This window comes from Flavobacterium sp. GP15, from assembly GCF_014281985.1.
Lineage (GTDB): Bacteria > Bacteroidota > Bacteroidia > Flavobacteriales > Flavobacteriaceae > Flavobacterium > Flavobacterium pygoscelis.
This window is the reverse complement of the sequence record NZ_JACFTC010000003.1, coordinates 173,015-288,357: the sequence shown is the minus strand read 5'-3', so window position 1 is coordinate 288,357 and position 115,343 is coordinate 173,015. Positions and strand designations below refer to the sequence as shown.

Here is a 115,343-nt window from a genome sequence, read left to right as displayed (position 1 = left end):
TGGCAAGTGTTATTCGCATTTCAGAACCTGTGTACACTGCAATAGGAAAAGGTGCGCTTTCTACTATGCTGCGTATATCGTGTTCGCTTTTCTCAATTTCTTTACGTGCTCTAACTTGTGTAGTTACATCAAAACCAAGTACCATAATTTTATCACTATTTCCTTCATCATCAAAAAGAGGCTCATATGAAAAATTCATAAAGACAGTTTCTAATATTCCATAGCGCATAATCTTTAAGGGCAATTCTGTAGTAGAAAAATGTTGTTTAGTAGTTCTTACTTTATCTAAAATATTCTGGATTCCTTGCAATGCTAATTCAGGGATCGAATCAAATACAGAAATATTATATACTTCTTCCTCGGTCTTAGTCCAAAGATCTAAAGCGCTTTTATTGGCAATTTCTACGATATATTTAGGTCCACGAAGAATGGCAATTGCCATCGGTGCTTGAAGTATTATTAATCGAAGGTTGTTTTCGCTTTGCTCTAATTTTTTTCTTGCTATGGTTTGCTCCGTAATATCTTCGACAGTACCATTAAAACGAAAAGGTTTTTTATCACTAGTAAACAAGGCTTTTCCTTTGGCATGCAATGTTATTTCTTTTTTTGAAATAGGATTTACGATATCATAACAAATGTCATAAATTCCTCCTGACGAAAATTGAAGTGCGGTATCAATAGCAGTAATTACCTTAGATTTGTCTTTCTCTTTAATTACTTTTGTTCCATCATACAGATCAATATCTTGTTCAACGGAAAGTCCAAACCACTCTTTTAATCGGTTATTCGAAGTAAACTTATTCGTTACTGGATCATAATCAAATGTTCCCAATTTTGCAGCTTCAATTACAAATTCTAGTTCGTTTTTACTTTCATCTAGTGCTCTTTCTGCTAATTTTTGTGGGTTAATATTGGTATTGGTACCAAACCAAGTTATAATTTCTCCAACCTCATTTTTCACAGGCAAAGCCCTTGTTAAAAATTGATTATAAACTCCATCTGCTCCCTTAATGGGATAAACCATTTCAAAAGCTTGTCCCGTTTTTAAAGAGGTATTCCATTCTTTTAAAACAGCTTCAAGCTCTTTCTCTTTGTATACCGATTTCCAACCCCAACCTTGCATATCTTCAAATGAAGTTCCGGTGTATTCATACCATTGTTTGTTGTACCAATATACAGATCCTTCAGCATCGGCCATCCAGGCCAAATTTGGAATATTATCGGCTAATGTTTTAAAACGCTTCTCACTTTCTTGTAATTCTTGATCCGCAATTTGCTTGGCTGTAGTTTCAAAAATAGTTACTAATGTTCCGCCTATTTCTCCGTCTTGTAAAAAAATAGGACTGTAAGCAAAATCAAAATAACAGTTTTTCAAAGATCCATCTCTATCCAAAGTCAAAATAAAGCTAGACGAACTTGCAAATTCACCTTTCATCACTAAATCAAACTTATCTTTAGTAATTTGCCAAACTTCTGATAGAGTGTCTGAAGGTTTAAAAGCCAAAGAATCCAATTGTTGTTGTTTTCCTAAAATTGGCAAATAAGCATCGTTATAAATTTGTGTACATTCTTTTCCCCAAGCAATATACATTGGTAAAGGATTATTAAGTACTAATGAAACTGCTGCCTGCAAATTTTGAGACCATTTTTCTGGCAAACCTAAAGGCGTTTTTGTCCAATCTTTTTTGCGAATTAAATCGCCCATTTTGCCTCCACCTTTAAGAAAGTAGTATTGATCGTTGGAATTATTCAAAATAAGATATTATGTTAACAATGAATTATAAAATTGTTTCTTTCTGGTTGATTAATTTTGTCTTCTTGTAATAAAACAGTTGCTTGATGAATCACTTTCTTTAATACATTAAAATCACCCGGTTTACGAATATAATAATGCGCTCCGTTATCATATAACTTGTTCACTATTTCAATATCTAATGAGGTAGAAAAAATCACAACAGGAATATCCTTTAAAGTCTCATTTGCTTTAATTTCAGATAAACATTCACATCCTGTTTTGCGCGGCATATTGATGTCAAGAAATAATATATCTGGCAATTGTTCTGATTCCTTTGCTAATAATTCCATTAGCTCTACTCCGTCATTAACTGTAGCTAATTTGTAAGAACTAAAGAGCTCTTCTACAGCATCTTCAAAGAAAAGACGATCATCTATGTCATCGTCTGCAAGTAATAATTTTTGCATAATAATATTCCTTTAAATAGATTCTTTAATGACGCTTTTGAATTAATTATTTAAAGAGGAATAAAAAATTCAATCAAAAGTAAGAAAAATTTTTGTTAAACAATTGATATGGGTTTAATGCTATAAGAATTACTAGAATTTAATAGAGAGCAGAAATCTGTTATTTTGATAATGAAATTCCACTTAAACAAAATAAAAAAGGAATTTTTGTCTTAAAATCAATTTATTTATGAAATATAAGTTCTTAAAAAAAATAGTATGCGCTATATAAAGCCTTATAAACCAATTTGAGGAAAGAAATATAAATTTATAATAATACTACAAAAAAAAAGCGTCTTAGAGATTGCTCTAAGACGCTATTAAAATTTATTTTTTTTCTTCATTATTGAGTTTATCATCAAAATCGGGTGCTTCCCCTTTAAATTTTTGAGTATCCTCATCGTAGTTTTCATCATTCGTTAAAACTTGATCGTGATCTTTATATTGATGCTTTCTCATATCACTTCGGTTATCTGATCCTTTGTTATTCGAATTTTGCGGAGTTGAATTGTTTGTGCTCATTTTTTGTGGTTTTAAATTTTAATAAAATTACCATTATGAACTTAAAAAGTTATTACACAATCACGAACAATATTTGCAAAATTCAAACTCATCATCAATCAAAATCCTTAAAAACGTCTTGTTTCAATTATTTTTTCATTAAAAAATTCTACATTAGAATAAAACTCAATAGCAACATTATCAAATACTTAATGTTTTAAATTATATAAAATTTTAAAAATATTTTATAATTTATTTGATCAGATAATAAATAAATTTGATTTTAAGATTTAAAATAAAATTATAAACACGTACACAAATATCAACTTACATACAGCTATAAATTTAATAATCATAAATTCTATGGAAAATCTACAAGACAGCAAGCATCGCGATTTAGCTAAAAACAAATCGGATGCAAACAACAAATTTTTGACAACCGATCAAGGTCTAAAAATCAACGATGACAATAATTCCTTAAAAGCAGGTGAACGTGGTCCATCTTTATTAGAGGACTTTATTTTAAGAGAAAAGATTACTCATTTTGACCATGAAAGAATTCCAGAAAGAATTGTACATGCAAGAGGATCTGGAGCTCATGGTTTTTTTGAAGTCTCAAATCCGATACCCGAATTAACCAAGGCTGGCTTTCTGCAAACCAAAGGACTAAAAACCCCCATATTTGCTCGTATTTCTACTGTAGCGGGTTCTCGAGGTTCTACAGATCTGGCAAGAGATGTTAGAGGTTTTGCAATTAAGTTTTATACAGAAGAAGGAAATTATGATTTGGTAGGAAATAATATGCCTGTGTTTTTTATTCAAGATGCTTCTAAATTTCCTGATCTTGTACATGCAGTTAAACCTGAGCCTCATAACGAAATGCCACAAGCAGCTTCGGCACACGATACTTTTTGGGACTTTATTTCCTTAATGCCAGAATCCATGCACATGATCATGTGGATTATGTCAGATAGAGCTATTCCTAGAAGTTTACGAATGATGGAAGGGTTTGGAGTTCATACTTTCCGACTCATAAATGCTAAAGACGAATCTGTTTTTGTAAAGTTTCATTGGAAACCAAAATTAGGCACACATGCAGTAGCTTGGGATGAAGCACAAAAAATATCAGGAAAAAATGCTGATTTTCATCGTCAAGACTTATGGGATGCTATTGAAATGGGGAATTTTCCAGAATGGGAATTAGGAGTTCAAGTTATTCCATCTGCAGATGAACATAAATATGAATTTGATTTATTAGATCCAACAAAACTGATTCCGGAAGAACTTGTGCCGGTTACAATAATTGGAAGAATAGTATTGAATAAAAACCCAGATAACTTTTTTGCAGAAACAGAACAAATTGCCTTTCACCCCGGTCATCTTGTTCCTGGAATTGACTTTAGTAATGATCCTCTTTTGCAAGGCCGATTATTTTCATATACAGACACCCAATTATCCAGATTAGGAAGTCCAAATTTTCATGAAATACCAATCAACCGCAGTATTGCTCCCGTACACAATAACCAGAGAGATGGTCATATGCGTCAGGAAATTAATACCGGTCGTGTAAGTTATCATCCTAATTCTCTCGGTGGCGGATGTCCATACCAAGCTAAAATAAGTGAAGGTGGATTTTCAAGTTTTAATGAGCGCATCGATTCTCATAAAATAAGAGGTAGAAGCGAAAGCTTTAATGATCATTTTGGTCAAGCCAAATTATTTTTTAATAGTCAAACTGAGGTGGAGAAAAGCCATATCGTTAAAGCCTTACGTTTTGAATTAGGAAAAGTTGAAACCGCAGCTATTAGAATTCGCATGTTAGGCCTTTTAGCTCAAGTAGACCAACAATTAGCCGAAAAAGTTGCTTTAGGTTTAGGAGCACAAGTTCCTGATTCACCAGAAAAACCTATGAACCACGGAGTTTCACCAGAGAATGAAATGGGAAATCAAGAATCAACTACAGTTAAACAATCCGTATCCTCTTCGGATGCGCTAACCATGATTAAAAACCCAACAAACTCTAATACAATAACTTCAAGAAAAGTAGCTATTATTTGTAATGAAGGAGTTTCTGAAGCTTGTGTAGCCAATATAAAAAGCGCATTGTTAAAGGAAGGGGCAAAAGGTTTTGTGATAGCACCTCATCAAGGAAGCCTGAAAACCGAAAATGATGGTGCTATTCCAGTAGACTTTAGTTTTCTTACCGCTTCATCCGTTCTTTTTGACGCAGTTTATATTCCGCATGGAAAAGAAATAAAAGTCTTAGAGCAAAAGGAAGAAGTACAAGAATTCTTGAATGATGCTTACAAACATTGCAAAGTTATAGGAGCAGATGGCGATGGGCAAAAACTATTAAAAGCGACATCATTTGCATCTAAAATAAAAACCAGTGACAAAGGAATTATTATGAAAGAAGAAAAAGCGTCAAAAGATTTTGCTACAGAATTTATAAAAGCAATGGGTAAACACCGTTACTGGGAACGAGAAGAAAATTTATACCAATAAAAAATAAAACTTATGAAAAATTCAGACCACCCAACACAAAACAAAAGTACTGCTAAAGACAAAACGAATAAGCTTATAGTAGAACCAAAAAAGGATGCAGCTAAAACACTTAAGGATTTATTTATAGACAGTTTAAAAGATATATACTGGGCAGAAAATGCACTTGTTACTGCCCTACCTAAAATGGCTGCAAATGCTACTTCGCCCACTCTTAAGTCAGCTATCAATGAACATTTAGCCGTAACTAAGAATCAAGTGATTCGTTTAGACAACGTTTTCAAACTGCTTAGCGAAAAAGCTGAAGGAAAAAAATGTGAGGCAATGGCAGGGCTATTAAAAGAGGGAGATAGCATCCTTGAAGAAACAATGCCAGGGGCTGTTCGTGATGCTGGAATAATCGCTGGATCGCAAAAAATAGAGCATTATGAAATTGCCACTTATGGAACTTTGGTAGCGTTTGCAAAAGCGTTGGGCGAAAATGATGCTGCAAAGTTGTTAACACAAACATTAGCAGAAGAAAAAGAATCGGACTGCATATTGAATGAAGTTGCCTTGAATGCTGTAAATCATGATGCTGTTCGTAAATAGCATTAAAGTTTTTACGATAATTTATTTTACAATAAATAGAAAAATCTGTATCTGATACAGATTTTTCTATTTAAACGCTTTTGACCTCTAATTAAATTTAAAAATTAATGTGCGATTATAATGCATAAAAAACTTTAGTATTGATCTTAAAATAAGAAGAAAAATAATATCTAATTTTACAAAAAATAAATTGTGATCGAATTGAGAAATATTCTAATAATCGACGATGAAGAAAAACTAAGAGGTCTTCTAGCACGAATTGTAAAGTCAGAAGGTTTTGTAGTTTTGGAAGCAGCAGATTTAAAATCTGGTTTCAAGAAATTAGAACAAAATGAAATTGATGTTGTCCTTTGTGACGTAAAACTCCCTGATGGCAACGGCGTTGAATTTCTCGAGAAAATTAAAGCTAGTTTCCCTTTAACAGAAGTTATTTTGTTGACCGCCTACGGTAAAATCTCCGATGGTGTGCAAGCCATGAAAAATGGTGCTTTTGATTACATTGTAAAAGGCGATGATAATGATAAAATAATTCCACTTTTATACAAAGCAATTGAGAAGGTTACTCTTCAGCAAAAAATTAAGCAGCTAGAAAAACGAATTTCAAAAAAGTATTCTTTTGATGCTATTATTGGAAAGTCAAAAGGATTGGAACAAGTAATCGAGTTGTCCAAAAAAGTCGCAAATACAGATTCTACGGTACTTTTAACTGGAGAAACTGGAACGGGTAAGGAAGTTTTTGCGCAAGCGATTCATGAGAACAGCAATAGAGCAGGAAAATCATTTGTGGCCTTAAACTGTAGCACGTTTAGTAAAGAACTTTTAGAAAGTGAATTGTTTGGTCATAAACAAGGCTCATTTACTGGCGCTATAAAAGATAAAAAAGGTTTTATAGAAGAAGCCAATGGTGGAACCTTATTTCTAGATGAAATTGGCGAAATGCCAATTGATTTACAAGCTAAATTACTTCGTGTTCTAGAAACGAGTGAATACATTCCTGTTGGAGATTCTACACCAAAAAAATCAAATTTCCGCTTGATTGCGGCTACCAATAGAAATTTGAAAACAGAAAGTGACGAAAAACGCTTTCGTCAAGATTTATACTTTAGATTAAATATTTTTGAGATTACTATTCCGCCTTTACGGGAACGAATCAAAGATATTGAACCATTGACTCATTATTTTGTAAGTCAGTTTGCTGAAAAAATGAATCGACAAACATTACAAATTGATAGTGATTTTTTGCAAAAATTAGAAGTCTATCAATGGCCTGGAAACATTAGAGAATTAAAAAATGTAATTGAGCGTTCCGTAATTTTATGCAGTAGTACAGTTTTATCCACAGATTTACTTCCGTACGAAATGCAGCAAGAAAACAGTAAAAATGTTAAAAGCTTGTCGGCGTTTTCTATGCAAAGTGTCGAAAAACTTCACATCCAAAAATTATTAAATTATACCAAAGGCAATAAAGCCGAAGCAGCTCGTTTACTCGAAATTGGTATTGCTACCTTATATCGAAAATTAGAAGAATACAACATTCAATAAAAACCTATCATTTCAATAAAAGCCTATCATTATGATAGGCTTTTTTTATGTCTTTTTTTTAAAGGAACTAGTTAAAACCAACATTAGTAATACTTTACGGAAATCGATATTTATTGGAACAGGATTTGGCATGAGTGAGGAGAACATAAAAATTCATCCTTATGAAAAATCAAGTCATTACGATTTACAAACAAGCAGAACGCTTTGCAGAAATCACAAAAAAAGCGATTAGTGCTGGAAATATTGCTAGAGCTAAAAAATGTCTAGCGCACGCAGAATACTTATTCAACAGCGGAAGCAATGAAACTAAAAGTGTAATTTCTAATATTTATGTTTTTTCGGTTTCTTCTTTTATGGAACTCCGTCATTGTAGCATTTCTAATCTCTTCCCTAAAAATTTGAAATTAGAGTATAACAAGCAAATCAATTCTTTAGGAGTATAATAATCAATGATACTCTTCCTACTCAATTTTAATTCACTTAGATCCATTTATTATGTTAACACCTATCCTTTTCGCTCTCGGTTTATTATGCTTTTGGCTGCTCTATCTCTCTATCAATTATTTTGACAACATTTAATAATGAAAACAAAAATCTACGAGGCTATCCAACAATGGATTCCCGATTCCAAAAACTGGACTGATTTTCCATCTACTAATGATGAAACTATTAATCAATATGCACTATTAAAAAGTGTTGCTAGATTTTGTGTGGAGAAAATGGATTCACTTGACGAATCTGAGTCAGAATCAGCAAGAGAAATTATTAGAGTGATCAACATGTTGTATGAAAGTGGCAATCACTACACTAGAAATGCAATAGAGAACGAATTCTTTACTGAATTAAGTGCTCAAGAAAATCCAGCAAGTTTAAAGAAGCATTTGGATTTTCTTTCAAAAGAATCGAAACAAGGCTATTTAAGAACACTATTAGAAAACTAAAAAATTATGACCGCATTATTTATTATAGCAATTGCAGTTTTTATCTACATCTGTTATGTACTATTAAAACCTGAAAAATTTTAGGAACCAAAGAATTATTTAACCCTTAATACTAAAAAATGAATACAGAAATATTAGGAATTATAGCGATGTTCTTGCTCACCTTAGCACTCGCTATTCCGTTAGGAAAATATATTTCCAAGGTTTACGGAATGGAGAAAACTTGGCTGGATTTTATATTTAATCCACTTGAAAAGTTATTTTTCAAATTAAGCGGTGTCAATCCAGCCGAAGAAATGAACTGGAAACAACACATGAAAGCGTTAGTAACCATAAACTTAATATGGTTTGTCTTGGGAATGATTATCCTGATGACTATGGGAAGTTTACCCCTAAATCCCGATGGAAATCCAAGTATGTCCGCTGATTTAGCTTTTAACACTGCAATTTCATTCGTGGTCAATTGCAACTTACAACATTATTCAGGAGAAACTGGAATAAGTTATCTAGGACAATTTTATTTGATGTTCTTGCAATTTGTAAGTGCAGCAACAGGAATGGCAGCTGCAGTAGTGGTCTTTAGAGCTTTTAGAGATAAAACAACAACGGAACTAGGGAATTTTTATACCTATTTCATGAAATCTTGCACTCGCATATTGTTACCACTTTCTTTTGTTGTAGCAGCTCTTTTGGCTTTCCAAGGAACACCAATGACATTTGAAGGAAAAGACAGTATTACTACTTTGCAAGGTGATGTACAAGAGATTTCTCGCGGACCAGCAGCAGGATTTGTTGCCATCAAACACATTGGAACAAATGGTGGAGGATTTTTTGGAACTAACGGAGCGCATCCACTAGAAAATCCAACTTATTTCTCCAATATGTTAGAAATGTGGGCTCAAATGATTATTCCGTTTGCTATGATATTTGCCTTTGGATTTTTCATTAAAAGAAAAAAGTTCTCATGGATGATTTTCGGGGTTATGACTATTGGCTTCTTGGCTTTGGCGATTCCAAATGTGATCGGTGAAATGCAAGGAAATCCAATGATTGAGAAAATGGGAATTGATACTTCACTTGGTGCCATGGAAGGTAAAGAAACAAGAATTGGCGCGGCAGCTACTGGTTATTGGAGTATTGCTACTACGGTAATATCAACAGGATCTGTCAATTCTATGCACGACAGTACAATGCCACTTTCTGGAATGAATGAATTGCTTGCCATGATGATTAATAGTTTTTATGGTGGAGTTGGAGTTGGAATTTTAAACTTTTTTGTTTTTATCATTTTGGCTGTTTTCATTAGTGGATTAATGGTAGGAAGGACACCCGAATTCTTTGGTAAAAAAGTCGAAGCTCGTGAAATGAAAATAGCGATGATTATTGCATTAATGCACCCATTCTTAATCTTAGTGGGAACCGCATTAACAGCAGCAATGCCAGAATATGGTACGGCAACTTTAAATAATCCTGGATTTCACGGTTTGAGTGAAATGCTTTACGAGTTTACTTCTGCATCAGCAAATAACGGTAGTGGATTTGAAGGTTTGGGAGACAACACAGTTTGGTGGAATGTTTCTACAGGAATTGTTTTAATTCTAGCACGTTTTCTACCCATAATCGGACCTGTAGCCATTGCTGGACTGTTAGCACAGAAAAAATACATACCTGAAAGCGACGGAACGTTAAGGACTGATACAGGAACTTTTGGTGTAGTAACATTGACTGTAATAGTGATTATTGCTGCATTAGCCTTTTTCCCTGTATTAGCCTTAGGACCGATAGCTGAATATTTTTCCATTTACTAAAAAGAATTTAAAATGAATAAAGATCAATCCTTATTTCAAAAAGACATCATGCAACAAGCATTGGTTAAATCTTTTGTGAAATTGAATCCGAAACTTATGTTTCGAAATCCGGTAATGTTTACAGTAGAAATCGGAACATTTGTTATGCTCGTTGTTTCTATTTGGACATTAACAGGCGAAACTTCACAAGGTAGTTTTGGATATAATTTTGTGGTATTCCTAGTCTTATTGTTGACGTTGTTGTTTGCCAATTTTGCCGAAGCCATTGCCGAAGCAAGAGGAAAAGCGCAAGCCGATAGTTTAAGAAAAACAAGAGAAGAAACTCCTGCAACTTTAAAAAGCGGCGAAAAAATATCATCCTCTCAACTTAAAAAAGGCGATTTATTTGTGTGCGAAGCAGGCGATATTATTCCAACTGATGGAGAAATCGTAGAAGGTTTGGCCACAATTGATGAAAGTGCCATAACAGGTGAATCTGCTCCCGTAATTCGAGAATCAGGTGGAGATAAAAGTTCGGTTACCGGTGGTACAAAAGTATTATCTGACCGAATTGTTGTAGAAGTTACTAATGAACCAGGCGAAAGTTTTTTAGATAAAATGATTGCTTTGGTAGAAGGAGCTTCACGCCAAAAAACACCAAATGAAATCGCATTAACAATCTTACTTGCTGGGTTTACCTTAGTATTCATCATTGTTTGTGTGACTTTAAAACCATTAGCAGATTATTCGAATGTTAATATTACAATCGCTTCTTTTATAGCACTCTTTGTTTGCTTAATTCCAACAACTATTGGAGGACTTTTATCAGCAATTGGAATTGCAGGAATGGACCGCGCTTTAAGAGCGAATGTAATCACGAAAAGTGGTAGAGCGGTTGAAACTGCTGGAGATATTGATGTATTACTGTTGGATAAAACGGGAACAATTACGATTGGGAACCGAAAAGCAACTCACTTCTACCCTGCTCCTGGAATTACAGAAGCACAATTAATCAAAGCGGCATTTTTAAGTTCTATTTCTGATGAAACACCAGAAGGAAAATCGATTGTTGAATTGTCAAAAATAGATCCTTTAACTTTTCAAAATAGTAACGCACAATTTATCAAGTTCACTGCCGAGACTAGAAGTTCAGGAATCAATTTTGACAGTACTCGTATTAGAAAAGGAGCTACAGATGCCATTAAAAACATGGTGACAAATGCTGGAAATACCTTTCCAACCGAACTTTTGGACCAAGTAAAAGTAATTGCTGAAAATGGAGGTACACCTTTAGTAGTTTCTGAAAATGAAGTGGCTCTTGGAGTAATCGAATTGCAAGACATTATTAAAACTGGGATGTTCGAGCGATTTGAAAGACTTCGCAAAATGGGAATTAAAACGGTAATGGTAACAGGTGATAATCCTTTGACTGCCAAATTTATTGCCGAAAAAGCAGGTGTTGATGACTTTATTGCCGAAGCCAAACCAGAGGATAAAATGAATTACATCAAGCAAGAGCAAATGGCTGGTCGTTTGGTTGCTATGATGGGAGATGGTACTAATGACGCTCCTGCCCTTGCACAAGCTGATGTTGGTGTTGCCATGAATAGCGGAACACAAGCAGCAAAAGAAGCCGGAAATATGGTTGATTTAGACAATGATCCAACCAAATTAATTGAAATCGTAGAAATTGGTAAACAGTTATTAATGACTCGCGGAACGCTTACTACGTTTAGTATTGCAAATGATGTAGCCAAATATTTCGCCATCATTCCTGCGTTGTTTATCACTGCAATTCCAGCGCTTCAAGGATTAAACATAATGCATTTACACAGTCCTGAAAGTGCAATACTTTCAGCAGTAATTTTCAACGCGATCATTATACCGTTCTTGATTCCATTGGCTTTAAAAGGAGTGAGTTACAAACCAATTGGCGCTAGTGCTTTATTGAGAAGAAATTTATTGCTGTTTGGTGTTGGTGGAATCATCGTTCCCTTCATCGGTATCAAATTGATTGATATTGTAGTTGCATTATTTATTTAAAAAAATAGAAACCATGAAAAATAATTTAATAAAAGGAATTAGAATGACCGTAGTGCTAGTGGTGCTTTTCACAGTAATTTATCCACTATCGGTATGGGCAGTTGCTCAATTAGCTCCTAACAACGGAAAAGGCGAAATCGTGTCTTACAAACAAACCAAAGGATACGCTAACATTGGACAAAGCTTTACGAAAGACGAATACTTCTGGGGAAGACCATCAGCCGTAGACTATAATGCTGCTGGATCAGGAGCCAGTAATAAAGGAGCTTCAAATGAAGAATATCTAGCCGTAGTGCAAGGTCGAATTGATACTTTTTTACTTAAAAATCCAAGTGTGAAAAAGTCGGAGATTCCAGTTGATTTAGTGACAGCAAGCGGAAGTGGATTAGATCCTAATATTTCAGTTGCAAGCGCTAAAATACAAATTGCAAGAATTCAGAAAGCAAGAAATATAGATCCTGAAAAATTAAACACATTGATTGACGCCAATACTGAACAACCTTTATTAGGGATGTTTGGACCAGCAAAAATTAATGTTCTAAAACTAAATATTGCTCTAGACCAACTAAAATAAAACCGTAATCAGAGCTGGGGAGGTTGTGCCATACCTCCCCTTTTTTTTAAAAAATCAACTTAATAAATACAAAATGAATACAAAAATAAGTCTAGCTGCTTTAACTTTATGTTTTTCAGGAGTAGCTTTTGCGCAAGAAGAAAAATCTGAAAATCCATTGAAAATCAGTGGATATGCTGAAACCTATTTTCAATATGATGCTAATAATCCCGACAATAATTCGCGTCCAGGATTCATATACAGCCACAACCGTAACAATGAGGTTAGTTTGAACCTTGGATTTGTAAAAGCAAATTATGAAACTGAAAAGGTACGTGCCAACATAGCTATTGCAGCGGGTTCCTATATGAATGCAAATTATGCAGCAGAACCTGGAGTTTTAAAAAATGTTTACGAAGCCAATGTAGGATTTAAAGTGGCCAAGAACCAAAATTTATGGATTACAGCAGGGATTTTACCTTCGCATATTGGTTATGAAAGTGCTGTTGGAGCCGATTGCTTTACCTTAACTAGAAGTATTATGGCTGAAAATTCTCCTTATTTTGAGGCTGGAGCCAAAATTACGTACATTTCGCCAAGTGGACAATGGGAATTAACGGGATTGTATCTTAACGGATGGCAACGAATTCAGCGTGTCGATGGTAATACAACACCGAGTTTTGGTCATCAAATTGTGTACAGACCTTCGTCAAAAATGTCCATAAACAGTAGCTCTTTTATAGGAAATGATAAAGCGGATAATGTACGTCAAAAACGTTATTTCCATGATTTATATGCAGCTTATGATTTAACCAGTAAAGTAAAACTTTTAGCAGGATTTGATATCGGTTGGGAGCAAGCCGCACCTCAAAGTGATGAGTATAACAAATGGTACGGAGCTTCTGTAATGGCACAATTGATGGCAACTGAAAAATTAAATTTTGCCATAAGAGGAGAATATTACCAAGATAAAAAAGGAGTAATAATTGCATCAGGAACCCCAAATGGTTTTGAAACTTATGGTCTTTCTTTGAACGCAGATTATAAAATCACTCCAAATTTATTGTGGAGAACTGAAATTAAAAATTACACTAGTGAAGATGCCGTTTTTGCTAAAAACACCGCTGAAGTATCAGATACTAGTTTTTCAATAGTTACTGCTTTGGCTATCAAATTTTAAATTAAAAGTTTTGCCGTGAAGGCACAAAGACTCAAAGTTTTCTTTTCTAAAAAGTAATGAAAATATTATTTTTCAAGAAGTATTTTAAATTTTGATAGAAAAAACTCTTAGTGACTTTGTGCCTTAGCGACAAAAATAATTTAACCTAAATGGACAACGAAAAAGAAAATAATGTCAAGCACTTTCTAGATTTAATTCAGAAATCTCGTAAAGGAAAGTTTAAAATCTACATTGGGATGAGTGCTGGTGTGGGAAAAACATACCGTATGCTTCAAGAAGCCCACACCTTACTAAAGAACGGTATTGACGTTAAAATAGGATATATTGAAACGCATAATCGCAAAGAAACGCATGAATTATTAGCTGGTCTTCCTGTTATTCCGCGCCGTACTATTTTCTATAAAGGGAAGCAACTGGAAGAAATGGACGTACAAGCGATCATTAATTTACGTCCAGAAGTGGTAATTGTCGATGAACTAGCACATACGAATATAGAAGGAAGCAAAAATGAAAAACGCTGGCAAGATGTTTTAGAGATTCTAGAATCTGGAATAAATGTAATTTCGGCAGTAAATATTCAGCATATAGAAAGTTTAAATCAAGATGTAAAACGAATTACAACTATTGATGTACAAGAGAGAATTCCAGATCATGTGTTGCGAATGGCTGATGAGGTTGTTAATATCGATTTGACTTCAGAGGATTTGATTGCACGATTAAAAGAGGGCAAAATTTATACGGCTGATAAAATACCAACCGCATTGAATAACTTTTTCAAATCAGATCAAATTTTACAGTTACGCGAATTAGCTTTGAAAGAAGTGGTGAATCAAGTAGGTCGCAAAGTAGAAAATGAAGTCCCTAAAAATTTAGCTTTAAAGCCTCAAAAAATAGTCGCTTGCATTAGTAGTAATGATAAAATGGCTAAAATTGTGATTCGGAAAACAGCTCGATTAGCAAGTTATTACAATTGCAAATGGTATGTTTTGTATGTAGAAACTCCGAAAGAAAGTTCCAATAAAATAGCGTTAGATAAACAGCGCCACTTAATTAATAATTTCAAATTAGCGTCACAATTAAATGCTGAAGTTATCAAAGTAGAAAATAATAGCATTACCGATGCGATATTAGAAATTGTCGAACAGAAAAATATTACAACTGTTTGTATTGGGAAACCACATTTAAATTTATTTAAAGTAATTTTATCGACTACTATCTTTAATAAATTACTGAATAATCTATCTTCATCAAATATCGACTTAGTAATTTTGTCCTAACTGTTAATTGCATCATTATGAAAATAAAAACCAAATTGAATCTGGGTGTCGGATTGTTGTTCTTAATGATTATTATCCTTTCCTTGATAAGTGCTTATTCTGTTTTTTTGATAAAAATAGACACTCAAAATATATTAAAAGCGAATTATAATACGTTAGAATATTCTCGTAATATGTTGCTTTCATTAGAAAAAATTACTGCCGATAAAAATATAGATTTTTCTGTTTTCGAAAAAAATCTTAAAAGGCAGATGAAAAATGCAACTGAAATTGGTGAAAAAAATGCTAACATTAATCTGGAAAAAAAATTCAACACACTTAAAAATGATTTCAGCAACGAGTCAGTAAAAAATCAAATTCGGCAAGATATTTTTGAAATAATGAAATTGAATATGAATGCCATTAAGCAAAAAAGCGATGTGGCAACTCATACTGCTGAAACGGCCAACTTATGGATTGCTATTACAGGAACGTTATGTTTCTTGATTGCTTTTAATTTACTAGTAAATTTACCTAATAATATTGCCAATCCTATTAAAGAACTGACAGATAGTATCAAGGAAATTGCCAACAAAAATTATTCGCAAAGAGTACACTTTATGAATCATAATGAATTTGGAGATTTAGCAAAATCATTCAATTCAATGGCGGAGAAATTACAAGAATACAGTAGCAGTAACTTACACAAATTATCATTTGAGAAAAAACGATTAGAAACCTTGATCAATAATATGCACGATCCAATTATTGGATTGGACAATACAGGCACTATATTATTTGTAAATAATGAAGCATTGAAAATCATTGGTTTAAAATCTAGTGAAGTTGTAGGACAATTAGCCACTACCCTAGCTCTTACTAATGATTTAATGAAATCACTTATAGTAAGTACACTGCTTGATGGCAAACAGAAAGTGGAACCGATGAAGATTTTTGCAGATAATATAGAAAGTTATTTCGAGAAAGAAATTGTAAATATTACTATTAAACCAACGGGTGAAGACCAAACAATTGATATTGGTGATGTAATCATTCTAAGAAATATTACTGTTTTTAAAGAGCTAGATTTTGCAAAAACCAATTTTATAGCCACGGTTTCTCATGAATTAAAAACGCCTATATCTTCGATAAAAATGAGTTTACAAATTCTTGAAAAAGAAGATACTGGTAAGATGAATGAAGACCAAAAACAGCTAATTACAAGTATCAAAGAAGATAGCGAAAGATTACTGAAAATTACCGGAGAATTACTGGATTTATCACAAGTAGAAACGGGAAACATACATCTAACTATAGAAAACAACAATCCTTACGACATAATAAATTATGCGATAGCGGCTGTAAAAGTAAAAGCCGATCAAAAAGCAATAAAAATCATTATTGATGCCCAAGAAAACTTGCCTTTTGTAAAGGCTGATACCGATAAAACTGCTTGGGTTCTTATCAACTTTTTAACAAATGCAATTACCTACTCCTCTGAAAACAGTACCATTATTGTCAAAGTAAGACAAGAGAATAATACAATCCTTTTTGAAGTTATTGACAAAGGAAAAGGGATTGATAGTCATTACAAGAATAAAGTTTTTGATAAATATTTCCAAATTCCAGGAAGTCATAAATTAGGAACTGGATTAGGTTTAGCGATTAGCAAAGAATTTATTGAAGCTCAAAATGGTATAATAAGTGTAAAAAGCGAACTGGGATTAGGAAGTACTTTTAGCATTGCACTACAAGCTGATACCTAGCAAGAAAAACAATTTATAAACATGTTTTTATTTACAATAAAAAATTGAAACATTCCTAATTAAAAAAACGCTGCAGTAATCTGCAGCGTTTTCTATGTTTACGTTCTACGAATTTGATTTTGCTACAAACTTGCCATGTCAATTACAAAACGATATCTTACATCTCCTTTCATCATTCGATCATACGCTTCGTGAACATTTTTGATATCGATCATTTCAATATCAGAAACGATATGATGTTCTGCACAATAATCTAACATTTCTTGTGTCTCTGGTAATCCACCAATTAATGATCCTGCTAAACTTTTTCTACCTCCAATAAGGCTAAAAGCGTGTGTTTGGTAAGGTGTTGGAGGTGCTCCTACACAAATATGAACTCCGTTAACACCCAATAATGAAAGGTATAAATTCAAATCATGTGGTGCAGAAACAGTATCTAAAATAAAATCAAAATAACCAGTTACACTTTTTAAGTGCTCTTCGTCTTTAGTTACTATAAATTTATGAGCTCCTAATTTTTTAGCGTCAGCTTCTTTTTCAGGAGAAGTACTTAAAACCGTAACTTCTGCTCCAAATGAAACTCCAAATTTTACGGCCATATGTCCTAAACCACCTAATCCTAAAACCGCTAGTTTATGCCCTTTACCCACTTTCCAGTGTCTTAATGGCGAATAAGTTAAAAAAGATAATTCAAGAAACAATAGCACTAATTTGTGCTAAAAAAACAAATAAAATAATTTGACATTATGAATTTTAACATTTTTTTTTAAAATATATAATTTGATAGACTTTTAAATATAATTACCTAACTTAGTAGCTTAGCCTAATATTTTTTTTAAATTTATGAAAAATTACCTACAGATTTTTTTTGTAATACTACTATTTTTAATTTTAGATGTAAGCTCCTTTGCACAGAATCCTCCTCCTCCTACTGGTGGTACGGATGGCGATTTAGAGGGAAATGATCTTCCGATAGACGGTAAGTTAATTTGGCTTGCAATCTGCGGAATTATTTATGCGTTTTATATATTTAGTAAAAATAGTAAGACCAATGCCTTAAAATAAAGCTCATTCGATATTAGATAATAATTATAGCATTATATAATTCGCACTAAATTTAAACTCATAACATCATGTTTAAAAAACTACTTTCAAATATAATTCTCATTTTAAGCTTATTTATTGGTACGATAAGTACTAATATAAATGCTCAGCAAACCGTTTTTACGGAAAACTTCAATACTCCCGGAACTCCTCAAAATCCAAATTTTACTACAACTGGACCGATTGGAACTTCTCTTTGGACTGTCACTCGAAGTGGTAACGACTTCGGTGCAAAAATCGACCAAGGTTTTTTAACACTGACCAACGACGTTGGCGGCACAGGAAACGTTAGAGGATGGGTACTAGCAAGCACCTCCACATCTAATTTCTTAACAACTTACAATCCTATACTCAGCCAAAATCCAGGTATTGTATCTTGGACTTTTAATATGCGTCAAATCCGAACAAATCCAGCGGGATTAACAGACAATCTTTACGGAGTAGGATATATTTTGGCTGGTACGGAAGGCTCGACGAATAAAGCCGGTAAAGGTTACGCCATTATGCTTGGACAATCTGGTAATAAAGATGCAATACGATTTGTGACATATAATAATGGTATACAAACCTATTATACAAAACTTAGTTCTTCCTCATCAGGCTTAGCGGACTTTGGAACAGAATATACTAGTATTCGTGTGGAGTATAATCCACTTAATAATGAGTGGTCTTTGTATTTGAGAAAAGATAACACTTCGTCCTTTAATGATCCTAAAAGCGGAACTCTAGTTTATCAAGGAAAGATAGCAAACACTGAGTTTGTTAATGAGCCACTTACCATGACAGGAGCGTATTGGAATGCGGCTACTGGTAACAAACAGACTGCGTTTTTTGATAACGTTTCGGTAAGTGTAGTAACACCCGAAATAATTTCAATTAATCCCGATTCAAAAATTGCTAATTCTGGCGCATTTACTTTAACGGTCGATGGAAAAGGATTTACTACTGCAAGTAAGGTGTACTGGAATGGATCATTAAGGACTACTACTTATATTTCAGCAACACAAATATCGGCTTCAATTCTGGCAACTGATCTTCCTGCGCCTGAAATTGTGCCAATAACCGTTAGAAATGGATCGTTTATATCTAATGCTGTAGATTTTGAAATCGAATCTTCAGGAGTTCCAGTATTGACATTATCTAAAAACAACTTGCCCTTGATTTCTACTGTTCAAGGCACTGCATCTGCGGCTACCGATACTTATACCATAAGTGGAATTAATTTAACTTCAGACGCAACTGTAACTGCACCAGCAAATTTTGAAATTTCTCGTGATGGAACGACTTATGTGAATTCTTTGATATTGACAAAAAATGGAGGAGGTTTGACAGGCGGAACAATAACTTTGCGCGCTCGACTAAAATCAACTGCTCCAGCAGGAAATTATACAGGAAATATTACGCACACTACCGCAGGCGCTCTGACAACAAAAGTAGTTGGTCTAACAGGTCGTGTTTTAGCCATAGAACCAACTGCAAATGCTACGCTTCCTACTTTTACCAATATAACTTCAACCGGTTTTAGATTAGGTTGGACGAATTCGGGAAATGGTGATCAAAGAATAGTACTTATTAGACCTTTAACTGCTGTTGATGGAATTCCGGTCGATGCTACAACTTATAATGCGAATGCTTCTTTTGCAACAGGATCTCTAATTGGAACGGATAACTATGTTGTGCACAAAGGCAGTGGTAACTTCGTTCAAATTACAGGTTTGGAACCAAATAAACAATATTATATTTCTATCATAGAATTTAACGGTATTCCCGGAACTGAAAATTATCGTACTTCAGGTTTAATTGGATCCGCTACTACTTTAAACAGTCCAGCAGGTTTACAAATTAAATTGCCAAATACTTCCTATAAAATCGACTTCGACAATACCGTTGATGGTGTAAATTTAGATACTTTTCAAGGTAGTGGAATTTCAAAAATTGCAGAACCAGGACAACTAGATTCAGATTCTTGGGCTTTTACAGGATTTTCTGGCGGAACAATAAATTTTGGTGGCGAAAGTTTAGAAGATAGTAGTTATGAGAATGGCACTTCTGATGGAGATGAAGTTGATACAGGGATTTATGCTTTTAATGTAGGTACAGCGGTAGATCAGAATTATACTTTAGGCATTCAACCTGGTGGCACTGGAACTTCTGCCGATTTTAATCCTGGATCTATTACTTTAAGAATTCAGAATCAAACTGGCGTTGCAGCTACAAGTTTTAATATTGGCTATAAAGTATATGTATATAATGATCAAGCCGCATCTACTAAAATTGAATTTAGTTATCTACCAGCGGCTTCTGCTAATGGATCTGGAACATATACTTTTATAAATGCTGTAGATGTAACTTCACCAGCTACAGCAGATTTAGCACCAGGATGGAAAGCGTATTATAGAGTTGCAACAGTTTTACCTACAACTGCTATTGCGAATAATGCTTATTTTTATATCAGATGGACAGGATCAATAGTTTCAGGAAGTGGAGCTCAAGATGAATTTGCAATCGATGATATTGAAGTAATTGCAAATCCCGTGGCACCGAACACAGTTTCCTTCGATGGAATTGCTGAAGATTTCGTTTTACAAGGAAATGCAAGTTTATCAAATGATTTATCAGTTCAAAATAGACTTGTTTTCAATGGTGGTAAATTAGCAATAAAAGATAAAATGCTAACTATTGCTGGAAGTGTAATCAACTTTACTGCAAATGGTCTAACAGGAGGAGCAACTAGTAAATTAGTGGTTAGAGGAATTCAAAACCCAACATTAAGCTTTGATCAAACAACTCTTGGAACTACAAATATTTTTGACTCTTTCAGTTTAATTGGAGCAAATCCAAATACCGTTAAGGTTGCCAATGCTTTTTCAGTAAACCAACTTCTAAAAGTAGATGCTTTACAAACTTTAGATTTAGGATCCATACCATTAGGAGGAACATTAACTTCTATTCAAAACAATGGAATAATCCAAACACAAAATACTACTGCAACTCCTTTTACCTCAGGTAAAAATTGGGGAGGTACTGGTATTCTGAATATGAATGCAGCTTCTACCGCTCAAACTTTAGTTGCTGGAACATATAACAATTTAACTTTATCATCAACTGGCGGAACTACTGCAGCAGCTGATGTTACTGTAAACGGAATTTTAAATTTACCATCTCCAAATGCTAGCTCAACAAAGGGAAGTTTGTCAATGGCGACATATACTTTACTTATGGGACCTGATGGAACTAACACTGGAATTGGTGATGTGACGGGGATTATTAAAAGAAATTCATTCACGATAAATAAATTATACACTTTTGGTCATCCAAATTCTTCAATTACTTTCCCTCCAGCAGGAACACTTCCGACTTCTATGAGTGCTAAATTGACAATTGGTGTTGCACCAACTTGGAGAGTAGGAACAGTTTTACGTCAGTTTGATATTATTCAAACAGGTGCGGTTGACACAAAAGCAATTATTCGTCAGCATTATTTAGATACGGAATTAAATAGCAATGTTGAATCTAAATTGACTTTCTGGGCTCATACGATTTCACCTTCGAATACATTTGATCAAGGTCGATCAAACAATAATACGACTGATAATTGGGTGGAAATTTCAAATGCCAACATTGGATTGTATTTCAAAAACACTTTCGATCAAGTATATATTACCTTGGATGAAGGAGCAGTTTCCGATTTAACTTGGAATGGATCAACAAGTGATTCTTGGATAACTGCTGAGAATTGGACTCCACAAGGAGTTCCATCATCAACTACGAAAGTATTAATTCCAAATGTATCAACTGGATCTAATCGATATCCTATAATCGATGCTAATTCAAGCGTAAAGACAATTACGATTGATACAGGAGCAGTTGTAAATACACCGGTTAATTCAGTGCTAACTGTTTATGATGGAGCTGGAGCTTGGCAAAATAACGGAACTTTTAATCCTGGAAATGGAACAGTAATTTTCAATAATCTTGATGCTACAATTTCAGGAAACACAACTTTCAATAATCTAACAATTTCAACTGGAGCTGGTCTTCGTGCTTTGGACGGGAATTATATGAGCGTTGCGGGTACATTGACTAATAATGGAATAATGTTTACGACGTTAATTCCTAATACGATAGAATTTAAAGGAACAAATCAAATAATCCCTGCACCTGGAGGAGAAGCATTTGGTGGCTACCATCATTTAATAGTTTCAGGTACGGGAGCTACAACATTTGCACCGGCAATATCAACATTAAATGTAAGAGGAAATCTGACTCTAAATCAAGCTGTGCCTTTCACAGGAATAACTGTAAATTTGGCTGGTATTTCTGATCAAACAATTGGTGGAACGGCTGCAATTAATTTTAATAATTTAACGGTGAACAAAGAAACCGGAGCAGTTATTCTTGCAAAAGATATTGCAGTTGTCGGAACACTGACACTTACAAAAGGAAATATAGCTATCGGTGACAAAAATTTAACGCTTGGAAGCAATCCAGTAGCGGGAACTTTTGGAACCAATACAATGATTGTCGCTGATGGGACTGGTTTAGTTCGCAGACCTTTCGCCGGAATTGGAAGTTATTTTTTCCCAATCGGAGAATTAACAGGTGCTCCAAGTTATGCACCAATTACTGTAAATGTAACTGCAGGAACATTCTCTAATGCCTTTGTAGGAGTAAATGTAAGAGACATTAAACATCCAAATAACAATAGTTCTCAGAATTATTTAAAAAAATATTGGAACGTTTTTCAAACAGGAATTACAGGAGTTGTTGCAACAATCACTGGAAAATATGATACTTTAGATCTTCTTGGAGCACAAACAGAAATTGCTGCTGCACAATTAAACGGAACCTTTAATTTAACCACAAATCCTTGGATTAAGTTTGGTGCATTGTCTAGTAATACTTTGGTAGCAACAAATGCTACATTAACCAGCGGTCAAAATTCTGTATTCACAGGTTTAAAAGCAGGTGATTTTAATGTTGAAGTTAATGGATACGGTGATTTTTGTATTGGTTCAACGCAAACAATGGAAGCAGTAACTTCTGGTGGAGATGCTTCTTATACGTATGTCTGGACGCCAAATTTAACAAATGCAGCAGTCGTTACAGTTCCAACTTCAACTGTTGGAACAATAAATTATACGCTTAAGGTTATAGATGCCAACGGATTTGTCGCAATTGACAATAATAGTCCAGTTACGATTTTTCCAGCGTCTGCTGGAGGTACTATTGCTACTCCCACACAAAATATTTGCGTTGGAAATACACCTTCAGATATAGTATTGAACGGTAGCGTAGGCTCTGTTTTGTACTGGCAAAAGTCAACTTTTGCAGACTTTGCAACTTTTGAAAACCTTTCCATATTCACTACCACTTTAAGTGGAACAGATATTGGACCTTTAACAGAACCGACCTATTTTAGAGCAGCAATTAAAAGTGGTAATTGTGGAGAAGTGTTTTCTGATAGTGCTGTAATTACATTTGCAAGTACTACTTGGGATGGTACTGCTTGGACCAATTCGTCACCCACTCCAACTACGACTGCGATCTTTGCTGCAAATTACACTGCAACAGCAAGTATTAAAGCTTGTAGTATCGTTGTAAATAATAATGCTGTAGTTACAATACCAGCAGGCTTTGATGTAATTATTAATGGTGCAATAACAGTTGCTAGTGGAGCAAGTCTAACATTTGAAAGTAATACGAATTTAATACAGTTAACAGATGCAGTAAATTCTGGAGCTATTAGTGTAAATAGAAATAGTTCGCCTTTGTACCGATTGGATTACACCATGTGGGGTTCACCAGTAACAGGATCACAAACCTTAAAGCAGTTTTCCCCTGCAACATTTTCGAATCGTTTCTATAAATATAATTTTTCACTAAACCTTTTTGAACCAATAAATGCTGAAGGAACTGTTTTTACGCCAGCGCAGGGGTACTTAATTAGAATGCCTGATAATCACATTTCGTTTGGCGGATCAAACCTAGCACAAACTTGGACGGGAACATTTACCGGAGTGCCTAATAATGGACCAATAAATGTAGCTTTAGATGCACCATACCAAGGATTCAATATGCTTGCAAACCCATACCCTTCTATGATTGATGCTGATAAATTCCTGTTTGATAATTCAGCGGAAATTGATGGTACATTGTACTTCTGGCGAAGACGTAATGCAGTTCCTGATGCAAGTGCCTATTATGCTACTTACACAAAAGCAGGTGGGACAGGAACAGCCGGATCAGCATCCGCTCCTACTCAAATCCCAAAGGGTTTTATTCAAGTGGGTCAAGGATTTCTTGTTAGGAAAATTGCTGGAGGTTCTGGAAACGTTACGTTCAATAATGAAATGAGAACTAAAGAAAACACAGACAATCAGTTTTTCAGAACTACAAATAAAGATAAAAGAAGTCGAATTTGGTTGAATGTTACCAATGCAATTGGAGAATTCGGTCAAACTCTGATAGCTTACATGCCGTCAGCAGATAATGGTGTTGATCGTAGTGATGGAAAATATATCAATGATGGGGCTACAGCACTTACTTCATGGCTTGACAATTCTGATTATATTATTCAGGGACGTGCTTCATTTACGGATTCAGATGTAGTTCCTTTAAACTTCAAGACGGCTACTACCGGAAGTTACACAATTGCAATCGATCACGTTGATGGACTGTTTACAGGAAATCAGGATATTTTCTTGCGAGACAATTTGACAAGTGTTACACACAACTTAAAAACTTCTGCATATACATTTGCAACACAAGCTGGTAGTTTTAATTCTCGATTTGAAATAATATACACTAATACTACTTTGTCCACTGAAAATCCACTTTTTGATTCAAATAGCATAGTGCTTTATAAACAAGAAAATAGATTAATTATTAATTCAGGAAAAGTCGTTATTGATCATGTTGAAGTGTTTGATATAAGCGGAAAGTTGCTAATTGCAAGAAAAAAAATTAACAGTAACAAAGTTTCCATAAATGTCGGAGAAACTAATCAAATTTTAATAGTAAAAATAACATCTACAGATGGAGTTACAGTAAATATAAAAACAATAAATTAAAGTTTAATAATATTGTAAAAATCGCCTTAACGGGCGATTTTTTTGTTTACAACAAGAATCAATGATCAACTTAATATACAAATAACTAAATTATCCTGATAATCAAATTATTTTCATAACGAAATCAGCAAATCGAGCTATTGTCAAAATGCAAAATGAGTCTGGAATTAAAGCAAAAAAAATATTTAAAATCAATCTATAATAAAAAGCAAAACGCTGCAGTAATCTGCAGCGTTTTTTATGTTTATGTTCTACGAATTTGATTTTGCTACAAACTTGCCATGTCAATTACAAAACGATATCTTACATCTCCTTTCATCATTCGATCATACGCTTCGTGAACATTTTTGATATCTATCATTTCAATATCAGAAACGATATTATGTTCTGCACAGTAATCCAGCATTTCTTGTGTCTCTGGTAATCCACCAATTAATGAGCCTGCTAAACTTTTTCTACCTCCAATAAGGCTAAAAGCGTGGATTTGGTAGGGTGTTGGAGGCGCTCCTACACAAATATGAACTCCATTAACACCCAACAAAGAAAGGTATAAATTCAAATCATGTGGTGCAGAAACAGTATCTAAAATAAAATCAAAATAACCAGTTACACTTTTTAAGTGCTCTTCGTCTTTAGTTACTATAAATTTATGAGCTCCTAATTTTTTAGCGTCAGCTTCTTTTTCAGGAGAAGTACTTAAAACCGTAACTTCCGCTCCAAATGAAACTCCAAATTTTACGGCCATATGTCCTAAACCACCTAATCCTAAAACAGCTAGTTTATGCCCTTTACCCACTTTCCAGTGTCTTAATGGCGAATAAGTTGTTATTCCTGCACAAAGCAATGGTGCTACTGCCGCAAAATTTAATTTGTCGGATACATGAAGTACAAAATCTTCATGCACTACAATTGTATTAGAATAACCACCATAAGTAGGCGTTTTACCATCTTGACCTAAAGCATTATAAGTTCCTGTGCTTCCATTAGAACAAAACTGCTCTAAGCCTTCTTTACAATTATCACAGGTTCTACAAGAATCTACCAGACAGCCCGTTCCGGCAAGATCACCAACTTTAAACTTTTTGACATGAGTTCCTACTTTCACTACTTTACCTACAATCTCATGACCGGGAACCATAGGGTAAATAGCGCCACCCCAATCGTCCTTTATTTGGTGTAAATCACTATGGCAAACACCACAAAACTGTATGTCAAATTGTACATCGTGAGGTCCTACTTCTCTTCTTTCAAAATTCCAAGGGGCTAAATCTGTTTTTGCATCCTGAACTGCATATCCTTTCGTTGGTATCATAATTTTTAATTTTTACTAAAATTATGGAATTATTAGTTTTATACAGAATAGCAATTCATAATATTTACATAATTTAATTTCAGTTACTTTTTTAGAAATGAATAAATAATTATGATTAGAAAAAACGAAATGCAATTCTTCAGCTTTATTAAAACTAATATAGATTGGCTAATTTGCATTTAATTGTTTTTAAGTATCTTTAAAAAAATAAAAAACTATGAAAAACCAGTCTTATAAAAATCACATTCGCTTTTATCCACCGCATCATTTTGTTTATTATCCTATTATAATGGCTTTTCTTGCCTTTAGCATTTACTTTGCATTCACAACTCCTGATGTATTATTATGGTCGTTTATCAGTGCTATTTTCATAGTGCTATTTTGTCTGGCTTTCATGCTGAGACAACATTATGCCTTAACACTACAAAACCGAATCGTACGTCTCGAATTGAGATACCGATATCTTGCCACAACTGGAAATAGATTTGAGGCTTTTGAAGATCAATTAGATGATTCACAATTATTTGGCTTGCGTTTTGCACCAGATGAAGAGCTTGCAGCACTAACTCAAAGAGCAGTCACCGAAAATTTATCCGGAGATACCATCAAAAAATCAATTAAGAATTGGAAAGGCGATTACGAAAGAGTATAATATTACAGAAGATTACCACTGTTTAATTTGAACAGCAATTTAGAATTTGTTTCTTTGCTAGGAATTGAAAAATACAAAATGCCAGAATATTTTTTAGATATTGAATACAACGAAATTACTTATTCTGAAGAGCAAGTTAATTTTAAAGAATTTGAATGCTGTACTTTTACAAATTGTAATTTCTCACAATGTATCTTTGTCGCGGTAACTTTTATAGATTGTACTTTTAATAATTGTATTTTTAGCGAAGCCAAAATTAATTATGTAGCCTTTAGAACCGTAGTTTTTAATAATTGCGAAATTAAAGAGGTGAATTTTGCAATGTGCGATAAACTAATTTTCGAAATCGCCTTTAATAACTGTATTCTGGATTTTTCTAAATTTTATACTTTAAAAATAAAAAGAACTTCCTTTACAAATTGCAGTCTAGTCGCTGTAGATTTTATGAATACGGATTTAACTGAAGTTGTTTTTGATAGTTGTGATTTGTACCGCTCAGAATTTTCAAAAGCAATCGCTAACAAAGCCAATTTTCAAACGAGTTACAACTACACGATTGATCCTACCAAAACAAAAATTAAGAAAGCTCTGTTTTCTTTAGAAGGAGTCAAAGGATTGCTTTATAAACATGATATTACAGTTCAATAATTATAACAATTATAATTATTGAACTGTAAAATATTATCCATGAATGGTTTCGCTTTTACCATAATTTGCAATCACCGAAGCTTCAAATTCAATCCACTCACGCCATCTTTTTTCTACGTCAATTCCGGTTCCGTATTTTCTTGCATAGGTAATAAAAGTAGTGTAATGTCCTGCTTCACTTTCCATTAAATCCCTATAAAAAACAGACAATTCTTCGTCTTGTATGTTTTCAGAAAGTACTTTAAAGCGCTCACAACTTCTAGCTTCAATCATAGCGGAGAACAGTAATCGTTCTACTAAACTAGAAACGCGGCTCCCATTACCATTCTTTTTCATGTACAAATACAATTCGTTTACATAATCGTCTTTGCGTTCACGACCTAATTTAAGTCCACGTTTGATAATAATATTATGAACTTGTTCAAAATGGTCAATTTCTTCTTTGGCTAAAGCCAAAAGATCCTGAACTAAATCCTGATGTTCTGAATTATTCGTAATAATTGTAATCGCATTAGTAGCGGCTTTTTGCTCGCACCAAGCGTGATCGGTCAATATTTCTTCAATATTTTTTTCTACTATATTTACCCATCTAGGATCCGTTGGCAATTTTAATCTTAGTACAGACATAGTTTTAATCTTAAATTTATAAAGTAATAAAGTCGAAAATCAAACTCAAAAAAGAACAGATTAATGTCTTTTTCAGGTTATTGACTTTCGACTTTAAAAATTTTGAACTATTTGTTAATATACAAAAATAGCTCTTTCGCTCATCATTTCGTTTACTTCATTAGCAACTGCTTCGATAACATCTTCATTGGTAGGGTCTACTAAAACTCTGTCGATTAAGTCAACAATAGTTTCCATATCTGCTTCTACAAGACCACGAGTAGTAATTGCTGCAGTACCAACACGAATTCCTGAAGTTACAAATGGAGATTTGTCATCAAATGGAACCATATTTTTATTTACTGTGATTTCTGCTTTTACCAATGCATTTTCAGCTTCTTTTCCAGAAATATTTTTGTTTCTTAAATCAATCAACATCATGTGATTGTCCGTTCCTCCAGAAATAATTTCGTATCCTCTTTTTACAAAAGCGTCTGCCATAGCATTTGCATTTTTTTGTAATTGTAAAGCATAGGTAAAAAACTCATCTTTTAATGCTTCACCAAAAGCAACTGCTTTTGCAGCAATGATGTGCATTAATGGTCCACCTTGATTTCCTGGGAAAACAGCAAGATCCAATAATGAAGACATCATTCTTATTTCTCCTTTTGGAGTTGTTAAACCAAATGGGTTTGGAAAATCTTGCCCCATTAAGATCAAACCACCACGAGGTCCACGTAAGGTTTTGTGTGTTGTTGTTGTTACAATATGACAATGAGGCAAAGGATCGTTCATCAAACCTTTGGCAATAAGTCCTGCAGGATGAGAAATATCAGCTAATAAAATAGCACCTACACTATCAGCGATTACTCTAAAACGCTCAAAATCCATATCGCGTGAGTAAGCCGAAGCTCCTGCGATGATTAATTTTGGTTGTTCTCTAGTCGCTATTTCTTGAATTTTATCGTAGTTTAATAATCCCGTTTCTTTATCTACACCATAAAAAGAAGGCGTGTATAAACGTCCAGAAAAATTTACTGGAGAACCGTGAGTTAAGTGACCACCATGAGATAAGTCAAAACCTAAGATTTTGTCTCCTGGTTTAATACAAGCATGGTAAACTGCTGTATTGGCTTGAGATCCCGAGTGTGGTTGTACATTTGCATAAGCAGCTCCAAATAATTCTTTGGCTCTATCAATTGCAATTTGTTCTACTACATCAACTACTTCACAACCTCCATAATACCTTTTTCCGGGATATCCTTCGGCATATTTGTTAGTTAATACAGAACCAGCTGCTTCCATTACTTCGTCACTTACAAAGTTCTCCGAAGCGATTAGTTCTAATCCGTGAATTTGTCTTTCTTGTTCTTCAAGAATAAGGTCAAAAATTTGTTCGTCGCGTTGCATTTTTTTGATTTTCGTTAATTTGATGCAAAAATACAAAAAAACGTTTGGTTAATAGTTAGATTATAATATATTTGATGAGTAATTTTCAACAAAATAATTAACAGAATATGCCAATAATAGCCAACGATATAAATAGAAAATCATGGATTGAAGTTCGTCCAGAGAGTGATTTCCCTATTCAAAATATACCTTTCGGTGTTTTTCTTACAAAAGAAAATGTAGTAACCGTAGGAACACGAATTGGAGATTTCGCTATTGATTTAGGAGCCTTACAACAATTAAACTATTTTGAAGGTATCGAACTTACTGATGATATGTTCATGCAAGATACTTTGAATGATTTTATTTCTGATGGTCAAAAAACATGGCGTTTGGTTCGTAACCGAATTGCAGAGATTTTTGACATTGAGAATCCAAAGTTGCAAGACAACGCAAAAGATAGAGAAATCATCATTTTCAATATGGAAGATGTAGAGATGCAATTGCCTGTACTTATTGGTGATTACACTGACTTTTACTCTAGTAAAGAGCATGCTACTAACGTGGGGAAAATGTTTCGTGACCCAGAAAATGCACTTTTGCCTAACTGGCTTCACATTCCTGTAGGATATCATGGTAGAAGTTCTACAATTGTTCCTTCAGGTATTCCGGTACACAGACCAATGGGACAAACTTTACCAAATGGTGAAACGACTCCGGTTTTTGGACCCTCTCGTTTGGTTGATTTTGAGTTGGAAACGGCCTTTATCACTACAGATGTAAATATAATGGGCGAAAATATCTTGGTAACTGAAGCCGAAGAATATATTTTTGGAATGGTTTTGCTAAATGACTGGAGCGCCCGCGATATTCAGAAATGGGAATATGTACCATTAGGTCCATTTTTAGCTAAAAATTTCGCCTCCTCAATTTCCCCTTGGATTGTAACTATGGATGCTTTAGAACCTTTTAAAACCAAAGGTCCTAAGCAAGAACCAACACCACTTCCCTATTTGCAACAAAAAGGAAAACATTCTTTTGACATTCATTTAGAAGTAGCGATTCAGCCTGAGAAATCAGAACCAACTGTTATTTCGCGTTCTAATTTTAAATATATGTATTGGACTATGAGTCAGCAATTAGCACACCATACCTCTAACGGTTGTCGTGTAAACTCTGGTGATATGATGGGTTCCGGAACTATATCTGGACCGACTCCTGATAGTTATGGTTCGATGTTGGAACTCACTTGGGGCGGAAAAAATCCAATTAAATTAAATGATGGAACAGAGCGCAAATTCATTAATGATAACGATACAGTTATTATGAAAGGATATTCTCAAAACGAAAACGTTAGAATCGGATTCGGTGAAGTTTCTAGTAAATTATTACCACCTTTCGTAAGAAAATAAATTATAGCCTTCCTAAAAAAACTCCATTAGCTTTTGCTTTTGGAGTTTTTTTTGTGCTAAAAATCAATTTTAGATTTATTGCTATAAAATTATTTTGATAACACTATTTCATACTAATAAGTTAATTTAGTGCGGTACTTTAAATTAAAAACGGGTATTGTATTCCTGTTTTAGCCCAGATAGTAATGAAAATCTTTATGCAGGAGAAGGTTCGTTTTATAGGCCTAAAAGAGCGACTAAAAGAAGCTCCTTTTAGGACTAATAAAACTAACTGATACCAATAAAATTGTAATGGAGAGCTGGAATATGCTTTTAAAGAAATAAATAAGTCAGCTTTAAATAAAGCAATAAAATAAAAACTCTAATAATTTTCCTATTTTTGGATACTCAAAAAGAGGTCCTTATTATCGAGACTTACTAAAATGTATTATTTATGAAAAAAATTACGCTCCTACTTTCCTTAATTATCCTTGCTACAGGATGTGGAGTAAAGCAAACTCAAAATTTATTAGGTTCTGGAAATTATGATGAAGCCATTGATAATGCGGTATCTAGTTTGAGAACTAATAAAGATAAAAAAGGGAAACAAGATTATGTTTATTTATTGGAAGAGGCATTTGCAAAAGCAAAAGAGCGCGATTTAAACACGGTAAACTTACTCGTAAAAGAGGCTAATCCTGCACAATTAGAAAGGATTTATACTACTTATTTGCAACTTAACCAACGTCAGGAAAAAATAAAACCAGTACTCCCTTTGAAATTATTGAGAGAAGGTCGAAATGCCATTTTTCCTTTTGAAAATTATAATAATCAAATTATTGATAGTAAAAATGCTTTGTCTGTTTACTTGTATAACAATGCAAAAAAGCTAATGACTACTACTGATAAAATGAATTTTAGAAAAGCGTATGATGACTTGGATTATTTAAACAAAATAAATCCAAATTATAAAAATGTATTGCAATTGCTAGACGAAGCTTTGTTTAAGGGTTCTGATTATATATCTGTTTACACTAAAAACGAGACAAATATGGTTATTCCTAATCGTCTTCAAAATGATTTATTAGATTTTAGCACGTTAGGGTTAAATGACAAATGGACCGTTTATCATAGTACAAAGCAAAAAGGAATTAATTATGATTATGGTTTACTTATTAATTTTAGAGAAATTTATATTTCACCAGAGCAAATTAAAGAGAAGGAATTTACAAAAGAGCGCATCATCAAAGACGGTCTAAAAAAACTAATTGATGCCAACGGAAAAGAAGTAGTAGATGATAAAGGAAAAGTAGTTATGGTTGATAATCTGCGAACTGTAACGGCAAGTATTTATGAATACAGACAATTTAAATCCTGCCAAATTACAGCTAAAATTGATTATATAAACCTTAAAAGCAACCAATTATTGAAAACGTTTCCGATAACAAGTGAATATGTTTTCGAAAATATTTACGCTACTTACAAAGGAGATCGACGAGCATCTGATGATAATTATTACTCTTATTTTGATAAAAAACAAGTGTCTTTTCCTAGCAGCGAGCAAATGATTTATGATACAGGCGAAGATTTGAAAGCTAAAATTAAAGGCATTGTAACTCAAAATAGGTTTAGAAATCAATAAATATATATATTCAAATTAAAGCTAACTCCTTGACAATAAAATGTCAAGGATTTTTTTTTTGAAATAAAAAGTAACAATATCTTATTTTTTTGTTACAAAAGATAATTGTAGACTCGTATTTCAAAAAATTATGTACTTTTGCCGCGATGAATAACAACAATATAAATATAACTCCTATCTCACGGACAAACAGACCTACGGCTTCACCCGAAGTACGGACACTATAACTATAGTTTCCAGCAGTAATCTGTAATATTTTTATTCATTTTTCATTTTTTCGTTTTGAAATCAACCTTATTTTGTATTGGAGTATTAGCTCTGATAACTACTTGTAATTTATTGGCTTTATGCTGTAATTTAATGTATTGCTCTCTGATCAATATTTTCTTTATAGCACTAAATTCTTGTGAAAGTTTATTTCAAAAAACAAATCCTAGTATATTTTTTAACTACAAATTCAACTCTTGAAATGAACATTTCTATCCTTGTAACTGATGAAAATCACTATAAATATTCGCAAGAAATATGCGATACTATTGAATTATCTGCCTTACTGAGAGGTACTGGAATTGCTAAAAGAACGCCAGAATACATCCAGAAAAAGATGGAAAGCAGCGATGCGGTCATTGCATTAGTTGATGGCGAATTTGCTGGTTTTTGCTATATCGAAAGTTGGGAACACGGAAAATTTGTAGCACATTCAGGATTAATTGTTCATCCTGATTTTAGAAACTTAGGCTTGGCAAAAAAAATTAAATCATTTGTATTTGATTACTCCTTGAAAAAATATCCCGAAGCCAAGGTTTTTGGTATCACAACAGGTTTAGCAGTCATGAAAATCAATTCGGAATTGGGTTATAAACCGGTACCATTCTCTGAATTAACTACTGATCCAAGTTTTTGGAAAGGATGCCAAACTTGCACCAATTATGAAATTTTAAAAAGTAAAGACAACAAAATGTGTTTGTGTACTGGAATGCTTTACGACCCAAAAGAAAAACCTAAAAACCCACCAAAACATCCGTTTAATGTCCGGATATGGAATCGTTTAAAAAAAATAAAGCAAGCCTTGTTCTTAGAGGATTAATTCCCTCTAAAAAACAAAAAAATTCAAAAATTTAAATAAAAAATAATACTCTTTAGACAAACGAACACCGATTTTAAATCAAATGTATTAGAGAGAAAAAAAATGAAATCATGAAAAAAGTTGTATTAGCCTATAGCGGAGGATTAGATACCTCCTATTGTTTAAAATATCTAAAAAATGAAAAAGGATACGAAGTTCATACTGTACTTATAAATACAGGAGGATTTGATGAGGAGGAACTGGCCGCAATCGAAGAAAGAGCTTACGATTTAGGAAGTGCACAACACGTTAACTTGACTATTGTTGATAAATACTATGACAAGGCCATTAAGTATTTGATTTATGGAAACGTATTAAAAAACAACACTTATCCATTATCGGTAAGTGCAGAACGCGTTTTTCAAGCTATTGAAGCCATTAAATATGCTAAATCTGTTGGTGCAAGCGCTATAGCTCACGGAAGTACTGGGGCGGGAAACGATCAAATCCGTTTTGATTTAATTTTTCAAACCATTGCTCCCGAAATTGAAATCATCACTCCTATTAGAGATTTAAAATTATCGAGACAAGAAGAAGTTGACTATTTAGCAAAAAATGGGGTTCATTATTCTTGGGAAAAAGCACAATATTCAATTAATAAAGGGCTTTGGGGAACTAGTGTTGGCGGAAAAGAAACGTTAACTTCGTCAAAACCATTACCGAGCGAAGCTTATCCGTCGCAATTACAAAAAGAAGGAGAAGAAAAAGTAACTTTAGAATTCCTAAAAGGAGAATTAGTTGCTATAAATGGTAAAAAAGACAAACCTTCTAATAATATTGTAGCTCTAGAAAAACTAGCAAATGCTTATGCAATTGGTAGAGACATTCACGTAGGTGATACTATTATCGGAATAAAAGGAAGAGTTGGTTTTGAAGCTGCTGCTCCTTTAATTATTATCAAAGCACACCATTTATTGGAGAAACACACTCTCGGAAAATGGCAACAATATTGGAAAGAACAATTAGGAAACTGGTACGGAATGTTATTTCATGAAGGCCAGTTTTTGGATCCTGTAATGAGAAATATTGAAACTTTCCTTGAAGACACTCAGAAAACAGTAAATGGAACGGTAACTGTTTCCTTGAAACCGTACCACTTTTCATTAGATGGAATTGAATCCGAAAATGATTTAATGAATACTAATTTCGGTCAATACGGTGAAATGAATAATGCTTGGACATCTGATGATGCAAAAGGATTTATTAAGATTTTAGGAAATGCCCAAAACATATTTTCGTCTGTGAATAATGAAAACTATAATTAATTAACTTTTGTGACAATTTAAATTTAAAACTATGAAAATTAAATTAGCTTTTTTAATCCCTTTATTTCTTATTTTTTTAGGATGTAGTAGTGATGACAAACTTGAAAAAGAGACATTAAAAAATATTACTTATGAAGTTATATTATTTGAATATACTCCTGATACTGGTAATAATACATCTAGGTTTCGCTATCAAATAAAGTTTAATAATCCTAATAATGTTGCAGTAAGAGGAAATTATAAAATAACATATGATGCTGATGGACTTATTTTAACTCCCATCAGAAAAGTACCCAACGACGATCCTTACGATAAAATTGAAGCAAACTCCTTTTATATTGCTAGTTATGATGTTGAAAGTGCTCTTAATCCAACTTTAGGAACATTAAAGTCAATAAAATTTGTATCCGCTGAATTCGTTCTTGCGATTGATTAAAAATTAAAAGATTTCTTGTGAAATCTTAAAAAACACAAAAATATGATTAATATCGGAATAATTGGAGGTTCAGGTTATACAGCAGGAGAGTTAATTCGAATTCTGATGTTTCACCCGAATGCCAAATTAGATTTTGTTTACAGCACAACAAACGCAGGAAAACCACTTTCGGTAGCACATCATGATTTGTTGGGCGATATCGAAATGGATTTTACCGATACCGTGAATCCAAATGTTAATGTGCTATTCTTATGTTTAGGCCATGGTAAATCGAAATCCTTTTTAGAACAAAACCAATTGGCAAGCCATACTAAAATCATCGATTTAGGAAATGATTTTCGTTTGCTAAAAGATAAAGAGTTTAATGGAAAATCATTTGTTTACGGATTACCTGAATTGAATAAATCTGATATTAAAAACGCTCAGTTTATTGCTAATCCAGGTTGTTTTGCAACTGCCATTCAATTAGCGCTATTGCCTTTGGCAGAAGCCAAATTATTGCATAATGATGTGCATATTAATGCTACAACAGGAAGCACAGGAGCTGGAGTTTCTCCTTCAGAAACGACACATTTTAGTTGGAGATCCAATAATATGTCGCATTATAAAGCTTTTGATCACCAACATTTGAAAGAAATAAATCAAACTGTCAATCAATTACAATCAGAATATAAAGACGAATTGATTTTCGTTCCTAACAGAGGAGATTTTGCTAGAGGAATTTTTGCCACTTTATACACTACAGTAGAAGAAAGCTTAGAAGGTATAGTAGCAAAATATGAAGCTTTTTATAAAGACCAACCTTTTGTAACGGTAACGACTACTGGGATTAATATGAAACAAGTAGTACAAACCAATAAATGTATTATTAGCTTAATGAAAAAAGGGAACCGCTTACTGATTACTTCCATTATTGATAATTTAGTAAAAGGAGCCTCAGGACAAGCGATACAAAACATGAATTTAATGTTTGGTTTAGCGGAAAGTACCGGATTGCATTTGAAACCATCAGGGTTTTAATCACCTAATCCCCAAAGGAGTAACTGAACATAATTATTGATAAAAAATTAAAAATTAAATCATAGATATTAATTTATTTTAAAAGCAACACCCCCCGTTGTTATCTATTCCCCCTCCTTCGGAGGGGGTTAGGGGGAGGAACAATATGAACTTATTTGACGTTTACCCATTATACAACATTACTCCTGTAAAAGCACAGGATTGTACCATAACAGACGAAAACGGAATTGATTATTTAGATTTATACGGCGGTCATGGCGTAATTTCTATTGGTCATACCCAACCCCATTATGTTGCTAAGTTGAAAAATCAATTGGATAAAATTGGTTTTTATTCTAATGCCATTCAGAATCCTTTACAAGTAGAATTAGCTAGAAAACTAGGGAAATTATCAGGATTAGAGGACTACACCTTATTCTTATGTAGTTCTGGAGCCGAGGCCAATGAAAATGCATTAAAATTAGCTTCTTTTCACAATAATAAATCCCGTGTAATTGCTTTTGATAACTCCTTTCATGGAAGAACTTCAGCAGCAGTTGCAGTTACCGATAACAAAAAAATTGTCGCACCTATAAACGCGCAGCAAGTGGTTACGTTTTTACCCTTGAATGCTATTGAATTAGTAGAAGCCGAACTAAAAAAAGGAGATGTTTCTTCTGTAATTATCGAAGGAATTCAAGGCGTTGGAGGTTTAGACCAAGGAACAACGGAGTTTTTTCAAGGCTTAGAAAAAATATGTGCTACTTACGACGTTGTTCTGATTTTAGATGAAGTACAATCGGGATATGGCAGAAGTGGAAAGTTTTTTGCTCATCAACATCACAATATTAAAGCAGATATTATTTGCATAGCGAAAGGAATGGGAAATGGATTTCCTATTGGAGGCATCTTGATTGCTCCAAAATTCAAAGCAAGCTATGGACTTTTAGGAACCACTTTTGGCGGAAACCACTTGGCTTGTGCTGCTGCAATAGCAGTGTTGGATGTGATTGAAAGCGAGAAATTAATGGATAACGTAAATGCTATTTATGCCTACTTTTTAGAAGCAATCAAACAAGTTCCAGAAGTAATCCAGGTAAAAGGACGAGGATTAATGTTGGGTGTAGCGTTTAATTTTGACGTAAGTGGGCTTCGTAAAAAAATGATTACTGACAAACATATTTTTACAGGAAATGCTAACAATAAAAACTTATTAAGAATCCTTCCACCATTGACAATCAACAAGGAAGATATCGATACTTTTATCATCGCTTTAAAAGAATCTTTAATAGAAGTTAATTAAAAATCTAAATGAAATTGAGTATTTAAACATAAAATAAAGACATTATTTCTACTAAAAAAATTAAAATACATTTTAAAAATCAAATCTAAAAATCGACTCACAGATTTAATCGAGGTAGGTTTTATTTAAATTAAGATTACTCCAATTAAACTTTTAAATCATGAACTACACTACAATACAAAATATCGATTCACTCAGCAAATGGGTAAAACAAGCGTTAAAAATCAAGAAAAAACCATTAAAAAACAAAAAGTTAGGCAAAGACAAAACCTTAGGAATGTTATTTTTTAATTCGAGTTTAAGAACCCGTTTAAGCACTCAAAAGGCAGCGCTAAATCTAGGAATGAATGTAATGGTAATGAATTTCACAAACGAAGGTTGGACACTTGAGTTTGAAGATGGTGCTGTAATGAATTCAGGTGCATCAGAACACATTAAAGAAGCTGCCGAAGTAGTTTCTCAATATTGCGATATTATTGCTGTTAGAGCATTTGCAGGATTGATAGACAAAGAAAAAGACAATGCCGAAACCGTATTATCTGGTTTTATAAAACACGCTACTGTTCCCATCATAAATATGGAAAGTGCCACTGCACATCCTTTACAAGCCTTGGCAGATGCTATTACTATGGCAGAGTACAAAACAAAACACAAGCCAAAAGTAGTGCTTTCTTGGGCGCCTCACCCTAAAGCGTTACCACAAGCTGTAGCTAATTCTTTTCTGGAAATGATGCAGTTACAGGACGCGGATTTTATTTTGACACATCCAGAAGGTTACGAACTAAACCCTGACATCACAAAAGGAGTTACTGTAGAATACGATCAGAACAAAGCCTTTGAAAATGCTGATTTTATTTATGCCAAAAACTGGAGTAGTTATAAGGACTACGGACAAGTCACTAATTCCGATACCAGTTGGACCATTACTGCCGAGAAAATGAAACGCACCAATAATGCAAAATTCATGCACTGTTTACCAGTAAGAAGAAATGTAATTGTAACTGATGAGGTTCTGGATAGCGAGAATTCAATTGTCATCGAACAAGCCAATAATAGAACATTTGCAGCACAATTAGTGCTACAAAAAATATTAGAAACCCATCTAGATCCTAAGAAGGCAACAAAAAAGTCTAAAAAATAAAGAATCAAAGAATGAATTTATCATCTAAAGAATCAAAAGGTCAGCAATTGCCTCTCTCCACTTCACCAAACTCTTCTTTTTTAGACGAGCTAAGTATTGTAAAAATTGGAGGAAACATTATTGATAATCCAGTAGAATTAGCTGTTTTTTTAGTAGCATTTTCAAAAATTAAAGGACCAAAAATACTGGTTCATGGCGGTGGAAAATCAGCAACAAAAATGGCTGAAAATCTTGGATTAAAGCCAAAGATGATTGATGGCAGACGTATCACAGACGCGCCGATGCTTGATGTTGCTGTGATGGTTTATTCAGGACAGATAAATAAAAACATTGTTGCACAACTGCAAGCGAACAACTGTAATGCGATGGGTTTCTCCGGTGCAGACGGTAATCTAATTCAATCTGAAAAAAGAAATGATCCAACTATTGATTATGGTTTTGTTGGGGATATAAAATCGGTAAATAGAACGCTTTTAACCAATTTTCTAAACAACACAATTGTTCCTGTATTTTGCGCGATAACGCACGACGGAAAAGGACAATTATTAAATACCAACGCAGATACCATTGCAAGCGAATTAGCTATTGCATTATCAAAAACATTCAACGTGACTCTAAATTATTGTTTTGAAAAACCTGGCGTTTTATTGGATGCTGATGATGACAAATCCCTAATTATAAGTATCAATGAAGAACTGTATTCTAAACTAAAAGAAGAAAAAGCAATACATTCTGGCATGATTCCCAAATTAGAAAACTGTTTCAATAGCTTAAAAAAAGGAGTCACTTATATAAAAATTGGTCATCACAGTATGTTACAAAATACTGATTGTGCTGGAACAACAATTAAGCTATAAAAGACGAAAAGCATATTTTAAAAATAGCGTCATCGCAACTAAACCGTAAACTATGAAAACTATAGAAAACCTAACACAACAAGCGATTACACTATTAAAAAAAATGATAGAAACGCCTTCTTTTTCTAGCGAAGAAGATAAAACAGCGCTTTTAATCGAAAATTGGTTTACACAAAACGAAATCCCTTTTAAAAGAGAAAATAATAATGTTTGGGCTTTCAATAAACATTTTGACGAAACTAAGCCCACGCTATTACTGAATTCGCATCACGATACCGTAAAACCAAATCAAGGCTATACGAACGATCCTTTTCAAGCTTTTGTACAAGACGGTAAATTATTTGGTCTCGGAAGTAATGATGCAGGCGGTTGTTTAGTTTCCTTGCTCGCTACTTTTGTGTATTTCTACGCTACTGAAAACTTGCCCTATAATTGTGTCATCGTAGCTTCTGCAGAAGAAGAAAGCAGTGGTAAAAACGGGTTGAATAACGTCTTGAAACATTTACCAAAATTAGATTGTGCCATTGTGGGGGAACCAACTTTAATGCAATTGGCCATCGCCGAAAAAGGCTTACTCGTTCTTGATGTCGTTATAAAAGGCACAGCAAGTCACGCTGCACACCATAATCCTGACAATCCAATTTATAATGCAGTTCCAGTTATAGAATGGTTTAACAGTTATAAATTCGATAAAATATCCGAAATTTTAGGTCCTGTAAAAATGACTGTAACTCAAATAAACGCCGGAAAACAGCATAATGTTGTTCCATCACAATGCGATTTAGTGGTCGATATTAGAGTAAATGATTGTTACACTAACACCGAAATTTTAGAAACAGTCAGAAATCACATCTCAGCCGAAGTAAATCCTCGTTCCATGCACTTAAATGCTTCTTCTATTCCTACAAATCATGGTCTAGTAAAAGCCGGAATAGCCTTGGGAAGAACAACTTATGGCTCTCCTACCCTTTCAGATCAGTCGGTTTTGACTTGTCAATCCTTAAAACTAGGTCCTGGAGAAACGTTGCGGTCGCACTCAGCAAATGAATTTATTTACCTCAATGAAATTGAAGAAGGAATTCAATTGTACATTAAAATACTAAGCGATTTCTTTCAACAATAATTTTTTCTGGAGCTATTTCCTGCTATCCGCTACAATCTTTTTTTCGGTAAAAACCTCAAAAAAGGATTTTCACTGCTATCAGGGCTAGGTTTTAGTCAAAAGATAACTTTTTTAGTTTCTAAAATCGTTAAAATATCAAATTAATAAAATAATAAATTGCTTCAAACTACTTTTAAGTAAATAGTAGTTGAATCGAAAATAATAACATTATGAAACTTTGGGAAAAAGGAATACCAACAGATAAGCAAATCGAACAATTCACAGTTGGAAACGATAGAGAATTAGATTTGGTTTTAGCTAAATACGACGCATTAGGCTCTATCGCACATGCAAAAATGTTAGGAGAAATTGGTCTGCTAACACAAGCGGAAACAGTTTCTTTAGTGGTGGCTTTAGAAGCAATTATCAAAGACATTGAAAACGGAAACTTTGTAATTGAAGATAGTTTTGAAGACGTACATTCAAAAATCGAATATCTATTGACACTAAAACTAGGCGATGCTGGCAAAAAAATTCATACCGCACGCTCTAGAAATGATCAAGTTTTAGTAGATGTAAACTTATATCTAAAAGACGTTATTATAGAGCTAAAAGTGCAAGTAAAACAACTATTCGACTTGTTAATGCAATCCGCAGAAAAATATCAAAATATATTATTGCCCGGTTATACACATTTGCAAATTGCTATGCCATCGTCATTCGGAATGTGGTTTTCTGCTTATGCTGAAACATTAATTGATGATATTACAATGCTAAACGCAGCATTAAAAATCGTAGACCAAAATCCATTAGGATCTGCTGCGGGTTACGGAAGCTCCTTCCCTATTAATAGAACGTTTACAACTCAGGAATTAGGTTTTGAAACCTTAAAATACAATTCGGTTGCAGCACAAATGAGCCGTGGAAAATCAGAAAAAACAGTTGCTTTTGCTATGAGCAGCGTGGCTGCAACCTTGTCAAAATTAGCAATGGATGTGTGTTTGTACATGAGCCAAAATTTTGATTTTATCAGTTTACCAGCACATCTAACCACAGGTTCTAGCATCATGCCACACAAGAAAAATCCAGATGTATTTGAGCTCATTCGTGGCAAATGCAACAAAATTCAAGCCTTGCCTTATGAAATAACTTTAATCACAAATAACCTACCAAGTGGCTATCACAGAGATTTACAATTGCTAAAAGAAGGATTATTTCCAGCGATTCAAAATTTGAAAGCTTGTCTAGACATTGCTCTATTTTCGATAAAAGATATCAAAGTAAAAGAGCATATCCTAGAAGATAAAAAATACGATTATTTGTTCACCGTAGATTCTTTAAACGAGATGGTTGTAGCCGGAATACCTTTTAGAGATGCCTATAAAGGTGTTGCAGAACAACTCGAAAACGGCACTTATACTTCACCAAAGCAAACCAGACATACTCATGAAGGTAGTATTAACAATTTGTGTTTAAATGAGATTAAAGAAAAAATGAAAGCCAGCTTTTAATTAAAAATATAGGTAATGTAATACTTCACAATTGTCAGAAAAATATTTCTTAATAATCATTAATATTACACATAATTTTCTTACGTTTGCAAAAAAAATAAAAAACATGAAATTACATTACAAAATTATTTTATTCCTAAGCTTATCATTAGCATTAAACAGTTGTTCAAAAGATGATTCTTCGGCTGATGAAGTTCAAAAAGACAATTCAACCTTAAAAACATTTAAAGACGTTAAATTCTCTTTAGATTTTACTGAAGGTTTTGATGCAGGAAGATATTTTTCGACAGAATTAGGTAAATCTTATAAAAAGTCACAAATTGATGCAACTATTTTACCAAAAATAGATGTTGTTTTTTATAGCGGAAGTTTTTCTTTTAACTATTTTGTGAGCCCAAGTAATGTAGAATACGGAATAAAAAATGGGGCTACCACACTTTACATTAATTACCAAAGAGAGCAACTTACTTTAGAACAATTTAATAAATTAGAAAAAGGTTCGGATCTTGATGCAATCAAAGTCGATGCTGATGATAACAAATCATTTCCTGATAGCTATGTTCCAAATGTTGTGTTGTTCAAAAATGCAGCTGGAAAAAAAGGAGCTATTTACATAAAATCAGTACAAAGAGTTGGGTATGATCCAAAAATTGTTGTGGATATAAAAATTCAGAAATAAAATAAATAATTATTTTAAAACTGGAAAAAACCAATATTTCGCTTGTGAAATATTGGTTTTTTTATGCCTAATAATTACCTAAACTCAAAGGAATTAAAACAAAATGCTTTTCAATTGTAAAGGAATAGTAGAAGTGCTTATTAATTTAGTACTAAAAATTCTATATATTTGAGAAAAATCTTAATTAAAGAAAATGGTCAATTTCGAAGAACAGTCTGCACAAACCCTTCTAGAACATAATCAAATAACGAAGCAACAATTCGAAGAGATTAAGGATTATAGAGCGTTAAATCTATTTTCGGTTCATAATGAATTAAAGTTTTTATTATACTTATCTATTTTATTGTTCACAACAGGCGTAGGTATTCTGATTTATCAAAATATTGATACCATTGGTCATACTGTTTTGCTAGGACTGTTATTAATAATGACACTAGTTTGTTTTTATTTTTGTTTTAAAAATCATGAAGGTTTCAAAAAGGGAGAAGTTCCTTTTTCCAATCCCTTATATGATTATTTAGTACTTACGGCAGTTATTTTAAGTTGTTCGTTTGTTGGTTATTTACAGTTTCAATACGAAGCTTTTGGAACTCATTATGGATTAGCGACTATAATTCCAACCGTTATTAGTCTATTTTGCGGCTATTATTTCGATAACAAAAGTGTGCTATCTATAGGAATTACCGGAATGGCAGCTTACTTGGGGTTATCAGTTGATCCAAAACACTATTTTGAAAACGAAATGTTTAACAATCGTACTTTAAGTTATATCGGTTTAGCATTTGGATTGTTTTTATTGTTATGGTCTTTATATTCCATCAAAATAAATTTAAAAAAGCATTTTAATCTCGTTTATCTAAGTTTTTCACTGCATTTAATTGGTATTGCTTGCATTGTCAATTTGTGCGATGACTTTTGGTTTCCTGCTGGAATCATTATGGCAATTGCTGCTTATTATTTTTACAATTTAAGTTTTCAAACGAAGTCGATGTCCTTATTTATATTTACGGTATTATACGGATTCATAGGAATGAATATCTTTTTTGTTAGAATAATAGACCTTATTCATGTAGAGGACTTTTTATCGCTATTTTTAGTGTTAACTCCTTTTTACTTTATTGGATCCATACTTGGATTTATAAAACTTATTAAACATTTCAATAAAAAAACGAGCAATGATAGCCTATAACAAAACACTTTTAGACAATTTTTATCTAAACGAAGAAGTACGTGTATTAAAAAAAGCAGGCTTTATTAATCCTGAACAACAAAATACATTTGAGAAAAAACATCCTCAACTTAAAACTCAGAACAATATCTTTATGCGAATAGGTCTATTTATTTTAGGTCTATTCTTATACAGTTCGATTTGTGGAATGCTATCACTTTTGGTACTCGGTAATTCTGAAAATGAATATCTATACTTTATTTATTTCTTTGCTCTTATTGGTTTTGCTACCAAGGAATATATGTCTAAAGCACTGCTGTATTTTGGTTATGGTTTAGATGATGCATTTATATTAGGAGCTATTTCAGCCTTGCTAATTGCCGTGGGATTAACTTTCGAAAAAAATTACGATACCAATTATCTCGCTATTCTTGTTGTTATGGCAATAATATCGAGTGTTACTTATTTGCGTTATTTAAATATTACGTTAGCATTATTGGCTTGTATGGGAATAACTGCTACACTTGCCTATTCGGTATTTAATTATTTAATAATAGGAAAAACTATATTGCCTTTTGTGTTTTTATTGTATTCTGGGATTTTTTATTTTTTAGCAAAAAAAGCGCTTCAAAATCTAACTTTACCGTACTATTATCAAGGATTAAAGCTTGCACAAGGATTTTGTCTCATTTTATTTTATCTCGCTGGCAATTATTATGTAGTTAGAGAACTGAATGCATCTTTATCTGAAAGTTATTTTGAAGGAGGAAGCCCAGAAATTCCTTTTGCCCTACTGTTTTGGGCTTTTACAATAATAACCCCTATCGCCTATCTCTTTTTTTCATTGAAAAACAAAGACAGAATGATGCTTTGGATTGGTTTCCTAGCCTTTTGTTTTAGTATTTTTTCTTTTAGAATCTATTATCATATTTTACCAACAGAAGTGGCTTTAAGCATTGGCGGATTATTGTTGTTTGCTTTTACTTATTTTGCTATAAAGAAAACTAAATATAAGGAGACAGGAATTACTTTTAAAGTAGATCGTTTTACAAATCCTGATGCTTTTGCAAACCTTCAAATTATTGTCTCTGCTTCGCAATTAGGAGTAAAACCTGAAGTTAAAGTTGAAGATTCTCCTATAGAATTTGGTGGAGGTGGTTTTAGCGGAGGCGGATCTAGTGGTGAATTTTAAAATAACAAAACCGCATTTCATAAATCTATATTCAAATAAATTTATGAAATGCGGTATCCTTTTTTAGTATGAAACTAAACTTGCTTAACTAATGCTTCTGCATCAATATCACTATGCGAAACATGATAAACCGCTTTCCCTTGATTGATTAAAATCAATTGTGGTGATTGATGCGTTACACCAAAACGACTCGCTATTTCATTAGAAACATCGCGATGGGCTATCAAGTCTAAAAAATAAAGCGTAACTTTATCTGAGCTATCAAACTCATTTTCAAACTGTTTCAAGGCCATCCTACTTATACTGCATCGCGTACTGTGTTTAAAAATAGCGACTGGTTTTTCGTTGGATAACGCAATAATTTCATTTAACTGTCCTAAATCTGTTAGTTCAATCCAATCGATTTTACTTTCTTTTGAATCTTTTTCCTCTGAACTGCTAAAAATATTTTTAAAAAAGCTCATAATTGTCTTGTTTTAAGTCAATTTGACATTTTAATATGATAAAAATCATGAAAATTCTGTCATTTTGCCTGTATTATTGTGATGGAATATAAATTGAATACTAGTTTTCAAAGTTAATCAAATTACAACAAAACCATATAAAATCATGAACATAAATAAATTTACTATTAAGTCGCAGGAAGCCATTCAGCTTTCGCAACAATTGGCGCAAAGCCATGGGCAACAACAAATAGAAAATGAACATATTTTCAAAGCAATTTTTGAAGTCGATGAAAATGTTGCTCCTTTTATACTTAAAAAACTCAATGTAAATGTGCCTTTATTTATCCAGATATTGGATAGTACGATTCAGAGCTTTCCAAAAGTTTCTGGTGGTGAAATAATGCTGTCTAGAACAGCAAATACAACGCTTAATGAAGCAGAAATTATTGCCAAGAAAATGAATGATGAATTCGTTTCTATTGAGCATTTAATTTTAGCCATTTTTGATTCAAAGACTAAAGCGGCACAAATATTAAAAGACCAAGGTGTAACTGGCAAAGGATTAAAAGCAGCAATTGAGGAATTGCGTAAAGGAGAAAGAGTAACCTCTGCATCTGCTGAGGAAACCTATAACTCGCTAAATAAATACGCTAAAAACTTAAACGAATTAGCTCGAAATGGAAAACTTGATCCCGTTATTGGTCGAGATGAAGAAATACGTCGTGTGTTGCAAATTTTAACTCGTAGAACCAAGAATAATCCAATGTTAGTCGGAGAACCAGGAGTTGGTAAAACGGCTATTGCAGAGGGTTTAGCACACCGAATTGTAGATGGTGATGTTCCGGACAATTTGAAAGATAAAATTGTTTATTCGCTGGATATGGGAGCGCTGATTGCGGGTGCTAAATTCAAAGGGGAATTTGAAGAACGATTGAAAGCAGTCGTTAAAGAAGTTACCTCTTCAGAAGGTGATATTGTATTGTTTATAGATGAAATACACACGCTTGTAGGAGCTGGTGGTGGCGAAGGTGCTATGGATGCTGCTAATATTTTGAAACCAGCGTTGGCTCGTGGAGAATTACGTGCGATTGGTGCGACAACTTTAGACGAATATCAAAAATATTTTGAAAAAGATAAAGCCCTAGAAAGACGTTTTCAAAAAATAATAGTGGAAGAACCAGATACCGAAAGTGCTATTTCTATTTTGCGTGGTATTAAAGAAAAATATGAGACGCATCATAAAGTTCAAATAAAAGATGATGCTATTATTGCTGCGGTTGAATTATCACAACGTTATATTACGAACCGTTTTCTTCCAGACAAAGCGATTGACTTAATGGATGAAGCCGCTTCAAAATTGCGCATGGAAATCAACTCTAAACCAGAAGAACTGGATGTTTTAGATCGAAAAATCATGCAATTAGAAATTGAAATCGAAGCAATCAAAAGAGAAAAAGACGAAAGCAAACTCAAAATTTTGGGAATGGATTTGGCCAATCTCAAAGAAGATCGCAACGAGATCTATGCTAAATGGAAATCAGAAAAAGATGTCGTAGATAATATTCAAGCGGTAAAAACAGAAATCGAAGACTTTAAATATGAAGCAGAACGTGCAGAGCGCGATGGTGATTATGGAAAAGTAGCTGAAATTCGCTATGGAAAAATTAAAGAGGCCCAAGAACGATTGGATGTTTTGTTGAAACAATTACAAGAAAATCAATCTGGAACTTCTTTAATAAAAGAAGAAGTTACTCGAGAAGATATTGCTGAAGTTGTGGCAAAATGGACTGGAATTCCAGTGATGAAAATGTTGCAAGGCGAACGTGAAAAATTGCTAAAACTAGAAGATGAGTTACACCATAGAGTGGTTGGACAAGAAGAAGCAATCGAAGCTGTGAGTGATGCAGTACGAAGAAGTCGCGCTGGTTTGCAGGATATGAAAAAACCTGTTGGAACATTTCTTTTCCTTGGAACAACAGGAGTTGGAAAAACCGAATTAGCAAAAGCATTAGCCGAATATCTATTTGATGACGAAAATGCAATGACGCGAATTGATATGAGTGAATATCAAGAACGCCATAGCGTAAGCCGTTTGGTGGGTGCGCCTCCAGGATATGTTGGTTACGATGAAGGGGGACAATTAACAGAAGCCGTTCGAAGAAAACCATATTCTGTGATATTATTGGATGAAATTGAGAAAGCACATCCGGACACTTTTAATATTTTGCTTCAAGTATTAGATGAAGGACGTTTAACGGATAATAAAGGACGTTTGGCCGATTTTAAAAATACGATTATCATCATGACTTCTAATATGGGAAGCCAAATTATACAAGATAAATTTGAGAATTTAAAAGGTAGTGTTGAAGCAGCAACCGAAGCAGCAAAAGTAGAAGTACTGGGATTATTAAAACAAACGGTACGCCCAGAATTTATTAATCGTATTGACGAAATAGTAATGTTCACCCCACTTACTACTGAAAATATTGCACAAATTGTTGGTTTGCAGTTAAAAAGTGTTACTAAAATGCTAGCATTACAAGGTATTATTATGGATGCTACTCCAGATGCAATTGCCTATTTATCGGAGAAAGGTTATGATCCTCAATTTGGAGCAAGACCAGTAAAAAGAGTCATTCAAAGAGAGGTACTTAACGAACTTTCTAAGGAAATTCTATCTGGTAAAATAACTACTGATAGCATTGTATTAATTGATGCGTTTGATGGCAAACTAGTTTTTAGAAATCAAACGGAATTAGTTCAATAATAATGAATTTAAAATAAAAAACTTTGCCAATTGATTGAACTTTGGCAAATTTTTTTTTAAAATCATCAGTCGAAAGATTGGTGATTTTTTTTTAATGTAAAATAAAACGGTTGCAATCTAGAGCTATTGTAAATTATTTCAAAAATATATTCTTAAAACAGTTTATGAATTCTGTGAATCGGAATCATTACTCCTTGCTTTAAAATCACATTTTTATCAGTAACAGCCCAAACTGTAGTATCGACTACTTTTTTAGATTCGGTATCCTCAAAGAAAATTTTAATTTTTGAATGTTCTAAATTACCCAAAGATAAAGCTCTATTAATCTCGCTCAATCTAGTTTTTATTTCTTGATCATCAGTAAGAACATCTGTTTGTGGAAATTTAAGAAGCGCTACGTCTTCTTTATCAATGATGTTAAATCCATCTGTCATAATTGTAAAAATTTAATTAATTATAAAAAATTTGCATGTTGCAAAACATAAGCTATGTTTAAGCTTTGTAATACTTCACAAAAATAGCACCTCCTTAAGTTCACTGTGCCAATTTTATATTAATTTTTATAGTAAATTAAAATATTAAAATTTATTGTTATTATTTTTTAAATTAATTTAGAAATCTAACTTAATAGGTCTTATTTAAAAGACATTTTATTTTTATTTGAACTATTTACCTGAATAATTAGGACAACCAAAACATTTTCTATCAAGATTAAATTGATAGGTTAATGACAACTCATAGACTCCACCGGTTTTTCCCATTTTTGAGGTATTCAAATCATAAGCAATACCGAGTCTTAAATGTTCGTATTGCAATCCTGTAAAAAGATTTACAGAGGTAACCAATTGGCTATTCAACGCATTTTTAGCAGGATTAGTAACCGCAGTAGCGCCAAAAAACATTTTTTCAAAAAGTATTGAGGCACCAAGATCAAGACGATTGTAACGCCCTTGTTGCATATAGTTTGATGTAACAAACATTTTGGTTGCATAAGGAAAAAACTGAACATCAATATAATTTGCCAAAAGAAATTCATAACCCGTGCTCAATGAAAAAAAAGTATTTAAAGGTAAGTTTCCATCTTCAGAAAATGAAATATTAGGTTTATTAAGATGTTTCATAGACAATCCAATCCACATGTTATCCGTATTAAAAACCATTCCAGCACTAGCATCAAAAAAAGTAATTTTATCGTTTCTTAAAAGTGGATCTATAGAGCTTGCATTTGTTATTCCCGTTCTAATATTTATTTGATCTTCTAATAGTAAATTTTGAAAAGCAAATGATTTCAATCCAAACCCTACTTCAAGAGCAGGTCTAAAATACCAATCGTCATTAATTCTAACTCTGTAAGCGTAATTTGCATTAATTTGAGTAAAATTATATTTACTCGCATTTTCTCTTTGGTTTAAAACACTAATTCCATATCCACTACTGATGTTTTCATTCCAAGTATTTAAAAAAGCATAGTCCGTATCAATTTTTAAATCTAAATCTGGCCACTGTTCACGATGAATAATACCAGTATATGTAGTTTCCATAAAGCCCGAAAAACCAGGATTTAAAGTTTCTGGAACTAGAAAATATTGTGTAAAAACAGGATCTTGAGCTTTTGCTTTAGAATAAATGCAAAAAGATATAATTATAAATAATAGTTTAATTTTCATTAGTTGGCCTTTTCGCTTTATTTAATTAATGTTAAAGTACCTTTTTCGATGATGGTATGATTATAAAATGTTTTAGCAGTAAGTTTAAAATAGTAATTTCCATTTTCTGCGTCTAGATCCTTCACTTTTCCATTCCATCCTTTTAAAGTTTCACCTTTTTCAGTATATACTATACTGCCCCATGTGTCATAAATGTCTATGGTCATTTCTACAAAACCTAAAAAAACGGGTGAAAAAGAATCGTTTATTCCATCTCCATTTGGTGTAAATGCGGTTGGCATTTTTAAACTATATCCTTTTTCAACTTTTAGTACAAGTGTTTGGGTATATTGACAACCAAAAGGGTAAGTAACCGTTTGTTTGACGGAGTAATTTCCGGTTTTAGTAAAAATGTGTTTGGGACTTTCTTCATCAGAAAAATTACCATCTCCAAAATCCCAAGAAACTTGGGTAAAGTCTCCAGTTGCTAAATTCTTGAATAAAATTGGGTCATAAATAGAATACAAACCATAAACATCATTACCATACGAACTCGTTTCAAAATTAGCTTTACCCAAAACCGGTGTATTAACATTATAAGTAATTTCTGCAGTACAACCAAAACTATCCTTAACGCTAAAAATGATCAAACCATTGTTGTTTGTATTCATTATCTCATTATTAGCACCGGTAACGGTACCATCTGACCAAGTTAATTGATAGGGAGGAATTCCTCCTTTGACTTTTCCATAAAACGTCTGATGAACGTATTTTGTATTACAATCATAATCAGTCATCACATCAATAGAAGGAGTAAGTTGTTCAAAACGAATAATTTTCCATGATTCTGTTTTTTTACAGCCATTGGCATCTGTAACGATAACGGTGTAATTATTAGGTAAAAGATTTTGTAAATCTTCTGTTGTAGCACCATTGGACCATTCAAATTTAAATGGAGACTGACCACCTGTAACAATTAAATTGATTGCTCCGGTATTAGCATTTAAACAATTCAGTGGGTTTGAAACATCGGCACTTAATTCTAATTGCAAAGGTTCATTAATAATGAATGTTTGTTTGATTGTACATAATTTAGCATCTGTAATTGTTACCGAATATTTACCGGGCCCAATATTATTTCTATCTATACCAGCAGTTGGATCGTCATCCCAAACTAGTACTACTGGCGCTTTACCTCCAATTAAATTCAGTCTAATGTGAGCATCCTTTGACCCAAAACACGAAACATCTTTAACATCAGGATTGATAGTAAATACAGGTGCATTATCAATGATAATAGTAAATGTTTTTTCGCAATTCAGGGCGTCTGTAATAGTAATTGCATAATCTCCCGCAGAAAGATTATTCTGTACACGTCCTGTTCCTAAATTACTCCATTTTATAAGATAAGGAACCCCTGTTGTAAAAGGAATACCTCCCTTAATATTGGTTATAGTAATAGAGGCATTGGCATCATTATAACAAGCTATTTCTGTTTTTGTATACTCTAAAAATATTTCGCTATTTTGTAATAAAATGACTTGTAAATTAGTCCTACAACCAGAATTATCGGTAACGACTAAGTCATATATTCCAGCTGCTAAATTTGTTAAGTTTTGACTAGTACTAGAAAATCCATTTGGCCCACTCCAATTGTAAATATAATTAAAAACACCACTTGAAATTTCAGTAGCCCTACCGCCTTTTGCTTTTACATTAATTTCACCTGTATAATCTCCATAACATAAAATATTAACTTGACTTACAAGGTTCAATTCTAAAATTGAAGGTTCGATGATAGTGTATGTATTCGTAAGCGTCTCACAATTATTTTCTTCAGTGATGCTTACTTTATAAACTCCTGGAGACAAATTACCAATATTTTCTGTTGTGGCATATGGGCTTCCGTTTTTAGTCCAAACAAAATTATAAGGCAAAGTTCCGCCTGAAGTGGTTAGATTAATATTCCCATCATTAAGTCCAAAACAACTAATATCATTTTTAAATCCAGAAAAAATAAATTTATCCGGTTCCATAACAAAATAGGATTTTGAAAAGGGGCAAGTACCATTATCGGTAATACTTAAAGTATAGATTCCTGGTTTAAGATTACTAATATCTTTTTCTGTGCTGGTAAATCCATTAGGACCCGACCAAGAAAAAACATAGGGTTTGGAGGTCGGAAATGGAATGCCACCTGAAACATTGATGTTAATACTGGCATCATCAGATCCAAAACATTTGCTTTTTTTGATCGTCTCAGCAACCATTATTAATGGATTAACAATTATAGTAACGGTAAAGTTAGGGCCTGCACAACTCCCAGAGCTTGGAGAAACGGTATAGGTAACTGTTACTGGACTACTACTGTAATTAGTTAGTGTTTGACCAATACTGGTTACAGGATTTTTTTGTGAGAAGGCACCATATATAGAACCTGATGGACTAATAATTGGATCTGACCAAGTATAAGTTGTATTTGTAGGTACATTATCAACAGCATTAGTATAGGGTTGTATTAAAAAGGATCCGCCACTGCAAATTTCTAATGATTTTGAATTTATGATAGGAGATAATACTGTGTTTACTGAAAAATTTGCTGTTTTTGTTGTTGTACCACAACTATTACTAACACTAAAAATTGCTTGATAATTTCCTGTGACAGAATAATTTATTTGACCCGGATTTAATAAGTTTGATGTAGATGGTGTACCTCCTGGAAAGGTCCATAAATAAGTAAGTTCACTATCGGGTGAACAACTTTGCACCACCTCACCTACAGGTGATATTGTTGCAGAATTACAATAATCTGAAATGGGTTTCAAAATAATTACTGGTGGTTGCTTAACCATTATAATTTTATTTGAATAACGATCTATTCCGCAAGAATTTCTAGTTCTCAAACTTAATTCATAGGTACCTGGTGTTATAAAATTAATAACTGGATCTTTAGAATAAGAATTCGTACCATTAGTAAAAAACCATTGCACAGGTTTTTTACCACAGTAGCTTTCATAATACCCTTTTATATCCCAAAAATAGCTTTCAGCAGCACAATTTAGGCGTGTATCTGTCGTATTTGTAATTTGCAAAGGACTGCCAGCACAAGCTTTTTCAAAGGTGAAATTTGGTTCTAATACAGGTTCTATACAAATGGTTTTTGTTGTTTTACTCGATATACCACAAGGCGTTTCAGCAAATAGAGTAACAGTATAAGTCCCTGGCGTTAAATAAGAATGAATAGGCTCAACTGCTCTTGAAAAAGCGCTTCCATCACCAAAATCCCAAGTGTACACATTGTTAGTACTGCAACCATTTGTAAACCCAGCAATTGAATTATTATGAAAAGTGACACCACTACCAACGCAAGCAATATCATTTGCATAAAAACTTACTCTTGGTACATCTAATATAATAATTGGGCCAGCAATCAAATAAGTACTGCCACAAGAAGTAGTTATTGTTAGGGTTACATTGTTACCAGATGGACAATTAAAACGTGTAAAAGTATGTGGTATGGGAAAATTTTGAGAAGCCGATGGAATTAGAGAATTATAATAAGGTGAACTTTCTAAATCTTGTTGAGTGTAATTCGTAACGATTCCATCTCCATAATTCACTTGATAATTTGTATCGGAAGGGTTTAATGCCCATGAACCTATGGCAAAATCCATTGGTGCAACGGGTATACAAAAATTTGTTGTATTACCTGGTGCAATAAGAGCTCCAATTGGATTGTTAGAGTTTTTAACTACATAAGTAATTGCACTAGAACAATCATTCGTTCCAGCTCCTGTAATGATCATATTATAGGAACCTAATTTCATGTAAGTGTGCGCGCGTGGGAAAGTAACATTATTTTCTACATTCCCATCACCCCAATCAATAGTATAAGACGAAATACAAGAAATAGAATTAGAAGAGTTACCTACATTAATGGTATATTTTGGATTGAAATTATTATCACCACATCTTTCAAAAGATAAATTGGATCCTGACAAAGCATTTAAATTTATAAATTTTAAATCTGGCTTTTGTTTTACCAAAATAACTTTAGTCACCGATGTACTAATCCCTTTAGCATCAGTAACCGTTAGTTTTACATTGAAATTTTGCACACCGCAACCAACCGATGTGAATGTATTAGTAGGATTAATGGCAGTAGAAGTATTGCCATCACCAAAATCCCATAAATATTTAAATGGAGCATCACCACTTACGGTTGACTTAAATAGTATTGGAGAACCAGAACAACTATTATCATTTGCAAAACTAAAAGAAACTCCTGGAGCTAAGAATGCTTTGTTATAAATTGTGTCGGCTTCTATTTTTTTTTCAATTTTTTCAACTCTTTTGCTGTTTGCAAAAATAGAGAACGCATTCAGTAACAAAAAAAGATAAGCAAGAAAATAGAGATTCCTCATGTAATAAAATTCGTTAATTTTTGGCTGTAAAAGTATATATATTTATTTGTATTTTTACGCGAAAAACTTCATTTTTTTTTAATTTTTATTATAATAAATACCATATAGGCAGTAAAATACGAATAATACATAATTATCAATAATATTATTATAAAAATAAATAATTTAAATTTATTGTTTAAAAAATCGGTTCTGCAGAAACAGTATTGGTTGCAAAATGAATTAACTAATTTCTAATATTATTTTTTAGACAACCAGAAATAATTAACTTAAAAAACAAATTAACCCTATTTTCTTATCCTTATAAAATTCACTATTTTTGCACTTAAATATTTTAGTCATGCCAAACAAAAAATACAAAATAGCAGTCATTCAATTGAACCTAAATGATATTGCCGAAAACAACTTAAAAAAATGCATAAGCTGGGTTCGTGATGCTGCAAAACTTGGTGCCGAAGTAATTTCGTTACCCGAATTATACAGCAGTCATTATTTTTGTCAAAGTGAGGATGTAGATAATTTTGCTTTAGCAGAACCTCTTTACAGTACTTCGTTTATAGCTTTTAGCGCTTTAGCAAAAGAATTAGGTGTGGTAATCATTGTTCCTTTCTTCGAAAAAAGAATGGCTGGAATTTATCACAATAGTGCTTACATCATTGATACAGATGGTTCTGAAGCAGGTTTATATCGTAAAATGCATATTCCAGATGACCCACATTTTTATGAGAAATTCTACTTTACCCCTGGGGATTTAGGTTTCAAAACAATCCCTACACAAAAAGGAAAAATTGGAACATTAATTTGTTGGGATCAATGGTATCCTGAAGCAGCAAGATTGACTGCGCTTAAAGGTGCTGAGGTTTTATTTTATCCTACGGCTATTGGATGGCATCCACAAGAAAAAGAGCAATATGGCGAAAACCAGTATGGCGCTTGGATGAACGTTATGAAAGGTCATGCAGTTGCGAATGGAGTTTATGTTGCTGCTGCAAACAGAATTGGTTTAGAACAATATTTACCTGATACAGCTGGAATTCAGTTTTGGGGCGCTTCTTTTATAGCAGGACCTCAAGGAGAAATCTTAGCACAAGCTTCACATGATAAAGAGGAAATCCTTATTGCAGAAGTTGATTTGGATTTACAAGAAAACGTACGTCAGAACTGGCCCTTTTTTAGAGACCGAAGAATTGACGCTTTTGGGGATATTACAAAAAGAGCAATCGACTAATTATGAGTACAACTAACAGAAGATTTCCTGCTGAATGGGAAAAACAACAAGGTGTATTACTTTGTTTTCCTCACAATGGTAATGATTGGCCTGGGAAATATGAAGCCGTTAAATGGGCTTTTGTAGAATTTATTAAAAAAGTGGCTTCTTTCGAGTCTGTTTTTTTAGTTGTTGCAGATGAGAATCAAAAAGAAAAAGTCAATATAATGCTTGAAACGGCTCATGTTGTATTGACTAATATTTCCTATATCATTCAGAAAACCAATAGAAGTTGGATGCGTGATTCAGGTCCTATTATTGTTAAAAACGGAAATGAAAGAGAAGCATTAAACTTTAATTTTAATGGTTGGGCAAAATATAAAAACATTCAATTAGATAAACATGTTCCTGCTACTGTAGGCGAGTTTCTAAATATTCCTGTTACGCAAGTAATGTACAAAGGAAAACCCGTAATTGTAGAAGGGGGCGCTATTGATAGCAACGGAAGAGGAACTTTATTAACTTCCGAAGAATGCTTGATGCATCCAAGTATTCAGGTTCGAAACCCCAATTTTACCAAAGAGGATTACGAAGCTGTGTTCAAAGAATATCTGGGTATTACAAATGTAATTTGGTTAGGTGATGGAATTGAAGGAGATGATACACACGGACATATTGATGATTTATGTCGTTTTGTAAACGAAGACACTATTGTTACAATCGTGGAAACAGATCCAAAAGATCATAATTACAAACCTTTGCAAGACAACTTAAAAAGGTTACAAAATGCCAAATTAGAAAATGGTAAATCACCTATAATTGTAGCTTTACCAATGCCAAAACGTTTGGATTTTGAAGGATTGCGTTTGCCGGCTAGTTACGCTAATTTCTTAATTTTAAACAATTGTATCTTGGTTCCTACTTTCAACGATTCAAATGATCGAGTAGCTTTAAACATACTTTCAGAATGTTTTCCTGATAGAGAAGTTATCGGAATTAGTTGTACTGATTTTATTTGGGGTTTTGGTACTTTACACTGTTTAAGCCAACAAATTCCAGAATAGATTATTATTCTAAAATACAGTAAACAAAAAAAGACTTGTAGCAAAATGCTACAAGTCTTTTTTTTTGTTCCATAAAAAACACTAATCTTTAGTAAATTCAATTTTTTGACCATCCGAAGTGATCATATTGAAACCTTTAAGGTTTTCATTGAATTCAAATTTAAGACCAGCTTGTTTTGATTCAAAACTATTTTTACCAGTTGGTTGCACTGTAAAGGCAGGATAATCTGTTATTAATGCTTTTAAAGCACCATTTTTTTCTGAAAAAGTAATTTTTAATGGGGACATTTTAGTAGAATAAACACCTAAATAACCATCCAATATTATATCCTTTTCTACTAAACCTTTATCTGCTGTCCATGTATTGTTTGTAACATTACTATCTGGCAAAATATGATCTGGATCAATTACAATACTTTCAATTTCTTCTGTTGATTCGTGTTTAAATGACCATGATTTATTTTTTTGCCAAATTTCAACCGGAAGATTGATACGACTTATTTTACCACTTTTAGTTTTCACCTCTAAAATTACTGGCATTGCCATTTTTTCGAAGTTTTCAATATTTATTACAATTCCTTGCTTAGGATCATTTTTTACATATTTTATACTATTAATTCCTTGGTCTAAACGCCAGTTATTTTGAAACCAACCTCTCCAGAACCAACCCAAATCTTCACCAGCAACATTTTCTATAGTTCTAAAAAAGTCATCTGGCATAGGATGTTTGTATGCCCAACGCTCTAAATAAGTACGTAAAGCGAGATCAAAACGCTCTTCTCCTAAAATTTGTTCTCTTAAAATAATTAAACCTGAACTTGGTTTTGCATAAGCTAGTACACCAATATTAGCTTCTTTCATATTATCTGGAGAACTCATTATAGTCTCAAGATTTGGATTGGTGTAATATTCTGCTCTTTGGTGCAAATCGGCTTTTGGTTCTTTATATTCACCATTGTTAAAATCTACTGAACTCACAGAATTGATAAAAGTATTGAATCCCTCATCCATCCATCCAAAAATTCGTTCATTAGAACCTACAATCATAGGAAACCAAATATGACCAAATTCATGATCTGTAACGCCCCACAAATCTGCTCCTTTAGACTCCCAACTGCAAAAAACGATTCCTGGATATTCCATACCACCTTCATTTCCTGCTACATTGGTAGCTACAGGATAAGGATATTCCATCCATCTTTTTGAATAGTTCTCGATAGATCCCTTAGTATATTCTGTAGAACGTCCCCATGCATCATTACCAGCACTTTCTTGAGGATAAACAGATAAGGCTAAAGATTTTTTACCACTTGGTAAATTAATTTTTGCTCCATCTAAAATAAAAGCGGCAGAAGAGGCCCAAGATAAATCACGTGAATTTTTTATTCTAAAATTCCATGTTTTAGTTGACGACACAGTCATTTTTGAAGATTTTGCTACTTCTTCTGCAGTACGTATAAAAACAGTTTTATCACTTTGCTTTGCTTGTTCTAGACGTTTCAATTCTTCGGCAGAATAAACTGCATTAGGATTTAGCAATTCTCCTGAACTCACCACAATATGATTAGAAGGAACTGTAATACTTACATCAAAATCACCATATTCTAAATAGAATTCTGAAGCACCCAAATACGGATTGGTGTTCCAACCTCTAATATCATCATACACACACATTCTAGGGTACCATTGTGCTATTGTGAAAATTTTACCATTTTTAGTTTCTAACACTCCCATTCTATCTGATCCTTCTAATGGAGAAGTAAAAGAAAAATCAATTTTAATTTTAACTGCTCCTCCTTTTGGATTTAATACTTGAGGAAGAAAAACTTGCATTCTTGTATCTGTAATTAAATATTTAGCTTCTGTTTCGGTAGTTTTACCTTTTATAGTACTAATTACTTTTACTGATTTGATTTTATGACCACCATCAAATGCTTGTCCTTGTGCTCCATTACGACTTCCTGTTAGGGGTACAACTGCATTTCCTCTAGAGTCTGATTTAAATAAATTCTGATCTAAATGCATCCAAACAAAATTCATTTTATCTGGACTATTATTAGTATAAGTAATTAATCCAGAACCTACGATTTCGTTGGTAGCTTCATTTAGTTTAGCTGTTAATTTATAATCTGCTCTGTTTTGCCAATATTCAGCACCAGGCTGACCACTAGCAGATCGAGTACTTGTTCCGTTATTGTTGTAAAAAAAAGGTGCAAATGCATCATGATAATCGTATTTGGAAATAGGATTCGTTGGTGCATTAGTAGCATTTTGTTGAGCCCAGATCGAGCTAACTACCATTAATAAAGTCAATTTTAAAATGACTCCGATGCGAATGTTTTTCATTTTATTTTGTTATTTAAGCACCAAATTAATGAAAAATAATTCAAATCTTAAATTATATTCATTGTAATACCTAAAAATTAATAAAATTTTATGAAAAATTCCTCCCTATTTTATATTCTTTTTACAGGAAAATTAAAATATATTTACATTATTATTTTTATAACTATTATCAAGAACCATTTTGACAATTACTATTACAAATTCAAAATTAAAAGCTCAAATTAAAACTTTGGGAGCCGAATTATGTTCCTTAAAAGATAACAATGCACAGGAATATATGTGGGAAGGAGATCCTGCTTTCTGGGGGAAACATTCTCCTATTCTATTTCCTATAGTTGGCACTTTAAAAAATGACTATTATACTATAAACAACAAAGAATATAACATGTCAAGACATGGTTTTGCCAGAGAAATGGAATTTAAAATACTAGATCAAAAAGAAAATAGTGTTGTTTTATCTTTGCAATCTTCAGAAGAATCATTAAAAGTTTATCCGTTTCTATTTGAGCTACAAATACAATACACTTTGCTTGAAAAAAATTTAATAGTAGATTATACCGTATTTAACAACAGTAGTACATCAATGCCATTTTCTATTGGTGCTCACCCTGCTTTTGCTTTACCAAATCATTTTGAAAATTACTCAATTGAATTTGAAAAACAAGATACTTTACAATATTACCTTTTGGAAAATAATTTGATTTCTGATCGAACAAAAAGTCTAGAATTGCAAAACAAACAAATAGATTTGAACTACGAACTATTCAAAAATGATGCGTTAATTTTTAAAAACATACAATCTAAATCATTGACAATTATAGATAATAAAAAACCTCGTTTAAAGGTCTGCTTTCAAGATTTTCCAGATTTGGGAATATGGACAAAACCAAATGCGCCTTTTATATGCATAGAACCTTGGTTTGGATATTCCGATACAAATAAAAGTTCCGGAAAGCTAGATGAAAAAGAGGGAATCCAGATTCTAAATGCATCAGAAACTTTCAAATCAAAATTCAGTATCCAAATATTCTAAAAATTAAAGTTATGCTAAATATAAATTTTACTCCATTTCATAATTTAGAAACAGAGCGCCTACTCCTAAGAAGAGTCGATAATAATGATCTAAAAGAGGTTTTCGCATTGCGATCTAACCCCGAAACAATGAAATATATCCCAAGACCTTTAGTTACAACTGACGAAGAAGCCTTAGCTCATATAGCAATGATAGAATCGAAAATAGAAAGTAATGAGGGAATTAATTGGGCTATAACTTACAAAGGAGATCCAAAACTAATTGGAATTATAGGTCATTATAGAATAAAACCAGAACATTATAGAGCTGAAATAGGTTATATGATATTACCTGAATTTAACGGAATGGGAATTGTGACTGAAGCCGTTCAAGAAGTAGTAAAATATGGCTTTGAAGTCATGAAATTACATTCTATTGAGGCGGTTATTGATCCTGATAATTTAGGATCGGCAAAAGTTTTAGAAAAGAATAATTTTAAGAAAGAAGCTCACTTCATAGAAAACGAATTCTTTAATGGACGCTTTTTGGATAGTGCCGTTTATACTATTTTAAATAAATAATAAGGATAACACTAAATTATATTCCTTAACCAAAAACAAAACATAAATCTTTATATTTGTAGCGCTTTTATTAATACCTATAATTCAAAAGCATTAGCTATTACTTTTTATGAAAAATTTTTTTATTACCTCTTTTCTTTTATTCTCTGTATTATCAATTGGTCAAACTTACATTAAAGCAAATGCTTTGACTACCTTATTAACAGTTCCAAATGTTGGTATTGAAACAAGTATTGGAGAAAAATCAACGTTACAATTTGATGTTTTAGCCTCTTTATGGAAATCTGTAAATGGAAAACCAAGAGAGTTTTACACTTTTACACCAGAATATCGCTTCCATTTTAAAGAAAAATATAATGGTTTTTATGCTGGTGCTCATATCGGTATGAGTATTTTCAATTTTCAAAAATGGAATTATTTAAATACCACAAAATACGAGAAAGGTTTTGGCTATTTTATTGGAGCAACTGTTGGGTATCAGGTAAAAATAAATGAAAAATTTATGTTGGATTGCTTTTTAGGAGGCGGATCACATCAAGGTTTTTATAAAGGATATGATTTTAATACAGAAATCCGCTATGATGGTGCTAAAAAATATAACAAAAGTGGCGAATGGCTTCCGTATCGTGGCGGTGTAATGGTTTCCTACAAATTAAATTAACTGAATTTTGGTAGTGAACTAACATATAATTCCTCTACTTGTTTTCTGGCCCAATCTGTTTTTCGTAAAAAAGTCAGAGATGATTTAACACTTGGATTATCTGTAAAACACTTAATTTTTATCAGCTCGCCCAAGGTATCAAAGCCATAATGTGCTACTAATTGCTCTACTATTTTTAATAATGTGATTCCGTGAAGAGGATCTTTTGATTTTGAATTTTCCATTTTGCAAATATATAAAACGATAAAGAACAAATTTTAAAATTAGTAAAAATGAAAAAATATTTATGGTTAGTGGCTTTTTTTGTTTTGCAAGTTAGTTTTGCACAAAACAAAGTAACTACCTATTATTTTATTAGACATGCAGAGAAAGTAGATGATTCTAAAAATACTAATTTATCTGAAATGGGTACTGAAAGAGCCAAAATATGGAACGAATTATTTTCTAATATAAATTTCGATGCCATTTATGCAACTGATTATAATAGAACCCTACAAACGGTAACACCAACAGCTTTAAGTCAAAAACTCAGTATTACAAAATACAATCCTAAAATGATTGATATTGAATCTTTTAAAAAAGAAAATTTAGACAAAAAAGTTTTGATTGTTGGTCATAGTAATACCATACCAAATTTTGTTAATCAAATAATTGACCAAAATATTTATACTGATATTCCGGAAAACACTTTTGGAAATCTTTATATTGTAACAATAGTTGGAGAGGCCATAAATTATCAACTCTTAAAATTACGCTAAAAGAATGCTTCTAAAATCTAATTATTATTGATTATTAAGGATCTTTTCTTTTTTATTATACCTTTGCAACACTATGCTAAAAACTATAAACATATTCAATAAAAGAGCTAAATTCGACTATGAAATAATCGAAAGATTTACTGCTGGAATCGTCTTGGCTGGAACCGAAATAAAATCGATACGATTGGGAAAGGCAAATATCACAGAGAGTTTTTGTGAATTTAGTAATAATGAACTTTTTGCTATTAATACTTATATTGAAGAATATACTTTTGGTAATCAATTCAACCATAAAGCCAGAAGTGAACGCAAATTACTTTTGAAAAAAAAGGAACTCAAAGGTTTACTGAAAAGTGTCCAAGCAAAAGGGTTAACAATTGTTCCTTTGAAATTATTTACCAATGAAAAAGGATTAGCTAAACTACAAATTGGTCTTTGTAAAGGAAAGAAAACGTATGACAAGCGAGAATCCTTGAAAGAACAAGACACAAAAAGAGATCTTGATAGAATAAAAAAAGCGTTTTAAATTTAATTTTAAAACATAAAATCGATTCTTTGTAGTTAAAAAATTGACTGAATTTGTCAAGACAAACACAATCAATACTTAATAATGAAAACACTACTTAAAAACGCAAGAGAAATAAAAGATCTCAAAACTAGAGAAGTAGCACAAATATTAGGGATTGATCAAGCATTAATCAGCAAGTTTGAAAGCGGAACTCGTAAACCCACCAGAGATCAAGTTATTAAACTAGCTTCTTTATTAGAAATTGATTTAGAAACCATAATGATTGTATGGCTCAAAGAAAAAATTCTTCACGAAATTGGTCAAGATGAATTTGCATTAAAAGCTTTGATAGTCGCAGAGCAAGAAATTAGATCTCAAAATAAATCAACAACCATTATATTATCTGCAGCACTACAGAAAATTTTAACTGAGATAGATATATTAAAAGCAAAATTAGACACATTCCGTCAGTATGAAAGTTCTAGCATTACTACAGCGTTAGAGTTAGAATATACTTATGAGAGTAATCGCCTGGAAGGAAATACCATGACGCTTCGCGAAACGGATTTAGTGATTAATGAAGGCATAACAATTGCCGGAAAAAGCATGCGAGAACATCTAGAAGCAATTAATCATCAGGAAGCTATAACTTTTATAAAAGATTTGGCTCAAAAAAAAATATCGTTTAATGAAGCGGAGTTTTTATCCATTCATAATTTAATTTTGAGAGGAATTCTTCCTCAAGAGGCTGGACGGTATCGAAAAGTGCAGGTAATGATAAAAGGAAGTACCTACATTCCGCCTCAACCAAATGCTATTCCCAATGAAATGGAAGCGTTTTTTATTTGGTATGATGCCAATAAAAATAAGATTCATCCAATTGTTTTGGCTGCAGAACTACACGAGCGTTTAACAAAAACTCACCCATTTATTGATGGAAACGGAATAACCGCTCGATTAGTTATGAATTTAATCTTATTGCAAAATGGTTACGTAATTACAAATATAAAAGGAGATTACGAAAGTAGAATACAATACAATCAAACACTAGAAACCGCTCAAAATAAAAACAATAAAGAAGCTTTTATGCTATTTGTTGCTCAAACTCAAAAAGAAAACTTAGCTCGTTACATCGGAATTATTAGTCAATAAAAAAATGCCCAACTACTTAAAAAAAGGAATTGGGCATTTTTATTAATTTCTATCTTCTAATAAAGGAACAAATCGGAACTCTCCAAACTCATGTTTTTCAAATTGAGTTTCGTTTACTCGAATTAATAATGTCATAATTTGCACCTCTTCACCAAGTGGAATAACGAGCCTACCTCCTATTTTAAGTTGTGCCATCAAAGGTTGTGGTATAAAAGGAGCTCCAGCAGTTACAATAATACTATCAAAAGGAGCGTAACCCGGTAATCCTTTATAACCATCTCCAAATGAAATATGTTTGGGTCTAATATTTAGTTTTGGAAACAAAATAGATGTTTTCTTAAACAGCTCATTCTGTCTCTCAATACTATACACTTTTGCACCCATATTACATAAAACCGCTGTTTGATAACCTGAACCCGTGCCTATTTCTAGGACTTTATCTTCTTTTTGCACCTCTAACAATTGGGATTGAAAAGCTACGGTATAGGGATGAGAAATAGTTTGACCTGCGCCAATGGGAAATGCTTTATCCTGATAGGCATGATCCGAAAAACTTGAATCTAAGAATAAGTGTCTTGGTATTTTTTTTATCGCATCCAAAACACTTTTATCAGTAATACCTTTTTGCTCTAAAACGCTTACTAATTGATTCCGAAGTCCTTGATGTTTGGCTGTATCTTTCAAAATTAAATATTATTTTTTTGGTAAAAATAGAAGTAATAAAACCAATAAGCAAGTAGCAAATTACAGATGAATTTATTATGATTTCAATACAATTTGGTATTTTAAAAAATTGAATTTTAATTTTTATTCCTATTTTTGTAGAAAGAACATCATTATGCTAAAAATTGGAGTATTAGGTGCAGGTCACCTAGGAAAAATACATTTGCGTTTATTACAACAATCTGAAAAATATGAATTAGTGGGTTTTTACGACCCTAATCAAGAAAATGCAGAAAAAATTTCTAAAGAATTTGGTTATAAAAATTTCAGTACTATTGCCACTCTAATACATGCTGTTGATGTTATTGACATTGTAACCCCTACTCTCTCTCACTATAAATGTGCTAAAGTTGCAATTAAATCGGGTAAACATGTTTTTATAGAGAAACCCATTTCTAATACTGTTGAAGAAGCCGAGGAAATAATTGCTTTGTCAAAAGAATATAATGTAAAAGGTCAAGTTGGTCATGTGGAGCGTTTTAATCCTGCATTTTCTGCAACGAAAAACATGATTGATAACCCAATGTTTATAGAATCCCATCGTTTAGCAGAATTTAATCCTCGTGGTACCGATGTTCCCGTGGTTTTAGATTTAATGATCCATGACATTGACGCCATTTTGAGTGTGGTTCAGTCTAAAGTAAAAAAAATTAGCGCCAGCGGTGTATCCGTAATTAGTGATACTCCAGATATAGCAAACGCTCGTATTGAATTTGAAAACGGATGTGTTGCCAATTTAACGGCAAGCAGAATATCGATGAAAAACATGCGAAAATCTCGTTTTTTCCAGAAAGATGCCTACATCTCTGTTGATTTTCTAGAAAAGAAATGTGAAGTCGTAAAAATGAAAGATGCACCAGAAGTTCCTGGAGATTTTGATATGATTTTGCAAAATGCCGAAGGAGTAAAAAAACAAATCTACTTCTCTAATCCTGATGTAGAGCAAAACAATGCTATCTTGGATGAATTAGAGTCTTTTGCCGATGCAATTACAAACAATACCAGTCCCATAGTAACTTTAGAACAAGCAACTGAAGCTTTAAGAGTGGCCTATCAAATTATTGACTGTTTTGATAAATAATATTCAAAAAAAAAACTAATCATATATTATAATTTAAATAAATAATGAAAACAATAGCAGTTATTGGCGCAGGAACAATGGGAAATGGTATAGCACATACCTTTGCTCAAAGTGGTTTTACAGTTAAATTAATTGATGTATCCGAAAAATCATTGGATAAAGGAATGGCTACTATAGCTGCGAATCTGGACAGAATGGTTTCTAAAGGAACAATAACTGATGAGGACAAAGCAAAAACAATCACCAATATTATCACCTATACTGATATTAAAGATGGTGTTGTTGGAGTAGATTTAGTAGTAGAAGCGGCTACAGAAAATGTAGAACTAAAACTGAATATTTTCAAACAACTCAATGAGGCTTGTGCTCACAATACGATACTAGCCACCAACACTTCTTCTATATCTATTACTCAAATTGGAAGCGTTGTAACGCATCCTGAAAGAGTAATTGGTATGCATTTTATGAATCCAGTTCCTATTATGAAATTGGTAGAAATTATTCGTGGCTACAATACCTCTGACGAAGTAACAAAAACGATTATGGAATTGTCTGTTCAATTGGGAAAAACACCAGTTGAAGTAAACGATTATCCAGGTTTTGTTGCTAACCGAATACTAATGCCAATGATCAATGAAGCAATCGAAACTTTATACAATAAGGTTGCAGGTGTTTATGAAATTGATACGGTAATGAAGCTGGGAATGGGGCATCCTATGGGACCTTTGCAGCTAGCCGATTTTATTGGACTTGATGTTTGTTTGGCTATTTTAAATGTGATGTATGATGGTTTCAAAAACCCTAAATATGCTCCTTGTCCACTATTGGTAAATATGGTTAGAGCAGGAAAAATGGGTGTTAAATCTGGTGAAGGTTTTTACGATTATTCTGTAAATAAAAAAGCAGAAAAAATTTCAAAACAATTTATATAATTTTCATTCTTAAAGGTCAAAAGTCTTTGTATTATTGTACAGAGACTTTTGACTTTTAATTTTTAATTTCTAATGATTTATGGCTAAAATTGTTCCTTTTCAAGCAGTCAGACCTACAAGAGACAAAGTCTGCTTAGTGACTTGTCGTTCCTACGAAGAATATGTAAATGCGGAATTAGCAGCGCAATTAGACTTTAATCCATTGTCCTTTTTGCACATATTAAAACCAGCCTATACCAATCAAGAAACCGTTTCTTTTGAAAAAAGATACCGACAAGTACATCAAAAGTATCAGGAATTTAAAAATGAAATTATTTTAATTAAAGATAAAAAACCTGCTATTTATATTCATAAAATTGTAACCAAAACACATTCCTTCACAGGTATTATCGTAGGAACAAGTGTAGAGGATTATTGCAATAATGTTATAAAAAAACACGAAGATATAATTGCTTTTAGAGTGCGATTATTAAAAGAGTATATGCAACATGCAGAGTTCAATACAGAACCTGTACTAATGACGTATCCTGATAATAAAACCATTGAAAATTGGATCTTTAATTGTTGCCAAAAATTGGCTGACTTTGAGTTTTCGACAACCAAAAAAGAAATTCATTATCTATGGAAAATAGAAGACACTCTAGAAATTAATTGGTTGCAAAATATTTTCGAAAAAACGGAAAGTCTTTATATTGCTGATGGTCATCATCGTACCGAAGCCTTGAAAATGCTTTCTCAAGAAAATAAAGACATACAGAACACTTCAAAAAACCATATTTTAAGTTATTTAATTTCAGAAAATAATGTAAAAATATACGAATTCAATAGATTGATAAAAGATCTTAATGGATTGTCAAAACAGGATTTCATTAAGGCTTTAGAAAATAATTTCATTATCGAAAACAAATACCAGCAGCCTTTTCAACCGCTTGAAAAACATCATTTTGGAATGTATCTTGATTCTGAATTTTATAGTTTAATATTAAGAAAAGAGAAGGATGAAATTAATAGTTCTTTAGAATCTTTGGACACTCAAATTTTATACAAAAAAGTATTATTACCACTACTAGGAATAGAGGATTTGCGCAATGATGAAAGAATTGAGTACCTTTCAGGAAAACAATCTGTTTTAGAGGTGAAAAATAAAATTGATCAAGGAGAATTTGAAGTTGGCTTCCTTTTATTCCCTTCAAATATTGAAGAAATTAAAGCTTTGGCCCATGAAAATCAAATAATGCCTCCAAAAAGCACTTTTATAGAGCCTAAATTTAGAAGCGGTTTAGTGATTTATGAATTTTAAATTATATTAAAAAACAATATTAAAAGATCAAAAAATGGCAATAGCAGAAAACCTAGTTTCTATAAAATCTACTTTACCAAAACAAGTAACGCTGGTTGCTGTGTCAAAAACTAAACCTGTATCAGATTTAATGCAAGCTTACGAGGCTGGACAACGAATTTTTGGTGAAAACAAAATTCAAGAAATGGCCGAGAAATATCAAGAAATGCCAAAAGACATACTCTGGCATATGATTGGACATGTTCAAACCAATAAAGTTAAATTTATGGCGCCATTTGTTCATTTAATTCATGGTGTGGATAGTTTAAAATTGTTACAAGAAATTGATAAACAAGCAAAAAAGAACAACAGAATTATTGATTGTTTGTTACAAATTCACATTGCAGAAGAAGAAACTAAGTTTGGACTAAACCAAGAGGAACTAATAGCTCTTGTCTCCTCCTCTTTGTTTGAGGAAATGAAAAACATTCAAATAATAGGTGTAATGGGAATGGCAACTTTTACAGATGATAAAGCCCAAGTGAAAAAAGAATTTTCGCATTTAAAAAATATTTTTGAAAATCTACAAAGAATGAATCCTAAAAATTCTCAACTTAATACTATTTCTATGGGAATGTCTGGTGATTATCAAATGGCAATTGATTGCGGAAGCACAATGGTTCGAATAGGAAGTAGTATCTTTGGCGGAAGAAACTGATTGGTGATTTCTGATTAACTATTTTTGATTTCAGATTTTGAAAAACAAATTTTTAATCCCGAAGAATAATCACCAAACACTGATTACTAAAAACTGAATACTGAAATTTGTACGCAATACTAGACATAGAAACCACAGGAGGTCAATTTAACGAAGAAGGAATTACGGAAATCGCCATTTATAAATTTGATGGTCATGAAGTAATAGATCAATTCATTAGTTTAGTAAATCCTGAAATTCCAATACAACCCTTTGTAGTTAAACTCACTGGAATTAATAACGCCATGTTGCGCTCTGCTCCTAAATTTTTTGAAGTAGCCAAACGCATCATCGAAATAACAAACGATTGCGTTATTGTAGCCCACAACGCCTCTTTTGATTACCGAATTTTAAGAACAGAATTTAGACGATTGGGGTATGATTTTCAAGCCAGAACATTATGTACCGTAGAATTATCTAAAAAATTATTACCTGAACAACCTTCACACAGTTTAGGTAAGTTAGTTCGTGCACTGGGAATACCAATGGCAGACAGACATAGAGCCAGTGGAGATGCACTTGCAACTATTAAATTATTCAAAATACTCTTAGAAAAAGACATAGAAAAAGAAATTGTAAAAGATTTCATAAAACTAGAAGTAGAGAAAGGAATAGCTCCAAAATTACTAGATATCGTTTCAAAATTGCCAACAACAACAGGCGTTTATTACATTCATGATGTAAAGAGCAATTTAATCTATATTGGTAAAAGTAGAAATATAAAAAAGCGAATCAACCAGCATTTTACTGGAACTTCTGCTAAATGCAAAAAAATTCAAACACAAGTTTTTACGGTTACTTATGAAGAAACCGGAAGCGAATTGATTGCCTTATTGAAAGAAAGTCAAGAAATAAAAATAAACAAACCTATTTTAAACAGAGCACAGCGAAAAAGTATTTTTCAATATGCTTTGTACTCTGAAAAGGATGAGAAAGGATATCTAAACTTAAAAATACAAAAAGCAGACGGTCGCAAAAAAGAAATTACCTCTTTTGCCTCTTTGCAAGAAGCCAAAAATGCCTTGTTTAGAATTACATCCCATTATAATTTGTGTCAAAAACTTACTGGTCTCTATGAGACTAAAACAAGTTGTTTTCAATACAGCATAAAAGAATGTGATGGAGCTTGTATTGATAAGGTAAGTCCCGAAGTTTACAATGCCAGAGTAACTGAATTTATGAATAAAAACAGTTTTGAAAATCAAAACATGATTATCCAAGACAAAGGGAGAACTATTAGTGAAAGATCGGCAGTTTTAATAGAAAACGGAATCTATAAAGGATATGCTTTTTACGATTTAAACTATCAAATTAATAATATCGATATACTGAGAAATATTATTATTCCGATGCAAAATAACCGAGACACCAAGAATATTATTCAGGCACATGTTCGAAAAAATAAAACAATTAAAACTCTAAAATTCTAAACATATATTAATCAACACCTAATTTATGGAAAGAATAAAGTCAAAATTCGACACCTTCAGGCAAAGAGTAAATATTATCATATACGGAACTAATACAGCTTACGGAAGATTGTTTGATCTCGTATTACTGGGAGTAATAGTCGTAAGTGTCATCATTGTAATGTTAGAAACCGTAAAAGGATTCGATCAAAAATACCATTTCGAACTTATTGCACTAGAATGGGTAATTACTGTTTTCTTTACAATAGAGTATATTCTCCGAATTATATCACTCAAAAAACCTGTAAAATACATCTTTAGTTTTTACGGAATAATCGATTTACTGGCTACTTTGCCTATGTATTTTTCCTTATTTTTCGTAGGAACCAGTGTTTTATCTGTTTTGCGTGCCGTACGTCTTTTACGATTATTTAAAATATTAAAACATCCACAATTCTCCAATCAATCTATTAATCTAAAAGAAGCTTTGGTTGCCAGCAAAGGAAAAATACTCATTTTTATGTATTTTATGCTCATAAGTAGCGTAATTATAGGTTCACTCATGTATGTTGTAGAGGGAAAAGAAGGCGGATTTAGTAGTATTCCTATTAGTATTTATTGGACAATTGTAACATTAACAACCGTAGGTTATGGCGATATATCTCCTATAACACCTTTAGGACAATCAATTGCATCAATTGTTATGATCATGGGTTACGGAATAATTGCAGTTCCCACAGGAATTGTATCGGCAGAATTTGCCAATTATAATGCAAAAAAAGGAATTCCAAAAGCAACAAATCCTTGTCCCAATTGTGGTACTGAGGGACAAGAATATAATGCAAAATTTTGTTATCATTGTGGAGTAGCACTTTAATTTATTAACCAGAAGCCAATCCAGCTATACACTACAACTCCTCACTATTACAGAAATTTTTCTAAGGCATAAAAGGAGCTCACTCCGATCGCTCTTTTATACCAAGAAAAAAAACTGTACTACTTCCGGGGTTTTCGTTTCTATCTGGGCTAAAAAGTATGAAATATCTAATCACTATAGTCGGACCAACAGCCATCGGAAAAACTTCCTGGAGTATTATTTTGGCCAATTACTTTAATTGCGAAATACTCTCTTGCGATAGCCGACAATTTTTCAAAGAAATGAGTATTGGAACAGCTGTACCAAGCATTTCAGAATTAGCAGCAGCCAAACATCACTTTATACAAAATAAATCAGTTTTCGAAAATTATACGGTAGGCGACTATGAAAAAGAAGCCCTTTCAAAATTAGACGAATTATTTTTAACAAATGATTATGCCATTTTAGTGGGTGGATCCGGACTATATGTAGATGGCATTCTCAAAGGTTTTGATGAATTTCCAGAAATTGATACATCAGTAAGAACAGCAGTAAATTCAAATTACGAAAAATTAGGAATTGGTTATTTGCAGCAAAAACTACAAGAACTTGACCCAACATATTATGCTGTTTTAAACCTTGAAAATCCACAAACGTTACAAAATCCGCAACGCATGATGCGCTTTGTCGAGGTTTGTTTGGGTTCTGGCAAACCCTATTCTTCTTTTTTAAATCAAAAAGAAAAAACTCGAAACTTCACTCCTATTTTAATAGGTCTTGAAGCAGATAGAAAAATAATATATAACCGAATCAACCAACGGGTAGATACTATGATGAGCGAAGGACTACTAGCCGAAGCTAAAAAATTATATGCTCACAGAGATTTAAATGCACTTCAAACTGTAGGTTATAGAGAATTATTTAGTTATTTTGATCATGCTATTTCATTGGAATTTGCCATCGAAGAAATAAAGAAAAACACGAGAAGGTTTTCTAAAAGGCAATTAACTTGGTTTAAAAGAAATGAAAAAACAAAATGGTTTGATTTTGAAACTCCAATTGAAAAAGTAATTTCATATATCAATTCCATTAAACAATAATTAAATAATTAATTCTTAAAAAACTATCAATGCCAATAGCTTCAAATTTCACCTCAATATTAAGCAAAGATTGGGATATCAACTTTACACAATGTGCTCCAAACGGATATTTAAAATATACAGATTTATGTAATCTTTTACAATTAACAGCGGCAGCGCATTCTGAAACTGGAGGAATTAGTTTTACAGATATGCAAGAATTTTATCAAGCATGGGTTTTAAGCAGAATGCGTGTAGAAATCAAAAAACTACCTAAATCTGGTGATAAAGTAACGGTTACCACATGGATTAACTCTCTTGAAAATTCACGCTCTGTTCGTGCCTTAGAAATGCACTTGAATGGTGAAAAAATAATTGGCTCTGAGACATTTTGGGCTGTTTTCAATACACAAAAACGTCGTCCAGAAGCGTTAGCATTGCCCTTTGAACACTTTGACCTATATCCAGAAAAAAAAGCTACTATTCACGGGTTTTCAAAAATTAATTTGAATCATGAAAAAGAAGTTCTTTTTGAAAAAAAGGTCTTCCTATCCGATTTAGATATTGTAAACCATGTAAATAATGTAAAATATTTAGAATGGTGTATGGATTTAGTAGATGAAAATTTAATTTTAAGTCAAAAAATAGAAAGTTTTGAAATGAACTTTTTAAAAGAATTATCATTAAAAGATCATGTACTTATTCATGAAAGTATATCTCAGAGCGAAACTATTTTTAGTATCACTAAAGAAGATAAGACAAGCTTTGCGCTCCAACTAAATTGGAAGTAAGATAATAGAAAATACAGTAAATAAAAAAGGCTTCAATAAATTGAAGCCTTTTTTTATTTATTCCTTTACTTTGTTTTTAACAACTAATCTAAATCCTTCTCCGTGAATGTTTAAAATCTCAACATCTTCATCAAGTTTCAAGTATTTTCTCAACTTAGCAATATAAACATCCATACTTCTTGAAGTAAAATAGTTGTCATCTCTCCATATTTTAGTCAAAGCCAACTCTCTTGGCATTAAATCATTTTCATGAAGAATTAGCATCTTTAATAATTCATTCTCTTTAGGAGATAGTTTTATTGGTTCTTCGTTGTTAAACGTCAAGAAACGCAATTTAGAATTCAAATGGAATTTACCAATATTAAATTCAAACTGTACTTGTTCTGTTTTAACATCTGATGATTTTCTCTGAATGATTGCTTTAATTTTCATCAACAATACTTCAGAATCAAATGGTTTGTTTAAATAATCATCCGCACCTGCTTTGTATCCTTTTAAAACATCCTCTTTCATAGATTTTGCAGTCAAGAAAATAATTGGCACTTCATTATTTTTTTCTCTAATTTCCTTAGCAAGTGTATATCCGTCTTTATAAGGCATCATCACATCTAGAATACACAAGTCGAAAGCATCTTTTTTGAATTTTTCAAATCCTTCCATTCCGTTCTTAGCTAAGGTAACGTCAAAATCATTTAACATTAAATAATCTTTTAAAACTGCTCCAAAGTTAAGATCGTCTTCTACAAGAAGTATTTTTTTATTTACATTTTCCATATACTAATTTATTAGTGGTAATTTTATAATGAAGGTACTTCCTTTTCCCTTTTCACTTTCTACATAAACTTGACCATTATGGTCGTCAACTATTCTTTTTACATAGGCTAAACCTAGTCCATGTCCTTTTACATTATGAATATCTCCAGTATGTTCTCTATAAAATTTTTCAAAAATTCTTTTTTGAGCTACTTTACTCATTCCTAAACCTTTGTCTTTAATTTTAACAATGATCATATCTTTGATATTTTCTGTAAAAATTTCTATCTCAGGAATATTCGGAGAATATTTTATTGCATTTTCTAATATATTTACAATTACATTAGTAAAATGCACATCATTTACTAAAATGGTATTTCTTAAGGCATTAAAGTGACAAACAATCGTTCCTTGTCGGTCTTCTAATATTAAATTCACATGCTCAATCGCATCATTTATTACATCATGCGCATTATGAGGCTCTTTAGTAATATCAAGCTCTTTCTTTTCTAATTTTGATATGCGTAACACATTTTCAACTTGTGCATGCATTCGCTTGTTCTCATCTTTTATCATTTGAAGGTATCGAAGAACCTTTTCTTTATCATCAATAATTTTTGGATTTCTAATAGCATCCAAAGCTAAGTTTATCGTGGCGATAGGAGTTTTAAACTCATGCGTCATATTATTGATAAAATCATTCTTAATTTCAGAAATCTGACGCTGACGCACTAATTGATTTAAAGCACTAGTGTAAGCAATCAAAATAATCAATGTAAAAATGATAGAAAGTATAGTAATACTAACCAACTGTGATAGCAAAAATTTCTTTTTATAAGGAAAAGTTACTAAAAGCTGGTATTTACTATTTCCTTCATTATCTGAAAAAATAGGAATAGAATAAGTTGCGTCTTTATCGTATTTAAAATCACTTGATTTTACATTTGTTGCTAAATTATTGCTATAAATACTGAACTCAAATTTGGTGTTCACACCCGATTCTTCTAATTCCTTTTTAATCAATTTACTTAAAGTTTCTTTTGAAACTCTTTCTTGAATGGGCAAAGCTGATGCATAATCTTTATAATATATCTCGAAGGAAGCATTATCTAAAGCATCCAAATTCCCCATTTTTTCAATTCTAACATCAGGAATCAAACTTTGAGAAACGCCAGATTTATCGATAGATTTATTATTATAAACTTCAGTTACACGCTTGGAACTAAAGCTTCTAAATTTTTCGCTATCAAATTTCTTATCAAAGAACGTAGGTGAAATATTAAAATCTTCTGATGTTATACTATTAGAATATACTATCGTTTTATTAGTTTTTGGATTCTTTTGAACGTAATAAAACTCTGTTATTTCATTCTTTTTTGGAATATTACCCGTACTATCTTTATAATGATTTATCTTATCATAAAAATTATAGGCTTCTTGTTTCTGAATTTTATTAGCAACATCACTAATAACTTGCTTTACATGAAACTTAAATTGTTCATCATTGTTATTAAAAGAAGTATTAAACCAATACACCTGTACAAGAATTATCCCAATTAGGGATAAGCTCATTAGCAAAACAAGTAATCTAAAAAAAAGTTTATTCATCGTGACAAAATTAGTATTTTAACAATATATTAAATAATACATTAACCAAACATTAACACCTATCAGTGTTTTTGTGTAATCGCTAAAATTTTAAGAATTTCGTCTGCTTTTTGCTTTGCAACTTCTAATGAACTATTTTCTATAACAAAATTACTTTTTGATATGCGTTGCTCATCAGTCCATTGTGCTTTAATTCTTTTTAAAATAAGTTCTCGACTGGTTTTATCCCTTTTAATAACCCGTTCAACTCTTGTTTCTAATGGTGCTGTCACAGTGATAATTATATCACATTTTTTATAACTTCCACTTTCAAATAATATAGCAGCTTCATAAATAATATAAGAAGCTTTATTATTTTCAGTAAGCCAATTCTCAAAATGTCTTTTCACCACAGGATGAACAATTGCATTTAATTGTTCCAATTTCTCTGGCTCATTAAACACAATGGCTGCCAGTTTTTCTCTATTGAGGATTCCGTTTTCAAAAATAGCTTCTCCAAAAGTATTTTCAAGAGCGACAGTAATCTCCTTAGATTGCATCAATTTTCTAGCTTCATCATCAGCAATATAAATTGGAATACCAAAAGAATGCAAATAGTTCGCAATAGTTGTTTTTCCGCTTCCTATTCCGCCTGTTAAGCCTATAATCTTTGTCATAACTATATTTTAAAAAATAACTCAGGGAAAGCTTCTTGTGGTTTTTGTTTTAGAATAATCACTTTAAAATAGGACTTTATAAAACCTAAACCATAACCATAAAATTGGTTCCAAACCGCTATTAAAGATAAAAATCCTATTTTGATACTCTTATTTTGGTAAGAAGAAACTAAAAATAAAAGTAAAAAGTAAATAAAATAAAGCTGTAATAAATAATCAAAATTAAAAATTAAGAGTAATGCAATAGATACAAAGAATCCGATGATAAAAAGCGAAGGAAAAAAAAAGGTCAATTTATTGTATCTTGGATACCAACTGTTAAGGATCGGTCTCGCTTTTCCAAATTTATTTACTTGTACAGAGAATTTATCCCAGTCAATTCTTCTTTTGTGATAGACGTATGCGTTTGTAAAAAGTTTGGTTTCAAAACCTAAGTTCCACAAACGAATGGATAAATCGGGATCTTCACCTGGATGGATATTTCCAAAACCTTTTGAAGCATCAAAAGCTTTTTTAGACAATCCCATATTAAAACTTCTAGGTTGAAATTTACCAATTTTCTCAGAACCTCCTCTTATTCCTCCCGTGGTAAGAAAAGAGGTCATGGCAAAATTAATTGCTTTTTGAATATCCGAAAAACTATCTAACGCTTTGTCTGGACCACCAAAACAATCGACATAATTTTGTTCTAAAGCTTTATCAACTTCACTTAAGTACTCTTTTGGAATGATGCAATCAGAGTCAAAAATAATAAAGTAATCACCTCTCGCCTTTCTCATTCCGTAATTTCTTGAATCACCAGGGCCTGAATTATCCTTGTAATAATAGGAAATATCAAGACGATCACCATATTTCTGAGCTATATCCTTGCACAGCAAAGAGGATCCATCTTCTACAAGCACAATTTCAAAAATATCATCATAGGTAGAATGAGTCAAACTTTCTAAGAGCTCATCAACTTCATCAGGACGATTGTAAACAGGAATAATTAAGGAAAACAACATAAATTAGATTGGGTATTATTTTAATTTTTTGGGGCTTGAAAATTTTAACAAATATAATCTTTATCCATAAAAAAACCACCAACTATAAGTTGATGGTTTTTAAATATTTTTATGCATTTCTATACGTAACCTTGTATAGAAATAAATATAAATTATCCTATACTTTCGATGTTTACCATTTCGTTTGCATCGGCTTTGTAATCTACACCTTGAACATCAAATCCAAATAAGTTATAAAAATCTTTTCTATAACCTTCTAAATCTCCTATTTCAGATAAATTTTCTGTTACTGCCTCAACCCATAATTTAGCTATTTTTTCCTGAACATCAGCACGCATTTCTAAATCATCAACGCGAATTCTACCTTTTTCATCCACAGGAACTGGTTTTCCGGTAAATAATCTTTCTTGATATAAACGCTGAATTTGCTCGATACATCCTTCATGTATTCCTTCCTCCTTCATTATTTTGTATAACAAAGAGATGTATAATGGAATGACAGGAATTGCTGAACTTGCTTGAGTAACTAATGCTTTATTTACAGATACAAATGCTTTTCCTTCAATGTCTGCTAACTTTTCAGTGATGGCAAATGCAGTAGCTTCAAGATGATCTTTTGCGCGTCCTATGGTACCTTTTCTATAAACTGCTTCTGTCAAAGAGGGCCCAATATAAGAATAAGCAACAGTTGTAGCTCCTGGCGCTAATAAATTTTCTGCTTTTAAAGCATCAATCCACATAGACCAATCCTCACCGCCCATAACAGCAACTGTATTCTCAATATCATCACCACTACTTGGCTGAATAGATATTTCAGAAACTTTACCAGAATGAAAATCTACAGTTTTATTAGTAAATACATCACCAATTGGTTTCAAAACAGAACGGTGTAATACTCCAGTTGTAGGATTCATACGAACTGGTGAAGCAAGACTGTAAATAATCAAATCGACTTGACCTAAATCTGCTTTAATTAAATCTAGTGTTTGTCTTTTTATTTCATTAGAAAAAGCATCTCCGTTGATGCTTTTTGCATAAAGACCTGCTTTATGAGCTTCTGTTTCAAAAGCAGCAGAATTATACCAACCTGGTGAAGCTGTTTTCCCTTCAGCAGGCTCTTTTTCAAAAAATACACCAATAGTTGCGGCGTCGCTACCAAAAGCACTTGTAATTCTAGAAGCCAGACCAAAACCAGTCGAGGCACCAATTACTAAAACTTTTTTCGCGCCATTAATAGCTCCTTTTGATTTTATATATTCTATCTGATTTTTAACATTTTGAGCGCATCCCTCTGGGTGAGATGTCGTACAAATAAAGCCTCTCATTCTAGGTTCTATAATCATATTGGGTAATTCTTTAAATTTAATATTTTGTATTTTTTTTATAAGCTTCCGCCAAATGTTCCAAAAGGAAACAAATATAAAGGAAAATATTAGTTAAGCAATGCTTTTGCATGATTTAAGGCTGACTCAGAAACAACAGTACCAGATAACATTTGTGCAATCTCTACTATTCGTTGATCTTGGTTTAATAACTTTAATTCTGATTGTGTATCCTCTCCAACTGTTGCTTTTGAAACTTTAAAATGCGCCTCTCCTTTAGCAGCGATTTGAGGCAAGTGAGTAATTGCAAATATTTGCATTTCACGACTCATTTCCTTCATGATTTCTCCCATTCTAATAGCAATTTCACCAGAAACACCGGTATCAATTTCATCAAATATTAATGTTGGTAGTTTTGAATATTGAGCCAATATTGCTTTTACCGCCAACATAATTCGAGACATTTCTCCTCCTGAAGCTACTTTTTTCAGCAAACCAAAATCAGTTCCTTTATTAGCAGAAAATAAGAACTCTAGTTCGTCTTTACCATTACTAAAGTAATTCTCACTTCCTGTTATATCAATTTTAAAACTTACGTTAGGCATTCCCAAAGTTTCTAAAATAGTAATTAATTTTTGAGATAAAACAGGAATAGATTTTTCTCTATTGGAATGAATTTTATCTGCCAATTCGTCGAGTTCAACTCTTTTAGAATCAATTGATTTGTTCAACATAGTAATTTCTTCTTCCATGTTTCCTAATTCAAGAACAGCGTTTTCTAAATTAAGCTGAATATCAAGCAATTCCCCAACCGTAGAGACTTGATGTTTCTTTTGAAGGTTGAAAATTACCTGCAATTTTTGACTAATTAAGTCCAATTGTTCTGGATCATTTATTAGTTTTTCTGAAAAGCGATTCATCTCTTGAGAAATATCATCAAACTCTATAGTTAAACTTGAAACTCTTTCCAGTAATGCGCTGTAATCAGTTGAAAAACTGCCTATTTTTTGTAACGAAATTTTTATTTCATTCAAATTATTTCGAACCCCAATTTGTTCTTCATTAGCAATTGCTAATGCTTTATCAAGTGATTCTTTAATAATTTCAACATTATTTAATTTTTCAAAATCTGCTTCTAATGTTTCTTGTTCACCTACTTTCAATTTTGCTGTAACCAATTCGTCTAACAAAAAAGTATTGTATTCCTGCTCTTTTTTAGATTCACTTTGTCTTTTTAAAATAGAATTTAATTTAGACTGATCGGATTTAAAAGTTTTTAAAAGCAATTGATACTCTATAATTGTCTCTTTGTTATTAGCAATAGCGTCAATTATTTTGAATTGAACATTTTCATCAGAAAGTTCTTGAGTTTGTTGCTGCGAATGAATATCTATCAAAAACATGCTTAATTCCTGAAGCTCTTGAAGATTCACAGGACTATCATTAATAAAAGCTCTAGATTTACCAGAAGGAAGAATTTCGCGTCTAATTATAGTTTCCTCTTCGTAATCTAAATCATTGGCTTCAAAAAAAGGTTTCAAATTATATTTAGCTATTTCAAAATGGGCTTCAATAATACATTTTTCTTCTTTATTTTTTAAGGAAGTAAGATCAGCTCTTTTTCCTAAAACGAGACCAATAGCACCTAAAATTATTGATTTACCAGCACCCGTTTCACCAGTAATAGTAGAGAAACCTCTAGAAAAATCAATAGTTAATTTTTCTATTAAAGCATAGTTTTTTATCGAAAGTGAACTTATCATTTATAGTTGTTTATTAGAAATGCGGAACAAGGTTTTAACTAAAATTTGAAAAACAAATTAATATTTTATCAGAGACCACTTGCTCATATTCAAAGGAGAAATTTTATTTAGGTTCTCTGTTAAGTCTGAAACCGTAATACTGGGTCCGCCAGAGAATATAGAAACGATTTCATCCGATTTTGCATCAAAAAATACTCGTGTTAAAAAAGCATTAGGTCTTGAAGCATTTAACTTAGAAAGATTATTTATCGAATTTTTAATTTTCTCTTTAGCTGTTTTTAGATCTGTACTCATCAAATCTAAACCAACGTGATAATCAAAGGTAGTTTGCCTGATTTGTTTGAATGTTGGTGATAAAAGATCATTTATCAAAAAATAACGCGTTTGATTTCCGTCTGCTTGACTCCATCCTTTTGATCCACCTTGTAAAGCAACATTTGAAATATTTTGTGCTATTTCAAAATTAGGATCACCTGATTCTAAAACAAAAGTATCCGCATCCATACCAATAATAATATAGCTATAAAAAGCTAAAACAGAAACTAAATTAGAATCAAAACTGGTTGGATTGAATATTAAATTTTCAAATTCAGTATATCTAAAATTAAAGTCTTTATCATTATAATTTAAAATCGGCGAGGAATAAGAGGAATTGTAAATAGGTCTGGAAGATTGCACCTGAATAGTTGCTGAAAATTGATCTAAGCTATTAGAGGAAATAGTAATGTACATCGAGCAATTTATTTTCTCATTTTGCTTAACCGCAACACCAGTCCAATCTGTTTTATTGACAAATTCATTTATTGAAGTCTCTAAGGTTTTAAAAACTTGCTGATTCGTAACACTCAAACGTTGTGCATCAACAGTAACAGTACAGTTCAGTTGTTGTGCTTGGGCAAAACCAAGAATAAAAAGTAGTAAAAAAGTAAATATTTTATTCATTTCTAGTTTTTTATTTTTGTCTAAATCGAAGCTGCGAAAAAGAAGTATTTGTTATTCCCTATCAAGAATATTAAAATGAGCTATTATTTTGTTCAAAATATCATCGGCAACGGCTTCTTTTGATTTCAATTCCATTGGCTCAATATTAAAATCTTTATCAATAAAAGTAACTTTATTTGTTGATTTACCAAAACCAGCACCATCATCTTGTAAAGAATTCAATACAATCAAATCTAAGTTTTTTTTCTTGATTTTTAACTTTGCATTTTCTATTTCATTTTCTGTCTCTAGTGCAAAACCAATTAAATATTGATTTTTCTTTTGATCTCCTAGCGAGGCTAAAATATCTTTTGTCTTTTCCAATTCAATAACAAAACTATCGGCAGCCTTTTTTATTTTTTGTAACGCAACGTTTTTTGGTTTGTAATCCGCCACAGCAGCTGCAGCAATAGCAACATCAACATCAGGATAAAATTTGTGACAAGCTTCATACATCTCTTCAGCGGTAACAACTTCAACCAACTGGATGGATGAATTTACAACCTTACAATGAGTAGGTCCAGATATTAATACTACTTGTGCGCCTAAATTCGCAGCACTATTTGCTATATCAAAACCCATCTTACCGGAAGAGTGATTCCCAATAAAACGAACAGGATCTATTGCTTCATAAGTTGGACCCGCAGTTACCAAAATGGTTTTCCCTTTAAGCGGCAATTTATTATTTAAGTCAAGTTCTATAAAATGAATTATAGTTTCTGGTTCTGCCATTCTTCCTTCTCCAGATAAACCACTTGCCAATTCGCCAGACTCCGCTGGAATTATAATATTTCCAAATTGGTAAAGCCTTGCAAAATTAGCAATAGTAGAAGGATGCTTGTACATATCAAGATCCATTGCTGGCGCAAAATATACGGGACATTTAGCAGATAAATAAGTAGCAAGCAAAAGGTTGTCGCAAGTCCCATTTACCATTTTAGATAACGTATTGGCTGTTGCAGGCGCAACAATCATCAAATCAGCCCAAAGTGCTAATTCAACATGATTATTCCATTTTTCGTTCTCCTCATCTTGATTGTAAAAACTAGAAAAAACAGGATTTTTAGATAACGTAGATAACGTAAGTGGAGTTATAAAATCCTTAGAAGCAGGTGTCATTATCACTTGGACATGTGCACCTGCTTTTATGAAAAGTCGTACTAATGAAGCTGTTTTATAGGCTGCAATTCCACCAGAAATACCTAGTAAAATTTTCTTACCGTTTAAAACTGACATCGTACTATTATTTATTAGAATCTCTGTGATAGATTTTACCATCTAACCATTCTTGAACTGCTAAAGCATGTGGTTTTGGTAATTTTTCGTAAAATTTAGAAACCTCAATTTGTTCTTTATTTTCAAAAACTTCTTCAAGACTGTCATTATATGTAGCAAATTCTTCTAATTTCTCTGTCAATTCTTTTTTGATTTCAGAGTTAATTTGATTTGCTCTTTTAGCCATAATGGTTATTGCTTCATACACATTACCAGTAGGTTCCTCAATAACACTTTTGTTGTAAGTTATTGTATTTACTGGAGCATTCGTCTTTTTTAAATCCATGACTTTATTTATTTAGTAAATTTTTGTAAATCTTTTTCAATTCTCGCTAACATTTCAGTAGCAAGTTTTTTGTATTTTGTTTCAGCATTAAATTTAATCAAATTTGAATGTGCCGCTTTAGCAACAAGTAGTCTTTCTTCCATTTTAGAAGGAATACTATTAATCGCTAGTTGATAAGCAGAATCAAACTTATAAAACAATGCATCTTCTTTAAAAGGTGTTCCTGGATAATCAGAAACAAAGTTATCTAAAGCAACAATAGCCGATTTATAATCTGAAATTGTATTGTATCCTTTAGCGTTTTCGTAAACCTTTTTTTCTGTTTTTTCACTAAGCACTTTTACAGTACTATTTGCTTCCGCTAAATATTGTGAATTAGGATAATTATCAATAAACATTTGTAATTTATCCAAAGCTTTATTAGTACTCGTTTGATCTAAACTATAAACGGGAGATAACATCGCATAACTCTTTGCACCTAAAAAAGCTGCTTCTTGCAATTTTTCACTTCTAGGATATCCTGAAACGAAACTTTCAAATTGGTATCCTGCTAAATAATATTGTTTAGTTTTATAATAAGACTGAGCAAACATGTAAAATAATTTTTCAGCTTGCGGTTTTCCTCTGTAAGCTGGAGCAATTTGTTCGAAAATTCGAATTGCTTTAGTATATTTACCTGAATCATATAATTTAGTTGCCATTTCAAACTTTACAGCAACATCTTCGGATTTTAATGCTTTTTGATACTCATTACAAGAACTAAAAATAGCAACAAGAAGCAATAGAGATATTATTTTTTTCATTTTTTTACTTTTTTCATGATTTCTTGATTGAAACAACCTACGAAATCATACCGAAGTTTCGGTGGCAAATTTAGTTATTAATTTAGCGACTTCAAAATATATTTTTCGTTTAAAAAAACAGTCTTTATTTAAACTTATTTATTGATTTTTTTAACAAATTCATGCAGTCTTTCCGATAAAGAATGATCTACTTGCACAAGTGGTAAACGCACAGTGTTCTCTGAAATTCCCAATGACAGGAAGACTTCTTTAATACCGGCAGGATTTCCTTGTTCAAAAATCATATCAATAGAATCCGATAATAGATATTGATATTTAAAAGCCTCATCTACTTTTTTATTCAGTCCTAAACGAATCATTTCAGAAAATTCTTTTGGAAAACCCTGACCAATTACAGAAATAACTCCTGAACCTCCAGCTAAAACCATTGGTAAAGCAATCATATCATCTCCTGAAATTACAAGAAAATCTTTAGGTTTATCTTTTAAGATTCGCATGGCTTGAACAATGTCTCCTGCTGCTTCTTTTATACCAATTACATTTTTGAAATCATTAGCCAAGCGCAATACAGTTGAAGGAAGCATATTACTGGCTGTTCTTCCTGGCACATTATATAAAATAACAGGAATTGGAGATGCCTCTGCAACCGCTTTAAAATGTTGATAAATTCCTTCTTGAGTAGGTTTGTTATAATAAGGAGAAACGGAAAGTATGGCTGCAAATGCTGATAAATCTCTCGTTTTTAGCTCTTCTACCACTTTCATTGTGTTGTTTCCGCCAACGCCTAAAACTAATGGTAAAGTTCCCTTATTAGCTTCGATTACTGTACGAATCACTAATTCTTTTTCTTCTACTGATAACGTAGCATTTTCTGCGGTAGTACCCAAAACTACCAGATATTCAATTCCTCCGTCAATTGAATATTTTACAATTCTTTTTAGAGCTTCTGTGTCTACTGAAAAATCGAGTTTAAAGGGCGTTACAAGAGCTACACCAGTTCCTATTAATGATTGCATATTAGTCTTATATTTTATTTAATAATTTTAAATACTTAAATAACTCCTTTACAAAAATATCATAATCTGTAAGAGTTGTGTTGATCATAAAATGATTCAATCGTTGATCAATTGTTGCAAAACCAACTTTAAATTCGGCTTTTGATTGTTTTGTAATTTGCAATAAAATTGCTCTTTCTACCTCGTAAAAACTGATCAATAGATCCGTTTTTTCATTTATAAATTCACTAACAACTGGATCGACAATTTTTCCGTTCCACGAAATCGCACTGGACCCAAAGGTAGGATAGGTTTCTATTTCTGTTTTATTAATCGTATCGCAATACATGATTATTTTAATATTTTTAGACAAAAAACCATTACTAATCAAATCCTTAACAAGACTTTTTGTTTCAGAAAAATTAGTTTTATCAATCAATAAACCTACTTTTTGAATTCTATTATCAGAGAAAATAGCAATTGTATTTTCCAAGTTATTTTTAAATGTTTTTTTTACAATAAAATCCTTTATATATTTTAAAAACATATTACTTTTACTTGGTTACAAAATTAATTAATTAAGTTGCATTTAAATGGTAAATCTAAAAAAGTATAATGACGTTTCTAAACTTTTTGTTATATTCTTAACATTATTTTTAGTCACATCGTGTAGTAAACAAAATTATCAAGTCACTAAGATTGTTGGTAAACAATTTCCTATTACTGAGAAGGAAAATCAAGTTGCTGAAATTGAGAATTTTATAAAACCATACAGAGAACATATTAATAAGGATTTAGACAGTATTCTTGCTTACTGCCCAGTAACACTTGATAAAAGCGGAAAATGGCAATCTACTATTGGTAATCTTATGGCAGATGTTTCTTTAATGCGTGGGAATCTTGTATTTGAAGCAAGAGAAAACAAAAAAATAGATATTTGCTTGCTAAATAGTGGCGGTGTTCGTTCTATACTTCCAAAAGGGAATGTAACCGCTAGAAATGCTTTTGAGATTATGCCGTTTGAAAACAGTATGGTTGTAATTGCTTTAAAAGGAGAGCAAATCAATGAAATGGTTGATTTCTTTATCGCTGATAAAAAGCCACATCCTCTTTCTGGAATAACATTTACAATTGATAAAAACAATCAGTCTAAAAATATATTAGTCCAAGGAAAACCACTTCAAAAAGAGACTATTTATTATGTAGGAACAAATGATTATTTATCTGATGGTGGCGATAATATGAATTTCTTTAAAAAAGCAGTTCAGAAATTTTATTTAGATTACAAGTTACGAGACATACTTATTGACTATTTTAAGCAAGTAGATACCATTCCAGTAATTACTGATGTTAGAATAACTGTTGAATAGATAAAAGAAGTCTGAAAGAAAGATATTCTTTAGAAACGTTACCCCCTAGCCCCGATTGAAGCGGCATCCCACGCTTTTTAGCGTGGATACAGCGTAAAGCGGGAAAAAGCTCCTGATTGTTATTTGCCTTATACTGGCGATCACTAAAAATACATAAAATGAAAAGAAGAGAATTTATAGAAAAAACAGCTGCAACTTCAGCTTTATTGAGTTTAGGACTTTCCTTAAGTAGTTTTGAAACCGCAAAGACCAAACACCTTACCATTTTACATACCAATGATGTACACAGTTATATTGATCCATTTCCGGCAAATCATCCCAGAAATGCAAATATGGGAGGTGTAGCCCGCAGAGCAGCATTGATAGAAACAATTAGAAAAGAAAATCCAAACGTACTGCTTCTTGATGCAGGAGATATTTTTCAGGGAACTCCTTATTTTAACTATTATGGAGGAGAATTAGAATTTAAACTAATGAGCATGATGAAATATGATGCCTCTGCTATAGGAAACCATGATTTTGATAACGGTTTACAAGGTTTATACGCTCAACTTCCGCATGCTACCTTCGATTTTATATCGGCTAATTACGATTTTAAAAATACGGTTATGAATGGGTTTGTAAAACCTTATAAAGTTTTTGATAAAAACGGAATAAAAGTGGGTGTTTTTGGATTGGGAGTTGAATTACAAGGTTTGGTTGATAAAAAAATGTACGGAGAAACAGTTTACAATGATCCTGTAGAAACTGCTCAAGATATGGTTCGTATATTAAAAAAAGAACTGAAATGCGATTTGGTTATCTGTTTGTCTCACATTGGTTACAGTTATAAAAATGAACCTAATAAAATATGTGATTTAAAATTAGCTACTTTAACAAAAGATATTGACATGATAATTGGTGGACATACGCACACCTTTCTAGATAAACCAACTATTGTGAAAAATATTGAGGACAAAGACGTACTAGTAAACCAAGTAGGATGTTACGGAATTAATCTTGGAAGAATTGATGTGTTTTTTGATTCGGACAAAAATAAAACACACCAAGGAAGATCAATCGTGGTTTAACTAATGTTTTTCATAGCATTCGTTTCTGCATCTATAACAAAGCGATAGAAAACATAATAAACACCCGCATTTAGCAACATCGCCAATGGTCTAAACACGATTGGCGCTAAATTAGATAAATAATATTTTTCTATAAAAACAATAAAATATTGTGTCAGAGACAATAATCCAAAAATAAACAACCAAGCATTTTTTTTGTTAGGATCCATTAGATATTCTGATAAAGCGAGACCTCCAATTACAGATATTAGTATGTTTTGAAACACTAGTAGAACGTAACTTTTGGTGTCGATACCATTAGAAATTAACAAGAGATAGAAAAAAATAAATACAAAAGGGATTATAGCAATAAAAAAAGGAATGTAATCTTTGAGTTTAATTAATTGAATAACATAATAAATTAAAAGGATTCTGTGCACTAAGAAAACGAGTAGACCTAAAAACAATAAATATTGAGTATTGGGTATAAACAAAACATTAGTAATTAAGGAAAGAAAGAGAACTATAAAAAAGAGCCAATTTCGTTTTTTAGACATGTTCCAATAAAGAAACATAATCCCAATTGACAATAATGGTTTAAAAAAAAACAACAAGCCTTTATCAAAAAAGAATTCTATCACTACTTCAATTATCACTATGATAAAAAAAAGTAAAGACAAGCTTTTTCCAATCCTATTTTCATGTTTAAGAGTAAACATAATAATTTGTTTTTTTTCAATTTATAAAATACACCAATTTACCATTAACCACTCATAAAGAGCGACTTAGAGTAAATAAGTTTAATTTAATAATAAATGTACAAATTATTATTCTACTAATTTCATAAATTCAATTTCTGAAATAATCGGAATATTGAGTTTACTAGCTTTCTCCAGTTTTGCTGGTCCCATATTTTCTCCAGCAACCACATAATCCGTTTTGGTAGAAATAGAGCTTCCCACTTTTCCTCCGTTATCTTCAATTGCTTTCTTTAAGTCATCCCGTGAGAATTTTTCAAAAACACCAGAAACTACAAAGGTTTTATTTGCAAGTTTATTGGTCGCATTTAGATTTATTTTCTCTATAATTTCAAACTGAATTCCATAATTTTTCAATCGCTCTATAATAATTTTATTTTCAGCATTATCAAAAAATTCAATTACACTTTTTGCTATACGTTCGCCTATTTCGTCTACTAAAATCAAATCTGGTAAAGTTGCATTCCTTAAAGCATCAATAGACTTGTAGTGTTTTGCTAATTTTTTAGCTACAGTTTCACCCACAAAACGAATTCCCAAAGCAAATAATACACTTTCAAATGGTATATTTTTTGAATTTTGAACACCTTTAACCAAATTTTCTGCAGATTTCTGAGCCATTCTTTCTAAAGGAAGAATTTGATCCACTGTTAATTCATACAAATCAGCATAATTATGAACCAAGCCGTTATTGAATAATAGAGCAACGGTTTCACCACCTAGTCCTTCAATATCCATTGCTTTCCTAGAAATATAATGTTGAATTCTGCCAATAATTTGCGGAGGGCAACCATAAAAATTAGGACAGTAATGATTAGCCTCACCATCATTGCGAACCAATAAAGTTTCACATTCAGGACAATGCGTAATGTATTTTGTGCGTTCTGAATTCTGTGGTCTTTTATTTAAATCTACTTCAATTATTTTAGGTATAATTTCACCTCCTTTTTCTACAAAAACAGTATCATCAACTCTGATATCGAGTTTTTCAATTTGATCAGCATTATGTAAAGAAGCTCTTTTTACAATGGTTCCTGCTAATTGTACAGGCTCTAGATTAGCAACGGGAGTTATTGCTCCTGTGCGTCCTACTTGATAAGAAATTGAATTTAATTTTGTAGAAACCTGTTCTGATTTGAACTTATAAGCAATTGCCCAACGTGGTGATTTAGCCGTAAAACCCAATTCATCTTGGTAATGAAAAGAATTAACCTTTACCACTACTCCATCCGTTTCATAAGGAAGATTGTGTCTATGTGTATCCCAATAATCAATAAATTCAAAAACCTCCTGTAAATTTCGAGCTAATTTAGCTTCTTTAGGCGCTTTGAACCCCCAGTTTCTAGCGACTTCTAGTCCTTCAAATTGAGATTTAAAAGGAAGATTGTTACCTACTAAAAAATACAACAAACAATCCAACGGACGTTTTGCTACTTCGGCACTATCTTGTAATTTTAAACTTCCTGAAGCTGTATTTCTAGGATTAGAATAAGGTGTTTCACCTATTTCAATCAATTCCTGATTCATTTTTTCGAACCCAGCAAATGGCAAAATAATCTCTCCACGAACATCAAACTTTTCAGGGAAATTTCCTTTCAGTTTTAATGGAACTGATTTTATAGTTTTAATATTATTGGTAACATCATCACCTTGAAAACCATCTCCGCGAGTTACCGCACGTTTTAGAATTCCATTTTCATAAGTAATACTAATTGATGCGCCGTCGTATTTTAATTCACACGTATATTCTAAAGGAACGTCTCCTAATACTTTTTGAATTCGTTTTTCCCAATCTAATAATTCTTCTTTAGAATAGGAATTATCAAGAGAATACATGCGTTGTTGATGCGCAACTGTTTGAAAGTTTTTGGTTATAGCACCACCTACTCTTTGTGTTGGAGAATTTTCATCAAAGTATTCAGGATACTGATTTTCAAGTCCTTGAAGTTGTTTTAATTTCAAGTCAAAATCATAATCAGAAATTAATGCTTCATCTAACACATAGTAATTATAATTGTGTTGATTTAATTCCTCTCTGAGAGTCTGAATTGTATTTTGGATGTCCATATAAAATAAAAATTGGCTATTTTAGTTTCTGTAAAAGCGTACTAAAATAACCAATTTAAAAATAAAAACACTAAAATTACGACTCAATAATCGAATTTATTTGTTTGTACAAAAGTCCATCACTCAAAAATGCACCTTGCTGAATCAATGCAAAAAGAGAAGTGTTTCGATCTTCTGTAAATTCTTTCTTTCCTATTTTCATTTCAATAGTATCGGTAAACATATTGTCGCTTAACCACTGCAATCCTTCTTTAGTTAAAAAGTCAGTCTCGGGAACCAAAGACTTCAACACGATAGATTGTACGTGGGTATCAAAACATTGAAAAAGAAAAATATGATTTTTAGAAAAATGCTCTAAAAATTCTGCTTTTGTAAGAACGCCTTCCCAAACCAAATCAGAAAAAACATCTAATTCTTGTTCAGCCACTTCTGGTTTTTCTTTTTTAATGGTATCCCATTCTGCTTTATCAATAGTTTGCGTCGCTAGGAAAGTACTAAATTCCTGATTTAGTTCCTCAAATTGTTCTTTAGTTAATCTGGAGTATTTCATAATAGTAAATTTTGCCGCTAAGGCATTAAAGCGCGAAGCAATTTTTTATGACTTGTAATTATAATCACTTTTTCACGAAATTGAAAAGAATTTTAGAATGGTGTTGAAATAAAATTATTTTCAAGAAAAAAAATCAATTTCTTCGGTATTTCTTGAGGTAATTAAAACAAAAAAAATCCCGACTTTCATCGGGATTTAGATATCTAAATATAGAAATTATGCTTTTTCAGCAACAATTTCATAATCCAATTCAACGATTACATCTCTATGTAAACGAACGTTAGCAGTATATTTACCAGTACGTTTAACGATTCCGCTAGTGATGAATTTTCTATCGATTGTTTGTCCACCTTTAGCTAAAGCTGCAGCGATATCAATATTCGTGATTGAACCGAATAATTTTTCACCATCTGCTTTTGCGAAGATTTTAATTTCGATAGCTTTTAAAGCTTCTGCTAATGCTTTTGCATCTGCAACTACTTTAGCTTCTTTGTGCGCTCTTTGTTTTAGGTTTTCAGCCAATACTTTCTTTGCAGAAGAAGTAGCTAAATGTGCTTGACCAGTTGGGATCAAAAAGTTACGACCGTAACCATTTTTTACCGTAACGATATCATCTTTAAATCCTAAATTCTGAACGTCTTGTCTTAAAATAAGTTCCATGTTGTTGTCCTTGTATTATAGAAGTTAGGTTTCATATTTCAGAAAACCAACAAACTTTGTTAAATATTATTTTAGTAAATCCGCCACGTATGGCATTAAAGCTAAGTGACGAGCTCTTTTTACAGCAACTGAAACTTTTCTTTGGTATTTTAATGAAGTTCCAGTTAAACGACGTGGAAGAATTTTTCCTTGTTCGTTTACGAATTTCAATAAGAAATCAGCATCTTTATAATCAATATATTTGATACCTGATTTTTTGAAACGACAATACTTTTTTTGTTTGTTTGTCTCTATATTCAAAGGCGTAAGATATCTAATATCTCCGTCTTTTTTTCCTGAAGCCGATTGTTGTAGTGTAGCCATGATTACGCTTTTGTTGCTTTTAATTTAGTTCTTCTTCTTTCCGCCCAAGAAATTGCGTGTTTGTCTAAACTTACAGTTAAGAAACGCATAATTCTTTCGTCACGTCTAAATTCAGTTTCAAAAGCAATAAGAACTTCTCCTGGTACTTTGAATTCGAATAAATGGTAAAAACCAGATTTTTTGTTTTGAATTTCGTAAGCCATTTTTTTAAGACCCCAATCTTCTTTCGATACCATTTCTGCTCCTCTACTAGTAAGAAAATCTTCAAATTTGCTTACTGTTTCCTTTACCTGTGTGTCAGATAAAACGGGATTTAAAATGAAAACAGTTTCATAATGATTCATAAAAATATATTTATATGTTATTTTGGGTGCAAAAGTAATCAATATTTTTAAACAAACAAGTCTTAACTCCTTTTATTCGACGAATGACTAAAAAAAAGGAAATTCACTTGGTTTTTTTCAAATAAAAAAAGTATGTTTACGTAGCCAAATCTAAAAATTCATTATTTATGAAACTAAACTGTGTCGTAGTGGATGATAGTTCTATCCAGAGAATGATAATAGCTAAGTTAGTTAATAATCATCAAAATTTGAACTTAATAGGCGACTTCTCTAATGCTATTGAAGCGAAGAATTGTATGGCTATACATAACGTTGACTTGATTTTTCTTGATATTGAGATGCCTGTTATTAGTGGCTTTGATTTTCTTGATGGTTTAAAAGTAAAACCTCAAATTATCTTTATCACTTCTAAGGCTGAATATGCTATGAAAGCTTTTGATTATGATGCAACAGATTACCTTCAAAAGCCTATTGCCATTGATCGTTTTAATTCGTCAGTAAAAAGAGCTATTGATTCTCACTTATTAAAAAAAGACAATAAAGAGGAAGAAGGAGAACATATATTTATTAAAAGTAATTTAAAAAAATTAAAAATTTTCACTTCTAAAATTAAGTGGATTGAAGCTTTTGGTGATTACGTTAGAGTTGTAACCGAAGACGATAGCAATCTAGTCCTTTCGACGATGAAATCTTTTGAGAATGATTTATCAAAAGAAAAATTTGTCAGAGTACATAAGTCTTACATCATCAATATTGATAAAGTAGAGCGTTTTAATAGCAAGTATGCCGAAATTGGAATGACTAAAATACCTTTAAGTAGACACAAGAAAGAAGACTTAGTCAAAGCGCTTTCATTCTCTTAAAAGACTTTGACCAATAGTAATTAATTATAAATCCCCCATTTTTTTTAATTAAAAAATGGGGGATTTTATTTATAAGTCATCAATAATTTTTAATAGTAGTAATATCAAATAATCTTTTTTAGTAAAAGTCAACATTCAGCATTACTTTTATAGCCCTATATTGAGCAACCGCTTCAAAACTATTCAACATTTTCTGAATAGTAATTTTTGTAGCACCTATAGAAGTATTTTGAGGTATTTTAATAATAATGGTACGAATGTATTCATTTCTAATTCTGCTTATAAGTGGCTCTTCTGGGCCTAAAACAGGCATATTCAAATTTTGACTCATTACTTGATACAACCACATTGCACCTTCTTTTAATTTGTCATAATCCCTTTGTTTCAATGTTAATTTGATGATCCTAAAATACGGTGGATATTTATAAATTTGTCGGTCATAAAGCTGCTCTTTATACATTCCTACATAATCATTATTTGCCACTTGTTGTATCGTATTATGATTCGGATTGTAAGTTTGTATAATAACTTTACCTTGTTTTTCAGCTCTTCCTGCTCTTCCTGCAACCTGTGTTAACATTTGAAAACTTCTCTCAAAAGCTCTAAAATCCGGATGGTATAACATATTATCAGCATTCATAACTCCTACCAAACTTACATTATCAAAATCCAATCCTTTAGCTAGCATTTGCGTACCTACTAAAATATCTATTTCTCTATTCTTGAAACTATCAATAATTTTTTCGAAACCAAACTTTCCCCTAGTCGTATCTTGATCCATTCTCCCTATTTTTGAACTTGGAAAAATAGAAAGTAATTCTTGCTCTATTTGTTCGGTTCCAAAACCTTTAGTGGTCAAATCTATACTGGAACAGGCATGACAATTCGTTGGTTTTGCCATCGTATAACCGCAATAATGGCATCGCAATTGATTTTTATGTTTGTGATACGTTAAACTGACATCACATTGTTGACACTGCGGAACGTGTCCGCAAGTAATACACTCTACAATGGGCGAATAGCCTCTTCTGTTTTGAAATAAAATAACTTGTTCGCCTAATGACAAAGCAGTTGTAATTTCAGCAATTAAAACATCGCTGAAATGCCCAGTCATTTTCTTTCGGAAATATTTATCTTTAAGATCTACTAATTCAATAATAGGCATCATAACATTTCCGTATCGTTTTGACACTTCTACTAAACCAAATTTTTCAGATGTAGCATTAAAATAGGTTTCTAAACTAGGCGTCGCTGAACCCAATAAAACTTTTGCTTTGTGCGAATGAGCCAATACTATTGCTGCATCACGCGCATGATAACGAGGCGCAGGATCAACTTGCTTGAAAGTTTGCTCGTGCTCCTCATCAACAATTATAAATCCTAAATTATCAAATGGTAAGAATAAAGCAGACCTTGCTCCTATTACTACTTGTGCTTTTTCAGAATTTTGCAATACTTGATTCCAAACTTCGATGCGTTCATTGTTATTGTATTTCGAATGGAAAACAGCTACTTTGTTTCCAAAATAAGCTCTTAATCGACCTACTAATTGTGTTGTCAAAGCAATTTCTGGTAATAAATACAAGATTTGTTTTCCGCTTGCTAGATATTCTTCAATAAGTTTAATGTAGATTTCAGTTTTTCCACTGGAAGTAACACCATGAAGTAAGCAAACCTCTTTTTGAATAAAACTATCTTTTATAGCAACAAAGGCATTTTGCTGTGCCTCACTTAATTCTAATTCTTTTTCGTTTATCTTGCCTTTAAAATTTACTCTGTCTTCCTGCAAAAAATAATCTTCAAAAATCTCCTTTTCTATCAGAGCTTTAACAATTGCAGAAGAAGAATTAGCCTCTTCTACTAGTTTTTTGACTGTTATAGGTTTTTTTTCGGTTGCGCTTAATTGAAAATAACGCATTACGATTTCCTTTTGCTTATTAGCACTTTTAAGGATTTCAAGCAATTCACTTAAACCTTGATTAGAATCATATTTAGGATGCAAACGAATGTACCGAACGAGCTTAGGTTTGTAGCTTTCTTGTATTTCTTCGTGAATAATTAAGATATTCTTATCTATTAATTTTTGAATAACAGGAAAAATATTTTTCTTGTTTAATATTGCAATAATATCTTGAACTTTTAATGAATTTTGCTGCTGTAAAGCTTCATAAATTAGAAACTCATCATCAGAAAGCAGACTAGTATCGACAAAAAGATCCGTTTTTTGAGAAATAAGGGTTTCACTTTCTAGTAAAAGCGCACTAGGCATTGCCCCTCTATAAACATCTCCAATAGCGCACATATAATAAGAAGCAATCCATTGCCAATGGGCTATTTGAATTGGAGTAACTATAGGTCTTTCATCTAAAATTTGATGAATCTCTTTCGCTTCGTATAACGCAGGTTTGTTTTGATGAATTTCAATAACTAAAGCCGTATATATTTTACTTTTTCCAAAAGGAACGGCGACCCTCATTCCTATTTTAATGTAATGAAACTCTGTTTCAGAAACACTATAAGTAAATGTTTTAGCCAAGGAAAGTGGCAAAATGACCTCTACAAAATACATCTATAATTAATTATGAGTTATGAATTGAGTTATGAATTGAATCTTTACTCTAAACTCATAACTCACAATTTAAATTTATTTTACTCTTTGCCAAGTTTGCGTTCTTCCAAATAAAGAAAGACCAATATAACCACGCACTTTTAATTTATCATTTCCTTCTAAGGCTAAAAAGCATTTGTAAGTCTTTCCAGAAACAGGATCTAGAATTTTTCCTGAATTGTATTCGCTACCATCTTTTGACAAACCTTTTATAATTAAAAGTCCCATTACAGGCTTGTTTTTATCTTCGCCCGTACAATTAGTACATAAGTTTTTTTTCTTGTCTGCATCTAAAATATCTACAACTTTACCGTAAACTTTACCGGAATGCTCATAGATTTCGACAATAGACTTAGCTTTACCAGTCTCATCGTCAATAGTTTTCCATTTTCCCATGACCGTATTCCCTTGAGCATAAAAAGCCATTGAAACAAATAGAGAGAGGATTGTGATTGTGTTTTTCATTTTTTTTGTTTTTTAAGTCCTGAAGTTCCTATGATTGTTGAGAAATTTTTCTCCTAATTTGGTAAATGAAATAATCATGCCAAGATTTCAATCTTTCTCAAACAGGAAATAGCTCCTAATAGTAAAAGCTATTTTAATTTAGTTAGTTATTATTTTTTGTTTTTAATTTATTTACGGTCGCATTTAGTTCAAAGCCTAATAATAAGATCATACAATTGATCCAAATGTAAAACATCAAAACCAATAATGTTCCTATTGACCCATATAATTCATTATATTTTGAGAATTTTGTTACCCAAATTCCAAAAAAATAAGAATCTAAAACTATCAGGATTGTTGTAAATACAGATCCGATAGATATAAAAGCTCTGTTTTTAACTTGTTTTGTTCCAAACTTAAAAAGGATTGAAGTGGTAACTAAAATCATCAAAATAACAAATGCATAACGTCCTAAAACAATGAGTTGTACTTGATCACTAAATACTGTTTGTTGCAAAACAACCTCAAAAACTACAATTGTAGATACCGTAACTATTAATAACAAGGACAAAAGCAACGACATACTCAATGCTACTAAATATTGGCGTACAAAACCTCTTTTTACGAGAACATGTCTTGAAGTTTCAAAACCACCTAAAATTCCATTTAATCCATTTGCCATTAAAAAAATGGATAACATAAATCCAGAAGACAATAATCCCGAATCACTATTATTCAGAATATCATTAATGATTTTATAAATTGCATCATAAGTATTTGGAGGAACACCATCCTTAACAAACATTAAAAAATCTTCCTGAAAGCCTGTAATAGGTATAAAAGGAATTAAATTTAAAATAAAAAGAGCAAATGGAAATAATGCCATAAAGAAACTAAAGGCAATTGCGCTCGCATGATAAGTCAAAGCACTTTCTACAATTCCTAAACCATAGAGTTCTAATAAATCATATAAAGACAAACCTTCCAACCAAGGAAGTTTTATCTTTTTTAGACCATGAACAAGATTCCGAATGATTGGAATTTTTTCAATTTTAGCTTCAATTTCTACACTCATATTGCTTTTAAACTCAAATCCATATTATATACGGAATGCGTTAAGGCACCAGAAGAAATATAGTTCACTCCACATTCTGCATACTCCCGAATTGTGTTCTCATTTATATTACCGGATGATTCTGTTAAGCATTTGTTACCAATCATAGCGACAGCTTTTTTAGTATCCTCAAAATTAAAATTGTCTATCAAAATACGATAAACCCCTTCGCTTTTTAATATTTCATCAATTTCATCTAAATTTCTAGCTTCAATTATTATTTTTAAATCTAAGTTATTTTCTTTTAAATATTTTTTTGTTTTGGCTATAGCCAAAGTAATTCCACCCGCAAAATCGATATGATTGTCTTTTAACATTATCATATCATAGAGAGCAAAACGGTGATTTTCTCCACCTCCTATTTTAACTGCCCATTTTTCACAAGCTCTAAAACCTGGTGTTGTTTTTCTAGTATCCAATACTTTAGTGTTGGTACCTTCTAACAAATGCACGTATTTTTTTGTTTTTGTTGCGATAGCCGACATCCGTTGCATCGAATTTAAAACTACCCTTTCTGCCTTTAATATTGATTGTGAACTTCCTGAAACATGAAAAACAACATCTCCTTTTTTAACAGTAGCTCCATCTGCTATAAAAGTCTCTATTTGCATATTAGGATCTACATATTCAAAAATCATTTTTGCAAAAGCTACTCCAGCAATAATACCGTCTTCTTTGACCAGTAATTTTGCTTTACCTGTAGCTGAATCTGGAATGCATGCCAAAGAACTATAATCTCCAGGACCTACATCTTCGAGAATAGCATTTTTTATTATTAGATCTAATTCTTGCTTGAATTGTTTTTCGCTAATCATTTTTACATAAAATTTATGGAAGGCTAAAGTAATGTATATTTTGTGGATTTGAAAATTTGTAAAGTTAGAAATGCTACAAATTTTTAAAAATCTCTCTAACAAAACAATTTAAGAAATAAGAAAAGCAAAATGAATTATAATATTTTTGGGTTTACTGTTTAAAATCATATATTTGAAAATAGTAATTTAAACCCCATTTTAAAAAAAACATTTAATGAGATATTATTTAACTCTAATTTTTGCAACATCACTATTAATGAGTTCTTGTAAAAAAGAAGATACCATAGATAACAATACGATTAAGACCACTGTTGTTCCTTTTACAGAAGTGGGCACTCAAATGAAAGCTCAACAATCTCAAGCAAACGCACAACAGCAACAAGTGGTAACCAATAATTCAGTTGCTGCAGCTCCCGTTGCAAAAGGAATGAATCCAGAACATGGACGACCAGGACATCGTTGTGATATTCCAGTTGGTGCACCATTAAATTCTCCTGCTGCCGCAAAAAATCAGCAAAGTGCTCCTGCTCCTACAATGACTTACACTACTACTGCTACACCTTCTGAAACAGTTGTTACTGCTGAAGGAATGAACCCACCACACGGTCAAGCCAATCATAGATGTGACATTGCTGTTGGTGAACCGTTACCTAAAGAATAAATTTATAACTATAAATACGCTATCAAAATGCAACCAATTACACTATTTAAATTTCATGAAAACTGTGAAATTTCCCTCTGGAAAGTGGTAAATGATAGTGTAATGGGAGGCATATCAGAAAGTAAAATAAATTTAAATATTAAACATCATGGTTCTTTTGAAGGAATGGTTTCATTAGAAAACAATGGTGGATTTTGTTCTGTTAAATATGCTTTTGAGCCCATTATTCTAGACAAAAACAAAATGATTTGCCTTTACATAAAAGGCGATGGAAAAATATATCAGTTTAGATTAAAAAACAGTAAAAGTGATTCTCATTCCTATATTTATAGTTTTGAAACCAATGGAGATTGGCAAAACATTGAAATTCCAATCACTGAATTCCAACCTTATTTTAGAGGTAGAAAATTAGACTTACCTAATTATGATGGTTCAAATTTAGAGGAAATTGCATTTTTAATAGGCAATAAAAAAAGAGAACATTTTGAATTGCTTATTGATCAAATTCTGATAAAATAAATTAACACCTTTTAATTCCTGTCATTTTTAAAATGTTTTCAAAAAACTTGCATCATTAAAGTACATTTCAAAATTTGTAATTTATATATATTTGCATTTCTGAAATTTAATAAAAATGAATATCAAACTCATTGCTATTGGTAAAACTGATAACAAAGCTCTACAAACTTTAATAGACGACTATACGAAACGATTGTCTTTTTATATCAAATTTGATTTGGATATTATTCCTGACATCAAAAACGTAAAAAACTTATCGGAAAGTCAACAAAAAGAAAAAGAAGGAGAATTGATTTTGTCTAAAATCACTGCTACAGACCAACTTATATTACTAGACGAAAACGGAAAAACATTTTCGAGTGTCACTTTTTCAGAAGAATTGCAAAAAAAAATGAACTCAGGCGTTAAAACTTTAGTTTTTGTAATTGGTGGTCCTTATGGTTTTTCAGACACGGTTTATGCCAAAGCTCAAGGTAAAATTTCACTTTCGTTAATGACATTTTCGCATCAAATGGTCCGATTATTTTTTATTGAACAATTATACCGAGGATTTACGATTTTGAAGAACGAACCGTATCATCATCAGTAAAAGAAAGTCTTGACTAAGTAATGTCGTCCAATTGTCAAATAAAGTCGTTAAAATTATGAATGAATAACAGTAAATTTGACAACTAACTTTAAAAACTTGTGTCATGATTTCAATAGGCGAATTAGTTTATAATTCTAGAAAAGATAAAAAGATAACTCAAGAAGAGCTTGCAGAAATTTCTAAAGTGAACTTGAGAACAATTCAAAGAATTGAGAATAATCAAAATAAGCCACGCGAAAGCACATTAAAATTAATCTTTGATGTATTAGAAATAAATAATACAATTTCTGAATTTAAACAAAATAAAATTACAAGGAATTATGCTGAATTGTTTTTCGAGTATATGTTTTTAATTGTAATAAATTTGGTCTTAATGGGAATTATAGGTTGGTTAACTTTAGATTCTGAAGCAAATTTGAATAGTCGATTTGCAGCATTACTTTTAAGCTTTTTTATTCCAATATTCATAGTTTTCTTGACAAAAAATATTAATAAAACAGAAAGACTTTTGAAATTTGGCAGCGGGCTTTTTCTTTATATTATTGCATCAATAATTAGTGTGGGATTCCCGACAGCTTTTTTAACAGGTTTAGTCGTTTGTTTATCAATTGCGCTTTTCACTTTGTTTTATGGAGACAGTTTAATGAATAGAGAAAAATCGCCTGATCTATAAGCGAATCATTCGCTAAGATTAATAAAAATTTATTCCACTAAAACACAAATTCATCTGTTTCCACATTTACTTTTGAAGGAATCAAACTTTCTATAAAAATTTTATTTTGTAGATAACTTCCATAAGACATCTGTTTGTCAAAACAAAAAGTAACTTCTTTTGATTCGTCTTTTAATTTTAGTAAATATTTTTTCACGTCTTCTCTTTTTACAATATTATTGTCAATTAAAATTTCATTTTTCTTGTTGATATAAATTACAGTTCCAATAGGTTTCTCCATTTTATAATAAACATTTGTAAAAGGAATAAATGCTAAATTTTTTCCAATCGTATCGGCATAAGAATAATAATTTTCAGCTTTTTCGTTCTTGTGTGCTTTTTCTTCGCGTTTCTTTTTTTGTAATTTCATAATCTCAGAAATTACCAAACGCAGTGGCAAACGTTTGTCAATATTTAGGATCCAATTAGTAGAAATAATACTGTTTTTTCGGTTTACTTCTGCTAAAGTATCTTTGCCATTTGTTCGAAAAAAGATATAAATTGGAGATAAATCATCAACATTTTTGACAATAGTTGTTGCCGCTTTTGGCAACATAATATCTTCTTTATTTCCACAAGAAAATAAAAACAAAAGAACAATAAGAGTAAAATATTTCATCATTATAAATTAATTTTAGTAAACAAGGTAACACATTCTACGGCTTCTTTTACGTCATGAACACGAATAATTTTCACTCCTTTAGTCAATGCCAATGTATTTAAAACTGTAGTCCCATTCAAAGCATTTTCGATTCCAATATCTAGCGTTTTGTAAATCATTGACTTTCTTGAAATACCAACCAGCAATGGCAATTCTATCATTTTAAACAATTCTAATTTTTGAAAAATCTCATAATTTTGATCTATAGTTTTGGCAAATCCAAATCCAGGATCTAATATCAAATCATTGATTCCGAAACTTCGTGCTGCTGCCACTCTTTCAGAAAAGTAAAATAACATTTCTTTGACAATATCTTCGTAAGTAGTCATCGTTTGCATGGTTTGCGGGTTACCGCGCATGTGCATCATAATGTAAGGAACATTGTATTTGCCTATTATTTCTAATATTTTTGAATCTAGCATTCCTGCTGAAATATCATTGATAATTGCCGCACCACTTTCTATAGCAACCTTGGCGACTTGACTTCTAAATGTATCAATAGACAATATCGTTTCAGGAAAATGTTTTAGAATTAAATTTACAACAGGAATAATTCTAGAAATTTCCTCCTGTTCTGAAACAAATTCCGCATTGGGTTTACTGGAATAAGCGCCAACATCAATAAAAGCAGCTCCATCAATAAGCATTTTTTCAACTTGAGAAAGAATTTCAGATTCCTTTTTATACTTTCCACCGTCGTAAAAAGAGTTGGGTGTCACATTCAAAATCCCCATAACTTTGGGGATTGTTAAGTCAACCAGTATTCCTTTGCAGTTAATAGTCATTCGTTTATATTTTTATAGACTTCAAAATTCTCCAATCAAGAATATTATTGCTATTTTTGAAGAAATTTGAATACAAATATACATCAATAATGAAGAATACTTCAAAGGAATATGACACCGTAATTGGTACTTGTCGTACATTATTTATTAACAAAATGAAAGATTATGGATGTGCTTGGCGTATTTTAAGACTGCCTTCACTAACTGACCAAATCTATATCAAAGCACAACGAATTAGAAGTTTACAAGAAAATGAAGTGCGCAAAGTAGATGAAGATGAAACAGGTGAGTTCATCGGGATTATCAATTATTCTATAATGGCGTTGATTCAACTTGAATTAGGAGTTGCGGACCAACCAGATTTAACAGTCGAAAGAGCCACTCAATTATACGATTCAAAAGTAGCAATCACGAAAGAATTAATGCAGAATAAAAATCATGATTATGGTGAAGCCTGGCGCGAAATGCGCGTAAGTTCATTAACTGATCTAATTCTTCAAAAATTACTTCGCGTTAAACAAATTGAAGATAACAAAGGAAAAACATTAGTGTCTGAAGGAATCGATGCAAATTACCAAGACATGATTAACTATTCGATTTTTGCTTTGATATTAATGGGTTTTGGAAACAAGTAAGATTTTAATTTATAAAAATTACTCTATTTTATTTACAAGAACACATAAATAGTTAGTACGTAAAATTTAAAATTTTTGTCTTTTATAGTTTGTAACAAATCATAAAATAATTAGCAATAAAATAAAAATATAAAAAATAATGAAAAACATAATTACTCAATTTTCTAGAATATTTGTTGGAATTCTATTTATAATTTCTGGATTAATAAAACTAAATGATCCATTAGGATTCTCTTATAAATTAGCCGAATATTTTAGTGAACCTGTTTTCAACATGCCTTTTCTGGTTCCCTTATCATTGGGAATTGCTTTATTTTTAGTGATTCTTGAAGTTGTTCTGGGAATTATGCTACTCATTGGTTACAAAACTAAATTTACAATTTGGAGTTTACTAATTTTAATAGTAATGTTTACTTTCCTTACCTTTTATTCTGCTTACTTTAATGTTGTAAAAGACTGTGGATGTTTTGGAGATGCTTTAAAACTAACGCCTTGGCAATCTTTTACAAAAGATATTGTATTGCTTTTCTTTATTTTAATTTTATTTTTTAATAAAACACTTATTAGACCATTATTTAAGAATAGTATTCAAAATATAATTATTTACGTTAGTATCTTTTTATGTTCATTTATGGGAATTTTAGTTTTAAATCATTTACCACTAATTGATTTTAGACCATTCAAAGTAGGAAATAATATCCAAAAAGGAATGCGTATTCCTGACAATGCAGAAAAATCAGTAGTTGAAATGATTTTTATCTACAAGGTAAATGGAGTTGATAAAGAATATACCGAAAAAGATTTGGCAAACATCCCAGAAGGAGCTGTATTTGTTGACCGTAAAGATAAAATAATTACAGAAGGTTATGTTCCGCCTATTCACGATTTTACGATGGAAAAAAATGATACAGATTATAAAGACGAGTTTTTAGAATCACCAAAAACAATGCTAATCGTTGCTTATGACTTGGTAAATGCAGATAAAGGTGGCATGGCCAAAATGGAAAAACTATATCTTGAAGCAAAGGCAAAAGGATATAAAGTAGCGGGAATGACAGCCTCTACTCCAGAGGAAATTGATACTGTAAAAAAACAATTTGGACTAACGTTTGATTTCTATTTCTGTGATGCTATTACCTTAAAAACAATTGAAAGATCGAATCCTAGTATTGTTATTCTTGATAAAGGAACAGTTACTCAAAAGGCGCATCATAATGATCTTAGCGATTTAAAATTATAACAAACGATCACTTTACAATTTTAGGATATGAATTACAATAACTCTTTTGGAGTGGCAGTAATTCATATCCTTTTTTTAATTAAACACTATTCCAAAACCTTTTAATTTTAGAAATTAAAACCATGTTTTTTTAAAAACAAATCCATTTACTTATTAACTATAACGATATTACTTGAATCGTAAGGGTTTGAAAGTTTCAAAAAATTCATATTGTGTGTGAAAGGTTCAGAATGTTTGTTTAAATTTGTTAAAAACAACCTGAAATGAAAAAAACAATATTAGCCTTAATTGCTTTTGCAACATTTTCTTGTTCTAAAGCTCAAAAAACAGAATTTGCAAAAGAAGCTTTATCAGAAACTCTTTTAGCAACTGATGGAAGTCAAGTTGCTTTTAAAAATATTTTAAAAAAATATAAAGGAAAAACATTAGTAATCGAAGTATGGGCTTCTTGGTGTGGTGATTGTGTCAAAGCAATGCCAAAAATAAAAGAATTACAAGCTAAAAATCCTGATGTTGCTTACTTATTCCTTTCAATGGATAAAACTGCAGAGCAATGGAAAAATGGAATTGAAAAACACGAAATTAAAGGAGATCATTTTATGGCAAATGATCAAATGAAAGGTGTTTTTGCAAAAGCACTAGACGTAGATTGGATACCGAGATATATAATCGTTGATAAAAAAGGAAAAATTGTTCTTTACCGAGCTATTGAAACTGATTTTGATAAAATTAATGAGACTCTAGAAAAATTCAAATAATTTTTTTTAAACAACCATAAAAGCAAACTATTAAATTATTAAGATAATTAATATGAGAAAGAAGATTGTTGCAGGAAACTGGAAAATGCACAAAAATGCTGAGCAAACCGAAGATTTATTGAATGAGTTAATAGCAAAAATACCTACAGATACAACTGTAAAAGTATTGGTTGCTCCTACTTTTGTAAATTTAGCTTCAGCTGTAGATCATTTAGAATTTACTAATATTGATGTGGCTGCACAAAATGTTCACCAAGCAGAATCTGGGGCTTTTACTGGAGAAATCTCTGCTGATATGTTAAAGAGTGTTGGTGTAAACACTGTAATTCTAGGTCATTCTGAACGCAGAGCTATTTTTCATGAGACAGATGCTTTAATTGCTAATAAAGTAGACACTGCTTTAGAACATGATATGACGGTTATTTTTTGCTTTGGAGAGGAATTAAAAGATCGCCAAACTAAAAACCATTTTAATATTGTTGAAAATCAGCTAAAAGATGGAATTTTTCATATTGAAGCCAAAGATTGGGAAAATATTGTTTTGGCCTACGAGCCAGTTTGGGCAATAGGGACGGGAGAAACTGCTTCGCCAGAGCAAGCACAGGAAATGCACGAATTTATTAGACAAACGGTTCGAACTGCTTTTGGAGCTGACATTGCTGATACAGTATCTATACTTTATGGTGGAAGTGTAAAACCAAATAATGCAAAAGAAATTTTCTCTAAACCAGATGTTGACGGAGGTCTTATTGGTGGTGCAGCAATAAATGCTGACGATTTTGTAGCTATCGTAAACGCAATATAAAAGTTAAAAAATAAGTTACAAAAAGAGGTTTGAAAGTATTCAAGCCTCTTTTTTTTTGTTTTCATTATTGAATAGAAATAGAATGCTACCTTTGCAAAAAAATTAAACATGTCAAACATATATATAGGATATCATTTTACTATTGAACCTAAAGAATTGGGTTCAGAAATATTAATAGCTCAGTTGGGCGAAAAAGCATTTGAAAGCTTTACCGAAACAGAAAAAGGGATTTCTGCTTTTGTACAAAAGGATTCATGGGACGAAATGATTCTTGATGATATTCACATTTTACAATCAGACGAATTTACTATCGATTACACTTTTGAAGAAATAGAACAAGTGAACTGGAATGAAGAATGGGAAAAGAATTTTGAAGCGATAGATGTAGATGGAAACTGCCATGTTCGCGCTCCATTTCATCCAAAAACAGATGCCGAATTTGACATTGTAATTGAACCAAAAATGAGTTTTGGAACCGGACATCATGAAACTACTCACATGATGATTCAACATTTATTAGAAATGGATGTTACCGGAATGAAAACGCTAGATATGGGTTGTGGAACAGCTATTTTAGCCATATTAGCAGAGATGAAAGGAGCAAAACCTATCGATGCTATTGATATCGACAACTGGTGTTACTTAAACTCTATCGAGAATGCAGAACGTAATAATTGCAAGCACATTACGGTTTATGAAGGCGAAGCAGCATTACTTAAAGATAAAAAATACGATTTGATTATTGCAAATATTAACCGTAATATTTTGTTGAATGATATGCAAAGTTATGTAGATAGTTTAAATCCGGGTGGAACTTTACTTTTAAGCGGTTTTTATAATGAAGACATTCCATTTATAGATTCTTCTTGCAAAGAGAAAGGGTTAACTTATGTTAAAAAATTAGAAAGAAACAATTGGGTATCTTTAAAATACGTAAATTAGTGTTGGTATTATTTTATTAATTACGAAAGTACAAAAACCTACAAAATGAGTACTAAAGAAAAAGTAAGAGAAAGAGTAAGTCTAAAAGAATCAGTACATTTAGATAATGAAATAGTAGTTTACAACGATGATGTAAATACTTTTGATCATGTTATTGAAACTTTGATGCGTGTTTGTGAACACGCTCCCGAACAAGCGGAACAATGTTCGCTAATCATACATTATAATGGAAAGTGTACTGTTAAAACAGGTGCTTACGAAAAATTAAAATTACAATGCAGTCAATTATTAGCAGCAGGACTTAATGCTGAAATAATTTAAATAACAGTAAATTCTGTTCTAGAAAAAATTTACTGTAAATAATTTAAAGACACTCTCTTTTATCCTATATTTGGATAAATGAAAGTGTTTTTTTATGGAAAAATATGGTAAAATTCTAGTTTATGTAATGCCCATTTTTTTAATTTTAATTATAATTGAAAAATTATACGGACATTATAAAGGAGAAAATACTTCTCCAAATATGGATTCTGTTTCGAGTGTAAGCTCCGGAATGGTCAATTCTGTAAAAGATGTATTGGGAATTAGCGTTACATTAGTATCCTATGATTGGATGGTTTCTAAAATTGCTTTATTTCATTTAGAAGCAAACACATTAACGTATGTTATCGGTTTTATCGTTATCGACTTTTATGGTTATTGGAGTCATCGTTTATCTCACCAAATAAACTTTTTATGGAACAAACACGCCATTCATCACAGTAGTGAAGAATTTGATTTGGCTTGTGCTTTGCGCCAAACTGTTTCAAGTTTTGTCAATCTATTTACCTTTTTATTAATACCAGCAGCACTTATTGGCGTTCCCGCAAAAGTTATTGCAATCACTATTCCTATACATTTGTTTTTGCAGTTTTGGTATCACACCAAACACATTAAAAAAATTGGATTTCTAGAAAAAATACTCGTTTCTCCTTCTCATCACAGAGTACATCATGCCATAAATCCAGAATATATGGACAAGAATCATTCGCAGATCTTTATTTTTTGGGATAAGTTATTTGGTACATTTCAAGAAGAATTAGAAAGTGTTCCTCCTGTTTTTGGCATTACAAGACCTGCACAAACTTGGAATCCGATACGGATTAATTTTCAGCATTTATGGTTGTTGATCACTGATGCTTGGCGCGCAGAAAAGTGGCAGGACAAATTTACTATTTGGTTTAAACCAACAGGATGGCGACCAGAAAATTTTGAAATTAAATATCCTGTAAAAAAAATTACAGATGTCTATAATTTCGAAAAGTACGGAGCTATATACTCTAAAAAATTGATGTATTGGTCTATTTTTCAAGCAGCAATTACTTTACTACTTATAACATACATGTACAACTCAATTGCAATAATAGGATTGCCAAATGTATTCATTTATGGAGCGTTTATTTTCTTAAGCGTTTACAGTTATACTGAATTGATGGATGCCAGAAAAATTTCTATGCTATGGGAATGCATCCGGTTTTTATTTGGTATTGGATTAATCTTCTATTTTGGAGATTGGTTTAGTATAAATCAACTTTTCCCTTTTGCTACATATTTAATAGCCGCTTATCTCATTTTATCGTTAGTTGTTACATTATATTTTAACAATAATAATTTTGAAAAAGAACTTTTGTCAGTGACAACTCCTTAAACTTATTCTATGAAAAGTAATCACGTATTAACTGGTTTTATTGGCTTCAGCCTTATTTATTTGGTTATAATTCTTTTGGGTAGAGAAGATATTACCGCCTTTTTAAAACCTTTTCTACTTCCTTTTTTAATAACGGCTGTTTATTTACAAGAAAACTTTTCTAGTAAAAAAACACTTTTAATAGCACTTACATTATCCTGGATTGGCGATATTATATTACTTTTTGCAGCCAAAGGAGAAATCTATTTTATAGGAGGATTGATTGCTTTTTTATTTTCGCATATCTTTTATATTATATTATTTAACAAGCAATTAAAAATCTATTTAAGAAAAAGTAAAACCATTTATTGGATAGGAATTACATTAATAATAATTTATCTAATAGGAATGATGGTTTTACTGATGCCAAATCTTGGTGAATTACTACTGCCTGTTTTTGTATATGCAATGACCATTTCAATCATGTTGTTATTTGCATTAAAGGGATTTTTAAATTGGCATAAGCCTGCTAATACTTATATTTTAATAGGATCAATAATATTTGTAGCTTCGGATAGTATACTGGCTTTTGATAAGTTTTATGCAGCAATACAATACAGTACCTTTTTGATTATGTCAACTTACTTAACAGCACAATATTTAATAGTAATTGGTATTTTAAAACTAAACAAAAAAAAGCTGCAAATTCCTTAGAAAATGCAGCTTTGATAATGATACTATAATTTTTAATTGATTTAGTGAGGCAATTTATTTTTTAGCAATCCGTAAAGATAAGTTCCTAAAAGTGCACCAAAAAGAACAATAAAAACCGTCCAGAAACCAGCCCCTATTAATATAAATATAGGTCCTGGGCAAGAACCAACTAGCGCCCAACCTAATCCAAACAGTATACCGCCAATCCAATAACGAGCGGATCCTTTTTCTTTATCTTGAATAACAATTGCTTCTCCTTTAATATCTTTTATTTGGTTTCTTTTAATTAGCTGAATTCCTATAACTCCCGTCAAAATGGCTACCGAAATAATTCCGTACATGTGAAACGATTGAAATTGGAACATTTCGTAAATTCGATACCAAGAAACTGCTTCAGATTTAGTTAGAACGATTCCAAAAATAAAACCGACAACTAAGTATTTTAATATATTTTTCATTCTTTGTATTTTAATTTTTAAAAATTAATTTTTGTTGTTCGTATTAGTTCAAAATTAATGGTAATAAAAAATGTACCATGATTAAACCACCCACAAAAAAACCTATAACTGCTTTAAGAGAAGGGATTTGCAAATTACTTAACCCTTGAATAGCATGACCCGAAGTGCAACCTCCAGCATAACGTGAACCAAAACCTATTAATAAACCCCCTATTAAAAGAATGAAAATAATTTTTGGCGATTGTAAAATCTGAGTTCCAAAAAGAGCTTCTGGCATTAATTTTCCGTTAGGAGCATCAATTCCCATTTCTGATAATTGTTTTATAGTTTCTGGATTAATTGACACATTAGAAGGATCGCTCATATAATGAACGGCTACAAAACCACCTATCATTGCGCCTAAAACTACAACTAAATTCCAGCGCTGTGCTTTCCAATCAAAATCAAAAAAAGAAACCCTTTTGCCCAAACCTGCAATAGAGCATAGAGATCTTAAATTAGAAGACATTCCGAATGTTTTGCCAAAATAAATTAACGACATCATAATCATACCTATTATAAATCCAGAAAAATACCACGGCCACGTTTGAAAAATTACTTCCATATTTTATTTTTATTTTTTTACAAAGATAAGGCGCATTTTCAATAAAAGGAAGCGGTTAAGCAATGAAAGTGACAGTATAAACTGATTGCTCATTTTAAAATTTAGCCATTCTCAATAAATTGAAAATGAAAACAACTAAAATTCATTATTTTAAAAATTAGTGGATTTAAATGGCGTGTGTGACTTATGTTACCGTGCAAGCTTTTTTGTCAATCTATCTTTGCTTCATAAATCTGATACAATAATTATGAAAAATATAAAATTTATACTGCTCTTAGGAATTCTTACTATTTCTACTGTAGGATTTAGTCAAGACACTTTGACTATTTCTAAAAAAGATATTTGGTTAAAAGCTTCCGATAAAAATTTACAAATTAAGATTTCAAATCAAGACTTTAAATCAGCACAGGCAGATTACAGACAATCAAATTCTTTGTTTTTGCCAAGTATTTCAGCTTCACATACTGCAATTTCTACTACAAATCCTTTGATGGCTTTTGGTTCTAAACTGAATCAGGAAATTTTGACCGCTTCTGATTTTAATCCTGCTTTGTTAAATAATCCTGCTCGAACAAAAAACTTCGCAACCAAATTTGAGGTTTTACAGCCTATAATCAATGTGGACGGAATTTACGGAAGACAAGCCGCTAAGGCTAAAATGGATGCTTACGCTTTACAAACAGAACGTACTAAAGAATATCTAGAACTAGAAGTTAACAAAGCTTTCATGGAATTGCAATTAGGATATAAAGCAGTTAAAGTTTTAGAGAAAGCAAATAAAACGGGCGATGCAAATTTGAAACTGATAGAAAATTATTTCAAACAAGGAATTCTACAAAAAACGGATTTACTATCGGTTCAGGTTCGAGTAAATGAAATTGAAAATCAGTTGCAATATGCAAAAAGTAATGTGCAAAACACATCAGATTATTTAGCCTTCCTTTTAAATGATGACAACACGAACAAAGTCTATAAACCAATTGAAGAATTAGAAAATGTAATTGCACTAGAAAGCATTAATACAACACTTTCAAACGATAGAAAAGACATTCAAGCGATGGATAAATCATCCGAAGCTTACGCCAAAATGTTACAGTCTAGTAAAATGAATTTCTTACCAAGATTAAATGCTTTTGGAAGTTACGAATTGTACAATGATACTTTGTTTGGTACCAATGCTAAAGGATATTTAGTTGGAGCGCAATTATCTTGGAGTTTATTCGACGGTTATAAATCAATTGGAAAAATGGAAAAAGCAAAAGCAGAATTCCAAAAATCAGAGATTGAAACGCAACAATATAAGGCGAAAAGCCAGTTGGAATTAAACAAAACCAACCGTCAGTTAAAAGATGCGGAGAACAAAGTGAATCTTTCTAAACTAGCTTTAGAACAATCGCAAGAAGCCTATCGCATTCGCAGTAACCGTTTTACACAAGGTTTAGAAAAAACAACCGACTTGTTACAATCAGAAACACTGATGTTTCAAAAAGAATTGGAGTTTTTGCAAGCAGTTTTCGAATATAATTTTACTCAAAACTATTTACATTTTTTAACGAAATAAAAAACGACAATTACAATCGCAAAATTACTTGTAGGCTTTTTATTCCTGCAAGGTTTCCAAAACCTTGTAGGTATTAAAAAATTTAGTAGATCGTAATAATATAAATTAAAATTATACCTACAAGGTTAAAAAAAACCTTGCAGGATTGAAAATAAAAAAAAATTTACAATTGCAAAATTACTTAGACACTTTTTATTCCTGCAAGGTTTCCAAAACCTTGTAGGTATTAAAAAATTTAGTAGATCGTAATAATATAAATCAAAATTATACCTACAAGGTTAAAAAAAACCTTGCAGGACAGAAATCAATAAAAACAAAACTATGAAAAAGATATTTATACCCTTATTAGCAGTAATTCTTTTAGCTTCTTGTAATAGCGAAAAGAAACAAGAAATCGCAAAAGAACCTGCCATTGCTGTAAAAGTAAGCGGAGTTTCTGAAAATAGTAACAGTCCTTTTGTGACTGCAAGCGGAAAAATTGAAGCTAAGAACAGTGCTAATTTGAGCACCAGAATGATGGGTTATGTAACCAAAGTTCACGTGCAAGTAGGTCAAAAAGTTAATGCCGGACAATTATTAGTAAGTATTAACAATACCGATTTACAAGCTAAAAGAGCACAAGTGGATGCTAGTATTCTTCAAGCGTCTGCAGGTTTTAACAGTGCTAAAAAAGATTACGATCGTTTTGTGAATTTGTTTAAAGTTCAAAGTGCTTCTCAAAAAGAATTAGATGATATGACTGCACGTTACGAAATGGCAAAAGCAGGTTTAGAAGGTGCAAAACAAATGAGGAATGAAGTAATGGCTCAGTTTTCTTACTCGAATATTACAGCTCCATTTGATGGTGTGGTAACTAATACATTTATCAAACAAGGTGATATGGCTAATCCAGGAATGCCTTTAGTAAGTGTTGAAGGCGCTTCTAAATTGCAAGTAATGGCCATGGTCTCTGAAAATGATATTGCGGCAATTACAAAAGGAATGCCAGTTAGCGTTTTAGTAAAATCTTCAAATGAGAAATTAAACGGAAAGGTAAGCGAAGTTAGTATTTCAGCTACTAATACGGGTGGTCAATATTTAGTAAAAGTAGATTTAGATAAAACAGATGCCACTGTCTTATCAGGAATGTTCGTAAATATTCAGTTTCCAATTGCAAATAAAGCAAACACATCAAAAAGTGAAGTACTACTAGTACCAGAATCAGCTTTAGTAAAACAAGGACAATTAACTGGAATTTATACTATTGGAACTGGAAATGTAGCCATATTAAGATGGTTGCGTGTTGGGAAAAACTTTGGCGAACAAGTTGAAGTTTTATCTGGACTTTCGGCTGATGAGCAATATATTGTTTCGGCAGATGGGAAATTGTATAATGGAGCAACTATCAGTGTTCAGTAAAAGAAAAAAAATGATCCCATCCCCGACCCTTCCCAAAGGGAAGGGAGAATAACAGTATAAAAAAAACTTTTTTAAAATAACTACCCTCAATTAATTCACCCTTTGGGAGTTAGGGGATAAAATAAAAAATTATGCAAGAAGGTATTTCAGGTAAAATAGCCAGTTTTTTCATGAACTCAAAACTCACCATTTTATTAATGATTGGTTTGATGATTATTGGAATTTACAGTTCATTTTTGATTCCAAGGGAAGAAGAACCTCAAATAAATGTACCAATGGCCGACATTTTAGTTGGTTATCCGGGAGCAAGTCCGTCAGAGGTAGAAAGTCGTGTGGCAAAACCATTAGAGAAAATTATATCTAACATAAAAGGTGTAGAACATGTGCACACGATGGCTATGAACGGCCAAGCCATGATTATTGTACAGTTTTATGTGGGTCAAGATGTGGAACGTTCGTATGTAAAACTATACGATGAATTAGCAAAACATGAGGATATGTTCCCAAAAGGAGTGTATAAACCAATGGTAAAAACACGTTCGATTGATGATGTTCCGATGCTGGGAATTACTTTATGGAGCGAAAAAGAAGATGCTTTTCAAATTCGACAAATTGCTGAAGAAGTAACTTCGGAGATTGAGAAAATCAAAGATGTAGCTATTACAAAAGAAATTGGAGGAAGTAATCGTGCGCTAAAAGTAGTTTTAGATAAAGATAAAATGGCCGAAAATGGTGTTGATGCTTTAGGAATTATGCAAATGATTCAGGCGAATAACGGCAGTTCACAATCGGGTGGTTTTGTTCAAAATGATCAAGAATATTTAGTGACTACAGGACAATTTTTATCGAATGCTGAGGATTTAGAAAACTTAGTGGTTGGTATTAATAAAAACATGCCTGTCTATTTGAAGCAAGTGGCCAAAGTGCAAGATGGACCAGAAACACCACGTAGTTATGTGTCTTTTGGATATGGTAAAGCCAATGAAAAATTTAAAACAGCCAAATCAGAATATCCTGCTGTTACTATTTCTATTGGAAAAGTAAAAGGAGCTGATGCGATGAAAATTTCGGAGAAAATCCTTGATAAAGTGGAATTATTGAAGAAAGATTTAATTCCGAATGATGTTCACATTGAAGTAACACGCAATTATGGAGAAACAGCTTCGGATAAAGTAGGTGAACTTTTATTCCACTTATTTATCGCGATTGTTGCGGTAACCGTTTTAGTAATGCTGGCTATGGGATGGCGCGGTGGATTAGTGGTATTTTTCTCTGTTCCATTAACCTTTGCACTGACTTTATTTAGTTATTATTTATTGGATTACACGTTAAATAGAATTACACTCTTTGCACTCGTTTTTGTCGTGGGAATTGTGGTTGATGATAGTATTATTATTGCCGAGAATATGCACCGCCATTTCAAGATGAAGCGACTACCGTTTAAACAAGCAGCTATTTATGCGATTAATGAAGTAGGAAATCCAACAATATTAGCCACTTTTACAGTAATTGCAGCGATTTTGCCCATGGCATTTGTATCAGGAATGATGGGCCCTTATATGAGTCCGATGCCAATTGGAGCTTCGATTGCGATGATATTGTCCTTGTTTGTAGCCTTGACGGTTACGCCTTACTTAGGCTATCATTTACTTCAAGAAAAAGATACACAAGAACACAAAGAAGCCGAAGGATTAGAAACGAGCCGTATTTATAAAATATATAACAAACTAGAACGCCCTTTATTAGAAAGCAGTTCCAAAAGAAGAATACTATTAGCCGTAACGATTTTATTATTAATTGGTTCCGTTTTTATGTTTTTTAGCAAATCGGTGGTGGTAAAAATGTTACCTTTTGACAATAAAAATGAGTTCCAAGTAGTGATTGATATGCCTGAAGGAACTACTCTAGAACGCACAACAGCGGTAACTAAGGAAATTGCGCAATACCTCTCAACTAGATCAGAAGTGGTTAATTATCAGAATTATATTGGCACCTCTGCTCCTATCACGTTTAACGGATTAGTGCGTCATTACGACATGCGTGGTGGTAGTAATATGGCGGATATTCAAGTTAATTTATTACACAAAGAAGATAGAACAATTCAAAGTCACGCTATTGCTAGAGATATGCGTGCCGATGTTCAGAAAATTGCTAAGAAATATGGTGCGAATGTGAAACTGATTGAAGTGCCACCTGGACCGCCAGTTTTATCGACTTTAGTTGCTGAGATTTATGGAGGACCTAATTATAACGAGCAAATAAAAGTAGCCAAACAAGTAAAAACTATTTTAGAAAACACTGCTGATGTAGTTGATATCGATTGGATGGTTGAGGACAATCAAGTGGAATACAAACTCGAAATAGATAAGGAAAAAGCAATGCTAAACGGAATTGCTCCACAACAAGTGGTTGGCAATCTAACCTATTTATTGAAAGAATATCCTGTTGCTAACTTATACGATGAAAATTCAAATGATAATGTAGCAATCGTTCTTTCGTTAGATGATAAAGACAAAACCAGCTTACAAGACATTCAGAATTTAAAAATAAAAGGAAGTCAAGGAAACATAATTCCGGTGAGCGATTTAGTAAAAGTAAAAACAGATACTTTACAAAAAACCATTTACAGAAAAGATCAAAAACGTGTGGTTTATGTAACAGCTGATATGGCTGGAGCTTTAGAAAGTCCTGTTTATGCCATTTTAGGAATGAGCGACCAACTAGCTAAAATGAAAGTTCCAAAAGGCTATAAAGTGGATGAATTGTACATGGAACAACCTACGGATGAAAGTAATTTTACCGTAAAATGGGATGGAGAATGGCAAATTACACTAGAAGTGTTCCGTGATTTAGGAGTTGCATTTATGGTAGCGATTGTCATTATCTATATGTTGATTGTAGGATGGTTCCAAAACTTTAAAACGCCAATCGTAATGATGTTAGCTATTCCGTTATCGCTGATTGGAATTGTATTTGGGCACTGGTTGTTAGGTTCTTATTTTACAGCTACTTCTTTCATTGGGATGATTGCCTTAGCTGGTGTAATGGTTCGAAACTCGGTTTTACTGATTGACTTTATCGAGATTAGATTGCAAGATGGCGTTCCGTTAAAACAAGCGATTATAGAAGCTGGAGCGGTAAGAACCTCCCCTATTTTACTAACGACTGGAGCAGTAGTTATTGGAGCATCGATCATATTATTTGAC

At 32.2% G+C, this 115,343-nt stretch carries 105 protein-coding genes (2 of these 105 running past the window's edge); 65 read left to right on the top strand and 40 right to left on the bottom strand.

All coding sequences use genetic code 11. From position 1 onward, the window contains the following. From H2650_RS09220 to H2650_RS09210, 3 genes are all read right to left on the bottom strand, one after another. On the bottom strand, window positions 1-1,753 hold the start of the coding sequence (locus H2650_RS09220) for a PAS domain S-box protein (protein ID WP_188050512.1). Its footprint begins 2,216 nt before the window's first position; only the first 1,753 of its 3,969 coding nucleotides appear in the window; its start codon is at window positions 1,751-1,753; its stop codon lies beyond the left edge, outside the window. A gap of 14 nt (window positions 1,754-1,767) precedes the next feature. Beyond that, window positions 1,768-2,202 (bottom strand): response regulator, encoded by a 435-nt coding sequence (locus H2650_RS09215; protein ID WP_188050511.1) that lies wholly within the window; start codon window positions 2,200-2,202, stop codon window positions 1,768-1,770. Between the two features lie 366 nt (window positions 2,203-2,568). Further along, window positions 2,569-2,763 (bottom strand): hypothetical protein, encoded by a 195-nt coding sequence (locus tag H2650_RS09210; RefSeq protein WP_188050510.1) that lies wholly within the window; start codon window positions 2,761-2,763, stop codon window positions 2,569-2,571. Window positions 2,764-3,105: 342 nt separating this feature from the next. Between H2650_RS09210 and H2650_RS09205 the strand changes: the two genes are divergently transcribed. From H2650_RS09205 to H2650_RS09150, 12 genes are all read left to right on the top strand, one after another. Next, window positions 3,106-5,247, top strand: a complete 2,142-nt coding sequence (locus H2650_RS09205) for a catalase (protein WP_188050509.1) — start codon at window positions 3,106-3,108, stop codon at window positions 5,245-5,247. Between the two features lie 12 nt (window positions 5,248-5,259). Then, window positions 5,260-5,835 carry a ferritin-like domain-containing protein gene (locus H2650_RS09200; RefSeq protein ID WP_188050508.1) on the top strand — a complete coding sequence of 192 codons (576 nt, stop codon included), beginning with the start codon at window positions 5,260-5,262 and terminating at the stop codon, window positions 5,833-5,835. Window positions 5,836-6,036: 201 nt separating this feature from the next. Beyond that, a complete protein-coding gene (locus H2650_RS09195; protein ID WP_188050507.1) occupies window positions 6,037-7,377 on the top strand; it encodes a sigma-54 dependent transcriptional regulator in 1,341 nt (446 codons plus the stop codon). Between the two features lie 161 nt (window positions 7,378-7,538). Continuing rightward, window positions 7,539-7,820, top strand: a complete 282-nt coding sequence (locus H2650_RS09190; protein WP_072991555.1) for a hypothetical protein — start codon at window positions 7,539-7,541, stop codon at window positions 7,818-7,820. A 138-nt stretch (window positions 7,821-7,958) separates the two neighbouring features. Next, window positions 7,959-8,318 (top strand): hypothetical protein, encoded by a 360-nt coding sequence (locus H2650_RS09185; RefSeq protein WP_188050506.1) that lies wholly within the window; start codon window positions 7,959-7,961, stop codon window positions 8,316-8,318. Window positions 8,319-8,324: 6 nt separating this feature from the next. Then, window positions 8,325-8,402: a K(+)-transporting ATPase subunit F gene (kdpF, locus tag H2650_RS09180; protein WP_072992107.1), complete on the top strand. Its 78-nt coding sequence runs from the start codon at window positions 8,325-8,327 to the stop codon at window positions 8,400-8,402. A 35-nt stretch (window positions 8,403-8,437) separates the two neighbouring features. Continuing rightward, the gene (kdpA, locus tag H2650_RS09175; RefSeq protein WP_188050505.1) at window positions 8,438-10,126 is read left to right on the top strand and encodes a potassium-transporting ATPase subunit KdpA; all 1,689 of its coding nucleotides are present in this window, start codon (window positions 8,438-8,440) and stop codon (window positions 10,124-10,126) included. A 12-nt stretch (window positions 10,127-10,138) separates the two neighbouring features. Beyond that, window positions 10,139-12,148, top strand: a complete 2,010-nt coding sequence (gene kdpB, locus H2650_RS09170; RefSeq protein WP_188050504.1) for a potassium-transporting ATPase subunit KdpB — start codon at window positions 10,139-10,141, stop codon at window positions 12,146-12,148. A gap of 13 nt (window positions 12,149-12,161) precedes the next feature. After that, window positions 12,162-12,722 carry a K(+)-transporting ATPase subunit C gene (locus H2650_RS09165; protein WP_188050503.1) on the top strand — a complete coding sequence of 187 codons (561 nt, stop codon included), beginning with the start codon at window positions 12,162-12,164 and terminating at the stop codon, window positions 12,720-12,722. A gap of 73 nt (window positions 12,723-12,795) precedes the next feature. Beyond that, entirely contained in the window at window positions 12,796-13,881 is a 1,086-nt protein-coding gene (locus tag H2650_RS09160; protein ID WP_188050502.1) for a porin, read from the top strand. 149 nt (window positions 13,882-14,030) lie between these two features. Further along, entirely contained in the window at window positions 14,031-15,158 is a 1,128-nt protein-coding gene (locus tag H2650_RS09155; RefSeq protein ID WP_121926613.1) for a sensor protein KdpD, read from the top strand. Window positions 15,159-15,175: 17 nt separating this feature from the next. Then, the gene (locus H2650_RS09150) at window positions 15,176-16,903 is read left to right on the top strand and encodes a histidine kinase dimerization/phospho-acceptor domain-containing protein (RefSeq protein ID WP_188050501.1); all 1,728 of its coding nucleotides are present in this window, start codon (window positions 15,176-15,178) and stop codon (window positions 16,901-16,903) included. A gap of 122 nt (window positions 16,904-17,025) precedes the next feature. Here H2650_RS09150 and H2650_RS09145 read toward each other — a convergent pair whose 3' ends face one another. After that, window positions 17,026-17,604, bottom strand: a complete 579-nt coding sequence (locus H2650_RS09145; RefSeq protein ID WP_255462848.1) for a zinc-binding dehydrogenase — start codon at window positions 17,602-17,604, stop codon at window positions 17,026-17,028. 142 nt (window positions 17,605-17,746) lie between these two features. On the opposite strand from H2650_RS09145, the gene H2650_RS09140 reads away from it, so the two are divergent. Then, window positions 17,747-17,968 carry a hypothetical protein gene (locus H2650_RS09140; protein ID WP_188050500.1) on the top strand — a complete coding sequence of 74 codons (222 nt, stop codon included), beginning with the start codon at window positions 17,747-17,749 and terminating at the stop codon, window positions 17,966-17,968. Between the two features lie 68 nt (window positions 17,969-18,036). After that, window positions 18,037-25,080: a hypothetical protein gene (locus H2650_RS09135; protein ID WP_188050499.1), complete on the top strand. Its 7,044-nt coding sequence runs from the start codon at window positions 18,037-18,039 to the stop codon at window positions 25,078-25,080. A gap of 268 nt (window positions 25,081-25,348) precedes the next feature. Here H2650_RS09135 and H2650_RS09130 read toward each other — a convergent pair whose 3' ends face one another. Next, window positions 25,349-26,392 carry an NAD(P)-dependent alcohol dehydrogenase gene (locus H2650_RS09130; RefSeq protein ID WP_188050498.1) on the bottom strand — a complete coding sequence of 348 codons (1,044 nt, stop codon included), beginning with the start codon at window positions 26,390-26,392 and terminating at the stop codon, window positions 25,349-25,351. A 217-nt stretch (window positions 26,393-26,609) separates the two neighbouring features. On the opposite strand from H2650_RS09130, the gene H2650_RS09125 reads away from it, so the two are divergent. Together H2650_RS09125 and H2650_RS09120 are read left to right on the top strand one after the other, a co-directional pair. After that, window positions 26,610-27,044 (top strand): DUF6526 family protein, encoded by a 435-nt coding sequence (locus tag H2650_RS09125; RefSeq protein ID WP_188050497.1) that lies wholly within the window; start codon window positions 26,610-26,612, stop codon window positions 27,042-27,044. 78 nt (window positions 27,045-27,122) lie between these two features. Beyond that, window positions 27,123-27,692: a pentapeptide repeat-containing protein gene (locus H2650_RS09120; RefSeq protein WP_188050496.1), complete on the top strand. Its 570-nt coding sequence runs from the start codon at window positions 27,123-27,125 to the stop codon at window positions 27,690-27,692. Window positions 27,693-27,725: 33 nt separating this feature from the next. Here the strand turns inward: H2650_RS09120 and H2650_RS09115 are convergent, their stop codons facing one another. Both H2650_RS09115 and glyA read right to left on the bottom strand, forming a co-directional pair. Next, window positions 27,726-28,319 (bottom strand): tRNA-(ms[2]io[6]A)-hydroxylase, encoded by a 594-nt coding sequence (locus H2650_RS09115; protein ID WP_188050495.1) that lies wholly within the window; start codon window positions 28,317-28,319, stop codon window positions 27,726-27,728. Window positions 28,320-28,433: 114 nt separating this feature from the next. Continuing rightward, window positions 28,434-29,708: a serine hydroxymethyltransferase gene (glyA, locus tag H2650_RS09110; RefSeq protein WP_188050494.1), complete on the bottom strand. Its 1,275-nt coding sequence runs from the start codon at window positions 29,706-29,708 to the stop codon at window positions 28,434-28,436. A 107-nt stretch (window positions 29,709-29,815) separates the two neighbouring features. Between glyA and fahA the strand changes: the two genes are divergently transcribed. The 14 genes from fahA to H2650_RS09040 all read left to right on the top strand — a co-directional run bounded on the left by fahA (window position 29,816) and on the right by H2650_RS09040 (window position 45,499). Next, on the top strand, window positions 29,816-31,099 hold the full coding sequence (gene fahA, locus H2650_RS09105) for a fumarylacetoacetase (protein WP_188050493.1): 1,284 nt from the start codon (window positions 29,816-29,818) through the stop codon (window positions 31,097-31,099). Between the two features lie 433 nt (window positions 31,100-31,532). After that, window positions 31,533-32,720 carry a hypothetical protein gene (locus H2650_RS09100; protein ID WP_188050492.1) on the top strand — a complete coding sequence of 396 codons (1,188 nt, stop codon included), beginning with the start codon at window positions 31,533-31,535 and terminating at the stop codon, window positions 32,718-32,720. Window positions 32,721-33,189: 469 nt separating this feature from the next. After that, a complete protein-coding gene (locus tag H2650_RS09095) occupies window positions 33,190-33,807 on the top strand; it encodes a GNAT family N-acetyltransferase (RefSeq protein WP_188050491.1) in 618 nt (205 codons plus the stop codon). Window positions 33,808-33,917: 110 nt separating this feature from the next. Continuing rightward, a complete protein-coding gene (locus H2650_RS09090) occupies window positions 33,918-35,111 on the top strand; it encodes an argininosuccinate synthase (protein WP_188050490.1) in 1,194 nt (397 codons plus the stop codon). A gap of 31 nt (window positions 35,112-35,142) precedes the next feature. Further along, window positions 35,143-35,547 (top strand): hypothetical protein, encoded by a 405-nt coding sequence (locus tag H2650_RS09085; protein WP_188050489.1) that lies wholly within the window; start codon window positions 35,143-35,145, stop codon window positions 35,545-35,547. Window positions 35,548-35,589: 42 nt separating this feature from the next. Next, a complete protein-coding gene (gene argC, locus H2650_RS09080; RefSeq protein WP_188050488.1) occupies window positions 35,590-36,567 on the top strand; it encodes an N-acetyl-gamma-glutamyl-phosphate reductase in 978 nt (325 codons plus the stop codon). A gap of 145 nt (window positions 36,568-36,712) precedes the next feature. Beyond that, window positions 36,713-37,849: an aspartate aminotransferase family protein gene (locus H2650_RS09075; RefSeq protein ID WP_188050487.1), complete on the top strand. Its 1,137-nt coding sequence runs from the start codon at window positions 36,713-36,715 to the stop codon at window positions 37,847-37,849. Between the two features lie 160 nt (window positions 37,850-38,009). Then, the gene (locus tag H2650_RS09070; RefSeq protein ID WP_188050486.1) at window positions 38,010-38,990 is read left to right on the top strand and encodes an N-acetylornithine carbamoyltransferase; all 981 of its coding nucleotides are present in this window, start codon (window positions 38,010-38,012) and stop codon (window positions 38,988-38,990) included. A gap of 11 nt (window positions 38,991-39,001) precedes the next feature. Then, complete coding sequence (argB, locus tag H2650_RS09065) at window positions 39,002-39,847, top strand: acetylglutamate kinase (RefSeq protein WP_188050485.1); 846 nt, start codon at window positions 39,002-39,004, stop codon at window positions 39,845-39,847. Window positions 39,848-39,899: 52 nt separating this feature from the next. Further along, window positions 39,900-40,970, top strand: a complete 1,071-nt coding sequence (locus tag H2650_RS09060; RefSeq protein WP_188050484.1) for a M20 family metallo-hydrolase — start codon at window positions 39,900-39,902, stop codon at window positions 40,968-40,970. 209 nt (window positions 40,971-41,179) lie between these two features. Continuing rightward, on the top strand, window positions 41,180-42,460 hold the full coding sequence (gene argH / locus H2650_RS09055; RefSeq protein WP_188050483.1) for an argininosuccinate lyase: 1,281 nt from the start codon (window positions 41,180-41,182) through the stop codon (window positions 42,458-42,460). A gap of 106 nt (window positions 42,461-42,566) precedes the next feature. Next, window positions 42,567-43,139 (top strand): hypothetical protein, encoded by a 573-nt coding sequence (locus H2650_RS09050; RefSeq protein ID WP_188050482.1) that lies wholly within the window; start codon window positions 42,567-42,569, stop codon window positions 43,137-43,139. A 193-nt stretch (window positions 43,140-43,332) separates the two neighbouring features. Beyond that, complete coding sequence (locus H2650_RS09045; RefSeq protein WP_188050481.1) at window positions 43,333-44,328, top strand: DUF2157 domain-containing protein; 996 nt, start codon at window positions 43,333-43,335, stop codon at window positions 44,326-44,328. After that, window positions 44,315-45,499, top strand: a complete 1,185-nt coding sequence (locus H2650_RS09040) for a hypothetical protein (RefSeq protein WP_188050480.1) — start codon at window positions 44,315-44,317, stop codon at window positions 45,497-45,499. Before H2650_RS09045 ends, H2650_RS09040 begins: the two co-directional genes overlap by 14 nt. A 74-nt stretch (window positions 45,500-45,573) precedes the next feature. Here H2650_RS09040 and ytxJ read toward each other — a convergent pair whose 3' ends face one another. Next, the gene (gene ytxJ, locus H2650_RS09035; RefSeq protein WP_188050479.1) at window positions 45,574-45,963 is read right to left on the bottom strand and encodes a bacillithiol system redox-active protein YtxJ; all 390 of its coding nucleotides are present in this window, start codon (window positions 45,961-45,963) and stop codon (window positions 45,574-45,576) included. Between the two features lie 145 nt (window positions 45,964-46,108). Between ytxJ and clpB the strand changes: the two genes are divergently transcribed. Continuing rightward, a complete protein-coding gene (gene clpB / locus H2650_RS09030; RefSeq protein WP_188050478.1) occupies window positions 46,109-48,712 on the top strand; it encodes an ATP-dependent chaperone ClpB in 2,604 nt (867 codons plus the stop codon). Between the two features lie 152 nt (window positions 48,713-48,864). Here the strand turns inward: clpB and H2650_RS09025 are convergent, their stop codons facing one another. From H2650_RS09025 to H2650_RS09015, 3 genes are all read right to left on the bottom strand, one after another. Beyond that, the gene (locus tag H2650_RS09025; RefSeq protein ID WP_188050477.1) at window positions 48,865-49,146 is read right to left on the bottom strand and encodes a hypothetical protein; all 282 of its coding nucleotides are present in this window, start codon (window positions 49,144-49,146) and stop codon (window positions 48,865-48,867) included. Between the two features lie 231 nt (window positions 49,147-49,377). Beyond that, on the bottom strand, window positions 49,378-50,379 hold the full coding sequence (locus H2650_RS09020; RefSeq protein WP_188050476.1) for a PorP/SprF family type IX secretion system membrane protein: 1,002 nt from the start codon (window positions 50,377-50,379) through the stop codon (window positions 49,378-49,380). 17 nt (window positions 50,380-50,396) lie between these two features. Beyond that, entirely contained in the window at window positions 50,397-54,782 is a 4,386-nt protein-coding gene (locus tag H2650_RS09015; RefSeq protein ID WP_188050475.1) for a PKD domain-containing protein, read from the bottom strand. Between the two features lie 340 nt (window positions 54,783-55,122). On the opposite strand from H2650_RS09015, the gene H2650_RS09010 reads away from it, so the two are divergent. Both H2650_RS09010 and H2650_RS09005 read left to right on the top strand, forming a co-directional pair. Then, window positions 55,123-56,010, top strand: coding sequence for a carbon-nitrogen hydrolase (locus H2650_RS09010; RefSeq protein ID WP_188050474.1), 888 nt, complete (start codon window positions 55,123-55,125; stop codon window positions 56,008-56,010). Window positions 56,011-56,012: 2 nt separating this feature from the next. After that, window positions 56,013-57,053, top strand: coding sequence for an agmatine/peptidylarginine deiminase (locus tag H2650_RS09005; RefSeq protein ID WP_188050473.1), 1,041 nt, complete (start codon window positions 56,013-56,015; stop codon window positions 57,051-57,053). Window positions 57,054-57,134: 81 nt separating this feature from the next. Here the strand turns inward: H2650_RS09005 and H2650_RS09000 are convergent, their stop codons facing one another. After that, window positions 57,135-59,399 carry a M1 family metallopeptidase gene (locus tag H2650_RS09000; protein ID WP_188050472.1) on the bottom strand — a complete coding sequence of 755 codons (2,265 nt, stop codon included), beginning with the start codon at window positions 59,397-59,399 and terminating at the stop codon, window positions 57,135-57,137. A gap of 181 nt (window positions 59,400-59,580) precedes the next feature. Between H2650_RS09000 and H2650_RS08995 the strand changes: the two genes are divergently transcribed. The 3 genes from H2650_RS08995 to H2650_RS08985 all read left to right on the top strand — a co-directional run bounded on the left by H2650_RS08995 (window position 59,581) and on the right by H2650_RS08985 (window position 61,653). Beyond that, entirely contained in the window at window positions 59,581-60,432 is an 852-nt protein-coding gene (locus tag H2650_RS08995) for an aldose 1-epimerase family protein (protein ID WP_188050471.1), read from the top strand. A gap of 11 nt (window positions 60,433-60,443) precedes the next feature. Then, window positions 60,444-60,992, top strand: coding sequence for a GNAT family N-acetyltransferase (locus H2650_RS08990; RefSeq protein ID WP_188050470.1), 549 nt, complete (start codon window positions 60,444-60,446; stop codon window positions 60,990-60,992). Between the two features lie 109 nt (window positions 60,993-61,101). Continuing rightward, window positions 61,102-61,653, top strand: a complete 552-nt coding sequence (locus H2650_RS08985) for a DUF3575 domain-containing protein (RefSeq protein WP_188050469.1) — start codon at window positions 61,102-61,104, stop codon at window positions 61,651-61,653. Here the strand turns inward: H2650_RS08985 and H2650_RS08980 are convergent. Then, a complete protein-coding gene (locus tag H2650_RS08980) occupies window positions 61,650-61,877 on the bottom strand; it encodes a VF530 family DNA-binding protein (RefSeq protein WP_188050468.1) in 228 nt (75 codons plus the stop codon). The two genes, H2650_RS08985 and H2650_RS08980, sit on opposite strands and share 4 nt — an antisense overlap. Window positions 61,878-61,925: 48 nt before the next feature. Between H2650_RS08980 and H2650_RS08975 the strand changes: the two genes are divergently transcribed. From H2650_RS08975 to H2650_RS08965, 3 genes are all read left to right on the top strand, one after another. Beyond that, on the top strand, window positions 61,926-62,411 hold the full coding sequence (locus H2650_RS08975; RefSeq protein ID WP_188050467.1) for a histidine phosphatase family protein: 486 nt from the start codon (window positions 61,926-61,928) through the stop codon (window positions 62,409-62,411). Between the two features lie 73 nt (window positions 62,412-62,484). Then, complete coding sequence (gene smpB, locus H2650_RS08970; RefSeq protein WP_188050466.1) at window positions 62,485-62,937, top strand: SsrA-binding protein SmpB; 453 nt, start codon at window positions 62,485-62,487, stop codon at window positions 62,935-62,937. 84 nt (window positions 62,938-63,021) lie between these two features. Continuing rightward, window positions 63,022-64,071, top strand: coding sequence for a Fic family protein (locus tag H2650_RS08965; protein ID WP_188050465.1), 1,050 nt, complete (start codon window positions 63,022-63,024; stop codon window positions 64,069-64,071). Between the two features lie 42 nt (window positions 64,072-64,113). Here the strand turns inward: H2650_RS08965 and H2650_RS08960 are convergent, their stop codons facing one another. Then, the gene (locus H2650_RS08960) at window positions 64,114-64,755 is read right to left on the bottom strand and encodes a protein-L-isoaspartate(D-aspartate) O-methyltransferase (RefSeq protein ID WP_188050464.1); all 642 of its coding nucleotides are present in this window, start codon (window positions 64,753-64,755) and stop codon (window positions 64,114-64,116) included. A 154-nt stretch (window positions 64,756-64,909) separates the two neighbouring features. Here H2650_RS08960 and H2650_RS08955 point away from each other — a divergent pair, with 154 nt between their 5' ends. The 8 genes from H2650_RS08955 to H2650_RS08920 all read left to right on the top strand — a co-directional run bounded on the left by H2650_RS08955 (window position 64,910) and on the right by H2650_RS08920 (window position 72,978). Then, window positions 64,910-65,875 (top strand): Gfo/Idh/MocA family protein, encoded by a 966-nt coding sequence (locus H2650_RS08955; protein ID WP_188050463.1) that lies wholly within the window; start codon window positions 64,910-64,912, stop codon window positions 65,873-65,875. A 44-nt stretch (window positions 65,876-65,919) separates the two neighbouring features. Beyond that, a complete protein-coding gene (locus tag H2650_RS08950; RefSeq protein WP_188050462.1) occupies window positions 65,920-66,807 on the top strand; it encodes a 3-hydroxyacyl-CoA dehydrogenase family protein in 888 nt (295 codons plus the stop codon). A 79-nt stretch (window positions 66,808-66,886) separates the two neighbouring features. Then, window positions 66,887-68,107 carry a DUF1015 domain-containing protein gene (locus H2650_RS08945; protein WP_188050461.1) on the top strand — a complete coding sequence of 407 codons (1,221 nt, stop codon included), beginning with the start codon at window positions 66,887-66,889 and terminating at the stop codon, window positions 68,105-68,107. 34 nt (window positions 68,108-68,141) lie between these two features. Beyond that, a complete protein-coding gene (locus tag H2650_RS08940; protein ID WP_188050460.1) occupies window positions 68,142-68,804 on the top strand; it encodes a YggS family pyridoxal phosphate-dependent enzyme in 663 nt (220 codons plus the stop codon). 107 nt (window positions 68,805-68,911) lie between these two features. Then, window positions 68,912-70,273, top strand: coding sequence for an exonuclease domain-containing protein (locus H2650_RS08935; protein WP_188050459.1), 1,362 nt, complete (start codon window positions 68,912-68,914; stop codon window positions 70,271-70,273). A gap of 25 nt (window positions 70,274-70,298) precedes the next feature. Continuing rightward, the gene (locus tag H2650_RS08930) at window positions 70,299-71,129 is read left to right on the top strand and encodes an ion transporter (protein ID WP_188050458.1); all 831 of its coding nucleotides are present in this window, start codon (window positions 70,299-70,301) and stop codon (window positions 71,127-71,129) included. 158 nt (window positions 71,130-71,287) lie between these two features. Beyond that, a complete protein-coding gene (miaA, locus tag H2650_RS08925; protein ID WP_188050457.1) occupies window positions 71,288-72,208 on the top strand; it encodes a tRNA (adenosine(37)-N6)-dimethylallyltransferase MiaA in 921 nt (306 codons plus the stop codon). 29 nt (window positions 72,209-72,237) lie between these two features. Further along, window positions 72,238-72,978, top strand: a complete 741-nt coding sequence (locus H2650_RS08920; protein ID WP_188050456.1) for an acyl-[acyl-carrier-protein] thioesterase — start codon at window positions 72,238-72,240, stop codon at window positions 72,976-72,978. A gap of 57 nt (window positions 72,979-73,035) precedes the next feature. Here H2650_RS08920 and H2650_RS08915 read toward each other — a convergent pair whose 3' ends face one another. The 12 genes from H2650_RS08915 to H2650_RS08860 all read right to left on the bottom strand — a co-directional run bounded on the left by H2650_RS08915 (window position 73,036) and on the right by H2650_RS08860 (window position 84,917). Beyond that, window positions 73,036-73,752 (bottom strand): response regulator transcription factor, encoded by a 717-nt coding sequence (locus tag H2650_RS08915; protein WP_188050455.1) that lies wholly within the window; start codon window positions 73,750-73,752, stop codon window positions 73,036-73,038. Window positions 73,753-73,755: 3 nt separating this feature from the next. Further along, window positions 73,756-75,339, bottom strand: coding sequence for a sensor histidine kinase KdpD (locus tag H2650_RS08910; protein ID WP_188050454.1), 1,584 nt, complete (start codon window positions 75,337-75,339; stop codon window positions 73,756-73,758). Window positions 75,340-75,401: 62 nt separating this feature from the next. After that, entirely contained in the window at window positions 75,402-75,995 is a 594-nt protein-coding gene (gene coaE / locus H2650_RS08905; RefSeq protein ID WP_188050453.1) for a dephospho-CoA kinase, read from the bottom strand. Window positions 75,996-75,997: 2 nt separating this feature from the next. Next, window positions 75,998-76,999, bottom strand: a complete 1,002-nt coding sequence (locus tag H2650_RS08900; protein WP_188050452.1) for a glycosyltransferase family 2 protein — start codon at window positions 76,997-76,999, stop codon at window positions 75,998-76,000. A 152-nt stretch (window positions 77,000-77,151) separates the two neighbouring features. Then, window positions 77,152-78,342 carry an enoyl-ACP reductase FabV gene (fabV, locus tag H2650_RS08895; protein ID WP_188050451.1) on the bottom strand — a complete coding sequence of 397 codons (1,191 nt, stop codon included), beginning with the start codon at window positions 78,340-78,342 and terminating at the stop codon, window positions 77,152-77,154. 89 nt (window positions 78,343-78,431) lie between these two features. Then, on the bottom strand, window positions 78,432-80,084 hold the full coding sequence (gene recN, locus H2650_RS08890; protein ID WP_188050450.1) for a DNA repair protein RecN: 1,653 nt from the start codon (window positions 80,082-80,084) through the stop codon (window positions 78,432-78,434). Between the two features lie 57 nt (window positions 80,085-80,141). Further along, window positions 80,142-81,026: a DUF4835 family protein gene (locus H2650_RS08885; RefSeq protein ID WP_188050449.1), complete on the bottom strand. Its 885-nt coding sequence runs from the start codon at window positions 81,024-81,026 to the stop codon at window positions 80,142-80,144. Window positions 81,027-81,077: 51 nt separating this feature from the next. Continuing rightward, window positions 81,078-82,301: a bifunctional phosphopantothenoylcysteine decarboxylase/phosphopantothenate--cysteine ligase CoaBC gene (gene coaBC, locus H2650_RS08880; protein ID WP_188050448.1), complete on the bottom strand. Its 1,224-nt coding sequence runs from the start codon at window positions 82,299-82,301 to the stop codon at window positions 81,078-81,080. A gap of 7 nt (window positions 82,302-82,308) precedes the next feature. Next, window positions 82,309-82,626, bottom strand: a complete 318-nt coding sequence (locus H2650_RS08875) for a DNA-directed RNA polymerase subunit omega (protein WP_073017603.1) — start codon at window positions 82,624-82,626, stop codon at window positions 82,309-82,311. Window positions 82,627-82,634: 8 nt separating this feature from the next. After that, window positions 82,635-83,429, bottom strand: a complete 795-nt coding sequence (locus H2650_RS08870; protein ID WP_188050447.1) for an outer membrane protein assembly factor BamD — start codon at window positions 83,427-83,429, stop codon at window positions 82,635-82,637. Between the two features lie 134 nt (window positions 83,430-83,563). Next, window positions 83,564-84,445, bottom strand: a complete 882-nt coding sequence (gene dapA / locus H2650_RS08865) for a 4-hydroxy-tetrahydrodipicolinate synthase (RefSeq protein WP_188050446.1) — start codon at window positions 84,443-84,445, stop codon at window positions 83,564-83,566. 7 nt (window positions 84,446-84,452) lie between these two features. Further along, window positions 84,453-84,917, bottom strand: coding sequence for a hypothetical protein (locus H2650_RS08860; RefSeq protein ID WP_255462843.1), 465 nt, complete (start codon window positions 84,915-84,917; stop codon window positions 84,453-84,455). Window positions 84,918-85,017: 100 nt separating this feature from the next. Here H2650_RS08860 and H2650_RS08855 point away from each other — a divergent pair, with 100 nt between their 5' ends. Both H2650_RS08855 and H2650_RS08850 read left to right on the top strand, forming a co-directional pair. Beyond that, the gene (locus H2650_RS08855) at window positions 85,018-85,794 is read left to right on the top strand and encodes a 5'-nucleotidase C-terminal domain-containing protein (protein ID WP_188050444.1); all 777 of its coding nucleotides are present in this window, start codon (window positions 85,018-85,020) and stop codon (window positions 85,792-85,794) included. A gap of 158 nt (window positions 85,795-85,952) precedes the next feature. After that, the gene (locus H2650_RS08850) at window positions 85,953-86,864 is read left to right on the top strand and encodes a bifunctional UDP-sugar hydrolase/5'-nucleotidase (RefSeq protein ID WP_188050443.1); all 912 of its coding nucleotides are present in this window, start codon (window positions 85,953-85,955) and stop codon (window positions 86,862-86,864) included. Here H2650_RS08850 and H2650_RS08845 read toward each other — a convergent pair. From H2650_RS08845 to rpsF, 6 genes are all read right to left on the bottom strand, one after another. Continuing rightward, complete coding sequence (locus tag H2650_RS08845) at window positions 86,861-87,562, bottom strand: hypothetical protein (RefSeq protein WP_188050442.1); 702 nt, start codon at window positions 87,560-87,562, stop codon at window positions 86,861-86,863. The two genes, H2650_RS08850 and H2650_RS08845, sit on opposite strands and share 4 nt — an antisense overlap. 108 nt (window positions 87,563-87,670) lie before the next feature. After that, a complete protein-coding gene (ligA, locus tag H2650_RS08840) occupies window positions 87,671-89,668 on the bottom strand; it encodes an NAD-dependent DNA ligase LigA (RefSeq protein ID WP_188050441.1) in 1,998 nt (665 codons plus the stop codon). Window positions 89,669-89,744: 76 nt separating this feature from the next. After that, entirely contained in the window at window positions 89,745-90,218 is a 474-nt protein-coding gene (locus H2650_RS08835) for a DUF6495 family protein (protein ID WP_188050440.1), read from the bottom strand. A 216-nt stretch (window positions 90,219-90,434) separates the two neighbouring features. Further along, window positions 90,435-90,878, bottom strand: coding sequence for a 50S ribosomal protein L9 (gene rplI / locus H2650_RS08830; protein WP_188050439.1), 444 nt, complete (start codon window positions 90,876-90,878; stop codon window positions 90,435-90,437). 66 nt (window positions 90,879-90,944) lie between these two features. Then, window positions 90,945-91,241, bottom strand: coding sequence for a 30S ribosomal protein S18 (gene rpsR, locus H2650_RS08825; RefSeq protein ID WP_066077030.1), 297 nt, complete (start codon window positions 91,239-91,241; stop codon window positions 90,945-90,947). Between the two features lie 2 nt (window positions 91,242-91,243). Beyond that, the gene (gene rpsF / locus H2650_RS08820) at window positions 91,244-91,585 is read right to left on the bottom strand and encodes a 30S ribosomal protein S6 (protein ID WP_188050438.1); all 342 of its coding nucleotides are present in this window, start codon (window positions 91,583-91,585) and stop codon (window positions 91,244-91,246) included. Between the two features lie 167 nt (window positions 91,586-91,752). Between rpsF and H2650_RS08815 the strand changes: the two genes are divergently transcribed. After that, entirely contained in the window at window positions 91,753-92,448 is a 696-nt protein-coding gene (locus H2650_RS08815; protein WP_188050437.1) for a LytTR family DNA-binding domain-containing protein, read from the top strand. 118 nt (window positions 92,449-92,566) lie between these two features. Here H2650_RS08815 and priA read toward each other — a convergent pair whose 3' ends face one another. The 4 genes from priA to nadC form a co-directional block, all read right to left on the bottom strand. Then, entirely contained in the window at window positions 92,567-95,017 is a 2,451-nt protein-coding gene (gene priA / locus H2650_RS08810; protein WP_188050436.1) for a primosomal protein N', read from the bottom strand. A 75-nt stretch (window positions 95,018-95,092) separates the two neighbouring features. Then, window positions 95,093-95,521, bottom strand: a complete 429-nt coding sequence (locus H2650_RS08805) for a DUF2147 domain-containing protein (protein WP_188050435.1) — start codon at window positions 95,519-95,521, stop codon at window positions 95,093-95,095. A gap of 142 nt (window positions 95,522-95,663) precedes the next feature. Then, a complete protein-coding gene (locus H2650_RS08800; protein ID WP_188050434.1) occupies window positions 95,664-96,575 on the bottom strand; it encodes a YihY/virulence factor BrkB family protein in 912 nt (303 codons plus the stop codon). Further along, window positions 96,572-97,429, bottom strand: coding sequence for a carboxylating nicotinate-nucleotide diphosphorylase (gene nadC / locus H2650_RS08795; RefSeq protein WP_188050433.1), 858 nt, complete (start codon window positions 97,427-97,429; stop codon window positions 96,572-96,574). Before nadC ends, H2650_RS08800 begins: the two co-directional genes overlap by 4 nt. Window positions 97,430-97,643: 214 nt before the next feature. Here nadC and H2650_RS08790 point away from each other — a divergent pair, with 214 nt between their 5' ends. The 4 genes from H2650_RS08790 to H2650_RS08775 all read left to right on the top strand — a co-directional run bounded on the left by H2650_RS08790 (window position 97,644) and on the right by H2650_RS08775 (window position 99,871). Continuing rightward, window positions 97,644-98,090 carry a hypothetical protein gene (locus H2650_RS08790; protein ID WP_188050432.1) on the top strand — a complete coding sequence of 149 codons (447 nt, stop codon included), beginning with the start codon at window positions 97,644-97,646 and terminating at the stop codon, window positions 98,088-98,090. A 27-nt stretch (window positions 98,091-98,117) separates the two neighbouring features. Continuing rightward, entirely contained in the window at window positions 98,118-98,609 is a 492-nt protein-coding gene (locus H2650_RS08785; RefSeq protein ID WP_188050431.1) for a CIA30 family protein, read from the top strand. 115 nt (window positions 98,610-98,724) lie between these two features. Beyond that, window positions 98,725-99,198, top strand: a complete 474-nt coding sequence (rlmH, locus tag H2650_RS08780; protein ID WP_188050430.1) for a 23S rRNA (pseudouridine(1915)-N(3))-methyltransferase RlmH — start codon at window positions 98,725-98,727, stop codon at window positions 99,196-99,198. Window positions 99,199-99,301: 103 nt separating this feature from the next. Beyond that, entirely contained in the window at window positions 99,302-99,871 is a 570-nt protein-coding gene (locus H2650_RS08775; protein ID WP_188050429.1) for a helix-turn-helix domain-containing protein, read from the top strand. A gap of 37 nt (window positions 99,872-99,908) precedes the next feature. On the opposite strand, the gene H2650_RS08770 is transcribed toward H2650_RS08775, so the two are convergent. Together H2650_RS08770 and folP are read right to left on the bottom strand one after the other, a co-directional pair. Further along, a complete protein-coding gene (locus H2650_RS08770) occupies window positions 99,909-100,532 on the bottom strand; it encodes a hypothetical protein (protein WP_255462840.1) in 624 nt (207 codons plus the stop codon). Continuing rightward, window positions 100,532-101,356, bottom strand: coding sequence for a dihydropteroate synthase (folP, locus tag H2650_RS08765; protein WP_188050428.1), 825 nt, complete (start codon window positions 101,354-101,356; stop codon window positions 100,532-100,534). Before folP ends, H2650_RS08770 begins: the two co-directional genes overlap by 1 nt. Window positions 101,357-101,445: 89 nt before the next feature. On the opposite strand from folP, the gene H2650_RS08760 reads away from it, so the two are divergent. The 8 genes from H2650_RS08760 to H2650_RS08725 all read left to right on the top strand — a co-directional run bounded on the left by H2650_RS08760 (window position 101,446) and on the right by H2650_RS08725 (window position 108,116). After that, window positions 101,446-101,991, top strand: a complete 546-nt coding sequence (locus H2650_RS08760) for a DUF1599 domain-containing protein (RefSeq protein ID WP_188050427.1) — start codon at window positions 101,446-101,448, stop codon at window positions 101,989-101,991. Window positions 101,992-102,130: 139 nt separating this feature from the next. After that, window positions 102,131-103,231, top strand: coding sequence for a BT_3928 family protein (locus tag H2650_RS08755; protein WP_188050426.1), 1,101 nt, complete (start codon window positions 102,131-102,133; stop codon window positions 103,229-103,231). 263 nt (window positions 103,232-103,494) lie between these two features. Beyond that, a complete protein-coding gene (locus H2650_RS08750) occupies window positions 103,495-103,989 on the top strand; it encodes a TlpA disulfide reductase family protein (protein WP_188050425.1) in 495 nt (164 codons plus the stop codon). Window positions 103,990-104,041: 52 nt separating this feature from the next. Then, the gene (tpiA, locus tag H2650_RS08745) at window positions 104,042-104,794 is read left to right on the top strand and encodes a triose-phosphate isomerase (protein ID WP_188050424.1); all 753 of its coding nucleotides are present in this window, start codon (window positions 104,042-104,044) and stop codon (window positions 104,792-104,794) included. A 108-nt stretch (window positions 104,795-104,902) separates the two neighbouring features. Continuing rightward, a complete protein-coding gene (prmA, locus tag H2650_RS08740; RefSeq protein ID WP_188050423.1) occupies window positions 104,903-105,736 on the top strand; it encodes a 50S ribosomal protein L11 methyltransferase in 834 nt (277 codons plus the stop codon). Window positions 105,737-105,781: 45 nt separating this feature from the next. Further along, window positions 105,782-106,057, top strand: a complete 276-nt coding sequence (locus H2650_RS08735; protein ID WP_188050422.1) for an ATP-dependent Clp protease adaptor ClpS — start codon at window positions 105,782-105,784, stop codon at window positions 106,055-106,057. A gap of 94 nt (window positions 106,058-106,151) precedes the next feature. Further along, window positions 106,152-107,423, top strand: a complete 1,272-nt coding sequence (locus H2650_RS08730; RefSeq protein WP_188050421.1) for a sterol desaturase family protein — start codon at window positions 106,152-106,154, stop codon at window positions 107,421-107,423. 9 nt (window positions 107,424-107,432) lie between these two features. Next, the gene (locus H2650_RS08725) at window positions 107,433-108,116 is read left to right on the top strand and encodes a lysoplasmalogenase (RefSeq protein ID WP_188050420.1); all 684 of its coding nucleotides are present in this window, start codon (window positions 107,433-107,435) and stop codon (window positions 108,114-108,116) included. A gap of 41 nt (window positions 108,117-108,157) precedes the next feature. On the opposite strand, the gene H2650_RS08720 is transcribed toward H2650_RS08725, so the two are convergent. Beyond that, the gene (locus tag H2650_RS08720) at window positions 108,158-108,574 is read right to left on the bottom strand and encodes a DUF6691 family protein (RefSeq protein ID WP_188050419.1); all 417 of its coding nucleotides are present in this window, start codon (window positions 108,572-108,574) and stop codon (window positions 108,158-108,160) included. 43 nt (window positions 108,575-108,617) lie between these two features. Continuing rightward, window positions 108,618-109,178 carry a YeeE/YedE family protein gene (locus H2650_RS08715; RefSeq protein ID WP_188050418.1) on the bottom strand — a complete coding sequence of 187 codons (561 nt, stop codon included), beginning with the start codon at window positions 109,176-109,178 and terminating at the stop codon, window positions 108,618-108,620. Between the two features lie 247 nt (window positions 109,179-109,425). On the opposite strand from H2650_RS08715, the gene H2650_RS08710 reads away from it, so the two are divergent. The 3 genes from H2650_RS08710 to H2650_RS08700 all read left to right on the top strand — a co-directional run. Next, the gene (locus tag H2650_RS08710) at window positions 109,426-110,739 is read left to right on the top strand and encodes a TolC family protein (RefSeq protein WP_188050417.1); all 1,314 of its coding nucleotides are present in this window, start codon (window positions 109,426-109,428) and stop codon (window positions 110,737-110,739) included. A 321-nt stretch (window positions 110,740-111,060) separates the two neighbouring features. Continuing rightward, window positions 111,061-112,137 carry an efflux RND transporter periplasmic adaptor subunit gene (locus H2650_RS08705; protein ID WP_188050416.1) on the top strand — a complete coding sequence of 359 codons (1,077 nt, stop codon included), beginning with the start codon at window positions 111,061-111,063 and terminating at the stop codon, window positions 112,135-112,137. 131 nt (window positions 112,138-112,268) lie between these two features. Next, window positions 112,269-115,343: the 5' portion of an efflux RND transporter permease subunit gene (locus H2650_RS08700; protein ID WP_188050415.1), read on the top strand. It continues 174 nt past the right edge of the window; 3,075 of the gene's 3,249 nt are visible here — the first part of the coding sequence; its start codon is at window positions 112,269-112,271; the stop codon falls past the right edge of the window.

Bases quoted from the DNA above. Each gene is read 5' to 3' on its own strand.
- H2650_RS09130 (WP_188050498.1), bottom strand. From the start codon at position 26,392: ATGATACCAACGAAAGGATATGCAGTTCAGGATGCAAAAACAGATTTA.
- H2650_RS09135 (WP_188050499.1), top strand. From the start codon at position 18,037: ATGTTTAAAAAACTACTTTCAAATATAATTCTCATTTTAAGCTTATTT.
- smpB (WP_188050466.1), top strand. From the start codon at position 62,485: ATGCTAAAAACTATAAACATATTCAATAAAAGAGCTAAATTCGACTAT.
- coaE (WP_188050453.1), bottom strand. From the start codon at position 75,995: ATGACAAAGATTATAGGCTTAACAGGCGGAATAGGAAGCGGAAAAACA.
- clpB (WP_188050478.1), top strand. From the start codon at position 46,109: ATGAACATAAATAAATTTACTATTAAGTCGCAGGAAGCCATTCAGCTT.
- H2650_RS08985 (WP_188050469.1), top strand. From the start codon at position 61,102: ATGAAAAATTTTTTTATTACCTCTTTTCTTTTATTCTCTGTATTATCA.
- H2650_RS08910 (WP_188050454.1), bottom strand. From the start codon at position 75,339: ATGAATAAACTTTTTTTTAGATTACTTGTTTTGCTAATGAGCTTATCC.
- miaA (WP_188050457.1), top strand. From the start codon at position 71,288: ATGAAATATCTAATCACTATAGTCGGACCAACAGCCATCGGAAAAACT.
- prmA (WP_188050423.1), top strand. From the start codon at position 104,903: ATGTCAAACATATATATAGGATATCATTTTACTATTGAACCTAAAGAA.
- H2650_RS09160 (WP_188050502.1), top strand. From the start codon at position 12,796: ATGAATACAAAAATAAGTCTAGCTGCTTTAACTTTATGTTTTTCAGGA.
- nadC (WP_188050433.1), bottom strand. From the start codon at position 97,429: ATGATTAGCGAAAAACAATTCAAGCAAGAATTAGATCTAATAATAAAA.
- H2650_RS09185 (WP_188050506.1), top strand. From the start codon at position 7,959: ATGAAAACAAAAATCTACGAGGCTATCCAACAATGGATTCCCGATTCC.
- H2650_RS08720 (WP_188050419.1), bottom strand. From the start codon at position 108,574: ATGAAAAATATATTAAAATACTTAGTTGTCGGTTTTATTTTTGGAATC.
- H2650_RS09045 (WP_188050481.1), top strand. From the start codon at position 43,333: ATGGTCAATTTCGAAGAACAGTCTGCACAAACCCTTCTAGAACATAAT.
- H2650_RS09120 (WP_188050496.1), top strand. From the start codon at position 27,123: ATGCCAGAATATTTTTTAGATATTGAATACAACGAAATTACTTATTCT.
- H2650_RS09150 (WP_188050501.1), top strand. From the start codon at position 15,176: ATGAAAATAAAAACCAAATTGAATCTGGGTGTCGGATTGTTGTTCTTA.
- H2650_RS08770 (WP_255462840.1), bottom strand. From the start codon at position 100,532: ATGATGAAATATTTTACTCTTATTGTTCTTTTGTTTTTATTTTCTTGT.
- fahA (WP_188050493.1), top strand. From the start codon at position 29,816: ATGCCAATAATAGCCAACGATATAAATAGAAAATCATGGATTGAAGTT.
- H2650_RS09050 (WP_188050482.1), top strand. From the start codon at position 42,567: ATGAAATTACATTACAAAATTATTTTATTCCTAAGCTTATCATTAGCA.
- H2650_RS08885 (WP_188050449.1), bottom strand. From the start codon at position 81,026: ATGAATAAAATATTTACTTTTTTACTACTTTTTATTCTTGGTTTTGCC.
- H2650_RS09075 (WP_188050487.1), top strand. From the start codon at position 36,713: ATGAACTTATTTGACGTTTACCCATTATACAACATTACTCCTGTAAAA.
- H2650_RS09060 (WP_188050484.1), top strand. From the start codon at position 39,900: ATGAAAACTATAGAAAACCTAACACAACAAGCGATTACACTATTAAAA.
- argH (WP_188050483.1), top strand. From the start codon at position 41,180: ATGAAACTTTGGGAAAAAGGAATACCAACAGATAAGCAAATCGAACAA.
- H2650_RS08870 (WP_188050447.1), bottom strand. From the start codon at position 83,429: ATGAAAAAAATAATATCTCTATTGCTTCTTGTTGCTATTTTTAGTTCT.
- priA (WP_188050436.1), bottom strand. From the start codon at position 95,017: ATGTATTTTGTAGAGGTCATTTTGCCACTTTCCTTGGCTAAAACATTT.
- argB (WP_188050485.1), top strand. From the start codon at position 39,002: ATGAATTTATCATCTAAAGAATCAAAAGGTCAGCAATTGCCTCTCTCC.
- H2650_RS08980 (WP_188050468.1), bottom strand. From the start codon at position 61,877: ATGGAAAATTCAAAATCAAAAGATCCTCTTCACGGAATCACATTATTA.
- H2650_RS08710 (WP_188050417.1), top strand. From the start codon at position 109,426: ATGAAAAATATAAAATTTATACTGCTCTTAGGAATTCTTACTATTTCT.
- H2650_RS08775 (WP_188050429.1), top strand. From the start codon at position 99,302: ATGATTTCAATAGGCGAATTAGTTTATAATTCTAGAAAAGATAAAAAG.
- H2650_RS09200 (WP_188050508.1), top strand. From the start codon at position 5,260: ATGAAAAATTCAGACCACCCAACACAAAACAAAAGTACTGCTAAAGAC.
- H2650_RS09040 (WP_188050480.1), top strand. From the start codon at position 44,315: ATGATAGCCTATAACAAAACACTTTTAGACAATTTTTATCTAAACGAA.
- H2650_RS08730 (WP_188050421.1), top strand. From the start codon at position 106,152: ATGGAAAAATATGGTAAAATTCTAGTTTATGTAATGCCCATTTTTTTA.
- dapA (WP_188050446.1), bottom strand. From the start codon at position 84,445: ATGCAATCATTAATAGGAACTGGTGTAGCTCTTGTAACGCCCTTTAAA.
- H2650_RS08750 (WP_188050425.1), top strand. From the start codon at position 103,495: ATGAAAAAAACAATATTAGCCTTAATTGCTTTTGCAACATTTTCTTGT.
- H2650_RS09010 (WP_188050474.1), top strand. From the start codon at position 55,123: ATGCCAAACAAAAAATACAAAATAGCAGTCATTCAATTGAACCTAAAT.
- H2650_RS08920 (WP_188050456.1), top strand. From the start codon at position 72,238: ATGCCAATAGCTTCAAATTTCACCTCAATATTAAGCAAAGATTGGGAT.
- H2650_RS09085 (WP_188050489.1), top strand. From the start codon at position 35,143: ATGAAAATTAAATTAGCTTTTTTAATCCCTTTATTTCTTATTTTTTTA.
- fabV (WP_188050451.1), bottom strand. From the start codon at position 78,342: ATGATTATAGAACCTAGAATGAGAGGCTTTATTTGTACGACATCTCAC.
- H2650_RS08760 (WP_188050427.1), top strand. From the start codon at position 101,446: ATGAAGAATACTTCAAAGGAATATGACACCGTAATTGGTACTTGTCGT.
- H2650_RS08800 (WP_188050434.1), bottom strand. From the start codon at position 96,575: ATGAGTGTAGAAATTGAAGCTAAAATTGAAAAAATTCCAATCATTCGG.
- H2650_RS08845 (WP_188050442.1), bottom strand. From the start codon at position 87,562: ATGTTTACTCTTAAACATGAAAATAGGATTGGAAAAAGCTTGTCTTTA.
- H2650_RS08815 (WP_188050437.1), top strand. From the start codon at position 91,753: ATGAAACTAAACTGTGTCGTAGTGGATGATAGTTCTATCCAGAGAATG.
- H2650_RS08875 (WP_073017603.1), bottom strand. From the start codon at position 82,626: ATGGATTTAAAAAAGACGAATGCTCCAGTAAATACAATAACTTACAAC.
- H2650_RS08790 (WP_188050432.1), top strand. From the start codon at position 97,644: ATGAGATATTATTTAACTCTAATTTTTGCAACATCACTATTAATGAGT.
- tpiA (WP_188050424.1), top strand. From the start codon at position 104,042: ATGAGAAAGAAGATTGTTGCAGGAAACTGGAAAATGCACAAAAATGCT.
- H2650_RS08940 (WP_188050460.1), top strand. From the start codon at position 68,142: ATGGCAATAGCAGAAAACCTAGTTTCTATAAAATCTACTTTACCAAAA.
- H2650_RS08850 (WP_188050443.1), top strand. From the start codon at position 85,953: ATGAAAAGAAGAGAATTTATAGAAAAAACAGCTGCAACTTCAGCTTTA.
- coaBC (WP_188050448.1), bottom strand. From the start codon at position 82,301: ATGTCAGTTTTAAACGGTAAGAAAATTTTACTAGGTATTTCTGGTGGA.
- H2650_RS09205 (WP_188050509.1), top strand. From the start codon at position 3,106: ATGGAAAATCTACAAGACAGCAAGCATCGCGATTTAGCTAAAAACAAA.
- H2650_RS09215 (WP_188050511.1), bottom strand. From the start codon at position 2,202: ATGCAAAAATTATTACTTGCAGACGATGACATAGATGATCGTCTTTTC.
- H2650_RS08945 (WP_188050461.1), top strand. From the start codon at position 66,887: ATGGCTAAAATTGTTCCTTTTCAAGCAGTCAGACCTACAAGAGACAAA.
- recN (WP_188050450.1), bottom strand. From the start codon at position 80,084: ATGATAAGTTCACTTTCGATAAAAAACTATGCTTTAATAGAAAAATTA.
- kdpF (WP_072992107.1), top strand. From the start codon at position 8,325: ATGACCGCATTATTTATTATAGCAATTGCAGTTTTTATCTACATCTGT.
- H2650_RS08900 (WP_188050452.1), bottom strand. From the start codon at position 76,999: ATGTTGTTTTCCTTAATTATTCCTGTTTACAATCGTCCTGATGAAGTT.
- H2650_RS08855 (WP_188050444.1), top strand. From the start codon at position 85,018: ATGGTAAATCTAAAAAAGTATAATGACGTTTCTAAACTTTTTGTTATA.
- H2650_RS09090 (WP_188050490.1), top strand. From the start codon at position 33,918: ATGAAAAAAGTTGTATTAGCCTATAGCGGAGGATTAGATACCTCCTAT.
- H2650_RS09025 (WP_188050477.1), bottom strand. From the start codon at position 49,146: ATGACAGATGGATTTAACATCATTGATAAAGAAGACGTAGCGCTTCTT.
- H2650_RS09210 (WP_188050510.1), bottom strand. From the start codon at position 2,763: ATGAGCACAAACAATTCAACTCCGCAAAATTCGAATAACAAAGGATCA.
- glyA (WP_188050494.1), bottom strand. From the start codon at position 29,708: ATGCAACGCGACGAACAAATTTTTGACCTTATTCTTGAAGAACAAGAA.
- H2650_RS09115 (WP_188050495.1), bottom strand. From the start codon at position 28,319: ATGTCTGTACTAAGATTAAAATTGCCAACGGATCCTAGATGGGTAAAT.
- H2650_RS09140 (WP_188050500.1), top strand. From the start codon at position 17,747: ATGAAAAATTACCTACAGATTTTTTTTGTAATACTACTATTTTTAATT.
- H2650_RS09070 (WP_188050486.1), top strand. From the start codon at position 38,010: ATGAACTACACTACAATACAAAATATCGATTCACTCAGCAAATGGGTA.
- H2650_RS08705 (WP_188050416.1), top strand. From the start codon at position 111,061: ATGAAAAAGATATTTATACCCTTATTAGCAGTAATTCTTTTAGCTTCT.
- H2650_RS08975 (WP_188050467.1), top strand. From the start codon at position 61,926: ATGAAAAAATATTTATGGTTAGTGGCTTTTTTTGTTTTGCAAGTTAGT.
- H2650_RS09095 (WP_188050491.1), top strand. From the start codon at position 33,190: ATGAACATTTCTATCCTTGTAACTGATGAAAATCACTATAAATATTCG.
- H2650_RS08785 (WP_188050431.1), top strand. From the start codon at position 98,118: ATGCAACCAATTACACTATTTAAATTTCATGAAAACTGTGAAATTTCC.
- folP (WP_188050428.1), bottom strand. From the start codon at position 101,356: ATGACTATTAACTGCAAAGGAATACTGGTTGACTTAACAATCCCCAAA.
- H2650_RS08835 (WP_188050440.1), bottom strand. From the start codon at position 90,218: ATGAAATACTCCAGATTAACTAAAGAACAATTTGAGGAACTAAATCAG.
- H2650_RS08955 (WP_188050463.1), top strand. From the start codon at position 64,910: ATGCTAAAAATTGGAGTATTAGGTGCAGGTCACCTAGGAAAAATACAT.
- H2650_RS08715 (WP_188050418.1), bottom strand. From the start codon at position 109,178: ATGGAAGTAATTTTTCAAACGTGGCCGTGGTATTTTTCTGGATTTATA.
- rpsR (WP_066077030.1), bottom strand. From the start codon at position 91,241: ATGGCTACACTACAACAATCGGCTTCAGGAAAAAAAGACGGAGATATT.
- H2650_RS08930 (WP_188050458.1), top strand. From the start codon at position 70,299: ATGGAAAGAATAAAGTCAAAATTCGACACCTTCAGGCAAAGAGTAAAT.
- H2650_RS08965 (WP_188050465.1), top strand. From the start codon at position 63,022: ATGAAAACACTACTTAAAAACGCAAGAGAAATAAAAGATCTCAAAACT.
- rlmH (WP_188050430.1), top strand. From the start codon at position 98,725: ATGAATATCAAACTCATTGCTATTGGTAAAACTGATAACAAAGCTCTA.
- H2650_RS09000 (WP_188050472.1), bottom strand. From the start codon at position 59,399: ATGAAAAACATTCGCATCGGAGTCATTTTAAAATTGACTTTATTAATG.
- H2650_RS09005 (WP_188050473.1), top strand. From the start codon at position 56,013: ATGAGTACAACTAACAGAAGATTTCCTGCTGAATGGGAAAAACAACAA.
- H2650_RS09155 (WP_121926613.1), top strand. From the start codon at position 14,031: ATGGACAACGAAAAAGAAAATAATGTCAAGCACTTTCTAGATTTAATT.
- rplI (WP_188050439.1), bottom strand. From the start codon at position 90,878: ATGGAACTTATTTTAAGACAAGACGTTCAGAATTTAGGATTTAAAGAT.
- argC (WP_188050488.1), top strand. From the start codon at position 35,590: ATGATTAATATCGGAATAATTGGAGGTTCAGGTTATACAGCAGGAGAG.
- H2650_RS08755 (WP_188050426.1), top strand. From the start codon at position 102,131: ATGAAAAACATAATTACTCAATTTTCTAGAATATTTGTTGGAATTCTA.
- H2650_RS08915 (WP_188050455.1), bottom strand. From the start codon at position 73,752: ATGGAAAATGTAAATAAAAAAATACTTCTTGTAGAAGACGATCTTAAC.
- H2650_RS08805 (WP_188050435.1), bottom strand. From the start codon at position 95,521: ATGAAAAACACAATCACAATCCTCTCTCTATTTGTTTCAATGGCTTTT.
- H2650_RS09125 (WP_188050497.1), top strand. From the start codon at position 26,610: ATGAAAAACCAGTCTTATAAAAATCACATTCGCTTTTATCCACCGCAT.
- ytxJ (WP_188050479.1), bottom strand. From the start codon at position 45,963: ATGAGCTTTTTTAAAAATATTTTTAGCAGTTCAGAGGAAAAAGATTCA.
- H2650_RS09190 (WP_072991555.1), top strand. From the start codon at position 7,539: ATGAAAAATCAAGTCATTACGATTTACAAACAAGCAGAACGCTTTGCA.
- H2650_RS08735 (WP_188050422.1), top strand. From the start codon at position 105,782: ATGAGTACTAAAGAAAAAGTAAGAGAAAGAGTAAGTCTAAAAGAATCA.
- H2650_RS09015 (WP_188050475.1), bottom strand. From the start codon at position 54,782: ATGAGGAATCTCTATTTTCTTGCTTATCTTTTTTTGTTACTGAATGCG.
- H2650_RS09100 (WP_188050492.1), top strand. From the start codon at position 31,533: ATGAAAAAAATTACGCTCCTACTTTCCTTAATTATCCTTGCTACAGGA.
- ligA (WP_188050441.1), bottom strand. From the start codon at position 89,668: ATGGACATCCAAAATACAATTCAGACTCTCAGAGAGGAATTAAATCAA.
- rpsF (WP_188050438.1), bottom strand. From the start codon at position 91,585: ATGAATCATTATGAAACTGTTTTCATTTTAAATCCCGTTTTATCTGAC.
- kdpA (WP_188050505.1), top strand. From the start codon at position 8,438: ATGAATACAGAAATATTAGGAATTATAGCGATGTTCTTGCTCACCTTA.
- H2650_RS09165 (WP_188050503.1), top strand. From the start codon at position 12,162: ATGAAAAATAATTTAATAAAAGGAATTAGAATGACCGTAGTGCTAGTG.
- H2650_RS08725 (WP_188050420.1), top strand. From the start codon at position 107,433: ATGAAAAGTAATCACGTATTAACTGGTTTTATTGGCTTCAGCCTTATT.
- H2650_RS08990 (WP_188050470.1), top strand. From the start codon at position 60,444: ATGCTAAATATAAATTTTACTCCATTTCATAATTTAGAAACAGAGCGC.
- H2650_RS08950 (WP_188050462.1), top strand. From the start codon at position 65,920: ATGAAAACAATAGCAGTTATTGGCGCAGGAACAATGGGAAATGGTATA.
- H2650_RS09020 (WP_188050476.1), bottom strand. From the start codon at position 50,379: ATGAAAATTAAACTATTATTTATAATTATATCTTTTTGCATTTATTCT.
- kdpB (WP_188050504.1), top strand. From the start codon at position 10,139: ATGAATAAAGATCAATCCTTATTTCAAAAAGACATCATGCAACAAGCA.